Origin of the sequence: Aromatoleum evansii, assembly GCF_012910805.1 — a bacterium.
Classification (GTDB): domain Bacteria; phylum Pseudomonadota; class Gammaproteobacteria; order Burkholderiales; family Rhodocyclaceae; genus Aromatoleum; species Aromatoleum evansii.
Genome location: NZ_WTVK01000021.1, coordinates 1 through 88,752, shown reverse-complemented (window position 1 = coordinate 88,752; position 88,752 = coordinate 1). Strand labels below are relative to the sequence as shown.

General features: G+C 66.7%; 88 protein-coding genes. 39 read left to right on the top strand and 49 right to left on the bottom strand.

Features of this window, described 5'->3' with window-relative positions; all coding sequences use genetic code 11:
• Positions 1 to 257: hypothetical protein (locus tag GO615_RS12860; protein WP_169128583.1), on the bottom strand; the 257-nt coding region annotated here is incomplete at its 3' end.
• A 78-nt stretch (positions 258 to 335) separates the two neighbouring features.
• A complete protein-coding gene (locus GO615_RS12855) occupies positions 336 to 1,145 on the bottom strand; it encodes an inositol monophosphatase family protein (RefSeq protein WP_169128581.1) in 810 nt (269 codons plus the stop codon).
• A 180-nt stretch (positions 1,146 to 1,325) separates the two neighbouring features.
• Here GO615_RS12855 and GO615_RS12850 point away from each other — a divergent pair, with 180 nt between their 5' ends.
• The 5 genes from GO615_RS12850 (at position 1,326) to GO615_RS12830 (ending at position 7,131) form a co-directional block, all read left to right on the top strand.
• A complete protein-coding gene (locus GO615_RS12850) occupies positions 1,326 to 2,048 on the top strand; it encodes a 16S rRNA (uracil(1498)-N(3))-methyltransferase (RefSeq protein WP_169128579.1) in 723 nt (240 codons plus the stop codon).
• A gap of 12 nt (positions 2,049 to 2,060) precedes the next feature.
• Positions 2,061 to 3,548, top strand: coding sequence for a polyphosphate:AMP phosphotransferase (gene pap, locus GO615_RS12845; protein WP_169128577.1), 1,488 nt, complete (start codon positions 2,061 to 2,063; stop codon positions 3,546 to 3,548).
• Positions 3,549 to 3,737: 189 nt separating this feature from the next.
• Positions 3,738 to 5,069 carry an amino-acid N-acetyltransferase gene (gene argA / locus GO615_RS12840; RefSeq protein ID WP_407281022.1) on the top strand — a complete coding sequence of 444 codons (1,332 nt, stop codon included), beginning with the start codon at positions 3,738 to 3,740 and terminating at the stop codon, positions 5,067 to 5,069.
• 58 nt (positions 5,070 to 5,127) lie between these two features.
• A complete protein-coding gene (locus GO615_RS12835; RefSeq protein WP_169128575.1) occupies positions 5,128 to 6,855 on the top strand; it encodes a diguanylate cyclase domain-containing protein in 1,728 nt (575 codons plus the stop codon).
• A 3-nt stretch (positions 6,856 to 6,858) separates the two neighbouring features.
• The gene (locus tag GO615_RS12830; RefSeq protein ID WP_169128567.1) at positions 6,859 to 7,131 is read left to right on the top strand and encodes an oxidative damage protection protein; all 273 of its coding nucleotides are present in this window, start codon (positions 6,859 to 6,861) and stop codon (positions 7,129 to 7,131) included.
• Positions 7,132 to 7,228: 97 nt separating this feature from the next.
• Here the strand turns inward: GO615_RS12830 and phoU are convergent, their stop codons facing one another.
• From phoU to GO615_RS12810, 4 genes are all read right to left on the bottom strand, one after another.
• Positions 7,229 to 7,930 (bottom strand): phosphate signaling complex protein PhoU, encoded by a 702-nt coding sequence (phoU, locus tag GO615_RS12825; RefSeq protein WP_169128597.1) that lies wholly within the window; start codon positions 7,928 to 7,930, stop codon positions 7,229 to 7,231.
• A gap of 75 nt (positions 7,931 to 8,005) precedes the next feature.
• Entirely contained in the window at positions 8,006 to 8,674 is a 669-nt protein-coding gene (gene rpiA, locus GO615_RS12820; protein WP_169128565.1) for a ribose-5-phosphate isomerase RpiA, read from the bottom strand.
• Positions 8,675 to 8,696: 22 nt separating this feature from the next.
• Entirely contained in the window at positions 8,697 to 9,950 is a 1,254-nt protein-coding gene (gene moeA / locus GO615_RS12815; RefSeq protein ID WP_169128563.1) for a molybdopterin molybdotransferase MoeA, read from the bottom strand.
• Between the two features lie 169 nt (positions 9,951 to 10,119).
• A complete protein-coding gene (locus tag GO615_RS12810) occupies positions 10,120 to 10,746 on the bottom strand; it encodes a c-type cytochrome (RefSeq protein WP_169128561.1) in 627 nt (208 codons plus the stop codon).
• A 121-nt stretch (positions 10,747 to 10,867) separates the two neighbouring features.
• Here GO615_RS12810 and yihA point away from each other — a divergent pair, with 121 nt between their 5' ends.
• Positions 10,868 to 11,518, top strand: coding sequence for a ribosome biogenesis GTP-binding protein YihA/YsxC (yihA, locus tag GO615_RS12805; RefSeq protein ID WP_169128595.1), 651 nt, complete (start codon positions 10,868 to 10,870; stop codon positions 11,516 to 11,518).
• Between the two features lie 195 nt (positions 11,519 to 11,713).
• Positions 11,714 to 12,730: a porphobilinogen synthase gene (gene hemB / locus GO615_RS12800; protein ID WP_169128559.1), complete on the top strand. Its 1,017-nt coding sequence runs from the start codon at positions 11,714 to 11,716 to the stop codon at positions 12,728 to 12,730.
• Between the two features lie 27 nt (positions 12,731 to 12,757).
• Here hemB and GO615_RS12795 read toward each other — a convergent pair whose 3' ends face one another.
• From GO615_RS12795 to bioB, 3 genes are read right to left on the bottom strand one after another with little or no spacing between them, the layout of a single operon-like run.
• Positions 12,758 to 13,417, bottom strand: a complete 660-nt coding sequence (locus GO615_RS12795) for a pyrimidine 5'-nucleotidase (RefSeq protein ID WP_169128557.1) — start codon at positions 13,415 to 13,417, stop codon at positions 12,758 to 12,760.
• 7 nt (positions 13,418 to 13,424) lie between these two features.
• Entirely contained in the window at positions 13,425 to 14,318 is an 894-nt protein-coding gene (locus GO615_RS12790; protein ID WP_169128555.1) for a methyltransferase domain-containing protein, read from the bottom strand.
• A 14-nt stretch (positions 14,319 to 14,332) separates the two neighbouring features.
• Positions 14,333 to 15,319, bottom strand: coding sequence for a biotin synthase BioB (bioB, locus tag GO615_RS12785; RefSeq protein ID WP_407281023.1), 987 nt, complete (start codon positions 15,317 to 15,319; stop codon positions 14,333 to 14,335).
• A 93-nt stretch (positions 15,320 to 15,412) separates the two neighbouring features.
• Between bioB and GO615_RS12780 the strand changes: the two genes are divergently transcribed.
• Both GO615_RS12780 and GO615_RS12775 read left to right on the top strand, forming a co-directional pair.
• Positions 15,413 to 16,093 carry a ComF family protein gene (locus GO615_RS12780; protein ID WP_339380025.1) on the top strand — a complete coding sequence of 227 codons (681 nt, stop codon included), beginning with the start codon at positions 15,413 to 15,415 and terminating at the stop codon, positions 16,091 to 16,093.
• A 1-nt stretch (position 16,094) separates the two neighbouring features.
• Positions 16,095 to 16,562 (top strand): tRNA (cytidine(34)-2'-O)-methyltransferase, encoded by a 468-nt coding sequence (locus GO615_RS12775; RefSeq protein ID WP_169128549.1) that lies wholly within the window; start codon positions 16,095 to 16,097, stop codon positions 16,560 to 16,562.
• Between the two features lie 107 nt (positions 16,563 to 16,669).
• Here GO615_RS12775 and GO615_RS12770 read toward each other — a convergent pair whose 3' ends face one another.
• The 6 genes from GO615_RS12770 to GO615_RS12745 all read right to left on the bottom strand — a co-directional run bounded on the left by GO615_RS12770 (position 16,670) and on the right by GO615_RS12745 (position 19,707).
• Positions 16,670 to 17,665 (bottom strand): NAD(P)H-dependent glycerol-3-phosphate dehydrogenase, encoded by a 996-nt coding sequence (locus GO615_RS12770; RefSeq protein ID WP_169128547.1) that lies wholly within the window; start codon positions 17,663 to 17,665, stop codon positions 16,670 to 16,672.
• The gene (locus GO615_RS12765; protein WP_169128545.1) at positions 17,662 to 18,105 is read right to left on the bottom strand and encodes an SH3 domain-containing protein; all 444 of its coding nucleotides are present in this window, start codon (positions 18,103 to 18,105) and stop codon (positions 17,662 to 17,664) included. The genes GO615_RS12770 and GO615_RS12765 overlap by 4 nt, the downstream gene beginning before the upstream one ends.
• 5 nt (positions 18,106 to 18,110) lie before the next feature.
• Entirely contained in the window at positions 18,111 to 18,578 is a 468-nt protein-coding gene (gene secB / locus GO615_RS12760) for a protein-export chaperone SecB (protein ID WP_169128543.1), read from the bottom strand.
• Positions 18,579 to 18,624: 46 nt separating this feature from the next.
• The gene (gene grxC / locus GO615_RS12755; protein WP_211167081.1) at positions 18,625 to 18,888 is read right to left on the bottom strand and encodes a glutaredoxin 3; all 264 of its coding nucleotides are present in this window, start codon (positions 18,886 to 18,888) and stop codon (positions 18,625 to 18,627) included.
• Between the two features lie 2 nt (positions 18,889 to 18,890).
• Positions 18,891 to 19,307, bottom strand: a complete 417-nt coding sequence (locus GO615_RS12750; protein WP_169128541.1) for a rhodanese-like domain-containing protein — start codon at positions 19,305 to 19,307, stop codon at positions 18,891 to 18,893.
• 70 nt (positions 19,308 to 19,377) lie between these two features.
• A complete protein-coding gene (locus GO615_RS12745; protein WP_169128539.1) occupies positions 19,378 to 19,707 on the bottom strand; it encodes a metalloregulator ArsR/SmtB family transcription factor in 330 nt (109 codons plus the stop codon).
• Positions 19,708 to 19,867: 160 nt separating this feature from the next.
• Between GO615_RS12745 and gpmA the strand changes: the two genes are divergently transcribed.
• From gpmA to GO615_RS12720, 5 genes are all read left to right on the top strand, one after another.
• Entirely contained in the window at positions 19,868 to 20,617 is a 750-nt protein-coding gene (gene gpmA / locus GO615_RS12740) for a 2,3-diphosphoglycerate-dependent phosphoglycerate mutase (protein WP_169128537.1), read from the top strand.
• Between the two features lie 8 nt (positions 20,618 to 20,625).
• The gene (locus tag GO615_RS12735; protein WP_211167080.1) at positions 20,626 to 22,050 is read left to right on the top strand and encodes a murein hydrolase activator EnvC family protein; all 1,425 of its coding nucleotides are present in this window, start codon (positions 20,626 to 20,628) and stop codon (positions 22,048 to 22,050) included.
• 44 nt (positions 22,051 to 22,094) lie between these two features.
• A complete protein-coding gene (locus GO615_RS12730) occupies positions 22,095 to 23,492 on the top strand; it encodes a S41 family peptidase (RefSeq protein ID WP_169128535.1) in 1,398 nt (465 codons plus the stop codon).
• 29 nt (positions 23,493 to 23,521) lie between these two features.
• Positions 23,522 to 23,974 (top strand): hypothetical protein, encoded by a 453-nt coding sequence (locus GO615_RS12725; RefSeq protein WP_169128533.1) that lies wholly within the window; start codon positions 23,522 to 23,524, stop codon positions 23,972 to 23,974.
• Positions 23,975 to 24,038: 64 nt separating this feature from the next.
• Positions 24,039 to 24,797 (top strand): HesA/MoeB/ThiF family protein, encoded by a 759-nt coding sequence (locus GO615_RS12720; protein WP_169128531.1) that lies wholly within the window; start codon positions 24,039 to 24,041, stop codon positions 24,795 to 24,797.
• Positions 24,798 to 24,809: 12 nt separating this feature from the next.
• Here GO615_RS12720 and ribD read toward each other — a convergent pair whose 3' ends face one another.
• From ribD to pmbA, 9 genes are all read right to left on the bottom strand, one after another.
• Positions 24,810 to 25,904, bottom strand: a complete 1,095-nt coding sequence (gene ribD / locus GO615_RS12715; protein ID WP_169128529.1) for a bifunctional diaminohydroxyphosphoribosylaminopyrimidine deaminase/5-amino-6-(5-phosphoribosylamino)uracil reductase RibD — start codon at positions 25,902 to 25,904, stop codon at positions 24,810 to 24,812.
• Positions 25,885 to 26,400, bottom strand: a complete 516-nt coding sequence (nrdR, locus tag GO615_RS12710; protein ID WP_169128527.1) for a transcriptional regulator NrdR — start codon at positions 26,398 to 26,400, stop codon at positions 25,885 to 25,887. Before nrdR ends, ribD begins: the two co-directional genes overlap by 20 nt.
• A gap of 98 nt (positions 26,401 to 26,498) precedes the next feature.
• Positions 26,499 to 27,749 carry a serine hydroxymethyltransferase gene (glyA, locus tag GO615_RS12705; protein ID WP_169128525.1) on the bottom strand — a complete coding sequence of 417 codons (1,251 nt, stop codon included), beginning with the start codon at positions 27,747 to 27,749 and terminating at the stop codon, positions 26,499 to 26,501.
• A 113-nt stretch (positions 27,750 to 27,862) separates the two neighbouring features.
• Entirely contained in the window at positions 27,863 to 28,510 is a 648-nt protein-coding gene (locus GO615_RS12700) for a histidine phosphatase family protein (protein ID WP_169128523.1), read from the bottom strand.
• A complete protein-coding gene (locus tag GO615_RS12695; RefSeq protein ID WP_169128521.1) occupies positions 28,501 to 30,189 on the bottom strand; it encodes a TRAP transporter large permease in 1,689 nt (562 codons plus the stop codon). Before GO615_RS12695 ends, GO615_RS12700 begins: the two co-directional genes overlap by 10 nt.
• Positions 30,186 to 30,794 carry a TRAP transporter small permease subunit gene (locus tag GO615_RS12690; RefSeq protein WP_169128519.1) on the bottom strand — a complete coding sequence of 203 codons (609 nt, stop codon included), beginning with the start codon at positions 30,792 to 30,794 and terminating at the stop codon, positions 30,186 to 30,188. The genes GO615_RS12695 and GO615_RS12690 overlap by 4 nt, the downstream gene beginning before the upstream one ends.
• Before the next feature lie 138 nt (positions 30,795 to 30,932).
• Complete coding sequence (locus tag GO615_RS12685) at positions 30,933 to 32,015, bottom strand: TRAP transporter substrate-binding protein DctP (RefSeq protein WP_169128517.1); 1,083 nt, start codon at positions 32,013 to 32,015, stop codon at positions 30,933 to 30,935.
• Between the two features lie 180 nt (positions 32,016 to 32,195).
• Positions 32,196 to 33,278, bottom strand: a complete 1,083-nt coding sequence (locus GO615_RS12680; RefSeq protein ID WP_169128515.1) for a twin-arginine translocation signal domain-containing protein — start codon at positions 33,276 to 33,278, stop codon at positions 32,196 to 32,198.
• Between the two features lie 147 nt (positions 33,279 to 33,425).
• On the bottom strand, positions 33,426 to 34,766 hold the full coding sequence (pmbA, locus tag GO615_RS12675; protein ID WP_169128513.1) for a metalloprotease PmbA: 1,341 nt from the start codon (positions 34,764 to 34,766) through the stop codon (positions 33,426 to 33,428).
• A gap of 61 nt (positions 34,767 to 34,827) precedes the next feature.
• Between pmbA and yjgA the strand changes: the two genes are divergently transcribed.
• Both yjgA and mog read left to right on the top strand, forming a co-directional pair.
• Positions 34,828 to 35,406 (top strand): ribosome biogenesis factor YjgA, encoded by a 579-nt coding sequence (gene yjgA, locus GO615_RS12670; RefSeq protein WP_169128511.1) that lies wholly within the window; start codon positions 34,828 to 34,830, stop codon positions 35,404 to 35,406.
• Positions 35,407 to 35,434: 28 nt separating this feature from the next.
• Entirely contained in the window at positions 35,435 to 36,025 is a 591-nt protein-coding gene (mog, locus tag GO615_RS12665; RefSeq protein ID WP_169128509.1) for a molybdopterin adenylyltransferase, read from the top strand.
• Positions 36,026 to 36,034: 9 nt separating this feature from the next.
• Here the strand turns inward: mog and msrQ are convergent, their stop codons facing one another.
• The 4 genes from msrQ to GO615_RS12645 all read right to left on the bottom strand — a co-directional run bounded on the left by msrQ (position 36,035) and on the right by GO615_RS12645 (position 39,081).
• Positions 36,035 to 36,712, bottom strand: coding sequence for a protein-methionine-sulfoxide reductase heme-binding subunit MsrQ (msrQ, locus tag GO615_RS12660; RefSeq protein ID WP_169128507.1), 678 nt, complete (start codon positions 36,710 to 36,712; stop codon positions 36,035 to 36,037).
• 50 nt (positions 36,713 to 36,762) lie between these two features.
• Positions 36,763 to 37,707 (bottom strand): protein-methionine-sulfoxide reductase catalytic subunit MsrP, encoded by a 945-nt coding sequence (gene msrP, locus GO615_RS12655; RefSeq protein ID WP_169128506.1) that lies wholly within the window; start codon positions 37,705 to 37,707, stop codon positions 36,763 to 36,765.
• 100 nt (positions 37,708 to 37,807) lie between these two features.
• On the bottom strand, positions 37,808 to 38,575 hold the full coding sequence (locus GO615_RS12650) for an anti-sigma factor family protein (RefSeq protein ID WP_169128505.1): 768 nt from the start codon (positions 38,573 to 38,575) through the stop codon (positions 37,808 to 37,810).
• Between the two features lie 2 nt (positions 38,576 to 38,577).
• Positions 38,578 to 39,081 (bottom strand): sigma-70 family RNA polymerase sigma factor, encoded by a 504-nt coding sequence (locus GO615_RS12645; protein ID WP_169128504.1) that lies wholly within the window; start codon positions 39,079 to 39,081, stop codon positions 38,578 to 38,580.
• Positions 39,082 to 39,347: 266 nt separating this feature from the next.
• Between GO615_RS12645 and aroG the strand changes: the two genes are divergently transcribed.
• A complete protein-coding gene (gene aroG, locus GO615_RS12640) occupies positions 39,348 to 40,433 on the top strand; it encodes a 3-deoxy-7-phosphoheptulonate synthase AroG (protein WP_169128503.1) in 1,086 nt (361 codons plus the stop codon).
• 62 nt (positions 40,434 to 40,495) lie between these two features.
• Here aroG and GO615_RS12635 read toward each other — a convergent pair whose 3' ends face one another.
• On the bottom strand, positions 40,496 to 41,047 hold the full coding sequence (locus GO615_RS12635) for a cob(I)yrinic acid a,c-diamide adenosyltransferase (RefSeq protein ID WP_169128502.1): 552 nt from the start codon (positions 41,045 to 41,047) through the stop codon (positions 40,496 to 40,498).
• A gap of 194 nt (positions 41,048 to 41,241) precedes the next feature.
• Here GO615_RS12635 and GO615_RS12630 point away from each other — a divergent pair, with 194 nt between their 5' ends.
• On the top strand, positions 41,242 to 41,400 hold the full coding sequence (locus tag GO615_RS12630) for a hypothetical protein (protein ID WP_169128501.1): 159 nt from the start codon (positions 41,242 to 41,244) through the stop codon (positions 41,398 to 41,400).
• A gap of 90 nt (positions 41,401 to 41,490) precedes the next feature.
• Positions 41,491 to 44,112, top strand: a complete 2,622-nt coding sequence (gene alaS, locus GO615_RS12625; protein ID WP_169128500.1) for an alanine--tRNA ligase — start codon at positions 41,491 to 41,493, stop codon at positions 44,110 to 44,112.
• 406 nt (positions 44,113 to 44,518) lie between these two features.
• Here the strand turns inward: alaS and GO615_RS12620 are convergent, their stop codons facing one another.
• From GO615_RS12620 to GO615_RS12600, 5 genes are all read right to left on the bottom strand, one after another.
• The gene (locus GO615_RS12620) at positions 44,519 to 45,910 is read right to left on the bottom strand and encodes a phosphomannomutase/phosphoglucomutase (protein WP_169128499.1); all 1,392 of its coding nucleotides are present in this window, start codon (positions 45,908 to 45,910) and stop codon (positions 44,519 to 44,521) included.
• A gap of 160 nt (positions 45,911 to 46,070) precedes the next feature.
• Positions 46,071 to 46,502 carry a nuclear transport factor 2 family protein gene (locus GO615_RS12615; protein ID WP_169128497.1) on the bottom strand — a complete coding sequence of 144 codons (432 nt, stop codon included), beginning with the start codon at positions 46,500 to 46,502 and terminating at the stop codon, positions 46,071 to 46,073.
• An 85-nt stretch (positions 46,503 to 46,587) separates the two neighbouring features.
• Entirely contained in the window at positions 46,588 to 46,788 is a 201-nt protein-coding gene (locus GO615_RS12610) for a zinc-finger domain-containing protein (protein ID WP_169128495.1), read from the bottom strand.
• Between the two features lie 13 nt (positions 46,789 to 46,801).
• Positions 46,802 to 47,722, bottom strand: a complete 921-nt coding sequence (locus tag GO615_RS12605) for a branched-chain amino acid transaminase (RefSeq protein ID WP_169128493.1) — start codon at positions 47,720 to 47,722, stop codon at positions 46,802 to 46,804.
• A gap of 114 nt (positions 47,723 to 47,836) precedes the next feature.
• Complete coding sequence (locus GO615_RS12600; protein WP_169128491.1) at positions 47,837 to 49,042, bottom strand: citrate transporter; 1,206 nt, start codon at positions 49,040 to 49,042, stop codon at positions 47,837 to 47,839.
• 195 nt (positions 49,043 to 49,237) lie between these two features.
• Here GO615_RS12600 and GO615_RS12595 point away from each other — a divergent pair, with 195 nt between their 5' ends.
• Genes GO615_RS12595 through mnmA form a run of 3 tightly spaced genes read left to right on the top strand, consistent with a single transcriptional unit; the run spans position 49,238 to position 51,541 of the window.
• A complete protein-coding gene (locus GO615_RS12595; protein ID WP_169128489.1) occupies positions 49,238 to 49,693 on the top strand; it encodes an NUDIX hydrolase in 456 nt (151 codons plus the stop codon).
• Positions 49,694 to 49,704: 11 nt separating this feature from the next.
• Positions 49,705 to 50,427 (top strand): hypothetical protein, encoded by a 723-nt coding sequence (locus GO615_RS12590; RefSeq protein WP_211167079.1) that lies wholly within the window; start codon positions 49,705 to 49,707, stop codon positions 50,425 to 50,427.
• A gap of 16 nt (positions 50,428 to 50,443) precedes the next feature.
• Positions 50,444 to 51,541: a tRNA 2-thiouridine(34) synthase MnmA gene (mnmA, locus tag GO615_RS12585; protein WP_169128587.1), complete on the top strand. Its 1,098-nt coding sequence runs from the start codon at positions 50,444 to 50,446 to the stop codon at positions 51,539 to 51,541.
• A 78-nt stretch (positions 51,542 to 51,619) separates the two neighbouring features.
• On the opposite strand, the gene GO615_RS12580 is transcribed toward mnmA, so the two are convergent.
• The 5 genes from GO615_RS12580 to glnE all read right to left on the bottom strand — a co-directional run bounded on the left by GO615_RS12580 (position 51,620) and on the right by glnE (position 57,779).
• Positions 51,620 to 51,796: a hypothetical protein gene (locus tag GO615_RS12580; RefSeq protein ID WP_169128487.1), complete on the bottom strand. Its 177-nt coding sequence runs from the start codon at positions 51,794 to 51,796 to the stop codon at positions 51,620 to 51,622.
• A gap of 59 nt (positions 51,797 to 51,855) precedes the next feature.
• Complete coding sequence (locus GO615_RS12575) at positions 51,856 to 52,788, bottom strand: hypothetical protein (RefSeq protein WP_169128485.1); 933 nt, start codon at positions 52,786 to 52,788, stop codon at positions 51,856 to 51,858.
• Positions 52,789 to 52,931: 143 nt separating this feature from the next.
• The gene (locus GO615_RS12570) at positions 52,932 to 53,384 is read right to left on the bottom strand and encodes a SixA phosphatase family protein (protein ID WP_169128483.1); all 453 of its coding nucleotides are present in this window, start codon (positions 53,382 to 53,384) and stop codon (positions 52,932 to 52,934) included.
• Between the two features lie 61 nt (positions 53,385 to 53,445).
• Positions 53,446 to 54,972: a CYTH and CHAD domain-containing protein gene (locus GO615_RS12565; RefSeq protein ID WP_169128481.1), complete on the bottom strand. Its 1,527-nt coding sequence runs from the start codon at positions 54,970 to 54,972 to the stop codon at positions 53,446 to 53,448.
• A gap of 122 nt (positions 54,973 to 55,094) precedes the next feature.
• Positions 55,095 to 57,779, bottom strand: a complete 2,685-nt coding sequence (gene glnE / locus GO615_RS12560) for a bifunctional [glutamate--ammonia ligase]-adenylyl-L-tyrosine phosphorylase/[glutamate--ammonia-ligase] adenylyltransferase (RefSeq protein WP_169128479.1) — start codon at positions 57,777 to 57,779, stop codon at positions 55,095 to 55,097.
• A 142-nt stretch (positions 57,780 to 57,921) separates the two neighbouring features.
• Here glnE and GO615_RS12555 point away from each other — a divergent pair, with 142 nt between their 5' ends.
• From GO615_RS12555 to tldD, 3 genes are all read left to right on the top strand, one after another.
• Positions 57,922 to 61,821 carry a YhdP family protein gene (locus GO615_RS12555; protein WP_169128477.1) on the top strand — a complete coding sequence of 1,300 codons (3,900 nt, stop codon included), beginning with the start codon at positions 57,922 to 57,924 and terminating at the stop codon, positions 61,819 to 61,821.
• On the top strand, positions 61,818 to 62,654 hold the full coding sequence (locus GO615_RS12550; protein ID WP_169128475.1) for a nitrilase-related carbon-nitrogen hydrolase: 837 nt from the start codon (positions 61,818 to 61,820) through the stop codon (positions 62,652 to 62,654). The genes GO615_RS12555 and GO615_RS12550 overlap by 4 nt, the downstream gene beginning before the upstream one ends.
• Before the next feature lie 76 nt (positions 62,655 to 62,730).
• Complete coding sequence (tldD, locus tag GO615_RS12545; protein WP_169128473.1) at positions 62,731 to 64,176, top strand: metalloprotease TldD; 1,446 nt, start codon at positions 62,731 to 62,733, stop codon at positions 64,174 to 64,176.
• A 39-nt stretch (positions 64,177 to 64,215) separates the two neighbouring features.
• Here the strand turns inward: tldD and GO615_RS12540 are convergent, their stop codons facing one another.
• The 4 genes from GO615_RS12540 to GO615_RS12525 all read right to left on the bottom strand — a co-directional run bounded on the left by GO615_RS12540 (position 64,216) and on the right by GO615_RS12525 (position 68,269).
• A complete protein-coding gene (locus GO615_RS12540; RefSeq protein ID WP_169128471.1) occupies positions 64,216 to 64,557 on the bottom strand; it encodes a BON domain-containing protein in 342 nt (113 codons plus the stop codon).
• 232 nt (positions 64,558 to 64,789) lie between these two features.
• Positions 64,790 to 66,226, bottom strand: coding sequence for a sigma 54-interacting transcriptional regulator (locus tag GO615_RS12535; protein WP_169128469.1), 1,437 nt, complete (start codon positions 66,224 to 66,226; stop codon positions 64,790 to 64,792).
• Complete coding sequence (locus tag GO615_RS12530; RefSeq protein WP_169128467.1) at positions 66,223 to 66,876, bottom strand: permease; 654 nt, start codon at positions 66,874 to 66,876, stop codon at positions 66,223 to 66,225. Before GO615_RS12530 ends, GO615_RS12535 begins: the two co-directional genes overlap by 4 nt.
• Positions 66,866 to 68,269 carry a sensor histidine kinase gene (locus GO615_RS12525; protein WP_169128465.1) on the bottom strand — a complete coding sequence of 468 codons (1,404 nt, stop codon included), beginning with the start codon at positions 68,267 to 68,269 and terminating at the stop codon, positions 66,866 to 66,868. The genes GO615_RS12530 and GO615_RS12525 overlap by 11 nt, the downstream gene beginning before the upstream one ends.
• Before the next feature lie 331 nt (positions 68,270 to 68,600).
• Here GO615_RS12525 and GO615_RS12520 point away from each other — a divergent pair, with 331 nt between their 5' ends.
• Positions 68,601 to 69,245, top strand: coding sequence for a bactofilin family protein (locus GO615_RS12520; protein ID WP_169128463.1), 645 nt, complete (start codon positions 68,601 to 68,603; stop codon positions 69,243 to 69,245).
• A 63-nt stretch (positions 69,246 to 69,308) separates the two neighbouring features.
• Here the strand turns inward: GO615_RS12520 and GO615_RS12515 are convergent, their stop codons facing one another.
• From GO615_RS12515 to GO615_RS12505, 3 genes are read right to left on the bottom strand one after another with little or no spacing between them, the layout of a single operon-like run.
• Complete coding sequence (locus tag GO615_RS12515; protein WP_169128461.1) at positions 69,309 to 69,674, bottom strand: PilZ domain-containing protein; 366 nt, start codon at positions 69,672 to 69,674, stop codon at positions 69,309 to 69,311.
• A gap of 33 nt (positions 69,675 to 69,707) precedes the next feature.
• Positions 69,708 to 70,352: a lytic transglycosylase domain-containing protein gene (locus tag GO615_RS12510; RefSeq protein WP_169128459.1), complete on the bottom strand. Its 645-nt coding sequence runs from the start codon at positions 70,350 to 70,352 to the stop codon at positions 69,708 to 69,710.
• 20 nt (positions 70,353 to 70,372) lie between these two features.
• Positions 70,373 to 72,121 carry a proline--tRNA ligase gene (locus GO615_RS12505; protein WP_169128457.1) on the bottom strand — a complete coding sequence of 583 codons (1,749 nt, stop codon included), beginning with the start codon at positions 72,119 to 72,121 and terminating at the stop codon, positions 70,373 to 70,375.
• Between the two features lie 218 nt (positions 72,122 to 72,339).
• Here GO615_RS12505 and GO615_RS12500 point away from each other — a divergent pair, with 218 nt between their 5' ends.
• From GO615_RS12500 to coq7, 7 genes are all read left to right on the top strand, one after another.
• Positions 72,340 to 72,870: an RNA pyrophosphohydrolase gene (locus GO615_RS12500; RefSeq protein ID WP_076601672.1), complete on the top strand. Its 531-nt coding sequence runs from the start codon at positions 72,340 to 72,342 to the stop codon at positions 72,868 to 72,870.
• 247 nt (positions 72,871 to 73,117) lie between these two features.
• Positions 73,118 to 73,711 carry a CBS domain-containing protein gene (locus tag GO615_RS12495; protein ID WP_169128455.1) on the top strand — a complete coding sequence of 198 codons (594 nt, stop codon included), beginning with the start codon at positions 73,118 to 73,120 and terminating at the stop codon, positions 73,709 to 73,711.
• A gap of 143 nt (positions 73,712 to 73,854) precedes the next feature.
• Positions 73,855 to 74,274, top strand: coding sequence for a rubrerythrin family protein (locus GO615_RS12490; RefSeq protein ID WP_169128449.1), 420 nt, complete (start codon positions 73,855 to 73,857; stop codon positions 74,272 to 74,274).
• A gap of 88 nt (positions 74,275 to 74,362) precedes the next feature.
• Entirely contained in the window at positions 74,363 to 75,703 is a 1,341-nt protein-coding gene (locus GO615_RS12485; protein WP_169128448.1) for a heterodisulfide reductase-related iron-sulfur binding cluster, read from the top strand.
• Positions 75,704 to 75,715: 12 nt separating this feature from the next.
• Positions 75,716 to 76,303 carry a DUF3501 family protein gene (locus GO615_RS12480; protein ID WP_169128447.1) on the top strand — a complete coding sequence of 196 codons (588 nt, stop codon included), beginning with the start codon at positions 75,716 to 75,718 and terminating at the stop codon, positions 76,301 to 76,303.
• Positions 76,300 to 76,824, top strand: coding sequence for a CNP1-like family protein (locus GO615_RS12475; protein ID WP_169128446.1), 525 nt, complete (start codon positions 76,300 to 76,302; stop codon positions 76,822 to 76,824). Before GO615_RS12480 ends, GO615_RS12475 begins: the two co-directional genes overlap by 4 nt.
• Positions 76,825 to 76,847: 23 nt before the next feature.
• Entirely contained in the window at positions 76,848 to 77,465 is a 618-nt protein-coding gene (gene coq7, locus GO615_RS12470; protein ID WP_169128445.1) for a 2-polyprenyl-3-methyl-6-methoxy-1,4-benzoquinone monooxygenase, read from the top strand.
• A gap of 60 nt (positions 77,466 to 77,525) precedes the next feature.
• Here the strand turns inward: coq7 and GO615_RS12465 are convergent, their stop codons facing one another.
• Both GO615_RS12465 and GO615_RS12460 read right to left on the bottom strand, forming a co-directional pair.
• A complete protein-coding gene (locus GO615_RS12465) occupies positions 77,526 to 77,945 on the bottom strand; it encodes an OsmC family protein (protein ID WP_169128444.1) in 420 nt (139 codons plus the stop codon).
• A 506-nt stretch (positions 77,946 to 78,451) separates the two neighbouring features.
• Positions 78,452 to 79,900 carry a tryptophanase gene (locus GO615_RS12460; RefSeq protein WP_169128442.1) on the bottom strand — a complete coding sequence of 483 codons (1,449 nt, stop codon included), beginning with the start codon at positions 79,898 to 79,900 and terminating at the stop codon, positions 78,452 to 78,454.
• A gap of 247 nt (positions 79,901 to 80,147) precedes the next feature.
• Between GO615_RS12460 and rplM the strand changes: the two genes are divergently transcribed.
• From rplM to erpA, 4 genes are all read left to right on the top strand, one after another.
• Complete coding sequence (gene rplM / locus GO615_RS12455; RefSeq protein WP_076601387.1) at positions 80,148 to 80,576, top strand: 50S ribosomal protein L13; 429 nt, start codon at positions 80,148 to 80,150, stop codon at positions 80,574 to 80,576.
• A gap of 13 nt (positions 80,577 to 80,589) precedes the next feature.
• Complete coding sequence (rpsI, locus tag GO615_RS12450; RefSeq protein ID WP_169128440.1) at positions 80,590 to 80,982, top strand: 30S ribosomal protein S9; 393 nt, start codon at positions 80,590 to 80,592, stop codon at positions 80,980 to 80,982.
• Positions 80,983 to 81,114: 132 nt separating this feature from the next.
• Positions 81,115 to 82,143: an N-acetyl-gamma-glutamyl-phosphate reductase gene (gene argC / locus GO615_RS12445; protein ID WP_169128438.1), complete on the top strand. Its 1,029-nt coding sequence runs from the start codon at positions 81,115 to 81,117 to the stop codon at positions 82,141 to 82,143.
• A gap of 91 nt (positions 82,144 to 82,234) precedes the next feature.
• Positions 82,235 to 82,585: an iron-sulfur cluster insertion protein ErpA gene (gene erpA / locus GO615_RS12440; RefSeq protein WP_018988795.1), complete on the top strand. Its 351-nt coding sequence runs from the start codon at positions 82,235 to 82,237 to the stop codon at positions 82,583 to 82,585.
• A 68-nt stretch (positions 82,586 to 82,653) separates the two neighbouring features.
• Here erpA and GO615_RS12435 read toward each other — a convergent pair whose 3' ends face one another.
• A complete protein-coding gene (locus tag GO615_RS12435) occupies positions 82,654 to 83,976 on the bottom strand; it encodes a M23 family metallopeptidase (RefSeq protein ID WP_169128436.1) in 1,323 nt (440 codons plus the stop codon).
• A gap of 70 nt (positions 83,977 to 84,046) precedes the next feature.
• Between GO615_RS12435 and tyrS the strand changes: the two genes are divergently transcribed.
• Complete coding sequence (gene tyrS, locus GO615_RS12430; RefSeq protein ID WP_169128434.1) at positions 84,047 to 85,246, top strand: tyrosine--tRNA ligase; 1,200 nt, start codon at positions 84,047 to 84,049, stop codon at positions 85,244 to 85,246.
• 189 nt (positions 85,247 to 85,435) lie between these two features.
• The gene (locus GO615_RS12425; RefSeq protein ID WP_246262259.1) at positions 85,436 to 88,423 is read left to right on the top strand and encodes an EAL domain-containing protein; all 2,988 of its coding nucleotides are present in this window, start codon (positions 85,436 to 85,438) and stop codon (positions 88,421 to 88,423) included.
• Positions 88,424 to 88,752 lie beyond the last annotated feature (329 nt).

Genomic DNA, 88,752 nt, shown 5'->3' with positions numbered 1-88,752 from the left:
GGGCGGGGGCTACGGCCGCGGCCGGTATGGACGCGGTGTGCGGCGACGACCAGCACGTGCACTTCCTCGAAGGAGAGCTCGGGGTAATGGTCGCGCAGCACGCGGTAGGCGAGGTGGTCGAGGGTCGAGTTGCCCCAGCGGTTTTCCCGGGCAAAGAAGGGCATGATCAGTTCGCATGCCTCGATGAAGATCTCGCGGACGCGGTGATGAGAGCGGCGTTCCTGCAAGCCGGTGGGTGTGGGGACGGATGAAGTCATGAATCGTTTCCGGGGACGCTGCGGCGGGGGGGCATGGCAGGGTTCGTGTGCGTTCGACTCGGGCCGGCTGCCGCGCGGTCAGGAGTGGGCGCTGACCCAGTTGCGCCACTCGGTGAACAGGGAGGGGCTGGCAGCGGCGATCACGCCGCGCTTGATCGACGGGCCGGCGATCACCGTCCCGCCATCCAGTCCGCTCGCCTTGCCGCCCGCCTCCTCGAGGATCAGCTTGCCCGCCGCATAGTCCCACAGCATCTGCCCGCCGTGCACATACACGTCCAGCCGTCCCGCGGCGACGAAGCACCATTCGAGCGCGCTGGAGCCGAAATTGCGCTGCGAAAAATAGGGCGGGCGCACGGCGAGTTCATCGCCGAGGTGGTGGCTGATGCGCTTGAAGTCGATGCCGGCCACCGCATCCGACAGATGTGCCGCAGCCACGCGCAGCGGTAGTTCGACGCCGTTGAGGAAGGCGCCGGCGCCTTTGGCCGCGTAGAAGGATTCGTCGGTCACCGGGTTGTAGACGACGCCGTAGCGTGGCTCGTGATTGACCAGATAGGCGATCGAGACGGCAAAGAAGGGGATGCCGTTGGCGAAATTCGTGGTGCCGTCGATGGGGTCGATGCACCACAGGCCGCTTCGTCCGTCGCTCCACAGGTGTGCCTGCTCCGCGGCGCTCATCTCCTCGCCGAGCACGGCCCCGGGCGCAAGCTTGGGCAGTTCCTCGGAAAAGCGGCGTTGCGATTCGAGATCGGCCTCGGTGAACAGCGTGCCGTCCGCCTTGCGGTTGCGCGCGGTCTTGAGGTAGCGCGGCAGGATCACCTCGCGCGCGACGTCGCGCACCAGCGATTCGAGCGCCCGCGCCTGCGCGAGCCTTTGGCTGGCCGTGGGCATCAGCGTCGCCCCGCTGCGAGGTGCCCGGCTGCGGCTGCGAGGGTGCCGGCGCGGGCAAACCCGTGCGCCGTGCGGGCGGGCGCGGGGGAGGTGCACAAAGGGCGGTCGGGGACGCTGAAAATCATGGCCGGATCGGGCGCAGGGTCTCGCGGGAAGGTAGTGTCCTTATAATACACCACGATGATTTCGCGCTTCTTTTGCCCCCTCCCGCTGCCGGCCGCCGGCGAGATCCAGCTGCCCGAGGCGCTGGCCCATCATGCCGCGCGCGTGCTGCGCCTGCGCGACGGCGATCCAGTCATCCTGTTCGACGGCAGCGGCGGCGAGGTCACCGCCGTGCTGCGGCTGCGCGGCAAGCAGTGTTTCGCCGAACTGCTGGAGCGGCGCGACATCGAGCGCGAGTCGCCGCTGCGGCTGGTGCTGGTGCAGGCACTCGCGAGCGGCGACAAGATGGACTGGATCGTGCAGAAAGCGGTCGAGCTGGGTGTCGCCGCCATCGTGCCGGTGCAGGCGGAACGCTCCGTGCTGCGGCTGGCCGGAGAGCGTGCGGCGAAGCGCGTCGAGCACTGGCAGCAGGTCGCCGTGTCGGCGTGCGAGCAGTGCGGACGCAACCGCGTGCCGGCGGTCGCGCCGATCACGGGATTGCACGACTACCTGGCACGTCCTTGCGAGGGGGCGCGGCTGATCCTCGATCCGGCGGCCACGCAGCGCCTGCTCGACGCCGGGCGTCCGGCGGGGGAGGTGCACCTGCTGATCGGCCCCGAAGGGGGCTGGTCCGAGGAGGAGCTGGCGGCCTGTCGCCGCGCGGGCTGCGCCGGCATGGGACTGGGGCCGCGCGTGCTGCGCACCGAGACCGCGGGCTTGGCCGCGATCGCCGCGCTGCAGGCCGTATGGGGCGACTTTTGAGGAGGCTGCACGATGTTCGAATCGGCTGAACTGGGCCACAAGGTCGACAAGGAAGAGTACGACGCAGCCGAACCGGAGCTGCGCGCGCAGTTGCTCGACGCGCAATTCGATCTCCTCGAGGCGAAGTCCTTCGCCGTCGTGGTGCTGATCAACGGCATCGACGGCGCCGGCAAGGGCGAGACGGTGAATCTGCTCAACGAGTGGATGGACCCGCGCCACATCCAGACCCTGGCCTTCGATTCGCCGACCACCGACGAGGCAGAGCGCCCCTTCATGTGGCGCTTCTGGCGGGCGCTGCCGCCGCGCGGGCGCATCGGCATCCTGTTCGGCAACTGGTACACGGATCCGATGCGCGAGCGCGTCGAGAAGATGTCGAAGAAGGCCGACCTCGACCAGCGCCTCGACGAGATCAACCGCTTCGAGGCGATGCTGGTGCGCGAGGGGGTGCTGCTCCTGAAGCTGTGGTTTCACCTGTCCAAGGACGGACAGCGCAAGCGCCTCAAGGCGCTGGAAAAGGATCCGCGCACGCGTTGGCGGGTCACCGAGCAGGACTGGCATGCCTACGAGCACTACGACCGCTATCGTGAGGTCGCCGAGCACACGCTGCGCCATACCAGCACGGGCGATGCGCCGTGGATGATCGTCGACGGTTCCGATCCGTGCTACCGCGAGCTCTTCGCGGCACGCACCCTGCTCGATGCCATGCGCAAGCGCCTCGATGCCGATGCGCACCACTGGGTGGCGCGCCAGACGGCGCCTCCCTTGCCGCCCGCGCCCGATGCGCGCAACCTGCTCGGCAGCCTGGTGTTGCGGCAGGCGCTGGACAAGAAGGAATACCAGGAGCTCCTCGAGCGCTATCAGGGGCGGCTCGCGCTGCTCACGCGCGACGAGTCCTTCCGCAACCGCGCGCTCGTGCTCGTGTTCGAGGGGGCGGATGCCGCGGGGAAGGGCGGCACGATCCGTCGCGTCACCGCGGCGCTCGACGCACGCCAGTACCAGGTAGTGCCGGTTGCGGCCCCGACCGAGGAGGAGCGCGCCCAGCCCTACCTGTGGCGCTTCTGGCGCCACCTGCCGCGCCAGGGCCGCGTCGCGATCTTCGATCGCTCGTGGTACGGCCGGGTGCTCGTCGAGCGGGTGGAGGGCTTCTGCTCGGAGGCGGACTGGATGCGCGCGTATTCGGAGATCAACGACTTCGAGGACCAGCTGGCGGACGCCGGGGCGGTGGTGGTCAAGTTCTGGCTGCAGATCGGCAAGGACGAGCAGCTGGAACGATTTCGCCAGCGCGAAGCCGAAGCGCACAAGCGCTTCAAGATCACCGCCGAGGACTGGCGCAACCGCGAACGATGGGACGACTACGCCCGTGCCGTGTGCGACATGGTCGATCGCACCAGCACCGAGACCTCGCCGTGGACCCTGGTCGAGGCGGACAACAAGCTGTTTGCCCGCATCAAGGTGCTGCGTACCTTGTGCGAGCGGCTCGAGTCCGCTTTGGGACACTGACGGACGCGGCGGTGCCGATGTCCTGATCGCGTGCGGAAGTAACGCCCCGATGCGCGACGCGACGTGTAATGTATTCCGCTAGAATGGGTCGGGCACGCGTGCGCGGCGTCGCTCCGGCGAGCTTTCCGACTTCCTGATGGTGATGATTTGAGTGGCAACCCCAACCCCAACTCCAGTGCCGGCGCCAGTGTGGCTGCATCCGATATTGCGGCGTCGACGGAGCAGTTCGTGGCCTGGGTGCGCGGGGCCGCACCCTACATCCATGCATTCCGCGGGCGCACCTTCGTCATCGCCTTCGGCGGGGAGGTCGCCGCCGGCGCTCGCGCACAGAGCCTCGCCTACGACTGCAACCTGCTCGCCGCGCTGGGCATCCGCCTCGTCCTCGTGCACGGCGCCCGGCCGCAGATCGAAGCCGAACTCGCGCGGCGCGGACTGGAGCCGCGCTATCACAACGGCCTGCGCGTGACCGACGCCGAGGCGCTCGAATGCGTCAAGGCCGCGATGGCGGTGACGCGCCTCGAAGTGGAAGCCCTGCTATCGCAGGGTTTGCCCAACACGCCGATGGCCGGCAGCTACATGCGCGTGACGGGCGGCAACTTCATCACGGCGCGTCCGGTCGGCGTCGTCGATGGCGTCGACTATCAATACACCGGTGCCGTGCGCAAGATCATCGCCGAGGAGATCAACGCCGACCTCGACCAGCAGAACGTCGTGCTGATCTCGCCGATGGGCGTGTCGCCGGCGGGGGAGATCTTCAATCTCAGCATGGAGGAGGTCGCCGAGGCGGTGGCCGTTGCGGTGAAGGCCGAGAAGCTGATCTACCTGTGCGACGCGCCGGGCCTGCTGGATGCCGACCAGCGCTTGATCGACTCGGTGACCGCCGACGAGGCCGAGCGCATGTTCAATGCGGGGGAGGGACTCACCGAGGACCTGGACCTGTACCTGCCGTGCGCGATCCGGGCGGTGCGGCGTGGCGTCGCCCGCGTGCACCTCATCGATCACGACAAGGACGGCGGCCTGCTGCTGGAGTTCTTCACCCACGCCGGCGTGGGCACGGTCGTGTCGCGCGATCCCCTGTTCCGCCTGCGCGACGCGAGCTTCGAGGATGTCGCCGCGCTGGTTGCGCTGATCTCGCCGATGGAGGCGGACGGCACGCTGGTGCGGCGCGGACGCGAACTGCTGGAGCAGGAGATCGACCGCTTCTCGGTCGTCGAGCATGACGGGGTGCTCGTCGGTTGCGCAGCGCTGTATCCGTTTTCGGACGAACGTGCGGCGGAGCTCGCCTGCCTTGCCGTCACGCCTGAATATCGCCGCGCGGGGCTCGGTGACCAGTTGCTGCGTCGCATCGAGCAGCGCGCACGCAATCAGCGCCTCGAGCGTCTCTTCGTGCTCACGACACGCACCGCACACTGGTTCCGCGAGCGCGGCTTCAGCGAGATCGGCCCCGAGGCCCTGCCGCAGAAGAAGCGCGAGCTGTACAACTACCAGCGTCGCTCGAAAGTGTTCGTGAAGAAGCTATGACCGATGCGCGCGCATGGTCCGGCCGATGGTGCGCGTGCAGCCCGCGTGCGGAGGCCCCGTGAGCGGCAGGCAAGCCCCTTCGCGGGCTGCGCCGGTGCTGGCTGGCGTGGCGGGCGCCCTCCTCGCGGGCCTTGGCGCGCTGGGCGGCGCGCACTTCGGCGTGGCTGGCGACGTGGGCGTGCTTGCCCTGGTGCTGCTTGCGGCGGGGGGGCTGGGGGCCGGTGTCGCGCTCCTGTACGTCAACGCGGTGCTGCGTCGGCAGACCGGCAACGACGCCGCGATCGCGTCGCGTCTCGATGCATTGGACATCGTCGTGCACCTTTCCCCCGAGGCCGGCGGTCGCGAATCCGCAGCGGATCACGCAAAGCGGCTGGATGTGCTCGCCGTCGGCGTGTCCCGCCTGCGCGAGATTGCGGAAGGCGTGCATGGCGTGGAAGCCCTGTTCGACATGCGCGGGCGACTCACCTGGATCAGCCCGTCTATCCAGCGCTTGACGGGCTGGAGTCCCTCGGCCTGCCTTGAGGCGCCCGATGCGCTCGCGCTGCTGGTGCACGAGTCCGATCGCCGCTACTGCCAGCGCATGGCGCAGCGCGTGGCGGAGGGGAGTCCCGGCGAGGATTTCGAGATGCGCCTGTTGCGCGAGGACGGCCACATCTGTTGGGTCGCCTGCCATTGGCGGCCGCTTGGCAGGGACGGCACACAGCCTGCGGGCCTGAGGATGTCGGCCGCGGACATCCAGGCGCGCAAGGAAGCCGAGTACAAGCTGCTGGAAACCGTCACCGAGCTGCGACGTGCGCAGGCGCTGCGCGAGCGCTACCTCGCGCGTTCGAACGACGAGCGCCAGCGCCTGTCGGCCCTGCTCAACGTCATCCGGCTGGGCATCCTGTTCATGGACCGCGACCACCGTGTGCTCTATTACAACCGCGCGATGCTCGACATCTGGGGTTTTCCGCCCGACGAGAACCTCATCGGCATGCGTGACGTGGTGCTGCAAAGCCGCGTCGCCGAGCTGATCGAGCAGCCGGAAGCCTACTTCGAGCACATCGACGCGGTGTTGCGCACCTACGTCGTCAGTGAGCCTCACGAAGTGCATTTCAAGGACGGTCGCATCGTCACCGACATCGCCGCGCTCGTCGAGGCCGCGCAGGGGCGCCGCGGCATCGGGCGCCTGTGGATCTACGAGGACGTCACCGAGCAGCGTCGCACGGCGCAGCGGCTGGTCGAACTGGCCGAGCACGATCCGCTGACCGGCCTCTACAATCGACGGCGCTTCCACGAGGAGCTCGACCGGCAGCTCGCCGACGCCTCGCGGCGCGGGGGAGAGGTAGGCCTGCTCGCGATCGACCTTGACGGTTTCAAGCCGATCAACGACGAGTTCGGACACCAGGCCGGGGACGAGGTGCTGGTCACGCTCGCGGATAAGGTCGGCGACGTCATCCGCCGCAACGAGATGTTCTGCCGCCTCGGCGGCGACGAATTCGGGGTCGTCGTGCCCGATGCCGGCGAGAACGAGCTGTGCGAACTTGCGCGCCGCATCATAGAGGTGATCGAGGGGCTGCGCTTCGACTTTGGCGGGCGTGCCGTCGGCATCACCGCGAGCCTCGGGATCGCGATTTACCCACGTCACGCATCGTCCTCCGAACAGCTCATCGCGGCAGCCGACCAGGCGATGTACCGCTCGAAGAGCAGCGGCCGCGATCAATGGACCATGGCAGCGAGCTGCCCCGAATCCGCTAGAATGAGCCCCACCGAATCCCATGAACCCGATTGCAGAAGAGAGGACTGAACGATGGCCCGTATGGTCAATTGCATCAAGCTTGGTCGCGAGGCCGAGGGGCTGGACCTGCCCCCGGTTCCCGGTGCGCTGGGCAAGCGCATCTTCGACAACGTCTCGAAGGAAGCCTGGCAGCAGTGGGTCAAGTACCAGACCATGCTGATCAACGAGAATCGCCTCAACCTGATGGATGCGCGTGCGCGCAAGTACCTGTCGGAGCAGATGGAAAAGCACTTCTTCGGCGGCGGCGCCGACCAGGTCGGCGGCTACGTCCCGCCGGCGCAGTGAGCCTGCGCGCCGGAGATCGGCGCGCGCCAATGAAAAAGGGATGGCCGCGGCCATCCCTTTTTGCATTGCCCGCCGCCACAGGGCAGCGTGATTGCCGTCACTCGGCGCCGGATGCGCGCTCCAGCGCCTCGACCCCCTCGTGGCGCACGTCGCGGCCCTTGACCATGTACACCACGTATTCGGAGAGGTTCTTCGCGTGGTCGCCGATGCGCTCGATCGACTTGGCGATGAACAGCACGTCCAGCGAGCGCGTGATCACGCGCGGATCTTCCATCATGTAGGTGATGAGCTGGCGCATGATGCCCTTGAAGATCGCATCGACCTCCTTGTCGCGCCGCACGATGTCGGGCGATGCCGTCGGGTCCATGCGCGCGAAGGCGTCGAGCGCCCCCTGCAGCATCTCGACGACCATCGTCGACACGTGGCGCAGCTCCACCTTGGGAACGAAGGCAGCGTCCGAGTCGATGATCTGGCGACCGGCCTTGGCGATCTTCTTGGCCTCGTCGCCGATGCGCTCGAGGTCGGTGATCATCTGGATCATGGTCATGACCATGCGCAGGTCGCCCGCCGTTGGAGCGTGGCGCGCGATGACGTGGATACAGGCATCGTCGAGCGCGACTTCCTCTTCGTTGACCTTGCGGTCATCGGCGATGACCTGCTCGAGCAGTTCCTGGTTGCCCGTCCCGAGCCCTTCGATCGCACGCGTCAGCTGCTGCGCCACCAGTCCGCCCATTTCCAGCAGGCGCTTGCGTATGGCCTCCAGTTCGTTGTCGAACTGCGTGTAGGTGTGCTTGTTCATCATCATGTTCCGGTCCCGAGAGTCCGCGAGGCTAGCAGCTTAATGTGACGGAAATATTGCACCGATGTCTGCGGTTCAGGAAGTTGCCGCGACGCGCCGCTCGACCCCGGCGGGCGTGGCCAGCAGCAGCAGGTCAGCCCCGCGCAGCGCGAACAGGCCGTTGGTCACGACGCCGGTGATCTGGTTGATCTCCGTTTCCAGGCTCCGCGGGTCTGGAATGCGCAACCCATGCACGTCCAGGATCAGGTTGCCGTTGTCCGTCACGAAGCCTTCGCGCAATACGGGGCGTCCGCCGATGCGTGCGAGGCGGCGCTCGACGTAGGCACGGGCCATCGGGATCACCTCCACCGGCAGAGGGAAGGCGCCCAGGCAGCTCACGAGCTTGGACTGGTCGCAGATGCAGACGAAGCGGTCGGCGACCGCGGCGACGATCTTCTCGCGCGTGAGCGCGCCGCCGCCGCCCTTGATCATGGCAAAGCCGCCGTCGATCTCGTCGGCCCCATCCACATAGAGTTGCAGTTCGGTCACGTCGTTGAGGCCGATCAGCGGGATGCCGTACGCCTCGAGCCGGCGTGCGCTCGCTTCCGAGCTGGAGACGGCTCCGGCGATACGGTCGCGCATGTCGGCCAGCCCGTCGATGAAATGGTTGACCGTCGAGCCGGTGCCGACCCCGACGATCATGCCGTCCTCGACATAATCCAGCGCCGCGCGCGCCGCGGCCTTCTTCAGTTCGTCCTGATTCATTGCGTCATCCTGTTGGTATGTCTCACACGAGACCGTCGAAGATCTGCACCTGCACCGTTTCGCCCGCCTCGACGTCGCCGCGCTCTTCGGGCAGCACGATGAAGCAGTTCGCTTCCGACATCGAACGCAGCACGCCGGAACCCTGGGCCCCGGCGAGCCGCACCGTCTGGCGCCCCTCCACGAGGGCAAGGCGCCCGCGCATGAATTCGCGCCGTCCGGGCTGCTTGCGGATACGCTCTGCGCATGTCACGTCGAACAAGGAGGGCTCGGGCAGCGGCGACACGCCGGCCAGGGCTTGCAGGGCGTCCTGGACGAACTGGTAGAAGGTCACCAGCACCGCGACCGGATTGCCCGGCAGGCCGAACAGCCACGCATCGCCGACGCGGCCGAAGGCCATCGGTCGTCCGGGTTTGATGTCGATCTTCCAGAAGGCGACCTCGCCCAGCCGATTCACGAGCTCGCGGATGAAGTCCGCCTCGCCTACCGATACGCCGCCGCTCGTCAGGATCACATCGGCGTTGGCCGATGCGTCGCGGAAGGCCGTTTCCAGCGCCTGCGGGTCGTCGCGCACGACGCCCATGTCGATGAGATCGCAGCCCAGGCGCGAAAGCGCGCCGAAGAGGGTGTAGCGGTTGCTGTCATACACCTCTCCCGGGGCCAGCGGCTTGCCGATCGACGCCAACTCGTCGCCGGTGGAGAAGAAGGCCACGCGCAGGCGGCGGCGCACCACGACCTCGGCGATGCCGAGCGATGCGGCGAGGCCCAGTTCGGCCGGTCCGCAGCGCTTGCCGGCGGGCAGGGCGACGCCGCCGAGCGCCAGGTCCTCGCCCGCGCGCCGCAGGTTCTGCCCGGCGCGCTGGCCGGCAGGAACATGCACCTTGCCCTCGGCGGCGCGCGTCACTTCCTGCACGACGATGGTGTCGGCGCCTTCCGGGATCGGCGCCCCGGTCATGATGCGCACGGCCTGTCCGGCACCGACGATGCCCGAAAAGGGCTTGCCGGCGAACGCGGTGCCGACCACCGTCAGGACGCTCTCGCCCTGCGCCGCGAGATCGGCATGGCGTACCGCGTAGCCGTCCATTGCGGAATTGTCGTGGGCCGGCACGTTGCACGGCGCGATGACATCCTCGGCGAGCACGCGCCCGAGGGCGCTACGGACGCTGACGCGTTCCCATCCGCCGATTGGTGCGAGCCGTCCGAGAATGGCCTGTCTTGCCTCGGCGGCAGTGTAGTTGGGCGAGCGGGCGGAGTTCGGGCTTCCGGGGTTCTGTACCATGTTTATCGTTCCTGGATGCTGCGTTCGCTCGGTCTGGCGAAAAGCGCATTATCGTCCGATCTTGTGCGCCATGCGAAGGCGGGTGTGGGACGATGCGGTACCGGAAAAGGAAAAGGGGTGGCCAAGCCACCCCTTTCACCCCGTTCGGGATTCCGGCGGAGCCGGACGATCAGCGCAGGCCGGCGGCGTAGTCGGCGACCGCCTTCATCTCCGGATCGGTCATCTTCAGTGCGATGGTCTGCATCATCTGCGCCGGGTCGTTCTTGCGCACGCCGTCACGGAAGGCCTTCAACTGGGCTTCCGTGTAGTCGGCGAACTGACCCGCGAGGCGCGGGTACTGCGCCGGCAGGCCGGCGCCGGCGGGGCCGTGGCAGCCGGCACAGGCGGGGACGCCCTTGGCGGGGATGCCGGCACGCCAGATGTTCTGGCCGAGTTTGGCGAGGTCCGGGTTCTTGGCCGAATCGGGCTGCAGCGTCTGCGACGAGAAGTGGATGGCGAGTGCCTTCATGTCCGCTTCCTCGAGCGCGGCGACCATGCCGCCCATGATCGGGTTCTCGCGTTCGGCTGCTTTGCCGTTCCAGCCCTTGAAGTTTTTGAGCTGCTTGAACAGGTAATCGGCATGCTGGCCGGCCAGTTTCGGGTTGACCGGAATCGGGCTGTTGCCGTCGGCGCCGTGGCACCCGACGCAGAGGGTTTCTGCAGTCTGTTTCGCCTTGGCGAGGTCGGGAGCCTGGTCTTGGGCATGAAGGCCGCCCGTAACCAGCAGCAGCGAGAGCAGCAGGGAACGCTTGATCATGGTGTCCTCAGAAAGCCGTGAGTGGTTATCGCAAACGCGGTATTCTATAACAGCTGGCCGGATTTGCGCGATGCAATGTGGGCTGACCGGCATAACCATAAGCGTTTTTTTCTCCTTTCCGATGTCGCTCTTCCGCAACGCAAAATTCGAGATTTCCATTGCAAAACCGGGCGATCTGCCGCTTCCCGACGGGGCCGAGATCGCCTTTGCCGGCCGTTCGAACGCCGGCAAGTCGAGTGCCATCAATACGCTTGCCGATCATACGCGTCTCGCATATGTTTCGAAGACGCCCGGGCGTACGCAGCTGATCAACTTCTTCCGTCTCGATTGCGGGGCGGTGCTGGTCGACCTGCCGGGCTACGGCTACGCGAAGGTGCCGGAGGCGATCCGCCGGCAGTGGGTGAATCTCCTCGAGAGCTACCTGCGCCGGCGCGAGAACCTCGTCGGGCTGGTGCTCATCATGGATTCCCGCCATCCGCTGACTCCGCTCGATCGCCAGATGATCGACTGGTTCCTGCCCAGCGGGCGGCCGATTCACGTGCTGCTGACGAAGGCGGACAAGCTCACGCGCAACGAGGCCGCTGCAACGCTGGCCGCGGTGCGTCGCGAAGTGGCGCCGATGGGGGCGCAGGTCACGGTACAGCTGTTTTCGAGCCTGAAGAAGGTCGGGGCCGAAGAGGTGGAGCATACCGTCGCGGGCTGGCTGAATCTTCCGACGGACGAGTTGCGTCCGATTCCCGCTGCAGCGCGGCTGGGCGGTGCCGGAAAATAAAAGACCCCGGGCTAAAGGGGATAAAGCCCGGGGTCAAACGCCTTAACGGGATTAAGGCACCCGCTCAGGGAGGTGAAGCGGGGGACGGCTCGTCACCATCCGGAATTTCAGAGTAAATGGACTTTGAATAAGTTCCCACCCGAATTCGTTACCTTATGTTTCCCGTCGATTAACTGAACTGGAGCTGGATCGAACATGCGTCCTACCGGAACCTTTCCTGCGACCCGCATGCGGCGGATGCGCCGCGACGAATTCTCCCGTCGCCTGATGCGCGAGTCGCGTCTGTCGGCCGACGATCTCATCTATCCGGTCTTCGTCCTCGAAGGCAACAACGTCACGCAGACCGTGCCGTCCATGCCGGGCGTGACGCGCGTGTCGCTGGACAAGCTGCTGCACGTTGCCGAGGAGGCGGTGTCGCTGGGCGTCCCCGCGCTTGCCCTCTTCCCCGTGATCGATGCAGCCGGCAAGACCGAAGGTGCGGAGGAGGCGTGGAATCCGGACGGCCTCGTGCCGCGCGTCGTGCAGGCGCTGAAGGCGCGCTTCCCGGAACTCGGCGTGATCACCGACGTTGCGCTCGATCCCTACACCAGCCACGGCCAGGACGGCCTGATCGACCCGGACGACCCGCGCGGCTACGTGCTCAACGACGAGACGCTCGAGGCACTCGCGAAACAGGCGCTGTGCCACGCGCAGGCGGGCGCCGACGTGGTCGCGCCGTCCGACATGATGGACGGCCGCATTGCGCGCATCCGTGCCGAACTGGACGGAGACAATCGCATCTACACGCGCATCCTCGCCTACTCGGCGAAGTACGCCTCCAGCTTCTACGGTCCCTTCCGCGACGCGGTGGGCTCGGCCGGCAACCTCGGCAAGGGCAACAAGTACACCTACCAGATGGATCCGGCGAACACCGATGAGGCCATCCGCGAGGTCGCGCTCGACATCGCCGAGGGCGCCGACATGTTCATGGTCAAGCCCGGCATGCCCTACCTCGACATCGTGCGCCGCGTGAAGACTGAGCTGCAGGTGCCCACCTACGCCTATCAGGTGAGCGGCGAGTACGCGATGCTGAAGGCGGCGATCGCCAATGGCTGGCTGGCGGAAGAGGCGTGCGTGATGGAGGCGCTGCTGTCCTTCAAGCGTGCCGGTGCCGACGGCATCCTGACCTACTTCGCGCTCGATGCGGCGCGCTGGTTGAAGGCCGCCGGCTGAGGTTCGCTACGTCCGGCCCCGGTATTGCTACCGGGGTAGCAGGCGGCCGGCCGCGCGGCGCAGGTCCAGGATGGATGCGATCCTGACGTCGACGTAGGCCGGCTTTTTCACGCCGCGGCCGACCAGCACCGTCTTCATGCCGAGCCGGCGGGCGGTGCGCAGGTTCTCGGCCGAATCCTCGACCATGATGCAGCATTGCGGCGGCAGCCGCAGGTCGTGCAGCAGGTGGCGGAAGGCGCGCATCTCGGGCTTCGGGTGGAAGCGCATCTGCTCGATGCCATATACCGCCGCAAAGTGGCGGCGGATGCCCATCGCTTCGAGGACGGCGCCGGCATAGCGCTGCGGTCCGTTGGAGAACACGATCTTGCGCCCCGGAAGGCGGCGCAGCAGTGCGCCGAGGGCGCGGTCGAACACCATCATCGCGTGCAGGCGTTCGAAGCGGTGCGTCTCCGCAAGGAAGTGGTGCGGATCGACGCCGTGGTGGCGCATGAGGCCGGTCAGCGTCGCGCCATAGCGGCGCCAGTAGCGCACCCGCAGGGTATTGGCGTCCTCCTCGCTCAGCGCGAGGTGGCGCGCGAGATAGGCCGTCATGCTGACGTTGATGTGCGGGAAGATGTGCGCGCTGGCGTTGTGCAGTGTGTTGTCCAGGTCGAAGAGCCACACCGGCCCCGCGCAGGGCTTGCTCACGTCGGCCTCAGGCCTTACCCGGGCGCGGCTGGAAGCGGACGATGGCGCGGCCGTCCTCGGTCGTCTTCGGCTGGGCCTTCCATGCATGGCCCTGCACGACCTCGAAGGTGGCGGGCAGGCGGCCATCCCGGCGCAGCGTCTCGAGGGTGTTCCGGGCCGCCTCCCAGCCGCCCTTTCCCGACAGGCCGCGCGGGCGTGCGACGCTCGCGTTGGCACAGCCCGACAGGCGCAGGTCGCGCAGCAGTTCGTCGACATCCGCGTAGGTCAGCGTCAGCACTTCCATGTCCATGACGGGGTCGGAAAAACCCGCCTGCACCAGGGCGTCGCCCAGGTCGTGCATGTCGATGAAGCGGTGCACCCGCTCGCCGTGCGTGGCGGGCAGGGCGGCGCGCAGTTCGCGCAGCGTGTCGGGGCCCAGCGTCGAGAACATCAGCATGCCATCGACTTCCAGCACGCGATGCATCTCGCGCAGCGCGGGCAGCGGATCGGCGAGCCAGTTGAGCATCAGGTTCGACCACACCAGCGACATGCTGGCGCGGCCGAAAGGCAGGGCTCCCGCGTCGGCACAGGCGAGCGAAGGACCCTGGGGCCGTCCCAGCGCGCGCAGGCGGTCGAGCAGCCCGCGCGAGCCGCGTGCACGGGCGAGCATCGGCAGCGCGAAGTCGGCGCCGACGCGTTGTGCGGCAGGGAAGCGCCGCCCCAGCGTGTCGAAGTCGGCGCCCGTGCCGCAGCCAAGGTCGAGGATGCGCCGGGGTTCGATGCGGATGTAGTCGAGCCGCTCGTCCATGCGCCGCGCGACCTCGCGCGCGAGTACGGCGACCTCGTCGCAGCTCGCGGCCGCGCGGCCGAAGCGCCGGATCAGGAGTGTGCGGTCGAGCGCGAAGCCTGCGTCGTCGGCCATCCCTTGCGGGCCGCTCAGATCGCGCGCAGACCGAGGCGGGCGAACAGCTTCTCGTCGCGGTCGGCTTCGGGGTTGTCCGTGGTGAGCAGGCGCTCGCCGTAGAAGATCGAGTTCGCGCCGGCCATGAAGCACAGGGCCTGCATCTCGTCGCTCATCTGCTCGCGACCCGCGGACAGGCGCACGAAGCTGGACGGCATCATGATCCGGGCAGCGGCGATGGTGCGCACGAATTCGAACGGATCGAGCTTCTCGGCATCGGCAAGCGGGGTGCCGGGGATCGCGACGAGGTTGTTGATCGGCACCGACTCCGGCGGACGATCCATGTTCGCCAACTGCACGAGCAGGCCGGCACGGCCGCTGCGCCCCTCGCCCATGCCGATGATGCCGCCCGAGCACACGTTGATGCCGGCGTTGCGCACCTGGTCAAGGGTGTCGAGGCGATCGGCGAGGGTGTGCGTGGTGATCACCTTGTCGTAGTACTCGGGGGCGGTGTCGACGTTATGGTTGTAGTAGTCGAGACCGGCTTCCTTGAGCTGCTGAGCCTGGTCGCCCTTGAGCATGCCGAGCGTGACGCAGGTTTCCATGCCCAGCGCCTTCACCTCGCGCACCATCGCGAGGACGGTCTCCATCTCGCGCTCCTTGGGGCCCTTCCATGCGGCGCCCATGCAGAAGCGGCTGGAACCCTTGGCCTTCGCGGCCTTGGCCTTCTCCACGACCTCGGCGACCGCCATCAGCTGCTGGCGGTCGAGGCCGGTCTTGTAGCGGGCCGACTGCGAGCAGTAGCTGCAATCCTCGGAACAGCCACCGGTCTTGATGGACAGCAGCGTCGAGCGCTGCACGGCATTGGCGTCGAAGTTCTCGCGGTGCACCTGCTGGGCGCGGAAGACGAGATCCATGAACGGAGTCTCGAACAATGCTTCGGCCTCGGCGACGCTCCATTTCCTGCGGGGGGCGGCATTGGCGGCGGGCTGGGTATCGATGTTGCGGCACGCGGAAGTCATTGTCATGAAAGCAGTTCCGGGATGTAATGCAAAGTTTCCCATATTCGTTCATTCGGCGAAAACTTGTCAAACGTACTTTACCGTATGGAGGCGATGGCGCGGCACCTGGCGGACCGGTTCATGCCGAACGAATGCTTCGTGTGCGGCCAGGAGGCCGGATCCGTGCTGGTTTGCGAGGCCTGTCGGGCGAGCTTGCCGAGATTGGCGGCGGTCTGTCCGGTGTGCGCGATCCCGTCCGGCGAGGATCTGATCTGCGGCAGTTGCCAGCGCACGCGGCCCGCTTTCGATGCGACGGCGGCGGCCTTGCCCTATGTGTTCCCGGTCGACCGTCTCGTCCAGGCTCTGAAATACGGGCGGCGGCTGGCGTTGACGCGCTTCCTCTCCGGCCTGCTCGAGCCGTTTGCGCCGCCGCAGGGGGCGGCCGTGGTGGTGCCGATGCCGCTTCATCCCGCGCGTCTGCGCGAGCGGGGTTTCAATCAGGCCGCGGAGATCGCGCGACCGCTCGCCCGCGCCTGGGGGGTGCCGTTGCTAATCGATGCGGTCGAGCGAGTCCGTGACACCGCGCCGCAGGCAACGCTGCCATGGCTCGAGCGGCGACGCAACATGCGTGGTGCCTTCCGCTGCAACGGCTCGTTCGCGGGGAGAGTCGTGGTGGTCGTCGATGACGTGATGACCACCGGCGCGACGCTCGACGAGCTCGCCCGCACGTTAAAATCGCACGGCGCCGCCTGCGTGGTGAACCGGGTCGTCGCGCGAACCCCATCTCCGGTCTGACATGCTCCACATCGTTCTCTATCAACCCGAAATTCCGCCCAACACGGGCAACTCCATCCGGCTCGCGGCCAACACGGGCGCCCATCTGCACTTGGTGCGACCGCTCGGCTTCGACCTCTCGGACCGGCAACTCGCACGCGCGGGGCTGGATTACCACGATCTTGCGAGCGTCAGCGTGCACGACGACTTCGATGCGTGCTGCCGCGTCCTCGCGGGCCGGCGCATGTTCGCGCTGAGCACGAAGGGCGAGCAGCGTTACGACACGGTCGAGTACCGCGAAGGGGACGTACTCCTGTTCGGGCGGGAAACCAGCGGGCTGCCAGCGGACGTGATGGCGAAACTGCCGCAGGGGAGCACCTTGCGCATTCCGATGTGCCCGTCGAACCGCAGCGTGAACCTGTCGAACGCGGTGGCCGTGGTGGTGTTCGAGGCCTGGCGGCAGCTGGGATTCGCGGGCGCGGCGGAATAGCGCGGGGCCGGGTTGCGTCCGCGGGCAGCAAGTCGCTATCGAGTCCCGGCAATCGTTCACCCCGAGCGTATCGAAGGGCTCGGCCCGAACCGTATTCGTTGCGGCGGCTATTCCTGGCGCGGTTCGCGCGACAGCAGCTGTTCGACGACTTCCCGCGGCCCCAGGCGGTTGCCGTGGAGCAATTCGTCGACGGCAGCGCACAGGGGCATCTCCACGCCGTGGCGGGCGGCGAGGCTCACCACTTCGCGGGCGGTGGGCACGCCTTCGGCGACGTGACCCAGTTCGTGCAGGATTTCTGCGAGGGTCTTGCCCTGCGCGAGCGCGAGTCCGACGCGGCGGTTGCGCGACAGGTCGCCCGTGCAGGTCAGGATGAGGTCGCCCATGCCGGCCAGGCCCATCAGCGTGTCGGCACGGCCACCCAGCGCCGTGGCCAGGCGCGCGATTTCCGCGAGTCCGCGCGTGATCAGGGCTGCGCGCGCGTTGAGGCCGAAGCCCATGCCGTCCGAAACGCCGGCGGCGATCGCGAGCACGTTCTTGATCGCGCCGCCGATTTCAGCCCCGACGACGTCGCTGTTGGCGTAGATGCGCAGCCGCGGCTGGTGGAGCTTCTGCACCCATTCGCGGGCAAAGGCGATGTCGGCTGCCGCCAGGGTGATCGCCGTCGGCATGCCGCGGGCGACTTCGGCGGCGAAGCTGGGGCCGGTCAGGACGCCGCAGGCGGCGCCTTCGCCCAGTTCCGCCGCCACGATCTCGTGCGGCAGACGTCCGCTGCCGGCCTCCAGTCCCTTGCACGCCCAGATCAGCGGCGTGTGCGCCTGGACGTCATGCAGGCGGCGCGCGGTCTGGCGCAATCCCGCGAGCGGGGTGACGACCAGATGAAGATCTGCGCCGCGGGCCGCGGCGTCGAAGTCGGCGCTCAGTTCGAGCGCCCGCGGCAGCGGCACGTCGGGAAGGTAGCGGGTGTTGACGCGCTCGGCGGCGAGCGTGGCGATGTGGTCGGCGTCGCGCCCCCACAGGGTCACGCGGTGCTGTGCCGAGAAGGCCAGCGCCAGCGCGGTGCCCCACGCGCCGGAGCCGAACACGGCGATGCGTGTCGGGCTCAAAGCCCCCAGACCTCGGTCACCCGGACAAAGCCGCTCGCGCCGTCCTTATGGCGCACGGGGAGCCAACCTTCGTTCGCGTTGCCCGTGACCTCGAGCACCACGTCCTTGGTGCTCTCGAATGCGGCCGGGGCGTCGGCTGCGGGGCGCTGGCGCACGACTGCGCGGGCGCTCGTGACCATCACCGTGCGCTTTTCGGACAGTGCGCGGCGCTCGATCCAGTTGATCGAGCCGCCGGCATCGCGCACCTTGGCCCACTTGTCGAGGCCCACGACCACTTCGAGCGGTGTTCCGGCCGCGACGATGAACAGCCGCTTGCCCTTGTCCGACGGTGAGTCGTACAGGATCGCAGGTTCAGCGACCGAGCGGTATTCGATCGCGTGCGCCGCCGCCGGGATGGCAAGGGCGGCGCTGAGCGCGATGCAGCGGAGCAGGGTGCGCATGGCGTTTACTGGATCGGCAATTCGCCCGGTTCGCGGGCTTCGGATTGCTGCTGCTGGGCCTGGTACAGCGCCTCGAAATTGACCGGGGCGAGCACCACGGGCTGGAAGCCGGCACGCGTGACCGCGTCCGAGATCGCCTCGCGTGCATACGGGAAGAGGATGTTCGGGCAGCCGATCATCGTCACCGGCTCGAGGTCGCCCTCGGGGATGTTGCGGATCTGGAAGATGCCGGCCTGGGCAGCCTCGACGAGGAACACCGTGCGTTCATCGGCGAGCTTGGCCGAGACGGTGACCGTCAGCGTGACTTCGTAGACGCCCTCATCGACGCCGCTCGCCTCGGTGCGCAACTGCACGTTGATCTGGGGATTCTCGCGCTCGAGGAAGATGCGCGGGGCGTTGGGCACTTCCAGCGACAGATCCTTCACATACAGCTTTTCGATGGAGAAGACGGGGGCTTGGGCGTTTTCGGACATATGGGTGCCTGAGGGATGGTTTGAAAAGGTAAAGCGGGAAGGGGACTCAGGCCTGCAGCAGCAGCGCGTCGAGCTTGCCCTGGTGTTCGAGTTCGTAGAGATCGTCGCAGCCGCCGACGTGCGTGTCGCCGATGAAGATCTGCGGCACGGTGCGGCGACCGGTGAGCTCGATCATTTCGTCACGGCGGGCAGGATCCTGGTCGACCCGGACCTTCTCGATGTCCTGCACCCCCTTGCGCCGCAGCAGCTGCTCGGCGCGCACGCAGTAGGGGCACACGGCCGTGGCGTACATGCGGATCTTCGCGTGCATCGTCATTTCCTCTTGCGGCTGAGCGGCTGGCCCGCCTTCTCCCATTCGGCGACGCCGCCGCGCAGATTGAACAGCTTCTCGAAGCCGGCCTTCTTCAGGGTGGCGAGGGCGGCCGCGGAGCGGTTGCCCGCGGCGCAGCACAGGATGATGGGGCGGTCCTTGAACTTTTCCAGTTCGCCGCTGCGGCGTTCGAGTTCGGCGAGAGGAATATGGCGCGCGTTGGGGATGTGGCCGCCGGCGAATTCGCCCTGGTCGCGCACGTCGACGAGCTGGGCGTCCTCGCGGTTGATCAGAAGGGTCGCCTCGACGGGCGAAAGCTGCGACTTGTCGCCCTGGCTGCGCGCGAGGTCGAACAGCAGCCATGCGCCGCTTGCGGCCGCGAGCGCGGCCCAGTACCAGTTTTGCTGCAGGAATTCCACGTAGATTTACTCCGTTTGCTTTTCTTGTGCTTTTGCGGCTCGTGTGTGGCGCGGCGCCGCCTGCCGGCTGTCAGTTGCGGCCGGGTGGGTCGTTGCAGAACACTTCGCGCATCAGGGCGATGAGCTGTAGCGTGCGTTGGTCGCAGATGCGGTAATAGACGCGGTTGGCATCCTTGCGCGTCTGCAGCACCGCCTTGTCGCGCAGGATCGCCAGATGCTGCGAGATGTTGCTCTGCGAGGTACCGACCGCCTCGACGATGTCCTGGACGCACACCTCGTTTCCGCCCAGCACGCAAAGGATCTTCAGGCGCAGCGGATGCGCGATGGCCTTGAGCGCGCGCGCAGCAGTCTCGATGTGCTCGTGCTTGTCGATGAGGTCGATGATGGTCTTGGTGTCCACGATGGCGGGAAGTGCAGATCAGGCGAGTAGTATAAAATACCGCGGCCCGTAAAAGCGCGCCATCGGTGCCTCCGTGCGCAGTCCGCCCGTTTCGGGCATCCGCACGGCAACTGCCGGGGGCGTCGGCCCTTTTCGCTCCCAACACATCCTCTGAGCGCTCATGTACAGAATCGTTCTGCTTCGTCACGGCGAATCGACCTGGAACACGGAAAACCGTTTCACCGGCTGGGCCGACATCGACCTCACCGGGAAGGGCGTCGACGAGGCTCGCGCTGCGGGCCGATTGCTCAGGAGCGAGGGCTGTGCCTTCGACCTCGCCTTCACCTCGGTGCTCAAGCGCGCCAACAAGACGCTCAACCTGGTGCTCGAGGAGCTCGATGCCTTGTGGTTGCCGGTCGAGCACTCGTGGCGCCTGAACGAACGCAGTTACGGCGCCTTGCAGGGCCAGAGCAAGGCCGAAACCGCCGCGCGCTTCGGCGAGGAGCAGGTGCACGCATGGCGCCGCTCGTACGATGCCACCCCGCCCGCACTGGCCGAGGGCGACGAGCGCCTGACGATGAACGATCCGCGCTACGCATCCTTGCCGCGCGCGCAGTTTCCCCGCGCCGAATCGCTCAAGGATACCTTGGTCCGCCTGGTGCCGTACTGGGAGACCGTCATCGTGCCGCAGATACTGGCCGGCCGTCGCGTCCTGATCGTGGCGCACGGCAACAGCCTGCGCGCCCTCGTGAAGCACCTGGACAGGCTCGCCGACGAGGACGTCGCCGGCCTCGAGATCCCGATGGCGCAGCCGCTGGTGTATGAGCTGGATGCGAATCTGCGCCCGATCAAGAGCTACGCCCTGATGGACGAGGATCCCATGCGCCCCGGACAGGCCGGCGCGGCCGTCCCGGGCAGGATCGGAAGCTGAGACTGCAATTGCCGATCAAGGGACATCTGTTGCCGCGTGGCCTGCGTCTCGCGCTGGCCACGGGCGTGCTGTTGGCGGGTGCCGTCGTGCACGCCACCGATGCGCCGGAAGTGGCGCAGAAGCGCTCCGACCTCGAAGAGGTGCGCCAGCGCATCCGCGAGCTGCAGAAGGAGATCGCCGATACCGAGGAATCCCGCTCGAGCGCATCGGAGGAACTCGCCGAGGCCGAGCGGGCCGTGTCGCGGGTGCAGCGCGAGCTGCAGCAGCTGGCGTCGAACCGTGCCGCGGCGGAGCGGAATCTCGCGGTCCTCGAGGCCGAGCGGCTGGCGGTCGAGGAGCGCATCGTCTCGCGCCAGTCCGAACTCGCGGACTGGTTGCGGCGGCATTACGTGCATGGTGCGGCGGGCGGCGTCGCTCCCTTCCTGTCGACGCGCGACCCGAACCAGCTCGCGCGCGATGCCTACTATCTCGAGCATCTCGGCAAGGCGCGTCTCGAACTGATCGAGACCCTGCGCAACGACCTCAGGGAAAAGAGCCGCCTGGGCGAGGCAATCGTCGCGCGCCGTGACCGGCTGGTTGCGCTCGAGGCCGACCAGCAGGCGCGGCGCAAGGAACTCGAGGCCGTGCAGGCGCGCCGGAAGGAAGCCGTGACCGGCCTTGCCGAGCAGCTGCGCACCCAGCGCAAGGAGGAGCGGACGCTGCGCCAGGATCAAGAGCGCCTCGGGCGCCTGGTCGCAGTGCTGGCGCGGCGCGCGGCCGAGCGCGAAGCGGCGCGCGCAGCCGCAGCGGCAAAGGCAGCCCGCGAGCAGGCGGCGCGTGAGCTCGCCGCGCGTGAAAGGGCCGCCCGGGAGCAGGCCGCGAGGAACGACTCCGCCCGCGACGGCGCCGCGCAGCCTGACGGCCCCGCGCTTGCCGCCAGCGGGGCCGCCCCGGATGCCTCCCCGGAACACCGGCAGTCGCGGCCGGCGCCGGCCCGCTCCGAGCCAGTCGTCGGCGAAATCCGACAGTCGGCCGGACCGACGCCCACCGGCGTGAGCTTTGCGCAGTTGCGCGGCAAGATGAGATTTCCCGTGCGGGGAGAACTCGTGGGGCGCTTCGGTGCTCCAAGGGCGGAAGGCGGAACGACGTGGCGCGGGGTGTTCATCCGTGCGGCGGGGGGCTCGCAGGTGCGCGCCGTGGCGGCCGGGGAGGTGGTCTTTTCGGATTGGCTGCGCGGGTACGGCAACCTCATCATCGTCGACCACGGCGGCGACTACCTGACCATTTATGGCAACAACGATGCGCTGCTCAAGGAACTCGGCGACAACATCGCCGGAGGTGACGCGATTGCCAGCGTGGGCGCCAGCGGAGGCGGCAGCGAATCGGGTTTATACTTTGAAATCCGCCATCGGGGTCAGCCGCTCGATCCTCTGAAGTGGGTGCAGTTCAACTAGATTTTCCGGCGTGGGCCGGGCGACGTTTCCTCGATGGAGTGCTCATGCGCAACAAGCTTCAAAAAGCGGGATTGGTGATGACCGGCGTGGTCGCCGGCGTGCTGATCAGCCTCAATTTTTCCGCCAGCGCCGACAAGGCCACGCAGGCACCCCTGCCGGTGGAAGAGCTGCGCGCGTTTGCCGACGTGTTCAACGCGATCAAGCAGGGCTACGTCGAACCCGTCGAGGACAAGAAGCTCATCAATCACGCGATCAGCGGCATGCTGAGCGGGCTCGATCCCCACTCCGCCTATCTCGACGCAGAGGCCTACAAGGAGCTGCAGGTCGGCACGCACGGCGAGTTCGGCGGCCTGGGCATCGAGGTCGGCATGGAGGACGGCTTCGTCAAGGTCATCTCGCCGATCGAGGACACGCCGGCCTACCGTGCCGGGGTGAAGGCGGGCGACCTCATCGTCAAGCTCGACGACACGCCGGTCAAGGGCATGAATCTCAATGACGCGGTCAAGCGCATGCGCGGCAAGCCGAAGACCGACATCACGCTGACGATCGCACGCAAGGGCGAGCAGAAGCCCGTCGTGCTGAAGATCACCCGCGAGGTGATCAAGGTGCAGAGCGTCAAGTCCAAGGTGGTCGAACCGGGCTATGGCTACCTGCGCGTTGCGCAGTTCCAGGAGAACACCGCGCAGGCGGTGGTGGAGCACCTCGGCAAGCTGTCCAAGGGCAATGAGCTGAAGGGCCTGGTCCTCGACCTGCGCAACGACCCGGGTGGCCTGCTGCACGGCGCCGTCGGCGTCGCCGCCGCCTTCCTGCCGAGCAATACGCTGGTGGTGTCCACCGACGGCCGCACCGAGGACGCGAAGCGCGAATACCGTGCAAGCCCCGAGGACTACCTGCGCGGCACGCGCGAGGATTTCCTCAAGGCGCTGCCGCAGGGCGCGCGCACGCTGCCGATGGTGGTGCTCGTGAATGCCGGTTCCGCGTCGGCGTCGGAGATCGTCGCGGGCGCGCTGCAGGACCACAAGCGTGCCGTGGTGATGGGTACCCAGACCTTCGGCAAGGGGTCCGTGCAGACCATCCTGCCGCTCAACGCCAGCACCGCGATCAAGCTGACGACCGCGCGCTACTACACGCCGAACGGCCGTTCGATCCAGGCCAAGGGCATCGAGCCGGATATCGTCGTGGAGGAAAGCGCCAACGGTTCCTCGCGTCGCCTGCGTGAGGCCGACCTCGACGGACACCTCGGCAACGACAAGGACCCGGATGCCGAACGCAAGCTCAAGGAAGCGCAGCGGCCGACTGGCGAGGGCGGCAAGGCGCCGGGTGGAGACGACGAGGCGGCGTCGCCGCACCGTTTCGAATTCGCCGGCAAGGACGACTATCAGCTCGGGCAGGCGGTGAATCTTCTCAAAGGCCTGCAGATCGTCCAGAATAAAAAGCAATGACCCGATAAGGGCTATTGAAGGGGGCAGGGATGCGCAGAGAAACCGCCTACAAACTGGCCGGCCGTCATCATGAGCATCCCGTGGCGGCGGCAGGGCTGTTCAAGGAGCGGGAGATCCGCTTCTCCGAGTACCCGCCGCGCCAGGCGGAGCAGGCGCTGCGCTCGCTGCGCCTGTTGAAGGGGCTGCATGCCGCCCCCCACGGTGAGCGTCCGCATTCCATCGTCGTTGCCTATTCGGTCCTCGAGCTCTCGCTCGAGGTGCTTGAGGATGCGCTGCGCGATGCGGGCTTCCACCTCGACAACTCGCTCTACGTGAAACTGACGCGCGCCGTCGTGTACTTCTGCGAGGAAACGCAGCGGCACAACGTCGAGTCGCCCGAGCGACTGCTGAAGAAGTCGAACGAGGTCTACGTGAAGGTGTATGAACACCACCTCCACGGCGATCACGACGATACGCCGCCGGAATTCCGCGAATACAAGTGAGCCCGTTCGCTCAGGGCGTTGATGTGCCGGCGCTGAGGCCGGCACCGTGTGGACCTTTTTGCCGATGAATGACGATCAGCTTCTCCGCTACAGCCGCCACATCCTGCTGCCCGAAATCGGTGTCGAAGGCCAGGAGGCGATTCTTGCCGCACGCGTGCTCGTCGTCGGGGCGGGCGGCCTCGGCTCGCCGGCGGCGATGTATCTGGCTGCGGCAGGGGTCGGTACGCTGGTCCTGTGCGACGGCGACACGGTGGATCTCACCAATCTGCAGCGCCAGATCCTGCACAGCGCCGAGGGCGTGGGGCGTCTGAAGGTCGAATCGGGGCGCGATACGCTGCTGCGCCTGAATCCGTTTGCCCGCGTGGAAACGGTGGCCGAGCGGCTGGAGGGGGATGCCCTCGAGGCGCAGGTGGCCGCCGCCGACGTGGTGCTCGACTGCTCGGACAACTTCGCCACGCGCCACGCGATCAACCGCGCGTGCGTGCGTCATCGCAAGCCTCTGGTGTCGGGAGCAGCGATCCGCTTCGACGGCCAGGTCTCGGTCTTCGATCTGCGCCAGGCGGAGAGCCCGTGCTACCACTGCCTGTTCCCCGAGGGGCAGGAAGTGGAGGAGATCCGCTGCGCGGTGATGGGGGTGTTCGCACCGCTCACCGGCATCATCGGAGCGACCCAGGCGGCCGAGGCGCTGAAGCTGCTGGTCGGCTGCGGCACTACGCTGGATGGCCGGCTGCTGCTGCTCGACGGCCTCGGCATGGAATGGCGCAGCGTGACGCTGGGACGGGATCCCGGCTGTGCAGTGTGCGCCGGCCGCGGCGAAGCCTGAACGCGACTCCGGTCAGTCCGCGCGTGGGCGGGCGATGATCCGCAGGTCGTTGCCGATGCGGCGCACGTCGCGCATGTCGAGCCGCACTGCCTTGTCGAGGGTGGCGAGTTCGGGGAGGTTGAACAGCCCCTGCGCGGCGTCGCCGACGAGCATGGGCGCCATGTAAAGCAGGATCTCGTCGACGCAGCCTTCGCGCAGCAGGGAACCGTTGAGCTTGAAGCCGGCTTCGGCGTGGACTTCGTTGCAGCCGCGCCGCCCGAGCTCCAGCATCAGGGCCGGCAGATCCACCTTCCCGGCGGCGTCCGGCAGCACGACGACCTCCACGCCGCGCTCGGCGAGCGCGGCGATCTTGCGCTCGTCCGCAAAGGCAGCCGCGACGAGGCTCTGCCCGCCCTGCAGGATCTTGGCCGAGAGCGGCACCTCCAGCCGCGCGTCGACGAGCACGCGCTGCGGTTGGCGTTCGCAGGGCACCGCGCGCACGTTGAGCTGCGGGTCGTCCCCGCGCACCGTACCGATGCCCGTGAGCACCGCGCACGCGCGCGCCCGCCAGCGATGGCCGTCGCGCCGGGCTGCCTCGCCGGTGATCCATTGGCTGACGCCGTTGTTGAGCGCAGTCTTGCCGTCCAGGGTGCTCGCGGCCTTGAGGCGCAGCCAGGGGCGTCCGCGCGTCATGCGCGAAATGAAGCCGATGTTCAGTTCGCGTGCCTCGTCCGCCATCAGGCCGCTGCTCGCCGCGATGCCGGCTGCGTGCAGCATTGCGATGCCGCGGCCGGCGACGAGGGGGTTGGGATCCTCCATCGCCGCGACGACCCGCGCGATGCCGGCGCTGATCAGCGCCTCGGCGCATGGGGGCGTGCGGCCGTGGTGGGCGCAGGGCTCGAGGGTCACATAGGCGGTCGCGCCGCGTGCCGCGCCGCCGGCGACCTTGAGGGCCTCGATCTCGGCATGCGCCTCGCCGGCGCGCCGGTGCCAGCCCTCGCCGACGATCTCGCCGTCGCGCATCAGCACGCAGCCGACCCGCGGGTTCGGCGTGGTGGTCTCCAGGCCGCGCGCAGCGAGTTGCAGCGCACGGGCCATCGCGCGGTGGTCAGTTGCCGAAAAGGTCATTCTCGGCACCGGCGGGGTCGGAGTTTTCCTTGCGCGCGCGCTTCGGGCGCGTCTGCACCTCGCGGATCACTTCGGAGAATTCGTCGACGTCAGCGAAATTGCGATACACCGACGCGAAGCGGATGTAGGCGACCTTGTCGAGCTTCTTGAGCTCCTTCATCACGAGCTCGCCGATCTTCTCGCTCGGGACTTCCGTTTCGCCCATCGACAGGAGCTTTGCCTCGATGCGGTCGACGGAGGCTTCGAGGGCTTCCAGGGTGACGGGGCGCTTGCGCAGCGCGAGCTTCAGGCTGCTCGTGAGCTTGTCGTGGTCGAATTCCGTGCGCATGCCGTTGCGCTTGATGATGTGCGGCATCTTGAGGTCGATGCGCTCGTAGGTCGTGAAGCGCTTGTCGCAGTGGGCGCAGCGGCGCCGGCGACGGACGACCTCGCCGTCTTCGTTCTCGCGCGTGTCGGTAACCTGAGTGTTGGGGTCGCCGCAGAACGGACACTTCATGGTGTGTGTCGGCCTTTCTCAACTCGCACAAAAAAACGGGGTGTGCCGTGCAAGGACGGCACACCCCGGTTGTTCACGCAGGACTGGTCGTCCGCGGATTACTTTCCATACACCGGGTGCTTCGCGCACAGCTCGGCGACCTTGCCGCGCACGCGGGTGAGGACGGCTTCGTCCTCGGGGGCGTCGAGGACGTCGGCGATCAGGTGCGCGATCTGCTCCGCTTCGATCTCGGTGAAGCCGCGCGTGGTCATCGCCGGCGAGCCGATGCGGATGCCGGAGGTGACGAAGGGCTTCTCGGGATCCTTGGGGATCGCGTTCTTGTTGACGGTGATGTGGGCGGCGCCCAGCGCGGCCTCGGCGGCCTTGCCGGTGATGTTCTTGGCGCGCAGGTCGACGAGGAACACGTGGCTCTCGGTGCGGCCGGAGACGATGCGCAGGCCGCGCTCCTCGCCGAGCACGCGCGCCATCACGCGGGCGTTGGCGATGACCTGTTCCTGGTAGTTGCGGAACTGCGGGCTCAGCGCTTCCTTGAAGGCAACGGCCTTGCCGGCGATGACGTGCATGAGCGGGCCGCCCTGCAGGCCGGGGAAGATCGCGGAGTTGATGGCCTTCTCGTGCTCGGCCTTCATCAGGATGATGCCGCCGCGCGGGCCGCGCAGCGTCTTGTGCGTGGTCGACGTGACGACGTCAGCGTGCGGCACCGGGTTCGGGTAGTAGCCTGCGGCGATCAGGCCGGCGTAGTGGGCCATGTCGACCCAGAAGATCGCGCCGATTTCCTTCGCGACCTTGGCGAAGCGTTCGAAGTCGATGCGCAGCGAGTAGGCGGAGGCGCCGGCGACGATGATGCGCGGCTTGTGCTCGCGGGCGAGGCGCTCCATCTGGTCGTAGTCGATCTCTTCCTTCTCGTTCAGGCCGTAGGCGACGACGTTGAACCACTTGCCCGACATGTTCAGCGGCATGCCGTGGGTGAGGTGGCCGCCTTCGGCGAGGCTCATGCCCATGATGGTGTCGCCGGGCTTGGCGAAGGCCATCAGCACGGCCTGGTTGGCCTGTGAGCCGGAGTTCGCCTGGACGTTCGCGGCGTCGGCGCCGAAGAGCTTCTTGAGGCGGTCGATCGCGACCTGCTCGACGACGTCGACGTGCTCGCAGCCGCCGTAGTAGCGCTTGCCCGGGTAGCCTTCGGCGTACTTGTTGGTCAGCTGGGAACCCTGCGCTTCCATCACTGCGTTGGAAACGTAGTTTTCCGAGGCGATGAGTTCGATGTGGTCTTCCTGACGGCGGTTTTCGGACTGGATTGCGGCCCACAGTTCCGGATCGACCTTGGCGAGGGTGTCTTGCGCAGAGAACATGAAACGGTCTCGAAGGGGTGATTAAAGGCGGATATTAGCACGCACGGGGAGTGCGCATGAAACGCATCCCGGCGCAGCGTGCGGTGGCGCAGCGTGAGGCGCGAAGCCCGGCGTCAGGCGTTCGGCAGCTCGTCGCGCGTGCTTTCGAGGTGGCGCTTGTCGGCCCAGCTCACCAGATGCCAGCGCGTGCCGTCGTATTCGATCCAGTTGAGCGCGGCGTTCGGGATGGCGAAGTCGCGCGGGGCTTCGAGCGCCTTGCCGGCGGCGAGCCGATGGACGATGTCGAGTACGCCGCCGTGCGTGACGACGAGGATCTGCTCGCCGCGATGACTTGCTGCGAGGTCGGCGAGCAGGGCCTCGACGCGGCCCGCGAACGCGGCCAGGCTTTCGCCGCCGCCGGGGAAGGTGAAATGCGGGTCGCGCTGCTTGAAGCGGAGATAGTCGTCGGGGAAGCGGGCCGCAGCCTCGGCGTAGGTGAGTCCCTGGAAGGCGCCGTAGTTGCGCTCGCGCAGGTGGTCGTGGAATTCGACTGCGGCTGCGCGATCGCGGGTGATGGCGGCGGCCGTCTGGCGCGCGCGCTGCAGGTCGCTGCTGTAGACAGCGGCGAAATGCACAGTGGCGAGGCCGGCTGCGGTGGCCGCAGCCTGGGCCTCGCCGGTGCGGTTGAGGGGCACGTCGAGATGCCCCTGTAGCCGCGATTCGGCATTCCAGGCGGTTTCGCCGTGCCGGACCAGGCACAGGCGAGTGGGCTTCACTTCCATGCGCCTCCGCCGCTCTCGCCCCATCCGCCCTCGCCGCCGGTCGGTTGCTGGATCTGGATGGTGTCAAGGTCGACGTTCGTCTTCTCGTCCAGCCCGCCCGTCACGAGCTCGGGGAAGGCGATGATCAGGCCGACCATGACGATCTGGATGATCACGAAGGCCACCGAGCCGCGGTAGATGTCGCCGGTCTTCATGCCCTCGATGCGCTTGTTGGTGATGCGGTCGAGGTAGGCATTGGTCGGCGCGACGCTGCGCAGATAGAACAGCGCGAAGCCGAACGGCGGGGTCAGGAAGGAGGTCTGCAGGTTCATCGCGATGATGACGCCGAACCAGATCAGGTCGATGCCCATCTTGTCGGCGACCGGCCCGAGCAGCGGCAGCAGGATGAAGGCGATCTCGAAGAAGTCGATGAAGCAGCCGAGGAAGAAGATCACCGTGTTGACGAACAGGAGGAAGCCGATCTGGCCGCCAGGCAGCTTGTCGAACAGGTGCTCGACCCAGATCTGGCCGTCCACCGCGGTGAACACGAAGCTGAAGATCGTTGAGCCGACCAGGATGAAGAGCACGAAGATCGACAGCCGCGAGGTCGATTCGAGCGCCTGAACAAGGGTCTTGAAGTCGAGGCGTTTGCGCGACGCAGCCATGATCATCGCGCCGACCGCGCCCATCGCGCCGCCTTCCGTGGGCGTGGCGACGCCGAGGAAGATCGTGCCGAGGACGAGGAAGATCAGGATCAGCGGCGGGATCAGCACGAAGGTGACGCGCTCGGCGATGCGCGAAAGCATACCGAGCTTGAGCCCCTTGTTGATGAGTGCGAGCACGAGGGCGAAGATCGTGCCGAAGGTCAGTGCGACGACGATCACTTCGTCGAGTGCCGGCGCGATGACGTCGGGGCCTTTCATCCAGGTCAGCACGGTGCCGTAATTCTGGCCGAGGATGACCGATGCGGCGGTGACGACAAGCGCGAGGACGCCGAGCGAGCGGAGGCCGGAGCTGCCGTCGGGTTCGCGGTAGGCGAGCGCCTCGGGCGGCAGGGCGGGAACCATCTTGGGCTTGAAGATCGCCAGGCCGATGATGAACAGCGCGTACAGGCCGACCAGTGCCAGTGCGGGGATCATCGCGCCCTTGTACATGTCGCCGACGCTGCGGCCGAGTTGGTCGGCCATGACGATGAGGACGAGGGAGGGCGGGATGGCCTGGGCCAGCGTGCCGGATGCGGTGATGACGCCGGCTGCGATCGGGCGGCTGTAGCCGTAGCGCAGCATGATGGGCAGCGAGATCAGGCCCATCGAGATCACCGAGGCGGCAACGACGCCGGTGGTGGCCGCGAGCAGCGCGCCGACAAAGATGACCGCGAGGGCGAGACCGCCGCGCACCGGACCGAAGACCTGGCCGACGGTTTCAAGCAGGTCTTCGGCCATGCCGCTTCGTTCGAGCACCAGGCCCATCAGCGTGAAGAAGGGGATCGCCAGCAGCGTGTCGTTCTGCATGATGCCGAACACGCGCAGCGGCAGGGCCTGGAACAGCGTGGACGGGATGATGCCCAGTTCGAGACCGACGAAACCGAAGAACAGGCCACAGGCCGACAGCGAGAAGGCGACCGGGAAGCCGGACAGGAGGAAGAAGATGATCACCCCGAACATGATCGGGGCGATGTTGGCGGTGACGAATTCAATCATTTTTGGGACTCGCCGGCTGCGTTGTTCGGGGTGGTGTCGCCGACGGCGGCGTGGATGTGTTCCTCGGCGTCGTTATGCGTGTCGCGGGCGAGGCAGTCGGGGCCATTGCCGGTGAGGAAGGCCAGGCGCTTGATGAGTTCGGAAATCGCCTGCAGGGCGAGGAGGCCGAAACCGGCAGGAACCAGCGCATAGACCGGCCAGCGGATGAGGCCGCCCGCGTTGGAGGACATTTCGCCGGACACCCAGGCGCCGTGCACGACCGGCCACGAGAAGGTGATCATGAAGTAGCACAGCGGCAGCAGGAAGACGATGATGCCGACGACGTCGATGAGGTTGCGCATACGCGGACTGAGCTTGTTCGCGATGACGTCGATGCGCACGTGGGCGTTCTGCAGGAAGGCATAGCCGGCGCCGAGCATGAACACGGCTGCGAACAGATACCACTGGATCTCGAGGAAGGCGTTCGAGCCGACATTGAAGGCTTTGCGAGCCACCGCGTTCAACGCGCTGATCACCGCGGTGGCGAAGATGAACCAGATGACGGTCCGGCCGACCAGGCGCCCGACGGCGTCGATCGATTGTGAGAGCTTGAGTAGAGTGCCCATGGGGTGTGTGCCTGAAACGTGGGGAAACACAAGTGCGGGGGCCAGGAGGCCCCGCCCGTCACCATGCCGCGGCAGCGTCGCAGCGGGCGGCGGCGGAATTGGAAACGGCCCGCCGAAGCGGGCCGTCCGGGGTGCTGCTTAAAGCTTTTGTGCTGCCATGTACTGGTCGAAGCTGCCTTCGGCGATGCCCTGCCACTGGTAGGCATCAGCGAGGAAGCGCGAGTAGTCGGCGTAAACCTTCTTCCACGCCGGGTTCTTGCTGTTCAGTTCGGCATAGACTTCGCGCGATGCCTTGAAGGCCGCGTCCATGACGTCCTTGGGCAGGCGCTGCAGCTTGGCGCCTTCCGCGATGAGTTGCTTGAGCGAGGTCGGGTTGCGGGCGTCGTAGCGGGCGAGCACCTCGATGTGGGCGTCGGAGGCGGCCTGGCGCACGATGGACTGGTACTCCTTCGACAGGCCGTTGAACGCCTTGGCATTCACGAGCAGCGAGAACTGCGTGCTGCCTTCCCACCATGCCGGGTAGTAGTAGTTCTTGGCGACCTTGTGCAGGCCGAGGCGCAGGTCGTCGTAGGGGCCGATCCATTCGGCGGCATCCACGGTGCCCTTTTCCAGCGCCTGGTAGATCTCGCCCGCCGGGATGTTCTGCGGCACGGCGCCGAGCTTCGAGATGACGCGGCCGGCGAAGCCGCCGATGCGGATCTTGAGGCCGTTGAGGTCGGCGACCGACTTGATTTCCTTGCGGTACCAGCCGCCCATCTGCGCGCCGGAGTTGCCCATCATGAAGTTCACGATGTTGAACTGGGCATAGAATTCGCGCAGCAGCTTCATGCCGTTGCCTTCGTGCATCCACCCGGCCATCTGGCGTGCGTTCATGCCGAAGGGGATGGCGCAGTCGAGCGCGAAGGTCTCGTCCTTGCCGAAGAAGTAGTAGGGCGCGGTGTGCGCGCACTCGATGGTGTCCTGCTGCAGCGCGTCGACGACGCCGAAGGCGGGGACGAGTTCGCCTGCAGCATGCACGCTGACGGTGAATTTGCCGCCCGTCGCTTCGGTGACGTTCTTGGCGAAGGTTTCCGCGCCGCCGAAGAGGGTCTCGAGCGATTTGGGGAAGCTCGACGCAAGGCGCCAGCGGATGGCCTGTTGTGCGCCGACGATCGCCGGAGCCGTGCCGGCAGCAATGATTCCGGCCAGACCGGCGTTCTTCAGGAATTTGCGACGTTCCACAAGAAGTCTCCTCTCAGAGGTGTTGCTGGTTGTAATGGCGCGGAGAGTACCCCGTTCGGACTAGGTCGAAAAAGCCGCGGAAAACCCTAATAAACGGCAATGCGGCTGACGGGACGGCGTTGCGGCGCGCGAAAACGGGGGGCGGGGACTGTTGCAGTCCGCCCCCCATGCTCCGGCGGATCAGAGCTTCTGTGCCGCCATGTACTGGTCGTAGCTGCTCTCGGCGATCGCCGTCCACTGGTACTGCTCCTTCATGAAGCGGGAGTAGTCGTCGTAGATCTTCTTCCAGTTCGGGTTCTTGTCGTTAAGTTCAGCATAGACCTCGCGCGATGCCTTGAAAGCGGCATCCATCACGTCCTTGGGCAGGCGGCGGAGCTTGGCGCCTTCGGAGATCAGTTGCTTGAGCGCGGGCGGATTGCGCGCGTCGTAGCGCGCCTGGGTGATGACGTGCGACTCGGCGGCGGCGGCGCGCACGGCGGCCTGATATTCCTTCGACAGCCCGTTGAAGGCCTTGGCGCTGACGTACAGCGTGGTCTGCGCGCTGCCTTCCCACCATGCCGGGTAGTAGTAGTAGGGCGCGACGCGGTACAGGCCGAGCTTGAGGTCGTCGTGCGGGCCGACGAATTCGGTCGCGTCGAGCGCGCCCTTTTCCAGTGCCGAATAGATTTCGCCGGCGGGGATGTTCTGCGAAACCACGCCGAGCTTGGCGAGCACGCGGCCGCCGAAGCCGCCGACACGGAACTTCAGGCCGTTGAAGTCGGCGACCGACTTGATCTCCTTGCGGAACCAGCCGCCCATCTGCGCGCCGGTGTTGCCCATCGGGAAGCTGATGATGTTGTACGGCGCGTAGAACTCGCGCAGCAGCTTCATGCCGTTGCCTTCGAACATCCAGGCGTTGAGCTGGCGCTCGTTCATGCCGAAGGGGATGGCGCAGTCGAAGGCGAAGGCTTCATCCTTGCCGAAGAAATAGTAGGGGGCGGTGTTGGCGCATTCGATCGTGCCCTGCTGGATCGCGTCGACCACGCCGAAGGCCGGAACCAGTTCGCCGGCTGCATGCACGGTGACCTGGAACTTCCCGCCCGTGAGCTCGGAGACGGTCTTGGCGAACACCTCGGCGGCGCCGATCAGGGTGTCGGTCGACTTCGGGAAGCTTGAGGCGAGGCGCCAACGGATATTTTCCTGCGCATGGACGATGGCCGGCGCGGTGCCGCTGGCGAGCACGCCGGCAAGGCCGGCCCCTTTGAGAAACTTGCGACGTTCCACGATCTCTCCTTGTTATGCGTGCTGGAAGCGAGACAATGACGATGAGATGATTCGATGCGACGCCGTCGCACCGGATCGTGCCCGAGATCATAGCCCAGCGCGGCGGGAATGCCACAGCGCTGCGCTGAGGGCGAAGCGCCGGGGCGCTCAGCGACCGGCGATCTTCATGCGTTCGATGAGGATCGAGCCGCAGATTTTCGCGCCGCGCGGCAGGGCGTCGTTGCCGACGGCGACGATGCTGCGGAACATGTCGCGCAGGTTGCCGGCGATGGTGATTTCTTCCACGGCATGCTTGATCTTGCCCTTCTCGACCCAGAAGCCGGCGGCGCCGCGCGAGTAGTCGCCGGTGACGTAGTTGACGCCCTGGCCGAGAAGTTCGGTGACGACGAGGCCGCGGTCCATGTGCTTGACCAGCGCGGCGAAGTCCATGTCGCCCGACTTGACGATGAGGTTGTGCGAGCCGCCGGCGTTGCCGGTGGTGTTCAGGCCGAGCTTGCGCGCCGAGTAGGTCGACAGGAAGTAGCCCTGCAGCACGCCGTCGGTGACGACTTCGCGGTCGTGCGTCGCGACGCCGTCGCTGTCGAAGGGGCTGGAGCCGAAGGCCTTGGGCAGGTGCGGGCGCTCGGAGATGTTCACGACGGGCGAGAATACCGGGTGGCCGAGGCTGTCGAGCAGGAACGAGGACTTGCGGTACAGCGAGCCGCCGCTCACCGCATACACGAAGTTGCCGATCAGCGACACGGCGAGCGTCGCGTCGAACAGCACGGGCACTTCGCAGGTCTTGATCTTCTTCGCGCCGAGGCGCGCGAGCGCGCGTTCGGCGGCGCGCCGGCCCACTTCTTCGGCGGACGTCAGTTCGGCGGCGTCGCGGCGCGTGTCGTACCAGTATTCGCGCTGCATGCCGTCGCCCTCGCCGGCGATGACCGAGCAGGACAGGCTGTGGCGCGAGCTGGCGTAGCCGCCCATGAAGCCGTTGCTGTTGGCGGAGATGAAGTGCGATTCCTGCGTCGAGACGCTGGCGCCTTCGGAGTTCGTGATCTTCGGGCTCACGGCGAAGGCGGCATCCTCGCAGCGGCGTGCGGCGGTGATCGCGTCCTCGACGCTCGGGCGCCAGGGGTGGTGCAGGTCGAGATCGGGGCAGTCCTTCGCCATCAGCGCAGCATCTGCGAGTCCTGCGCAGGGGTCGGGCGCAGTGAAGCGTGCGATCGAGATCGCCGCGTCGACGGTGGCCTTGAGGGCCGCCTTCGAGAAGTCCGAGGTGCTGGCGTGGCCGCGCTGCTGGCCGAGATACACCGTGACGCCGATGCCCTTGTCGCGGTTGTACTCGATCGTATCGACTTCGCCCTTGCGCACCGTCGCGGACTGGCCGAAGCCTTCCGAGACGTCCGTTTCGCAGGCCGACGCGCCGCGTTTCTTCGCGAACTTGAGGACGTCGCTGGCGATTTCCTGCAGGCGGTCGGAGGGGAAGGAGAAGCCTTGATCGGACATGGGCGGGAGACCGTTGAGCAAAGGCTATAATCTTACCCCGTTCCAACCGACTGTACTTTTCATGAGCCACGCCCACGACGACGAAATGCTGCCGGACGACGATTCGGGGTTTCCGGAGCGGCCGAGCAAGAGCCAGCGCAAACGCGACATGCATGCGCTGCAGGATCTGGGCGAGCAGCTGGTGGCCTTGTCGCTGGACCAGCTGAAGAAGGTGCCGATGCCCGATTCGCTCGCCGATGCGGTGCGCGAGGCCAAGCGCATTACCAGCCACGAAGGGCGCCGGCGCCAGATGCAATATGTCGGCAAGCTGATGCGCAACGTCGATCCGGCGCCGATCCAGGCGCAGCTGGATGTCTTCAACGGTATCTCGAAGGCAGAGATTGCACGCCAGCACCGCCTCGAGCGCCTGCGCGCCGATCTGATCGAGGACGAGAAGACGCTGCAGGCGATCGGCGAGCAGTGGCCGGAGGCCGACTTCCAGCAGCTGCGCACGCTGCGCCGCAATGCGATCAAGGAGCGCGAGCTGAACAAGCCGCCGCGCGCGTTCCGCGAGATCTTCCGTATCCTGCGCGATCTCGACGCCGGGGCGGGCGATGGTGGCGAAGCGGATGCTGCGGCTGAAGACGCTGCCGAAGAATGAGTGATCGGGAAGCAATGAAGGAGACGCAATGAGCGACGAAATCACCATCGGCCTGGTCTCGATCAGCGACCGGGCTTCCGATGGGACCTATGAGGACCAGGGCATCCCGGCGTTGAAGGACTGGCTCGCCAGGGCGCTGACTTCGCCGTGGCGCGCGGAGACGCGGCTGATCCCGGACGAGCGGCCGATGATCGAGCGCACGCTGGTCGATCTCGTCGATACCGTAGGCTGCTCGCTGATCCTGACGACCGGTGGCACCGGGCCGGCGGTACGCGACGTGACGCCGGAGGCGACGCTCGCGGTGGGCGAGAAGGAGATGCCCGGCTTCGGCGAGGAAATGCGGCGCATCAGCCTGAACTTCGTGCCGACGGCGATCCTGTCGCGTCAGGTCGCGGTGATCCGCGGCAAGTCGCTGATCGTGAACCTGCCGGGGCAGCCGAAGTCGATCCGCGAAACGCTGGAAGGCCTGCGTGCGGCCGACGGTTCGGTCGCGCACGTCGGTATTTTCGCGGCGATTCCCTACTGCATCGACCTGATCGGCGGACCTTATGTCGAGACCGACGAGGCGGTGATCAAGGCCTTCCGGCCGAAGAATGCGATTCGCCCGAAGCAGGGCTGATTCGCAGTCCTAGCGCGACTTCGCGACGAGCGGGATGACCTTTGCGCCCGGCATCGGGTGCGGCATGCTTGCGGCAATCTGGCGGCGACGTTCCTGCTCGCGCCACCAGCCGCGCAGACCCAGCAGGGCGGCGAGGATCAGGCCGTAGATCATCGGTTCGAGGACGTCCGCCTTCACCAGCCACCAGTAATGCACGATCGCGAGGATGCCGATCGCGTACACCGAGCGGTGCAGCGATTGCCAGCGGCGGCCGCCGAGGCGCCGGATCGCATAGTTGTTCGACGTGAGGGCGAGCGGGATCAGTAGCGCGAAGGCCGAGAACCCCACGGTGATGAAGGGGCGCTTCATGATGTCGTGGGCGATCGATTGCAGGTCGAAGAACTGGTCGAGCCAGAAATACGTCGTGAAGTGCAGGCTGGCGTAGAAGAATGCGAACAGGCCCAGCATGCGGCGCAGTCGCAGTAGCCAGTTGAGCCCGGTCAGCTTGCGCAGCGGCGTGACGGCGAGCGTGATGAGCAGGAAGCGCAGCGTCCAGTCGCCGCTGCCGCGCGTGATCGCTTCGATGGGGTTGGCGCCTAGGGCGTCGTCGAACCAGCGCTGGACGTAGAGCGCGACCGGCACGAGGCACAGCGCGAACAGGGCGACCTTGATTGCGGTGAGCTGGGTGGCGGACGGAGTCTTCGTCATGGAGGCGGGCGGGGGCGGAATTCAGGTCGGCGCGCGGGCCGGAACGCGGGTCAGAAGGATTTGCGCAAGTCCATGCCCTGGTACAGGCTGGCGACCTGCTCGGCATAGCCGTTGAACATCAGCGTCGGGCGCTTGCGGAACTCGCCGAGGCGCCGCTCGGTGGCCTGGCTCCAGCGTGGATGGTCGACGTTCGGATTCACGTTCGAATAGAAGCCGTATTCGCTCGGCGCGGCCTTGTTCCACGCGGTGCGGGGTTCCTTCTCGACGAGGCGGATCGCGACGATGGATTTGGCACTCTTGAAGCCGTACTTCCACGGCACGACGACGCGCACCGGGGCGCCATTCTGGTTCGGCAGCACTTCGCCGTACAGCCCGAGCGTGAGCAGCGTCAGCGGGTGCATGGCCTCGTCCATGCGCAGGCCTTCGGTGTAGGGCCAGTCGAGCACCGGACGGCGGAGCATGATCTTGGGGTCGTAGTGGGTGACGAACTCGACGTATTTGGCGCTGCCTTGCGGATCGACCTGTTTCAGCAGTGCCGACAGCGGGAAGCCGACCCAGGGGATCACCATCGACCACGCCTCGACGCAGCGCAGGCGGTAGATGCGTTCCTCGAGGGGGGCGAGCTTGAGTAGTTCGTCGATGTCGAAGCTGCGTGGTTTGCCGACAAGCCCCTCGACGCGCACCGTCCATGGGCGCACCGCCAGCTTGCCGGCGTTCGCTGCGGGATCTTCCTTGTCGGTGCCGAATTCGTAGTAGTTGTTGTAGGTCGTGACCGACTTGTACGGCGTCTGGGTCTCGTCGCTGCTGAGCGGCGAGCGTGCCAGCGGGCCGAGCTTCGCGGCCGTGGCGCGTGCGTCGGCGGGCAGTCCGGTCCACATCGCGGCCCCGGCGGCGAGCGTCGCACCGGCGCCGAGGAGGAAGCGCCGCCGCTCCTCGAACAGGGCACGCGGCGTGATTTCGGATGGCAGGATGTCGCTGGGCCTGAGGATTCGCATCGCCTGATGTCGTGGGGTCAAAGCTTGCTCGTTCGGCATCCGCATGATGCCGAAGTTCCGTCTGATCGGGGAATTTGACCCGCTCGACGCGGCGCTCCGGTCAGGGAGAGATCTGGTGATAGACGCTGTTCGCGAGCGGCAGCAGCGTCTCGCGGCCGAACTGGCCGGACAGGGCATAGGCGAAGCGGCCATCCACCCAGTAGAACACGCCCACTTCGCCCTGCTGCGCGTAGCGGAACGCCGTCGTGCCGTCGCCGTCGTCGCGCACGCTGAGGTAGAGCGTGAGGCGGCGGCCGCCGTCGTTCTCGTACATGAACTGGGCGCTGGGACCGTCGGTTGCCGGCAGCAGCCGTCCGCCGAGCAGCGCGAACCCCTGTTCACGCAGGTCAGGAAGTTTCACCGGGGCGCCGAGGCGTTTCGTGAGCCAGGCGACGAGATGCTGTTCCTGGTCCGCCCCGACTTCGACCGGGTGACGTACTTCGGGGGAGTACACGGCATGGGCGACCGCGGCACGATGCGGCAGGGACGCGAGGGCGTCGCCAGCCGGGACGGAGGATTGGCCCAGATGGTAGCCGACACCCGTGCCCGCAAGCGCGCCGATGGTCATCCACGCCGCAACGGCGGCGAAGCGGAGGGTCCGCGCGGGACGGCGCCGTTCGAGCGTGGCACGCAGGCGTGCCGGGATCGGCTCGGCGAGGAGAGGTTGATAGGCGCGATGCAGTATTTCGCTGTCCGAGCGCCAGCCCTCGACGCGCGCCGCGCGTGCCGGATCCTCGGCCAGCCAGGCGTCGACCTCGGCGCGGCGGGCGGCGTCCAGTCGCCGGTCGACCCAGGCATGCAGATCGTCTTCGCAGATCGGGCGGGGCATGGCTATTTCACAACCTTCAGATAATCGGGTACGGCGGATTGCCCGGCGAGCACCTGACGCAGGCGCTCGCGCGCGCGCGACAGGCGCGACATGACGGTGCCGATGGGCGTGCCGAGGATGCGGGCGGTGTCCTCGTAGCTCATGTCTTCCAGGGTGACGAGCAGCAGCACCTCGCGCTGCTCGGGCGACAGCTGCTGCAGGGCGCGTTCCAGTTCGCGCAGCTCGATGCCGTCCAGTTGCTGGGGGCGTACCGCGACCTCGGGCAGGTCTTCGGGGGGGCGGAAGTCCAAGGCGCCCGAGGCGCGGTACTGGTTCACGAACACGTTGTGCATCATCGTCAGCAGCCAGGCTCGCAGGTTGCCCGGGCGCCATAGGCGCCCCTTCAGCAGCGCGCGCTCCAGCGTGTCCTGCACGAGGTCGTCGGCCCGTGCGGCGTCGCCCGTGAGGCCGCGCGCGTAGCGGCGCAGGCGCGGGATTTCGGCGAGGAGGGCGTCGTCGGAGAACATGCGGGCGGCGAATCGTGTCAGGTCGGATCCGTGCGTCCGACAGGGGCTTGGCGGGGGACGTTCGCGCAGTGCCGGCTGTTCATACTTGCTCCCTTCGGGGTTCGTTACGCCATGAACAATCGGCGTGTGCAGTTTATTCCGGCCGAGGTACTGCAAAACGCAAAACCGGCGCCGATGAGCATCGCTGGGTGCCGCGTCTCAGCGGCGGACGCCCATCTTGGGCTAGAATCGAACGCTTGCCAAAGCCATCCTGCAGAGTTTTCGCCATGTCCGCTTCAGTCAAGATCCACATCGACGACGTCCGCATCAAGGAAATCAAGGAGCTGGTGCCGCCCGCGCACGTGCTGCGCGAGTATCCGGCGACCCCGAAGTCGGCGGAAGTGGCGTTCGAGGCACGGCAGGCGATCCATCGCATTCTGTTCGGTGCCGACGACCGCCTGCTGGTTGTGATCGGGCCCTGTTCGATCCACGACATCGATGCGGCGCTCGAATACGGGCGCAAGCTGAAGGCGGAGGCTGCGCGCTTCAAGGACGAGCTGCTCGTCGTCATGCGCGTGTATTTCGAGAAGCCGCGCACGACCGTCGGCTGGAAGGGGCTGATCAACGATCCTTTCCTCGACAACAGTTTCCGCATCAACGAGGGCGTGCGTCTCGCGCGCAAGCTGCTGTGGGAAATCAACGAGATGGGCCTGCCTGCCGGCACCGAGTTCCTCGACATGATCACGCCGCAGTACATCGGCGACCTGATTTCATGGGGGGCGATCGGCGCGCGCACGACCGAGAGCCAGGTGCATCGCGAGCTCGCGTCCGGGCTGTCGTGCCCGGTCGGCTTCAAGAACGGCACCGACGGCAACGTCAGGATCGCCGTCGATGCGATCAAGGCCGCGCAGTCGCCGCACCATTTCCTGTCGGTGACCAAGGCCGGCCATTCGGCGATCGTGTCGACGATGGGCAACGAGGATTGCCACGTGATCCTGCGCGGCGGCAAGGCCCCCAACTACGATGCGGCGAGCGTCGACGCGGCATGCAAGGAGCTGGCCGCCTCGGGCGTTCCGGGCAAGGTCATGATCGACGCCTCGCACGCCAACAGCCGCAAGCAGCACCGGTTGCAGATCGACGTCGCACGCGACGTCGGGGTGCAGATGGCGGCGGGCGAGGACCGCATCATCGGCGTGATGGTCGAGTCGCACTTGAAGGAAGGGCGTCAGGATCTGGTGCCCGGCAAGGAGCTGGAGTACGGCAAGAGCATCACCGATGCGTGCATCGGCTGGGAGGACAGCGTCACCGTGCTCGAAATCCTTGCCGAGGCGGTGCGCCAGCGGCGGGTCAGCAAGGGCGCCGATCTGGAGTAAGGCAATTGCCCGCGCCGGGGTGTTGCGGCGCGGGAACCGTTACCGCTGCGGTTCGTGCCCGGTCAGGCGTTCTTGCGCTTCTGCCACAGTACGTCGCCCCGGCCGCCGGCGCGGTTGAGCACGCGGCCGAGCACGAATAGCAGGTCCGACAGGCGGTTCAGGTACTGGCGCGGACCGTCGTTGACCGCCTCCTCGAGCGCCAGTGCGACGAGCGAGCGTTCGGCGCGCCGGCACACCGTGCGTGCGTGATGCGCGAGCGCGGCGGGGCGGGTGCCGCCGGGCAGGATGAAGTCCTTGAGCGGTTCCAGCGGTTCGTTGAAGCGGTCCAGTTCCTGTTCGAGTTTCTCGACCTGCTTCGAGGTGATCATGCTCATGCCCGGGATGCACACTTCGCCGCCGAGGTCGAAGAGATCGTGTTGCGCGTCGGTCAGCAGGGTGCGCACGTCCTCGGGCAGTTCCTCGCACAGCAGCACGCCGATCGCGGCATTGAGTTCATCGACTTCCCCGAGGGCATGGATGCGCAGGCTGTTCTTCGACACGCGCTTGCCGTCGCCCAGTCCGGTGGTGCCGGCGTCGCCGGTGCGGGTGTAAATCTTCGAAAGTCGATGTCCCATGGGGTTGATCCGTTCTTTTGGCTGGAAAGGCGGAAATTATAGGCGATGGCCGCGCGCCGCACGGGGCTGGCTGTCGCCGCAGCCGTTTCATCGGCTTACCAAGGGTTTCATCGTCTTACCGGGCGGCGGCGAGTGTCGCCCTAGCATCGACCCGTGTTCAAGGTGGCCTGCTTGCGGGCCCACGGGAGCGTGCAATGAACCTCAGCAAGACGGAATTCTTCAGTCAGTTCGTCGCGGTCGTGTCGGGCTTGTTCCTTCTGGTCATGACTTACGCATTCATCCAGATTCCCTTGTTGCTCTCGCCGCAGGCGGGCTACACGGGAATGCAGTTGATGGCGTCACTGGCGGGCTGACGCGCGGGCGCAAGCGGGCGGGCATCGGTTAGAATCTTCGTTTCCGAACGATACGGTGCCGCCGCGGTGCCGCCCAACCGAATTCCAGCCATGAAAAGCGCCGAAATCCGCGAGAAATTCCTCAAGTTCTTCGAGTCGAAAGGCCACCAGATCGTCGCCTCCAGTTCGCTGGTGCCGCACGAGGATCCCACCCTGTTGTTCACCAACGCGGGGATGAACCAGTTCAAGGACGTGTTCCTCGGCTTCGACAAGCGTCCGTACACGCGCGCGACGACCTCGCAGAAATGCGTGCGCGCCGGCGGCAAGCACAACGACCTCGAGAACGTCGGCTACACGGCGCGGCATCACACCTTCTTCGAGATGCTGGGCAACTTCAGCTTCGGTGACTATTTCAAGCGCGACGCGATTGCCTACGCATGGGAGCTGCTCACCGGGGAATTCAAGCTGCCGAAGGACAAGCTGTGGGTCACCGTGTATGCGGAGGACGACGAGGCCTACGACATCTGGACCAAGGAAGTGGGCGTGCCGGCCGAGCGCGTGATCCGCATCGGCGACAACAAGGGCGCACGCTACGCCTCGGACAATTTCTGGATGATGGGCGATACCGGCCCCTGCGGCCCGTGCACCGAGATCTTCTACGACCACGGCCCCGAGATCTGGGGCGGCCCCCCGGGATCGCCCGAGGAGGACGGTGACCGCTACATCGAGATCTGGAACAACGTGTTCATGCAGTTCAACCGCGACGAGGCCGGCGTGATGCATCCGCTGCCCAAGCCCAGCGTGGACACCGGCATGGGGCTCGAGCGCATCTCGGCGGTGCTGCAGCATGTGCATAGCAACTACGAGATCGATCTCTTCCAGACGCTGATCGCCGCAGCCGCGCGCGAGACGAAGGTCACGGATCTTTCCAGCCCCAGCCTGAAGGTGCTGGCAGATCATATCCGTGCCTGCTCCTTCCTGATCGCCGATGGCGTGATTCCCGGCAACGAGGGGCGCGGCTACGTGCTGCGCCGGATCATTCGCCGTGCGATCCGCCATGGCTACAAGCTGGGCGCGCGGGCGGCCTTCTTCCATCGCCTCGTGGCCGACCTGGTCGGCGAGATGGGCGAGGCCTATCCGGACCTGAAGGCTGCACAGGCGCGCGTGTCCGAGGTGCTGAAGCAGGAAGAGGATCGTTTCTTCGCGACGATCGAGAACGGCATGGCGATCCTGGAAGCCGAGCTGGGATCGATGGCTGCCGCGGGCGTGACGGTGTTCAACGGCGAGACGGCGTTCAAGCTGCACGACACCTACGGCTTCCCGCTGGATCTGACCGCGGACGTGTGCCGCGAGCGCGACGTGACCGTCGATGCGGCGGCCTTTGACGCGGCGATGGCGCGCCAGAAGGAGCAGGCTCGCGCGGCCGGCAAGTTCAAGATGGCGGCGAACCTCGAGTACGACGGTCCGGCGACGACTTTCCACGGCTACGAGCGGCTGGAGGAGCGCGGCAACGTGCTGGCGCTGTACAAGGACGGTGCGCCGGTCAATGAGCTGGTCGAAGGCGAGATGGGGGTCGTGGTGCTGGACAACACGCCTTTCTATGCCGAGTCGGGCGGCCAGGTCGGCGACCGCGGCGAACTGCGCGGCGCGGCGGGCATCTTCGCGGTCGAGGACACGCAGAAGATCCAGGCCACGGTGTTCGGTCATCACGGTGTGCTGAAGACGGGCCGGCTGTCGGTCGGCCAGGGCGTGACGGCGAAGGTGGATGCGGCGGCGCGTGCGCGCACGCAGCGCAACCACTCGGTCACCCACCTGATGCACAAGGCGCTGCGCGAAGTACTGGGCACGCATGTGCTGCAGAAGGGCTCGCAGGTCGATCCGGACAAGACGCGCTTCGATTTCGCGCACACCGCGCCGATGACGCCGGAGGAGATCCGCGAGGTCGAGGAGATCGTCAATGCCGAGATCCTCGCCAATGCGGCGACCGATGCCAGGCTGATGCCGATCGAGGAGGCGCAGAAGACGGGCGCGATGATGCTCTTCGGCGAGAAGTACGGCGACGAGGTGCGGGTGATGTCGATCGGCTCGACGCGCGAACTGTGCGGCGGCACGCACGTCGCGCGCACGGGCGACATCGGCCTGTTCAAGATCGTGTCGGAAGGCGGCGTGGCGGCGGGCGTGCGCCGAATTGAGGCGGTGACGGGCGAGCTGGCGCTGCAGTACGTGCAGGAGCAGGAGCGGCGCGTGCAGGGCGTTGCGGCCCTGCTGAAGGCGCAACCGGACGAGGTGGCCGAGCGTGTTGCGGCGGTGCTGGACAACGTACGCGCGCTGGAGAAGGAGCTGGCGCGCCTGAAGTCGAAGCTGGCGGCGAGCCAGGGTGACGATCTGGTGGCGCAGGCGACCGATGTGAAGGGCATCAAGGTGCTGGCGGCGATGCTGGACGGCGCGGACGTGCCGACGCTGCGCGAGACGATGGACAAGCTGAAGGACAAGCTGAAGTCGGCGGCGATCGTGCTGGCGTCGACGGCCGACGGCAAGGTGAGCCTGATTGCGGGCGTGACGGCGGACCAGACCGCGAAGGTGAAGGCGGGCGAGCTGGTGAACTTCGTCGCGCAACAGGTGGGCGGCAAGGGCGGTGGTCGGCCGGACATGGCGCAGGCGGGTGGCACGGAGCCGTCGAAGCTGCCGGCGGCGCTGGCGGGTGTCGCGGACTGGGTGGCGGGGAAGCTGTAAGCGCCCGGTTTTCTCGCGGTTTTGAAATCGAGAGCCCCGTCGGCCTTTGACCGGCGGGGCTCTTGTGCTTCCAGGGGGCGGTTTGTTGGAGGGCGGGACTCCGTGGTCGGCGTCGTCGCCTTCCCCCTCCGGGCAGACGTTCGCGGCCTTCGGCTTCCCGCCGGCCAGGCCGCCGCGGGGGCGTCGGCGCAAACTCGGGCGCTGCGCGCCCTCAGACATGCGCCGCCGTTTTCCCCCGCAACGTCCCGGCCGGCGGCGCTCTCGACAGCCCTGCGGGGGAAGGCGACGACGCCTGGCGGGGTGCCGGTGATTCGGGTGTCGTGTGTTGGCGCTGTGGAAAGGAAAAGGCCCCGATCCTTGCGGATCGGGGCCTGGTGTTTGTTGTTATTGTTGTTATCGGATGTTCTTAGAACGGCAGCTTGAGCCCGGGCCAGACCTGGTCGATCGAGGCGCGGAAGGCGTCCTGGATGCGTGCGATCGCGGCGTCGTTGTCAGCTTCGAATCGTAGCACGACGACAGGGGTCGTGTTCGACGGACGTGCGAGCCCGAAGCCGTCGGCGTATTCGACACGCACGCCGTCGAGGGTTATGACCTCGCTGGCGCCGTCGAAGCGGGCCGTCTCCTTGAGGCGGCGCACGAGTTCGAAGGGCTCGCCCTCGGCCATCTTGATGTTGAGCTCGGGCGTGCTGACCGCGTCCGGCAGCCCCTTCAGCACGGCGCTGGGATCGGCGTGCCGCGACAGGATCTCGAGCAGGCGGGCGCCGGCGTAGAGGCCGTCGTCGAAGCCGAACCAGCGTTCCTTGAAGAACACGTGGCCGCTCATCTCGCCGGCGAGCGGGGCGCCGGTCTCCTTGAGCTTGGCCTTCACGAGGGCGTGGCCCGTCTGCCACATCGTCGGCTTGCCGCCATTCTGGCGCACCCAGCCGGCGAGGTTGCGGGTGCATTTGACGTCGTAGATGATCTCGCCGCCCGGCACGCGCGACAGCACGTCGGCCGCGAACAGCATGAGCTGGCGGTCGGGGAAGATGATCTCGCCGTCCTTGGTGACGACGCCGAGGCGGTCGCCGTCGCCGTCGAAGGCGAGGCCCAGTTCGGCGTCGGTTTCCTTCAGGGCGCGGATCACGTCCTGCAGGTTTTCCGGTTTGGACGGATCGGGGTGGTGGTTCGGGAAGGTGCCGTCGACTTCGCAGAAGAGTTCGACGATCTGGCAGCCGAGGCGGCGGAAGAGTTCGGGGGCTACCGCGCCGGCGACGCCGTTGCCGCAGTCGACGACGATTTTCATCGGGCGGGCGAGCTTGACGTCGGAAACGATGCGCTCGAGGTAGGCGCCGACGACGTTTTCCTGGCGCAGCTGGCCGGCGCCGTGGGCGAGGTCGTTGTCGGCGATGCGGCGGCGCAGGTCCTGGATGAGGGGGCCGTACAGGGTCTGGCCGCCAAGCACCATCTTCAGGCCGTTGTAGTCGGGCGGGTTGTGGCTGCCGGTGACGCTGACGCAGGAGTCGGTGCCGAGCTGGTAGGCGGCGAAGTAGGTGAGCGGGGTCGGCACGCAGCCGATGTCGACGACGTCGACGCCCGCGGCGCGGATGCCGTCGGAGAGTGCGCCGGCCAGTTCGGGGCCGGAGAGGCGGCCGTCGCGGCCGACGGCGATCGCGCGCTGGCCGCGAGCCACGGCTTCCGAGCCGAGGGCGTGGCCGATGGCGCGCACGGCGTCGGCCGTTAGAGTGCGATCGACGATGCCGCGGATGTCGTAGGCCTTGAAGATTTCAGCTGCCGGGACGGTGTAGGAGGTCGAGGTCATGTTCGCCCTGTTCGTGTGCAGAGATTGGGTTCGAGGCGCGGCCGGGCGCTCGCGTGCGTCGGGGCCGCCGAGGTGCGCAGGATAACGCAGATGGGTGAGTCAGGTGTTTCGGGGCGGCGGAAAAAACATAAGCGCATGTTGCAGCGCCGCATCGATTGCGTCAGTGCACGATGCGCGGGCCGTCATGCGTGACGGCGTGCTGCGTTTCGAGGGCCGGCGAGGCGTGGTGCATGATCATCTTCCATCCGCGCGGGCCGCTGGCGTAGACGTTGGTTGCGATCATCGGCGGGGCGATGCGCTCGTCGCCCGGCAGGGCAACGTGTTCGATGACGTTGTGCGTCGCGAGCAGGGAGTTGCCTGCGACGATACGCTGCGAGACGCTGACCGCGAGACGCGTGCCGCCGGCGAAGAGCTGGCGCCATGACTCGTGCACGGCGCGCAGGCCGACGATGCGGGCGCCGTCCGGGTGGATGCATACGACTTCATCGTCTTCGGACCACACCTGCATCATCGCGTCCAGGTCCGAGCGCGCAAGTGCGTCGTAGAAGGCGGCTTCGGCCTCCAGTGCGGTGGTGTAGACGGGTTTGTTCACGTTCTGCCGGCTCTGACGGTGGGCGGGTTCGGAAAAGCGATGGGGGCATCGCTGCCCCCATTTCCGCTTGATGCGTGCCGCAGGATCAGTGATGACCCTTCGGGCGCTCGCCGGTGAACACGTACTTCGTGCTGCAGTACGGGCAGACCGCTTCGCCTTCGGCGAGCACGTCGAGGAAGACGCGCGGGTGACGGGCCCACAGCGGCGCGTCGGGGCGCGGGCAGTGCAGGGGCAGGTCGTGCGCCGTTACGGCGATGGTTTGGGTCTTGTTCTGGTTGTCGGCCATGGCGGAGGAATCCTCAGATGAAAGAGAGCCAGCGCTCGTATTCGGGGGCGCGACCGTTGACGATGTCGAAGAAGCGCGCCTGGATCTTCTCGGTGATCGGGCCGCGCTTGCCGGCGCCGATCGCGCGGTTGTCGAGTTCGCGGATCGGGGTGACTTCGGCCGCGGTGCCGGTGAAGAAGGCTTCGTCGGCGATGTAGATGTCGTCGCGCGTCATGCGGCGCGATTCGAAGCGCAGGCCCAGTTCGCGCACGATGTTGATCACCGAGTCGCGCGTGATGCCGGTCAGCGCGGAGGCGATTTCCGGTTCATAGACGACGCCGTCCTTGATGACGAAGAGGTTCTCGCCCGCGCCTTCCGCGACGAAGCCCTGGGTGTCGAGCAGCAGCGCCTCGTCGTAGCCGTCCTGCGTGACTTCGAGGTTGGCGAGAATGGAGTTGGCGTAGGTGCTGGCGAGCTTGGCGCGCGCCATGGTGACGTTGACGTGCTGGCGCGCGAAGGACGAGGTCTTCACGCGGATGCCCTTCTCGAGGCCTTCCTCGCCGAGGTAGGCGCCCCACGGCCAGGCGGCGATGGCGACGTGCACGCGCGCGCCGCGCGTCGAGATGCCCATCTTCTCCGAGCCGTAGAAGGCGATCGGGCGCAGGTAGCAAGATTCGAGCTTGTTGGCGCGCACGACCTCCAGCTGGGCTTCCATGAGTTCTTCCTTGGAGAAAGGAATGTCCATCATGTAGATCTTGCCGGAGTTGATCAGGCGCTGGGTGTGCTCGGGGAGGCGGAAAATCGCGGTGCCCTTGGCGGTCTTGTACGCGCGCACGCCCTCGAATACGGACAGGCCGTAGTGCAGGGAGTGGGTCAGGACGTGCGTCGTCGCCTCGCGCCACGGCACGAGTTTTCCGTCCTGCCAGATGAAACCGTCGCGGTCAGCCATGGACATGGTGGGATTCTCCAGCGGAATTGTATTCAGGGGGGATCCGCCCCGGAGGGCGGAACGAATTCGCGATTTTAGCGCAATCCCGGCGGGAATGCCGGGATGCGCGGGTGCGGCGGCTTACTGCGGATGCCAGCCGATGAAGACCATCATCGCGACGAAACCGGCGACATAGGCGATGGGCACGTGCCAGCCCTTGCGCAGCCACAGGACCGCCGAGCGGGCCTCGGGATACATGTTGGAGAGAGCGACGCCGGCCGAGGATCCGAACCACAACATGGAGCCGCCGAAGCCTACCGCATAGGCGAGGAAGCCCCAGTCGTAGCCGCCCTGGCGGATCGCCAGCGCGGTGAGGGGGATGTTGTCGAACACCGAGGAGACGAAGCCCAGCGCGAGCGCGCTCATCCACGAGGCGGGCGGAAGCTCGTTCACCGGCATCATCGACGCGCAGCCGACGAGCGACAGCAGGAAGATCGAGCCCTTGGCCGTCTCCGGCAGGACTTCCCAGTCGTGGCGGCGCAGCTTGGTGGTGATGAAGATCGCGACCCACACGGCGACGCCGATGAAGGGGAAGCTGCTCGCGATGTTGGGGGCGGCGATGTTCACCGTGACGTTGGTGCCGATCGCGAGACCCAGCATCAGTCCGACGATGGCGATGCGGCCCCAGTCGATGCGGGTGTGCTCGTGCGAGTGTTTGTTGATGGGCGACCAGGCGTGCTGCTGCTTGGCGGCGATGGTGCCGAAGATGCACAGCGCGACCGCGGCGCCGAGGGCGGCTTCGATGACGGCGAGCGGCGAGACGCCGGCGATCCACATCATCGTCGTGGTGGTGTCGCCGACGACGGAGCCCGCGCCACCCGCGTTGGAGGCGGCAACGATGGCCGCGAGGTAGCCGATATGCACCTTGGCGCGGAAGAGCTGATGCGCCATCGCACCGCCGATCAGGGCCGCGGCGATGTTGTCGAGGATCGCCGAGATGAAGAAGATCATCACCAGCAGGGCGAAGGGACCCTTCCAGTCATGCGGCAGGAACTTCGGCAGGATCACCGGCACGTGGCTCTTCTCGAAGTGGCGCGCGAGGATCGCGAAGCCCATCAGCAGGCAGAAGAGGTTGGCGAAGGTGACCCATTCGTGGCCGAGGTGTCCGAGCCATCCGGCAACGCCGGCGCCGGCGGCGAAGCCGGTGAACACGATCTTGTACAGGCTGATGACGGCGAAGCCGGTCAGCGCGACATACAGGGTGTAGTGGTGGAACAGCGCCACGCCGAGCAGCGTGAACGCGAACAGGATGAAATCGACGGGGATGCCAGCGAGAGTGGGTGTCATGATCGTTGTGAGTTGGTCTTGTTCGGACGAGCTGTCTCCTTCGCACGATCTTCTTCTTGGTCTGACGTGGAGGACCACGAATGATAATCCCTCGCAGCCTATTATGTGCGTTCCGCGGGATGCTTCCGCTTGCACTTTCGAACATCGTGGTCGGCAGGGCGCGTTAATATCGCGGTTTTGCCTGCGATGGCTGCAATGGAAAGAGTGTGGAAGCCGAATGTCACGGTGGCATCGGTGATCGAGCGCGAGGGACGTTTCCTGGTGGTCGAGGAGGAAACCGCGGACGGGCTGCGCTTCAATCAGCCCGCCGGCCACCTCGAGGCGGGGGAGTCGCTGGTGGCGGCCGCGGCGCGTGAGACGTTGGAGGAAACGGCGCACCGCTTCGTCCCCGAGTATATGGTCGGGATCTATCAGTGGCCGGTGCCGCAGGGGGGAATCACCTACCTGCGCTTTGCGTTTGGCGGCTCGGTCGCCGGGGAGGAGGCAGGGCGCGCGCTGGATGCCGGCATCGTGCGGGCGCTGTGGCTGACGCGCGACGAACTGCTCGAATGCCGCGAGCGGCATCGCAGCCCGCTGGTGCTGCAGTGCGTGGATGACTGGATCGCGGGACGCCGCTATGCGCTCGAGCTGATCCGGCATTATCCGGGCTGAGCGCCGCCGCGATGCGTGCCGCGCTGCTCACCTGCCTGTCCGCCTGCCTCCTCGCTTGGCTGCCGTCGGCACGCGGGGCGGCGGCGCTGGAGGTGTGCTTCAACTACGGTTGTGCGACCCGCGTCGAGGTGGTGCTGGCGGAGGAAGGGCTCGCCGCCGTGGCGGCCGTGCTGGCGCAGGCCGTGGATGCGGACTCGGAGCGCGCCGCCATTGCCCGTGCGGTCGGCATGATGCAGCGCCTGTCCGCCAGGCAGACGCCGATCGCGGTGGACCGTGGCGGCAATTACCGCGACGGGGATGTCGACGGGCGCATGGATTGCATCGATCACTCGACCACGACGACGCATTTTCTCGAGTTGATGGCCGCGCGCGGCTGGCTGCGCTTTCATCGCGTGCTGCCGGTCGAGCGGCGGGCGCCCTGGCTGGTGCTGCAGCATTTTTCCGCCGCGATCGAGGAACTGGATGATCCGGTGCCGCCGGCTGCCGCCCCGACCGCGGCTGCGGGGGTTCCCGACTATGTCGCGCCGATGCTGGCGTTGTGCGACTGCGGCGAAGTGCTGGCCGACATCGCGCCGGCGGCCGTCGCCGCTTCGGGGCTGGAGCCGGCGCTTGCGCCGGGGCACAATCCGGGCGCGCGCTTTGCGGTCGACAGCTGGTTCGTGGATCATGGCGAGCCGGCGGTGGTGCTGCCGCTGGCGGAATGGCTGAATGGAGAAGGACCGAATGTCCAGTAAGAAGGATGCGAACGGGATGAAGGTGGTCGTCGGCATGTCCGGCGGCGTGGATTCCTCGGTCACCGCGCTGCTGCTCAAGCAGCAGGGCTATCAGGTGACCGGCCTGTTCATGAAGAACTGGGAAGACGATGACGACGACGAGTACTGCTCGACGCGTCAGGATCTCGTCGATGTGGCCTCGGTGTGCGATGTGATCGGCATCGACCTCGAAGTCGTGAACTTCTCGGCCGAGTACAAGGACCGCGTGTTCGCCGACTTCCTGCGCGAATACGAGGCGGGGCGCACGCCTAATCCGGACATTCTGTGCAACTCGGAGATCAAGTTCCGCTGCTTCCTCGACCACGCGATGCAGCTTGGGGCGGACAAGATCGCGACGGGGCACTACGCGGGCGTGCGCGAGTGGGTCAATGACGGGCGCACCGAATACCAGCTCCTGAAGGCCGAGGACGGCACCAAGGACCAGAGCTATTTCCTCTATCGCCTGACGCAGGCACAGCTCGCGAAGACGCTGTTCCCGCTGGGCGGCCTGTACAAGCGCGAGGTGCGGCGGATCGCGGCCGATGCGGGCCTGCATGTCGCCGAGAAGAAGGACTCGACGGGCATCTGCTTCATCGGCGAGCGGCCGTTCCGCGAGTTCCTGATGCGCTACCTGCCGACGAAGCCGGGCGAGATCCGCAACCTGGACGACGGGCGCGTGCTCGGCGAGCACCAGGGGCTGATGTACCACACCATCGGCCAGCGGAAGGGGCTGCACATCGGCGGCATCAAGGGCAAGCAGGACGAGGCGGGCGAGCACGACGCGTGGTACGTCGCCGCGAAGGACGTGAAGGCGAACGTGCTCCACGTCGTGCAGGGACACGACCATCCGGCCTTGCTGAAGCACAGCCTGACGGCGACGGAGCTCAACTGGATATCGGGGCGCGACCCGCACACCCACTGGGTGTATACGGCCAAGCCGCGCTATCGCACGCCGGACATGCCGTGCGAGATCGACGCTCTGGGCGACGGTCGCGCGCAGATCGTGTTCGCCCAGCCGCAGTGGGCGCTCACGCCCGGGCAGAGCGTCGTCGTGTATGAATCGAAGGTGTGCCTGGGTGGTGGCGTGATCGTCTGAGCCGACGCCCGGCGGCAGTTCGCGGACGCCCGGACGGTGCCGATCGCCGTCCGGGCGTCGCCGTTTACGCGTTGCTTCTTACGCTTTGCCTTGGTCGTCGAGGCCTTTCCTGAGCAACTTTGCGACGAGGGGATTGACGCCGGCGCCGGCATTGGCCCCGCCCGACGCCTTGGCGAAGCGGTCAGGGGTGTCGGTGTTCTTCATGCGGCTGCGGATCTTGAGGCCGTTGAGTTTTTCGAGGTCGGTCTTTTTCATGAGGTGTGGATTCCCACCGCAGTGCGGCGCGTTGTGGAGGGCGGTCGTGGCAGACGCGCTCAGGGGGCGACCAGCGAGGGGTGCAGGCGCAGGCACAGGCCACGGCGCCAGTGTTCGCAGCGTTCCACGTATTCGCTCGTGCTCTTGGGCATGGGCACGCGCGCACGGGTGATGTAGCTGACGAGGTCGCGGCCCTGCACGATGAGGGCCACGCCGTCGATGGCAAGCTGCAGGTCCTCGGGGGCGGTCGCGCTGGCCAGGCGCGGCGTGACCGTGGCAAGTCTTTCCGCCGCCACGGCGAAGTCGGACCACACATCGAAGATCGCCGGGTCGGTGCGCAGCGTCTCGCACTTGACCTTGGCGGCTTCGGTGAAGCGCAGCGTGGGATCCTCGATGCCTTCGAAGAAGCGCGAGCCGGCGAAGGTCTCCACCATCACCCCGCCGATGCGGTCGATGTCGCGCAACGTCTGCGAGATCTTGATGTAGCGGCTGTCGTAGAAGGCTTCGATGGGGATCGAGAATGCGCGGAAGGGTTCGCCCCACAGTTCGTCGATGCCTTCCTCGCCGCTGCGGTGGCGCACGAGCTTGCCGAGGTTGAGCGCCTCCTGCAGGCAGAACCCGCATTCGCGCATCAGGGCGTTGTCGGTCTGGATCTCGATGCCGAGTTCCTGCATCTCCATCAGCTTGGTGAAGATGTCGGTGGCGCGGTTGAACAGCGCCCCGGCGAGCATCGCTCCCTTCACGCGCTTGCGTTCCGGATCCTGCTCGGTGTTGTAGGACGCGCGCGCTTCGGCGAGGCGTTTGCCGGGAATGTTGATGCCGTGTTCGACGTGGTTGAAGAGGCGCCGCGTGAGCCCCTCGATCAGCTGCCGCTTCATGCGCAGCGAGTCGGCCGGCGGATCGTAGGCCTTGATCCAGTAGCCGTCGTAGAACACGCGTTCGACACCGTCGATGACGCGCTTGGTGCCGTTGGCGGTAACGGTAGTATTCATCAGTGGATGCCCGGACGAGTTGAGCGGAAGGTGCTGGCGGGCTGCGCCTCTGTCGCAGGGCGAATCTTACGGCAAGCGTGCTGGCGCGAAACCGCGCCGCGTACAAATATTTACGCGGCGCTGCGGCCGCGCCCCGGCCGCCGTCAGGCGAGATCGGGCGGGACGACGGCGCGCAGCACGGTCTGGGTTTCGCCGTCGCGCACGCGGTTGCTGAACCACCATAATGCGCCTTTTTTGACCGTCCAGTCCGCTTCTTCGCCTGCGAGCAGCAGGGCGGCCATGCGGCCGAGTGCGGGCTGATGGCCGACGACCAGGCAGGGGCCGGCCGAGTCGGGCCAGCCGGTAGCGGCGAGCAGGTCGGCGACGCTGCCGTCGGGGCCCAGCGAGGGGACGATCTCGAAGCGGTCGGTGAAGGCGGTGGCGGTCTGGCGCGTGCGCACGGTCGGGCTGACGAGCACGCGCAGGCGCTTGGGGCGGTGCTCCTCCAGCCAGGCTGCCATCCGCTGCGCCTGGCGCAGGCCGCGCTCGGTGAGTTCACGCGTGTGGTCGGGGCTGCCGTCGACCGCTTCAGCATGGCGCCACAGCAGCAGGTCCATCGTGTCCTCCGTGTCCAAAGCTGCGCAGCCTATGCGGTGTGTGTTGCCATGCGATGACGGCTCAGTCGCGCGAGGCGGCCCAGGGCGCGTCTTCTTGCAGCAGGCGTTCGACGTCGCGCAGCGCGCGGCGGCCGAGACGGGCGTAGCCGGGGCCATGCCAGCCGCACACGAAGGCGACCGCTGCGCCCAGCTGTGCGTCGTCGCCGGCGAAGTGGGCGAGGCGGGTGCGGGCGACATCGACGTCGTGTACGAAGCCGAGCGCGTTCTGGGCGCGCACGATGGTCGCGAGATAGCGGCGGGTGGGCTTGGCCGGCAACAGCGGGGCGAAGAACTCGAGTGCGTAGCGCAGGCGCTTGAGGGCGATGCGCAGCGCGTGCAGATGCGTGCGGCTGCGGTCGGCCGCCGCGGCATGGCGGCGCCGGACCTTCTTGCGCAGGCGCTCCAGCTCGCGGACGGCGAAGTCGGCGAGGGCGCGCTCGTCCCGGGCGCGTTCGTCCGGCAAGGCGTGCAGCGCCGCGGTCAGCCCGATCATGAGGCGGCCCTGGGCGGCCGGATCGAGCGCAAGCAGGGCTTCGCCGCGCGCACGCTCGCGTTCGCTGCGGATGCGCTCGGCCAGCGCGATGACGGAATCGGCTTCTCGTCCGCTGTGTTCGGCCTCGTCGGTGGCTACCGGGGCGAGGATCTCTTCGTACAGGACGTCCAGGTCGCGCGCCTCGGCGAAGGCGCGGGCGTTTTCGCCGAGGCGCGCGCGCCAGTGTTCGACGAATTCGGGCGGCAGGATCGGCGCGAAGAGGCTCAACAGGGTGCGCAGGCGCCGCAGGGCGACGCGCAGCTGGTGGATGAATTCGGGCGCCCCGTCCTCGGTGGCGCCGACGGCGTTGGCCTGCCACTGGCGCAGGCAGGCGGAGGCGAGGGCGCGGAAGGCCGCGAGCGGCGAATGGTCGGGGGCTATGGCGGACGGTTCCGCGCGTGCGGGTTCCGGCCGCGTGCCGAGATGCAGGGCGTAGCCGCGTTCGGCCTTGCTGATGTCGCTGGGCATCAGCGGGTTGTCGGCGGCGAGGCGGCAGGCGAGCAAGAGCAGGTCGAGCGGCTCGCCGGCGACGAGTTCGAGCTCGAGTTCGCAGATCGGCGCGCGCCGGTCGCCGGCGATGACTTCGCCGGTGTCGATCATCATCAGGATGCGCACCTTGTCGTCGGGCGCATACAGGCGCGTTTCGCGCCGAAAGCGGGTCGAGAAGGCGGGGACGAGCGCCGCTGCGTGGCGCGTGAGGAGCTTGCGCACCTTGGGGGCATCGACCGCGCTGAAGTCGAAGCTCCCGCAGTAGGGTTGCTCCCACTCGGGCCGGCTCGTGAGGCCGGCCGTGGATTCGGCCGCGCACTTCACGGTCTGCAGGTCGACGTGCCCCTGCTTGCGGGTGCGCAGGGCAATCCGGCGGGCCTGGAGCCGCAGGTCCGGGGTGTCGAAGTAGGTGTTGTCGAGCGTCTTCGCGCTTCCCTGGCGCGCGGCGCCGGCCACCAGCGGGTGGCGCTTCAGCGCCGGCAGGGCCCGGGGGGGCAGCGCGAGTTTGAGTTCGATTTCCTGGCTCATGAGGCTCGTTCACCCGTGGGAAGGAGGCTGATTCTAGTCCGGCGCCAAGCCCGCGTCATGCGCGGACGCGCGAACTGAAATATTTCAGTCGGCAGGTCCGCGCCGCGCTGCCCGGACGGGCGTCAGTCCTCGCCGAACACCAGTTGCCACAGCCGGCACACCGATTCGCGCGCGAATGCGACTTCCAGCGGCTGGACGCGGGAGGGCTGGTCGTTGAGGCGTTGGCGGTGCTGCAGGTGGCGGAACATGCGGTAGCTGTCGCCGCAGCGGCCGGCGAGGCCGGCGGGGATGAGGCCGAGCTCGCCGGCGATGCGCAGCAGCGCGATGTTGCCGAGGTTGCCGGTGAGCTCCGGGTACTGGTGCGCATGGCCGAGCACGAGGTACTGGACGAGGAACTCGACGTCGATGAGGCCGCCGAAATCGTGCTTCAGGTCGAAGAGCTCGCTCTTGCCCGAGTGCGCGTCGCGCATCTTGTGGCGCATCTCCAGCACGTCCGCGCGCAGCTTGTCGAGGTCGCGCGGCTGGCGCAGGACTTCGCAGCGGATGCGCTCGAAGGCTTCGCCGAGTGCGGCGTCGCCCGCGGCGAAGCGCGCGCGCGTGAGTGCCTGGTGCTCCCATACCCAGGCGGATTCGAGCTGGTACTTGCGGAAGGAGTCGAGCGAGCACACCAGCATGCCTGATTCGCCGTTGGGGCGCAGGCGCAGGTCGGTCTCGAACATGATGCCCGCGGCCGTCTGGCTGGAGAGCCAGGTGTTCAGGCGCTGGCCGAGGCGGGTGTACACCTCGGGCGCTTCGGGCGCGTCGTCGTCGTGCAGGTACACGAGGTCGAGGTCGCTCGCATAGCCGAGTTCCTTGCCGCCGAGCTTGCCGTAGGCGATCACGGCGAACTTGGGCTCGTCGCGGTGGCGGATCTTGATCTTGCGCCAGATCGTCGGGATGCTCAGGTCCACCATCAGGTCGGCGAGCGCCGAGAGGTGGTCGGCGAGTTTTTCCACCGTGAGCATGCCGGCGATGTCCTGCATCAGCAGGCGGAACACGAGGGCGTGGTGTTGCTCGCGCATCAGGTCCATCTGCCGCTCCATGTCGGGTTCGACCGCGTCCACGGCCTCGGCGATCTGCCGGCGCAGCTCGGGCCAGTCGGGGGCGGTCTGCAGCAGGCGCGCGTCGAGCAGCTCGTCGAGCAGGATGGGGTGGCGGATGAGGAACTGTGCGGCCCAGCGCGACGCATTCATCAGGTCGGCGACGCGGCGCAGCGCCTGGGGGTATTGCTGCAGCAGCGCGAGATAGGCGCCGCGGCGGCTGATCGATTCGAGAAGGTCTAGGCAGCGACCGAGCGTCTCGTCGGCGCCCGAGGTGCTGGCTGCGGCTTCGACGACGCGCGGGATCAGCGCGTCGAGGCGGCTGCGGATGTGGTTGGGCAGCTGCTGGTAGCGGTTGCCGGTGCGGATCGCCGCCAGGCGGCGTGCGGCGGCGGGCGGGTCGCGGTAGCCCAGCTTGGCGAGCGTGGCTTCGGCCTGGCCGGCGTCGCCCGCCGAGGCCCACATGCTGTCGAGGGTGTGGCCTTCCTCGGCCGGGTCGCCGAAGACGCGCTCGAAGTGCCGGCTGACCATTGTGCGGTAGCGGTCGAGCACCTCGAGCAGGGCGGCGAAGTCGGGGAAGCCCATCGCCTGCGCGATGCGTGCGCGGTCTTCGTCGTTGCCGGGCAGGTCGTGCGTCTGTGCGTCGTCGAGGTACTGCAGGCGATGTTCGAGGCGGCGCAGGAATTCGTAGGCTTCGCCGAGTTCGGCGACCGCCTCGGGGGCGAGGAAGCCGCGCTCGCCGAGGCGCGCGAGCACCTTGAGCGTCGGGCGGATCTGCAGCTGGGTCTCGCGCCCGCCGCGGATGATCTGGAAGACCTGGGCGATGAACTCGATTTCGCGGATGCCGCCGGGGCCGAGCTTGATGTTGTTGGCGCGGTCGCGGCGCGCGACTTCGCGGCGGATCTGCGCGTGGAGGTCGCGCATCGCGTTGATGGCGCCGAAGTCGAGGTATTTGCGGAAGATGAAGGGGCGGGCGATCTTCTCCAACTCCTCGAAGCGCTCGCCGGCGAGCACGCGCGCCTTGATCCACGCATAGCGCTCCCATTCGCGGCCCTGCGTGATGAAGTAGTTCTCCAGCATGTCGAAGGAGCACACCAGCGGCCCGGAATCGCCATTCGGGCGCAGGCGCATGTCGACGCGGAAGACCTGGCCGTGCTCGGTGATCTCGGCCAGCGCCTGGATCAGCTGCTTGCCGAGGCGCTCGAAGAATTCGAAGTTGCTGATGACCTTCGCGCCGCCGGTTTCGCCGTCCTCGGGATAGATGAAGATCAGGTCGATGTCAGAAGAGACGTTGAGTTCGCGTCCGCCGAGCTTGCCCATGCCGACGACGAGCAGCTCCTGCTCCCAGCCGGACTGCGACACCGGCGCGCCGTAGCGCTGGACCAGGGCCTCGCGCAGCACGTCGTGGGCGGCGCGGATGGTGACTTCGGCGAGCACGGTCATGGTCTCCGTGACTTCGGCGAGATCGGCCATGCCGTTGAGGTCGCGCACGATGAGGTGGCACATGACCCAGGTGCGGAGATTGCGCAGCGTGCCGCGCAGTCGGGCTTCGTCGAGGCCGGATGCCGCCATGAAGGCCTGCATCGCCTCCGCGTCGAGCGGCCGGTCGAGCGAGACAGCGAGCCGTTCGGCAAGCCAGCTGCGGCTGTCGAGCATGCGCGGCAGGTAGCGCGACAGCGTGGCGGCGTAAGAAATTGCTACGGAGGGCTGCTTGGATGTCTCGGACATGGGAGGCGAGCTCAGGATCGTTGATAGAATGCGCGGTTCCCCGGACGCTTGAGCTGGTGCCGACGCTCAGGATGCACACTGGATTGTATCGAAGCCGGTCCGCATTCAGTCGTCTTGCGGCGACGCTTCCGCCTTATTGCCGATGAACGCTCCTCACGCCCATCTCCCTGACGTCCGCAACATCGTCGCAACCGCGCGCCGTGGCCGCCTGTGGCGCGTGCTGTCGGTCGTCGTGCTGGTGGCCTGGTTCGTCGCGGGGGCGGGGTTCCTGTTGGTGCGCGAGGTGCTGGTGCCGCGCGTGGGCGAGTTCCGCGCGGAGGTGGCGGGTGCGATCTCGGCCGCGGCCGGCCTGCCGGTGTCGATCGAGAATCTGTCCGCCGACCTGTCGGGCCTGCGCCCGCGCCTGCACCTGGCCGGCTTCGAGCTGAAGGATGCCTCGGGGCGTCCGGCACTGCGCCTGGAAAGCGTGGACGCGACCCTGTCGTGGTCCTCGCTGCTGCGCGCCGAACCGCATTTCCATCGCATCGAGCTGAAGGGGCCGGTGCTCGCGATGCGCCGCGAGGTCGATGGCGCGATCTACGTCGCGGGCGTGCGCATCGACCCGGAAGCGAGCGCGGACGGGACGCTGGCGGACTGGCTGTTCGCACAGCGCGAGATCGTCGTGCGCGATGCGAGCGTCGGCTGGACCGACGCGCTGCGCGGTGCGCCGGAGCTGAATCTCGCGGGGGTGCAGTTCCGCCTGCTGCGCAGCGGGCCGCGCTACCAATTCGCGCTGCAGGCACACGCGCCGGCCGAGCTTGCGCCGATGGTCGAGGTGCGTGGCGATCTGGAGAGCCGCACGCCGGCCGATCCGTCGTCGTGGGCGGGACAACTGTACCTTGCCGCGGACGAGGCGAGCCTGGGCGGGTGGCGGACCTGGATCGATTATCCCGTCGCGCTCGCAGGCGAAGGCGGAGTGCATGCCTGGGTGGGAGTGGACAAGGGCGGTATCGAATCGCTGGCGGTCGATCTCGCGCTCGACGACGTGAATACGCGCCTCGGCGACGACCTGCCGGTGCTCGAACTCGCGGGCGTGCGCGGGCGCCTCGCGGGGCGGCGCACGCCGGATGGCATGGAGTTTTCCGCCCACGGACTGGAATTGTCGACGGTCGATGGCCTCGTGGTTGCGCCGACGGATATGGACCTGACGCTGCGCGGCACCGATGACGGCACACCCGACGGCGGAAAATTCACCAGCGGCCGCCTCGATTTTCGCGTGCTCAGCGAGCTCGCGGCGCACCTGCCCTTCGACCCCGCGGTGCGCGAGCGTCTTGGTGCGTTCGCCCCGCAGGGTACCCTTGATGATCTGCGTCTCGAGTGGCGCGGCCCGCCCGAGCAGCTCGAGACATGGAAGCTCCATGCGCGTTTCGACGGAATCGGGCTCAATCCGCAGGGGGTGCTTCCGGGGCTCGCGGGCATGTCCGGCGAGATCGAGGGTGACGAGCGCGGCGGACGCTTCCGCATCGCCGGCCAGAACGCCGCGCTGGAGTTGCCGGCGGTGTTCCCCGAGGCCCACATCGCTTTCTCGACCTTGCGCGCTGACGGGCGCTGGACGCAGTCCGCCGGACGCCTCGAAATCGCGCTCGACAGCGCGAGCTTCGAGAATCCCGATGCGACCGGCACGGCTTCCGGGCGCTACTGGCCCGCGGCCGAGGGAGCGGGCGAGATCGACCTCAGCGCCCGCCTGACGCGCGCCGAGAGCGGAGCGGTGTGGCGCTACCTGCCGCACGTCGTGAACGACGAGACGCGGACCTGGCTGCGGCACGGCATCGTCGGCGGGCGCGTGCCGGATGCGCGGCTGCGCCTGAGGGGCAATCTCGACGATTTCCCCTTCCGCGACCGCAAGTCGGGCGAGTTCCTCGTGACCACGCGCGTGTTCGGTGCGCGGCTGGACTATGCGGAAGGGTGGCCGTCGATCACCGACATCGACGGCGAAGTGCGCTTCGAGGGGCCGGGCATGCGCATCACCGCCGATCGCGCGCGCATCTTCGGAGTGGCGCTCGCGAAGGTCGTCGCCGATGTGCCCGATCTCGACGCCCCCGGCGGCGAGATCATGAGCATACATGGCCGCGCATCGGGGCCGACGGCGGATTTCCTGCGCTTCGTCTCCGAGAGCCCGGTATCGCGGCGCATCGACGGCTTCACCGATGCGATGCGCGCCGAAGGCACGGGCGCGCTCGACCTGAAGCTGGTGCTGCCGCTGCGCAATATCGATGCGAGCACGGTGAAGGGCGAATACCGCTTCGCGGCCAATCGCCTTGCCGTGGTCGAGGGTCTGCCGCCGCTCACGGAGGCCGCAGGCGTCGTGCGCTTCACCGAGAACGACCTCGCGATCCCCGAGGCGCGCGCGCGCCTGTACGGTGAACCGATGCAGCTCATGGCGAGCACGGCGAAGGACGGGGGCGTGGTGTTCGATGCCCGCGGCGGGCTCAAGGTGCAGGCCGTGCGCGAGGCGCACGATTGGCCCGGTCTCGATCACCTTTCGGGCGGCTCGGCGTGGCAGGCCAACATCGATGTGCGCTCGCAGGGCACGCGCGTGGTGGTCGACTCCACGCTGGCGGGCGTCGCGTCGAGCCTCCCCGAACCGCTGAACAAGAGCGCCACTGCCGCGTGGCCGCTGCGCGTGACGCTGGACTTCCCCGCCAACGGCAAGTCCGAGAGCCTGGGCATCGCGCTCGAAGGGCGTGGCGAACTGCTGCTGGAGCGCCGTCGCGAAGGCGATGCCTGGGGAGCAGCGCGCGGCGGCGTCGGCGTGCATGCCGGCGTTCCCGCCGGGGAATCCGGTTTCGCAATCGCCGCCAAGCTCGACGAGCTCGACGTCGATGCCTGGCGCAAGGTGTTCGATGCCGCCGCGGCGGGGGAGCACAAGGATGAACCCGACGGGGGCGCAGTCGCCGTCTCGGCGGTGGACCTGCGGGCGAAGCGCCTGATCGGCTTCGGCCATGAGCTGGGCGATGCGCACCTCAGCGTGCGTTCCGACGCGGGCGGCTGGAAGGGGCGCATCGAGAGCCGCGAGGCCGAGGGTGAGTTCGACTGGCGGGAAGGCGGCGATGGTACCCTGCGTGCGCGGCTTAAGCGGCTCGTGCTCGGCGCCAGCCACGACGCCGCGCCGGAAACCGCGGATGCGGCAGAGGGGGGCGCCGACACGGACGAGCCGCCGCGCCGCTTGCCCGCGCTCGATGTCGTCGTCGAGCGCTTCTCGCTGCGCGGCATCGAGTTCGGCCGCCTCGAATTGCAGGCGCGCAACCGCAGCGGGATGTGGCATCTCGAATCGGTCTCGCTCGCCAATCCGGATGGCAGTCTGGGCGGTTCCGGCCTGTGGCGTCCCGGCACGCGGCCGCAGACGGATCTCGATTTCCGCCTGGAGGCGCGCGATATCGGCCAGCTCGCGAGCCGGCTGGGCTACGGCGAAGTTGTCCGCGGCGGCAAGGCCGTGCTGGCGGGCAAGCTCGCGTGGCGCGGTGCGCCGACGCGCATCCACTATCCCTCGCTGACCGGCACGATGATGGTCGAGGCCGAGGACGGTCAGTTCCGCAAGCTCAACCCCGGCATGGGACGCCTGCTCGGTGTGCTCAGCCTGCAGTCGTTGCCGCGGCGTCTCACGCTGGACTTCCGCGACGTGTTCAGCGAAGGATTCGCCTTCGACAGCATTTCCGGTAGCATCAAGGCGGCTTCGGGGCAGTTGCGTACCGACGATCTGCAGATCCGCGGTCCCTCGGCGCGCGTGCGGATGAGCGGGTCGGTCGACCTCGAGGACGAGACGCAGGACCTGCGCGTGAGGGTGCAGCCGACGCTGGCCGAATCGGTCGCGTTGGGTACCGCGGCCGGGCTCATCAATCCGGTCGCGGGCGTCGTTGCCTACGTCGCGCAGAAGGCCTTGAGCGATCCGATCGAGAAGATGTTCGCGTTCAGTTATTCGATCACCGGCAACTGGGCCGACCCGAAAGTCGAGAAACTCTCCGCCGCGAGCTCCGGCACGGCGGACCCATCGAAGCAGGAGTGAGCCGCTTGAACCGTTCCGCCCCCGTACGCATCGCCGCGGTCCAGACCGTCTCCGGCCCCGACGTCGGCGACAACCTGCGCGTCGCCGGCGAGCTGATCGCCGACGCCGCGGCCGTGGGCGCGAAGTTGGTCGCCCTGCCCGAATATTTCCCGCTGATCACCGCCGACGAGACTGTCAAGGTGGCGATCCGCGAAGCCGACGGGCATGGTCCGATCCAGGACTTCATGCGCGAGACCGCCGCGCGCCACGGCGTGTGGCTCGTCGGCGGCACGATCCCGCTGGTCGCGGACTCCGATGCCAAGGTGCGCAATTCGACACTGGTGTTCGATGACCGCGGCGAGCGCGTCGCACGCTACGACAAGATCCACCTGTTCGGCTTCCAGAAGGGCGCCGAACGCTACGACGAGGCGGCGACAATCGAGGCCGGCCGCGAAGTCGTGACCTTCGAGGCCCCCTGCGGCCGCACTGGGCTATCGGTGTGCTACGACCTGCGCTTCCCCGAGCTCTTCCGCGCGATGGGGCCGATCGATCTCATCATCCTGCCGGCCGCCTTCACCTACACCACGGGCCGCGACCATTGGGAAGTGCTGCTGCGCGCCCGCGCGATCGAGAACCAGTGCTACGTGATGGCTCCGGCCCAGGGCGGGCGCCATCCGAGCGGCCGTGTGACCTGGGGCCACACGCTGATCGCCGACCCGTGGGGCGAAATCCTCGCGTGCCGCGACGAAGGGCCGGGCGTGGTGTGGGCGGATCTCGACCCCGCGCGCATTGCGGCCGTGCGCGAGAGCCTGCCGGCGCTGCGCCACCGCTGCCTCGGCACGGCGAACGCCTGACGACGGCACCGCCCTTTTTGACCTTATTCGCGTTGCCCGTGTCGAACCGGACGGACAACCCCAACCTGGACGAACAATGAGCCGAGCACAGAACCCCCTCAAGGTCGCCGACCGTTACCTCCTCAACCCCTACGATCTGGGCGAGGTGGAGCTCGAGAAGGTGTTCCGCAAGCTGATGCGCCATCGCCTCGACTATGCCGACCTGTACTTCCAGTACCACCGCTCGGAGGGCTGGAGCCTCGAGGAAGGCATCGTCAAGTCGGGCAGTTTCAACATCGAGCAGGGCGTTGGCGTGCGTGCGATCAGTGGCGAGAAGACCGCCTTCGCCTACTCCGACGACATCTCGCTGCCCGCCCTCACCGCGGCGGCCGAGGCGACGCGCGCGATCGCCGACGCAGGCGGCCGGCGCAGCGTCGCGATCGCCCCGCATGCCGGCAAATCGCGCCTGTACCGCGGCGAGGATCCGCTCGCCTCGCTCGACGACACCGCCAAGGTGAAGCTCCTCGAGCGCCTCGAAGGCTTCGCGCGCGGCGAGGATCCGCGTGTCACCCAGGTCATGGCGCATATCGCCGGCTCGTGGGAAGTGGTGCTCGTCGCGCGCAGCGACGGCCACATGGCGGCCGACGTGCGTCCGCTCGTGCGCGTGTCGGTCACCGTGATCATGGAAGACAAGGGCCACCGCGAGCAGGGCAGTGCCGGCGGCGGCGGGCGCTTCGACTACGGCTACTTCGACGACGGCCGCCTGCAGGAGTACGCGCGCGCGGCGGTGCATCAGGCGAGCGTGAACCTCGCTGCCGGCCCCGCGCCGGCGGGCACCATGAGCGTCGTGCTCGGTCCCGGCTGGCCCGGCATCCTGCTGCACGAGGCGATCGGCCACGGCCTCGAGGGCGACTTCAACCGCAAGGGCAGTTCCGCGTTTTCCGGGCGCATGGGCCAGCAGGTCGCGGCGAAGGGCGTCACCGTCGTCGACGACGGCACGCTGCCTGACCGTCGCGGTTCGCTGACCATCGACGACGAGGGCAACCCCACGGAGCGCACGGTGCTGATCGAGGACGGCATCCTCACCGGCTACATGCAGGACACCATGAACGCGCGGCTCATGGGCGTGAAGCCCACCGGCAACGGCCGGCGCGAATCCTTCGCCCACCTGCCGCTGCCGCGCATGACCAACACCTACATGCTGAATGGCGACAAGGCGCCCGAGGAGATCATCAAGTCGGTGAAGAAGGGCCTGTACGCGGTGAACTTCGGCGGCGGGCAGGTCGACATCACCTCGGGCAAGTTCGTGTTCTCGACCGCCGAGGCCTACCTCATCGAGAACGGCAAGGTCACGCGTCCGGTGAAGGGCGCCACGCTGATCGGCAACGGTCCCGATGCGCTCACGCGCGTGTCGATGATCGGCAACGACATGGCGCTCGATCCGGGCGTGGGCACCTGCGGCAAGGACGGCCAGAGCGTCCCGGTCGGCGTCGGCCAGCCCACGCTGCGCCTCGACGGGCTGACCGTCGGCGGCACTGCCTGAGCAGGCGGGGGGATGCCGGCTCAGGCGGCGCGCCGACGTTCAGCGTTCCGCCAGCTCCAGCGCGTTCTCCACCAGACGCACGCCGCGCACGTTCAGCACCGTACGCTGGGCGCGCGCGCGCTGTTCCTCGTTGACGACGACGCCGGCGAGCGTCACGCGCCCCGCATGCGCCGAGACCGCGATGTGCGCGCTGTTCAGCTCGGGGTCCGCCCCGATCGCCGTCTTGATCTCGCGCTGGAGATTGTGGTCGTGTTCGTCGCGCACCACGGCCGCGGTTGCCTGAGCCACCGCCACGAGGCTGTCGGCCCGTGCCGGCGTACCGATACCGAATGCGATGGCGCTGGTGGTGAGTAGGGAAACGATGTTCTTGCGGGTGATCACGTCGGGGCTCCTTCTGCAAAGAGTCATGTAGCTCTGTGCGCGCGCTAGGGGACGCGCTTCGCTCTTCGTGCAGCAGGTGGCGTGCCAGCTCCCGTCAAGGCCGCTGCGGATGCGGGCCGTGCGGGTGTCCCCGCGCATTTCCGCATCCTCGCGGCGGCCGGAATCCCGGCTGGCGCCAACAAACTGTCGTTGTACCCCGACGTCGATCCGCGGTGTCGCGTAAGTGCCTGATTCAGTGGAGTTCGTGTTGTCGCTCTCGGGCGACATCGGCACTTTCGCCGCGGAACAGGCTGGGCGTCAGGGAGTGCCGCTGCAGCAGGCGGTAGAACTCGGTGCGGTTGCGGTCCGCGAGGCGGGCCGCATCGGACACGTTGCCGTCGGTGAGTTTCAGCAGCTGGATCAGGTAGTTGCGTTCGAATCGCATCTTCGCCTCGGCGTAGCTCAGCGCCTCGATGCTCGGCCCGCGCAGCGCACGCTCGACCAGCGCAAGCGGGATCAAAGGCGTCGTTGCGAGTGCGCTGGCCTGTTCCACCACATTCTGGAGCTGGCGGATGTTGCCCGGCCATGCGGCCGTGGTCAGCGCCTCGAGCGCCTCCGGCGCGAAGCCGCGCAGACGCTTCCGATACTTGCGCGCGAGACCCTGCAGGAAATGGTTCGCCAGCAGCGGGATGTCCTCGCGCCGCTCGTCCAGCGTCGGCAGGTTGAGGCTGACCACGTTAAGGCGATAGAACAGGTCTTCGCGGAAGGTTCCGGCGACCAGCGCAGCCTCGAGATCGCGGTGCGTCGCCGAAAGGATGCGCACGTCGATCTCCTGAGCACGGCTGGCGCCGACCGGGCGCACGGCGCGCTCCTGCAGCACCCGCAACAGCTTCACCTGCAGCGCGAGCGGCATGTCGCCGATCTCGTCGAGAAACACCGTGCCTCCGTTCGCAGCCTGAAACAGGCCTGTATGCGCACTGGCCGCACCGGTGAAGGCGCCCTTCACGTGGCCGAAGAGTTCCGATTCGAGCAGCTGCTCCGGAATCGCGCCGCAGTTGATCGCGATGAAGGGACGGGCGGCGCGCGGGCTGGCGTCGTGGATCGCGCGCGCCAGCAGCTCCTTGCCGGTGCCGCTGTCGCCGCGTATCAGCACGCTGGCGTCCGAGGCGGCGACGAGCTGGGCCTCGTCCAGCACCGTCGCCATGCGGCTGCTGTGGCTGATGATCCCGTCGCGCCATCCTGCGGTCGCCTTGCCCTCCTCGCAGGAGGTGTGGGGCGTGCCGCCGATCTGCAGCGCCTGCGCGATCTTGCCGAGCAGCGCCTTGCTGTCGAACGGCTTGGTCAGATAGCCGAACACCCCGCGCGAGGTCGCCTCCACCGCATCCGGGATGGTGCCGTGGGCGGTCAGCAGGATCACCGGCAGCGCCGGCCAGGTCTGGCGGATCTCCTCGAACAGCACCAGCCCGTCGCGGTCGGGCAGGCGCACGTCGCTCAACACCAGGCCGAAGCGTTCCACTGCCAGGCAGGCCAGCGCGGCCTCGGCACTTCCAGCCGTGCTGACGCGATACCCGCTCGCGCGCAGGCGCATCGACAGCAGCCGCAGCAGGTCGGCGTCGTCGTCGACGACCAGCAGATGGGCGCCTTCCGGCGCTGTCCGGGCTTCACCTGCCGTGGAAGGGTTCATCCTCATTTCTCGCTTCTCCTTTCCCGCGATGACGGCAGCGGCGGCGTCGGCGCGGACGGGCGCGCCGGTAGCGTGCGTTCGATTTCGGTCAATGCGTCGAGCTTCTCCTGCAGCTGTTCGCTCTGTTTCTGGGCGTCCTTGAGCTGCTGCCCCGTTCGTTCGAGCTGCTGCGTAAGGCGTTCGGCGGTGTTGTCGAGGCGCACGCGTTCCTGCAATTGCTCCGCCAGCAGGCGGGCGAGGGGCTGCAGCGCCACCGCGTCCGATTTCTCCGATCCGTTGATCGCCTCCAGCAAGGACTGCGCACGTTGAAGATTGTTGTTTCCCTGCGGATGGCTCAGCAGCATCGCCTGCTTCATCTGCGTGAGCGGGGCATTGCCCGCGCCGGCCAGGGCCGAGCGTTCGCGTGCGAGGTCCGCAGCATTCATGCCGCGGATCGATTCATGGTAGGCGAGGGCGCTGCGCACCGGCGCACTGCCGTTGCCGAGCAGCGGCGGCATCTGCGGCAAGGCGGGCAACTCCGCCGTTGCGCTGCGCACGTTCGCGCAGCCGGCCAGGGCCGCTGCAAACGCCAGCGCAACACAGGCAAGGGCTCTGCGTTTGCAGCGCCACGCGGCGGGGCCGCAGCGCGGCTGCTCGTGGGCGGAATCAGCTCTCATTCGGAAGTTCGATCCTGAAATAGGCACCTCGGGCGGACGGTTGCAGTCCCACGCGTCCGCCGTGGGCGACGACGAACTCGCGCACGATCGACAAGCCGAGGCCGCTGCCATGCCGCGGTTCCTCGGGCTGGCGCGAGCCCTGGAAGAAAGGGTCGAAGATGCGCTCGACCTCCTCGGCAGCGGCGCCCGGTCCCTGGTCGAGGCAGTCGATGCGCACCCAGCCCGGGGGCGTGCTCAGCGTCAGGCGGATCTCGCCGTCGCGCGGACTGAAGGACACCGCGTTTGCCAGCAGATTCGCCAGCACGATGCGCAATTTGTCGGGGTCGGCGCTGAACGGCGGCGGATCTCCATGCAGCACGACCCGGAGATTGCGCGTCTGGATCGGCAGCTGCTGCTCCGCGATCACGGACTCTGCCAGTGCGCGCAACTGCACCGGACGGCGGCGCAGGTTGCGTGCATGGAACACCGCGGCGTTATAACCGAGCAGATCCTCGATCCGTTCCTGCAGCGCGTGCGTGTTGTGCTGCAGGATCGCCACCACCTCGCGCTGTTCGCCGCTCAGCTCCCCGACCACGCCGTCCTCCAGCAATGCAATCCCTTCGCGCAGGGAAGCCAGCGGCGTCTTCAGCTCATGCGACACATGCCGCAGCACGCGATTGCGGTTTGCCTCGAGATCCGCGAGCCGCAGGCGCAACCAGTCCAGGCGGCGTCCGACGCGGCGCAGGTCGGCGGGGCCGGGAATCGCTACCTGCTCGTCGAAGCGGCTCTCGCCCAGTGCCTCGATCGCGGCCTCGAGGCGGTTGATCGGGCGCAGCAGCCACCAGCCCGTGAGCGCCGCGAAGGTGCAGGCCGCGATGATGGCGGCGAGCACGTGCCAGGCCAGCCTGCCGCGGTTCGCATCGAGTTGCTCGAGCAGGGCCTGGCTCTGGTGGCCGAGCTGCGCCTGCACCTCTCCGGCGAGCTGCTCGTTGAGCGGCGGCACACGGCCCAGCGCGGCGACGGCCGATTCCGCGGGAGCGTCTTCGGCGAGGCTCGCGCCGGCCGCGTCGGCGGCAGCCTGCCATTCCTCGACCAGCGCACTCACGCTCGGCGCACGCAGCGCGGCGATCGTCTGCAGCGCCGCCAGCGATTCCCGGCGCGCCAGCTCGAAGCGGTCGCGCAGCAACGGATCCCTCAGGACGAGGAACTGGCGCGCACTGCGCTCCATGTCCACGCTGCGTTCGCCCAACTGCTGCACCGCGCTGGAGTACTTCAGCGCATCGCCCACGCTCTCGCGGTGTCGTGACGCGAACTCCTCCAGCGTGATCAGCCCCCCCAGCGCGGTGGCGCCCAGGATCGCCGCAACGAGCAGGAAGCTGGCAAGCAGCGAGTGACTGAAGGACAGGCGCGACATGGCTGGAGGATCTTCGTAAACCAGCGCGACAGTTTAGGTTGCGCCCGCGCGCCCGCGTCGTAAGCAAGTGCAAGGCAGTGTTTCCGGACGATTTCAGTGTCGCCTCCAGGCGACATCAAAAAAAACAACAAAAACAGATGGATGACGATTAATGCCGCAAGTTGTGTCGCCGCCAGGCGACAGAATCTGTGCTTGTTCGGCGCGAGATTCCGTTTCCCGGGAATAACTTCATTAAATTCATGACCTTGGATTCATGGCACGGCAGCTGCTTAGGCGAACCACGGGGGCGATGATCGTCGACCCGGAAACGTTATGGATTCAAGGAGAGACCATGTTCAACAAACCCGCCCTGTTCCCCAAGGCTCCAGACACCCCGGCTTCGCGTAACAACGGCACCATGCGGTCGCCCTCGGGCAGTCTGACCTCGGGGGCGGCGTCCTCCGGTGCAAGCCTGTCGCGTAGTTCGACCGAACTGCCGGCCTCGTCCAGCGACTCCTCTCCGGTCGCTGAGGACAAGGCGCCGGTTTCGGCCAGCCCCGCCGCCGCAGCGATCGACGACAACGCCCAGGACACCGGCAGCCGCCTCATCGTCGGGCCGGACGTCAAGCTGAAGGGCGCCGAGATCCTCGACTGCGACACCCTGGTGGTCGAAGGTCGGGTCGAGGCGACGATGGACAGCCGCGTGATTCGTATCGCCGAAAACGGCTCGTTCGCGGGCACCGTCGGCATCGACGTCGCTGAGGTGCGCGGCCGCTTCGAAGGCGAGCTGACCGCCCGCAGCCAGCTGATCATCCACTCGACCGGCCGGGTCAGCGGCAAGATCCGCTACGGCAAGATCCTGATCGAGGAAGGCGGCGAGATCTCCGGCGACGTCCAGTCGCTGGCCAACGCGAAGGAGGCCAAGGATGGCGGGCGCGAAACCGTGCGCGCGGTCGGGCGCGACGAGCCCGGCGTGAAGGTCGCCGTCGGCGCCTGACGGGCTCCCCGCGCTCAGGCAAGCGGCAGCCGCCCTCCGACGAGGCCGGCTGCCTGCGATCCTTCAGCTGTCGTCGTCTTCGTCCTCGAAGCCGACCGTGAAGCGCGACAGCATCGTTTTCAGGGCTGTCTCGTTTTCCGGGCGGTCGAGCTCGAACAGGCGGAAGCCCGTGCTGCAGAACTCGGGATTGGTGTCGAAGCCCGACCACATCGCCTTGGCCGGCAACACCACGCTGCGCGCCTTGCCGTGATCGTCGGGCAGGTCGATGCGCAGGCGGTACAGCTGGCCCGTCAGCAGCTGGCTCGGGCCGTACACGAGCAGGCCGCCCTTGCTGATGTCGCCGATGCGACCGATGAATTTCCCCGTCTCGGCGTCGTACACGCGAAACGAAATCGAGATCGATCGGCGGCGAAACAGTCGGTGTTCCATGTCGTCGGTTCCCGCGTCTGAAGATTGGACGGCTCAGTTTGCCTGGCCGCGAGCCTCCGTCACCGCGAGCGTCAGCGGCTGATAGCTCCAGTGACGTTCCCATGCCGCGCGCACCGTGTTCGGGTACTCGGGCCGGCCGAGGCTGCCGTTGTAGCGCCCGAGCGCGCGGTACAGGTCACCCTTCTCGATGTCGAGGTAGTGGCGCAGGATCGTGCAGCCGTAGCGCAGGTTCGTGCGCAGGTGAAACAGATTGTCGTCGGCTCCGCCGATCAGCTTCACCCAGAACGGCATCACCTGCATGTAGCCGCGCGCCCCGGCGCTCGACACCGCGTACTTGCGAAAGCCGCTCTCGACCTGGATCAGGCCGAGCACGAGCTGCGGATCGAGCCCCGCGCGGGTCGCCTCGTAATGCACCGAGGTCAGCAGATCCTCCCGATAGATGCGATCCGGGATGCGCTTCGCCAGGCGCTGCGACATCTCGCCCAGCCAGCGGGCACGCTCGCCCGCGTCCGCGATCAGCAGCTCCGGCGCTCCCGCGTCGCTTACCGCCGCGTGCAGCGCCGCCCGCACGCTCGCGGCCATCGGTTCGTACAGCTGGTTGCCGGCCGATGCGAGGCCGCTGACGGCGAGTGTGGCCGTCAGGGCAGTGCGCAGCAGCAGTCGGAGCGTGCTCGTCATGCGTCCGTTATAGCCGAAAGTCATTCGCCCCGCAGCTTTGCGGCAACGAACCCCGCCAGGTCACCGATAGCCACCTTGGTCGCCTCGGCATCGCGCCGGCCCTGGTACTCGGCCAGGCCCTCCTTCAGACCACGTTCGCCGATCACCACGCGATGCGGCACGCCGATCAGCTCCCAGTCGGCGAACATCACGCCCGGACGCTCGTCGCGATCGTCGAGGATCGCATCCACGCCCGCGGCCAGCAGCCCTTCGTAGAGCTTCAACGCCTCGCTGCGTACTGCCTCCGATTTGCCCCAGCCCACCGGGCACACCACGATGCGGAAGGGGGCGAGCGCGTCCGGCCAGATGATGCCGCGCGCGTCGTTGTTCTGCTCGATCGCTGCGCCCAGGATGCGCGTCACGCCGATGCCGTAGCAGCCCATCTCGAAGTGCTTGGGCTTGCCGTCCTCGTCGAGGAAGGTCGCGTTCATCGCCTTCGAGTACTTCGTGCCGAGGTAGAACACGTGGCCCACCTCGATGCCGCGCTGGATCGCGAGCCGCCCCTTGCCGTCCGGGCTCGGGTCGCCCTCGATCACGTTGCGCAGGTCGGCGACGAGGTCCGGTTCGGGCAGGTCGCGCCCCCAGTTGGCCCCGGTGTAGTGATAATCCTCGTCGTTGGCGCCGCAGATGAAGTCCGACATGTTCGCGACCGTACGGTCCGCCACCACCTTCACCGGCTTCTTCATGCCGATCGGTCCGAGGTAGCCGGGCTTGCAGCCGAAGTGCTCGTGGATCTCGGCCTCGGTCGCGAAGCGGAAGCCCGCCTTCAGGCCCTCGACCTTGCTGGCCTTGACCTCGTTCAGTGCGTGGTCGCCCCGCACCAGCAGCAGCCACACCGTCACGCCGGCCGGCTTGCCCTTCTCATCGACGTCGTCGGTCGCGAGCACCAGCGACTTCACCGTCGTCGCCAGCGGCAGGCCGAGCAGTTTCGCCACGTCGGCGCAGGTGGCTGCGCCCGGGGTCGGGGTCTTCTCCAGTCCGTGCATCGGCGCGGCGCGCGACCCCAGCAGCGGCAGCGCCTCCGCCAACTCGATGTTCGCCGCGTAATCCGAATCCGGGCAGTACACGATGGCGTCCTCGCCGGTGTCGGCGATCACCTGGAACTCGTGCGAGCGGTCGCCGCCGATCGCGCCGGTGTCGGCCGCCACCGCGCGGTAGGTCAGGCCCAGGCGGTCGAAGATGCGGCAGTAGGCAGCGTACATCGCGTCGTAGCTGCGCCCCGCGGCGTCCACGTTGCGGTCGAAGGAGTAGGCGTCCTTCATCGTGAATTCGCGCCCGCGCATCACGCCGAAGCGCGGACGGCGCTCGTCGCGGAACTTGGTCTGGATCTGGTAGAAGTTCTTCGGCAGCTGGCGGTAGCTCTTCAGCTCCTGGCGTGCGATGTCGGTCACCACCTCCTCGGAGGTCGGCTGCAGCGCGAAGTCGCGCTCGTGGCGATCCTTGAAGCGCAGCATCTCCTCGCCCATCTTCTCCCAGCGGCCGGTCTCGGCCCACAGCTCGGACGGCTGCACCATCGGCATCGTCAGCTCCAGGGCGCCGGCGCGGTTCATCTCCTCGCGCACGATCTCCTCGACCTTGCGGATGACGCGCAGGCCGATCGGCAGGTAGCTGTAGATGCCTGCGGCAACCTTGCGGATGAAGCCCGCCCGCAGCATCAGCTTCTGGCTGACGACCTCGGCGTCGGCGGGGGCTTCCTTGAGGGTGGAGATGAAATACTGGCTGGCACGCATTCTGGGGTCCGCGGTAGTCGGTTGGGCAAACCACGGATTTTAGCCGGTCGCGTGCGCCTCGGGTATGTGCCGTGCAGCCGACCCGCGGCTCGCGCAAAATTCGTCGCGCGTGCGGCAAAAAGCCCTGCCGATACGGGAACATGCCACCGGTCGTGCCTTTCCAAGGCAGGGTAAGTGTGAAAAAATTGCTGCAACTCTCATGAATTGAAGGTTTGATCATGCTCGACCGTGAAGGCTATCGCCCGAACGTCGGCATCGTTCTGGTCAACGCGCGCAACGAGGTGTTCTGGGGCAAACGGATTCGCGAACATTCCTGGCAGTTCCCGCAGGGCGGCATCAAGCACGGGGAGTCCCCCGAGCAGGCGATGTTCCGGGAACTCTTCGAAGAAGTGGGTCTGCGCCCCGAGCACGTCAAGATTCTTGGCCGCACGCGCGGCTGGTTGAGGTATGACGTTCCGAAACACTGGATAAAGAGGGAATGGCGCAACACCTACCGCGGGCAGAAACAGATCTGGTTTCTCCTGCGGCTGGTCGGCCGTGATTCCGACGTCTGCCTGCGAGCCAGCAATCATCCGGAGTTCGATGCCTGGCGCTGGAGCGAGTATTGGGTGCCGCTGGAAGCTGTCATAGAGTTCAAGCGGCAGGTTTACCAGCAGGCACTGCTGGAGTTGGCGAAAAACCTGTTCCGGGTCCGTCCCGGAGAGCTTCCCGAAGCCTACCGGGCCGCCGCGGAAGCGCGCGAGCCCTGAATGTGGCATCGACGATGCCGCGCCACTGCCGGATCTTCCGGGGGCGGCGCGGCGTTCTTTTTTCGGCCCCTCCCACGTGCTGCTGAACCGTTGAACGAATGGCAGGTCGAACTGCTTGTGCCGGTTTCCGACCGGCCGCGGCGCACATCGACGGCGCCGTCTGCGGGGCGCGCGCGATTTCGGTCGAGCGATGTCTGCACGGCGCGCAAGCGCCCCTCCACGCCATCGTCTGCAATGGGAGGTGCTCATGAACCGGGAATTCGAACCGCTGCCACAAGCCCGCCTGGCGGGCTTGCTCTGCGAAGTCGCCAGAACGGATGAAAGTCGCAAGGTCTCCGCGTCTTCGCCCGCAGTCGAGGTCATGACCGATTTCACCCGGGTGCCGGCCGCGACCATTTCAGGCGAAACGCCGCTCGACGAGGCCAACCGCGCCATGCTGCTGCGCGGCGTCCGGCTCCTCCTCGTGACCGACGCGCGCCACCACGTGCGCGGCGTCCTCTCCGTCGCCGACCTCCTCGGCGAGCGCCCCGTCCATACTGCACGCGAACGCGGCGTGCCGCTCGGGGAGCTGACCGTGGACAGCGTGATGACCCCGCTCGAGAAGATTGAGGCCGTCGAACTCGGCGAGGTCATGCGTGCCGACGTGGGCCACATCGTCGCGACCTTGCGGCGTTCCGGGCGACAGCATGCCTTGGTGCTGGAGCGCGAGGAGGGCGGTCGCGGTCTTATCCGCGGCATCTTCTCCGCCTCGCAGATCGCCCGGCAACTCGGCGAACCCCAGCCGATGATCACCGAGATCGCGCGCACCTTCGCCGAGATCGAAGCCGCCATCGCGGCCTGAGCGGTCGAGCCATCCCGATAGCCCGACGCCATCGAAAACATAGCTCCATTCAATTTTCGCATGGCGCCGGCGGGTTCTAGGCTTCAAGCATCCCCGGCACCAGGCCGGGGCGGATCTTCGATTCACCGAGCGAGGAGACGACCATGGAACTGAAGGGATCCAGGACCGAAGCGAACCTGAAGGCCGCATTTGCGGGCGAATCGCAGGCCAACCGCCGTTATCTGTACTTCGCGGCAAAGGCCGACGTTGAAGGCCAGAATGACGTTGCCGCGGTGTTCCGCTCGACTGCGGAAGGCGAAACCGGGCACGCGCACGGCCACCTCGAATATCTCGAAGCCTGCGGCGACCCCGCCACCGGTCTGCCGATCGGTGCCACACGCGCCAATCTCGGCGCCGCCATCGCAGGTGAGACGCACGAGTACACCGACATGTACCCGGGCATGTCGAAAGTCGCCCGCGACGAGGGCTTCGACGAGATCGCCGATTGGTTCGAGACGCTCGCCAAGGCCGAGCGCTCGCACGCCAACCGCTTCCAGAAGGCGCTCGACGCCCTGCAGGACTGAGTCCTCGGCCGTATCCGGCCGCGGGCGAATGCCCTGACTCCTTCTTCCACGCCGCGCGGCCTGCGGGTCGCGCGCCAAGGGAGGTCGCATGTCCAAGCGGGAAGGCAGTCTCGAAGCCCCCACGCGCCATCCGATTGCGTGGCAGCGGGCCGATTACTACGACGAAGCCCGGCTGGCCCACGAGCTCGAGAGGGTGTTCGACATCTGTCACGGCTGCCGGCGCTGCGTGAACCTGTGCAACGCGTTCCCGACCCTCTTCGACCTCATCGACGAGGGCAGTACCGGCGAACTCGACGGCGTGGACAAGAAGGACTACGTCAAGGTCGTCGACCAGTGTTATCTGTGCGACCTGTGCTTCATGACGAAGTGCCCCTACGTCCCGCCGCATCCGTGGAACGTCGATTTCCCGCACCTGATGCTGCGCGCCAAGGCGGTCAAGTTCCGCAAGGGCGAAGTGCGCCTGCGCGACAAGGTGCTCACCAGCACCGACGCGCTCGGCAAGCTCGCCGCCATCCCGGTCGTCGCCCAGACCGTCAACGCCGCCAACCGCAACGGTGCCGCGCGCCGCGTGCTGCAATCCGTGCTCGGCGTCGACAAGCGGCGCGAGCTGCCGCCCTACGCCCCGACCCGATTCCGTCGCGCGGCCGAGCCGCGGGCCGAGTGGGCGGTGCGCGACGGCGAGCGCACCCCCGGCAAGGTCGCGATCTTCTCGACCTGCTACATCAACTACAACGAGCCCGGCATCGGCCACGACCTCGTCGCCGTGCTCGCGCACAACGAGATCCCGGCCGTGCTCGCCCGCCAGGAAGCCTGCTGTGGCATGCCCAAGCTCGAACTCGGGGATCTCGAAGGCGTGCGACGCCTGAAGGACGTGAACATCCCGCAACTGGCGGCGCTCGCGCGCGACGGCTACGCGATCCTCGCTGCGGTGCCTTCGTGTGCGCTGATGTTCAAGCAGGAGCTCCCGCTGCTCTTCCCGGGCGACGCCGATATCATCGCCGTCGCGGACGCGATGTTCGATCCCTTCGAGTACTTCATGCTCCGCCACCGCGACGGCCTGCTGAAAACCGACTTCAAGCAGCCGCTCGGCAAGGTGTCCTATCACATCCCCTGCCACAGCCGCGTGCAGAACATCGGACAGAAGACGCGCGAGACCCTGCAACTCGTCCCGGGCACCGAGGTCACCACCGTCGAGCGCTGCGCCGGTCACGACGGCACCTGGGGGGTCAAGGAAGAGTACTTCGAGCAGTCCATGAAGATCGGTCGCCCGGTGTTCCGCCAGATGGCGCAAGGAGCGCCGGATTACATCAGCTCCGATTGCCCCATCGCCGCCCGCCACATCCGGCAGGGCATCCGCGACGGCGGCAAGGAACTCGAGGCCGAGAAGGCCCACCCCCTGACCCTGCTGCGCAGGGCCTACGGACTGTGAGGAATCGACCCGATGAACGCCATTTCCCGCGATAGCCTCCTCAGCCTCGAAGCCTACGCGCGCGCGCGGGCGGACTTCCGCAGCCGCGTCATCGCGCACAAGAAGGCGCGCACGCTGCATCTCGGCGAGCACATCACGCTGATCTTCGAGGACGAACTCACGATCCGCTATCAGATCCAGGAGATGCTGCGCATCGAACGCACCTTCGAGGAAGCCGGAATCCGGGACGAACTCGATGCCTACAACCCGCTCGTTCCCGACGGCAGCAACTGGAAGGCGACGATGATGATCGAATTCTCCGCCGAGGATCGGCGGCGACAGTGGCTAGCGCGCCTTATCGGGGTCGAACGCCATGTCTGGGTGCGCGTCGGAGATTGCGAACCTATCTTCGCGATTGCGGACGAGGACCTGGAACGCGACAATGGCGAAAAGACGTCCGCGGTGCACTTCCTCCGCTTCGAACTGCCGCCCGCGCAGATCCGCGCCCTGCATGCAGGCGCCGCGCTCGCGGTTGGCGTCGATCATCCCGCCCTCACGGCGGTCGTGGAACCCGTACCCGACGCGATCCGGCAATCCTTGTGTGGAGACCTGCGAGCTTGACGCTGCTGCATCCCATTGTCCGCGGGGGCCTCCTGGCCCTCGTCTGTTTTTCGGCCCCGGCAGTCGCCGGGCTACTCACCGACCCCGATCCCGAGTGGAAGGAGGGCGAGCACACGCTGCCCGCGCCGCCGCGCGACGCCGCCCTGCGCGAGTTCTTCGTCAGCAGCGCATCGCCCAACCACTTCTACATCGATGAAGACAGCCTCGTCGTCGCGGAAGACGGCGTCGTTCGCTACACGCTGGTGATCCGTACCGCGGGCGGTGCGACGAACGTCACCCACGAAGGCATCCGCTGCGCCGGCGGTACCTGGCGCCTGTATGCCACCGGCCGCGCCAACGGCCAATGGACCGCGGCGCGCGACGAGGAATGGAAGCCGATCATCGACAACGCCTACAACCGCCCGCGTGCGGCGCTGTCCGAAGACCACATCTGCGACGGCCCGGTGCCGCCGCGCAACCGCGACGAAGTCCTGAAGCGGCTGCGCGGCGAAGCCAGCACCTTCATGAAATCGGGAAAATAAGCCTGCGGACCGAGGAAAAAACAATGGATCAGCTCATCGTCGAATTCGACAAGGCCCTGCGCACCCTGTTCGCCCCCGCGCGCTCGGTGCGCCCCGTCCCCGGTGGCGACATGCCCGATACCGCGCTCAGCGACGCCCAACGCGATCACGTCGCCGGCCTCATGCGCGTCAATCACTGCGGCGAGATCTGCGCCCAGGCCCTCTATCAGGGGCAGGCCATCATGTCCCGCGATGCCAGCGTGCGGCGCGAACTGGAGCAGGCCTCGAACGAAGAGACCGAGCATCTCGCCTGGACCGAACAGCGCATCGCCGAACTCGGCGGGCGCAAGAGCCTGCTGAACCCCCTCTGGTACGGCGGGTCGCTTGCCTTGGGAATGCTGGCGGGGCGCCTCGGCGACCGCTGGAACCTCGGGTTCCTCGCCGAAACCGAGCGCCAGGTGGAGGCTCACCTGCGCGGGCATCTCGACCAGCTGCCGGCCGAGGATCAGAAAACGCGCGAAATCATCGAGCAGATGAAAGTGGACGAGGCCCGCCACGCCGACACCGCGGTCGGTCTGGGGGCGCAAGAGCTGCCCGCGCCGGTGAAGGTCGCGATGAAGTTCATGGCGCGAGTGATGACGACCGCCGCGTACCGCGTCTGATCGGTGCGCTGGGGCAGGGGGCGGTCGCCCCCGCTCGGGTGCGTCTCGGCCCGAGCCTGCTTATTCCACGTCCACGATCGTCACTTCGTGGACCATCTCGGCCGTCTTCGCCAGCATGATCGACGCGGAGCAGTATTTCTCCGCCGACAGATGCACCGCCCGCTCGACCACCTCGCGCTTCAGCCCCTTTCCCGTCACGGTGAAGTGGAAGATGATGCGCGTAAATACCTTGGGATCGGTTTCCGCCCGTTCCGCCACCAGCTTCACCTCGCAATTGCGCACGTCGTGACGACCGCGCTGCAGGATCAGCACCACGTCGAACGCCGTGCACCCGCCAGCGCCCGCCAGCATCATCTCCATCGGACGCGGCGCGAGGTTGCGCCCGCCCGCCTCGGGGGCTCCGTCCATTGCGACGACGTGACCCGTGCCGGTTTCGGCAAGAAAGGTCATCCCGTCGACCCATTTGATCGTGCATTCCATCTTTGACTCCGTTGTCGGCTGGATTGGGGTCGCCATCGGTCGACCGGATGGCGATTCTACCGGAACGCCGGACGCGCCCGCCGGCTTCGTCAGGTGAGAATGCTGCAGTGCGGAAGAATGGGGCGGATAACTCTCAGGCGAGTCCTGACGGCATACGGGAGATACGCGGGAGTGGTTCGCTAAATTGATATGCGTCAATAAGTTGTGATTTTATAAGTGATGCTTATCTTTCGATTAAAACATTTATAGTGCGATGCACAAAAAAACCTTGCCACGAGAAGTTCGGCTGCGGATAATCGAAACCAGTCGGATCAATCAAGTTTCGTGATCCAAGCCGGTGTCTCCTCCACCCTCCTCCTTTGGTGTGGATTTAACGCAGTCCTATTAGGACTGCGTTTTTTTTGGTGTGCCCGAAGCGGGCTTCATGCCTGTCGATGCGTGAAGCTCCGGCGTGCTCGTCTGCGGCCGCGCCTTCCTGGCGGAAGTGGCGGCCGGGCAGGTCGAGGTCAGAGGCTGTCGCCCAGATCCGCGCGGAACTTCGTCACGAGCTTCTCCTGCCAGTCCGATACGGGCTTCAGGCGACCATAGAAGAAGCGCAGGATTTCCGGCTCCTCCGTGAACGCGAGGCCGCCGATGAGCCGACGGTTGGCGTACAGCCACTCCAGGCGGTCGATTGCATATTTGACCTGCGACAGCGTGAAGACCCGGCGCGGCAATGCCAGGCGAACGAGTTCCATGTTGGCGAAGATCTCGCGGCCGTCGGGTTCTCGCTGCTCCGACAGCGTCCCGCGCTCCATCCCGCGAATGCCGCCGGCGATATACAGCGCGGAAGCGAGCGCGCCGGCCGGGTACTCTGCCTGCGGGATGTGGTCCACGAACTTCATTGCATTGATGTGGCACCCCAATCCGCCTGCCGGCGTGATCACCGGGATATCGCGCTTCTGCAACTCGTCGACCATATAGGCGATGAATTGCGGCCCCTGGTTGATCACCTCCTCGTCCATCGTCTCCTCGAGTCCGACGGTGAGTGCCTCCATCTCGCGCACCGACATGCCGCCGTAGGTGAGGAAGCCTTCGTACAGCGGCACCAGCCCGCGCATCCGGCGATAAAGTTCCTCGCTGCGGATGCAGATGCCGCCGCCGCGGGCGCATCCGAGCTTGCGTGCCGAGAAATAAATGATGTCGCACTGGTCCGCGATCCGGCGCGTGATCTCGCGGATGCCGAGCGCCTTGCAGTCGGCTTCGCGCTGCTTGATGAAATGCAGGTTGTCCGCAAGCAGGCTCGCATCCAGCACCAGCAGCAAACCGTGCTCGTTGCAGATCTTCCGGATGTCGACAAGGTTCTGCAGCGAGAACGGCTGTCCGCCGATCAGGTTGGTGCCCGCTTCCATGCGCACGAAGGCGATCTTGTCCGCGCCGTGCAGGCCGATCACATCGCGCAGCTTGCCCGTGTCCATGTTGCCCTTGAACGGATGCACGCTGACGACTTCGAGCCCGGAGTCGGCGACCAGTTCTTCCACCGTGCCGCCGTTGAGCGTGATGTGCGCCTTGGTGGTGGTGAAGTGATAGTTCATCGGTACCACGGATCCCTTCGACACCAGCACCTGCGACAGGATGTTCTCGCATGCGCGGCCCTGGTGGGCAGGGAGGAAGTAGGGCATGCCGAAGATTTCCTGCAGCTTGCTCTCCAGTCGGGTATATGTGGCGCTTCCCGCATAGCTGTCATCGGCCACGAGCATCGCTGCCTGCTGCTGGTCGCTCATCGCATTCACGCCGCTGTCGGTGAGCATGTCCATGAAGACATCCGAGTTGCGCAGCAGGAAGGTGTTGTTCCCGGCCTCCGTGATCGCCGCCAATCGGCGCTCGATGGGCGGCAGCGCCAGTTTCTGGACGATCCGGACCTTGTGCATTTCCAGCGGGACGCGCTCTCCGCCAAAGAACTTCACTTCCGCCATACCCTTGTTCCTCCACTGTCTTCGGTCAAAAGTGCACTATTATTCATGCGAGATCCGCTGCGGCTTTGACCTGACACAAAAGTCGGCGACTTTGTCCGTGTCGATGGCGGATCCGGTCTTCCTGTATCATCACCCTCCTGGCGACCATCACACATCCTGATTTGACTTTCAGGTGTGCTTCCTATTACCATCACGAGCTTTCCGTTTATTGGCCTCTGCCCCAGGCCGGACAAGATCGAGGATTCGAATGAAAACGTTTTCTGCCAAGCCGCACGAAGTCAAGCGCGACTGGTTTGTTGTCGACGCTGCGGACAAGGTGCTTGGCCGGGTCGCCGCCGAGGTGGCTCGCCGTCTGCGTGGCAAGCACAAACCCATTTACACGCCGCACGTCGACACCGGTGACTTCATCGTCGTGGTCAACGTCGAGAAGCTGCGTGTCACCGGTAACAAGGCGCAAGACAAGAAGTACTATCGCCACACCGGTTTCCCGGGCGGAATCTACGAAACCAACTTCACCAAGCTGCAGCAGCGCTTCCCGGAACGTGTGCTCGAAAAGGCGGTGAAGGGCATGCTGCCGAAGGGGCCGCTGGGTTACGCCATGCTGAAGAAGCTGAAGTGCTACGCGGGTGCCGAGCATCCGCACGCCGCTCAGCAGCCCAAAGTTCTCGAGATCTGACAGGAGCCGATCAATGGCTGTGACTTACAACTACGGCACTGGCCGCCGCAAGACCGCGGTTGCCCGTGTTTTCATCAAGCCGGGCTCCGGCAACATCGTCGTCAACGGCAAGCCGCTGGACGAGTTCTTCTCGCGTGAAACCGGCCGCATGATCGTGCGCCAGCCCCTCACGCTGACCGAGAACGAAAACCGCTTCGACATCATGGTGAACGTCACCGGTGGTGGCGAGTCGGGTCAGGCGGGTGCCGTTCGTCACGGCATCACCCGTGCGCTGATCGAATACGATGCCGAGCTGAAGTCGGTGCTGCGCAAGGCTGGTTTCGTGACCCGCGACGCGCGCGAAGTCGAGCGGAAGAAGGTCGGTTTCCGCAAGGCGCGTCGCCGCAAGCAGTTCTCCAAGCGCTGATACCTTTCCCGGTATCCGCTGGACAAGAAGCCGCCCGCTGGGCGGCTTTTTGCTTTTGTGCCTGCAAAACGCACGGGCCAGGAATGAGATAATCAAAAACTGCATCGGGGATTGCCCCGCCAAGGAGAAAGCATGATCAAGGTAGGTGTCGTCGGCGGTACGGGTTATACGGGTGTCGAACTGCTCAGGTTGCTTGCGCGTCACCCCGGCGTTCAATTGCAGGCCATCACCTCGCGTGGCGACGCCGGCATGGCAGTGGCCGAGATGTTCCCGAGCCTCCGCGGACGCGTGGACCTGCGCTTCGTCACCCCCGCCGACGCCGAACTCGATCGTTGCGACGTGGTGTTCTTCGCCACGCCCAACGGCATTGCCATGCAGCAGGCGCGGGAACTCGTCGACAAGGGCGTTCGCGTCATCGATCTCGCGGCCGACTTCCGTATCCGCGACGTTGCCGAATGGCAGAAGTGGTACGGCATGACCCACGCCGCGCCCGAACTCGTGGCCGAAGCCGTGTACGGTCTACCCGAACGCAACCGCGAGCAGATCCGTTCCGCGCGCGTGCTCGCCAACCCGGGTTGCTATCCGACCGCAGTGCAGCTCGGATTCCTGCCGCTGATCGAGGCCGGAGTGGCGGATCTTTCGCACCTGGTCGCGGATGCCAAGTCGGGGGTCTCGGGCGCCGGACGCAAGGCCGAGGTGCACACGTTGTTTGCCGAGTCTGCAGATACCTTCAAGGCCTACGGTGTGCCGGGGCATCGTCATCTTCCCGAGATCCGTCAGGGTCTGGCCGGCATGGCGGGCAAGGCTGTCGGCCTGACCTTCGTGCCGCATCTCACGCCGATGATCCGCGGCATTCACGCCACCCTGTATGTCCGGCTGACGCAGGACGTGGACGTGCAAGGCCTGTTCGAAGCCCGCTATCGCGGCGAGCCGTTCGTCGATGTGATGCCGGCCGGCAGCCATCCGGAAACCCGCTCGGTGCGCGCAAGCAACATGTGCCGCATCGCGGTCCATCGCCCCCAGGGCGGTGACATCGTCGTCGTCCTGTCGGTCATCGACAACCTCGTCAAGGGGGCCGCCGGTCAGGCAGTGCAGAACATGAACATCATGTTCGGTCTGGACGAAACCCTGGGGCTCGATATCGTCCCCGTCAGCCCCTGACGGAACCAATCGGGGCGATAGCCACTCTCATTTTGACGAAACGCGTCGGGTGACGCATTATTTGAAAGTGCACACCCCTTCAGGAGATAACATGAGTACTGCAGTCGAAACGCCCGAACTGCTCGTCTTTACCGACAGCGCGGCGGGCAAGGTCAAGGAACTGATCGAGGAAGAGGGCAACCCCGAACTCAAACTGCGCGTCTTCGTCAGCGGTGGTGGCTGCTCCGGCTTCCAGTACGGCTTCACTTTCGATGAGGAAGTGAACGAGGACGACACGGCGTTCGAGAAGAACGGCGTCACGCTCCTGATCGACTCGATGAGCTACCAGTATCTCGTCGGCGCCGAGATCGACTATACGGAAGGGCTCGAAGGATCGCAGTTCGTGATCCGCAATCCGAACGCCACGAGCACCTGCGGCTGCGGCTCGTCCTTCTCGGCCTGACGCGGACGTTACGAAGAAAAAACGGGAGGCCTCGGCCTCCCGTTTTTTTTGGACTCCGTCCTCCCGGCTCAGTCCGCGCGCGCCACCGCTGTGCGATCGAGTAGCGCCAAGCGCTCGAGCAACGGCGCGGTCTCGCGACGGAAGCTTGCCAGTGCGTTGCCTCCGAGTGGCTGGGTCGTCGGCAGCGCGATCTTCATCGGATCGCGCGCCACTCCGTTTACGCGGATCTCGAAATGCAGGTGCGCGCCTGTCGACCATCCGGTGGAACCGACGTAGCCGATCACGTCCCCTTGGCGAACGCGCTGCCCCTTGCGCAGCCCCTTCGCGAAACCGTTGAGGTGTGCGTAGGCGCTTTCATAGCCGTCGCGGTGCTGTATCACCACTATGTTCCCGTAGCCGCCCTGGCCACCCGCGAACTCGACGATGCCGTTCGAGGCGGCCTTCACCGGCGTTCCCGTCGGTGCGGAGAAGTCCGTGCCCTTGTGCGCCTTCCAGCGCTTGTGGATCGGATGCATGCGCCCGCCGAAGTTGGACGAAATGCGCGAAAATTCGAGCGGATAGCGCAGGAATGCTTGGCTCAGCCCGCGCCCCTCGGGGGTGAAGTACGTATCGGCGCCGTCTTCGTCACGATGGAGCACGACCGTGTGGCGTTTGCCGTCGTTCACGAATTCGGCTGCGAGAATGCGGCCAGCCCCTGCCGGCATGCCCTGGTCGTGCAGGGATTCGTACACCACGCTGAAGCGGTCGCCACGACGCAAGTCACTGCTGAAGTCGATTTCGGTGCCGAAAATTTCCGCCAGTTTCGTCGCCACGCTGTCCGGGATGCCCGCTGCGTCGGTTGCACCGAACAGGGTCTGGCGGATCGTCCCCGAGCGCATCTCGACGTTCGTGGCGAGCGTCGCGGGGGTGCCCGTGCGCGACTCTAGGCCGGCAGCCGTCCGCTCCACGGTGTAGCGCTCGTCGCCGCCGGCGATCGGCAGGCTCAGCAAGGCGATCCTGCCGTCCGTGTAGACGGTCGCGAGAACCGACCGGCCCGCCCGCAGCTGTCTCTGGGCTTGCAGCCCCGCCGGCTGATTCAGGTAGTCGATGACTTGCTGATCGTTCGCGCCGATACGGCGAAAGATTGCCTGTATCGTGTCGCCGGGACGCACGCGTTCGTCGAACACGAATGGCAGGTCCGACGCGTCGGAGGGCTGAGGTGCGATCGGCCCGAGCCGTTCCACGACCGACTCGGTAGCGATGGATGTTGCGGGGGTTCCGGGAGGGACAGCCGTGGCGGCGACAACGCCCAGCAGCGAGGTGCCGACCAGTGCGCCGACGGCCCACCGCTTGCGCCCGGTGGGGAGGAGGCCGTTCAGATCGGCTAGAATCCTGACTTTTCGTGCCTGCATGGGATTTTCGGACAAAAAACTTCCGCGAGTTTAGCAAAGTTTCTTGTCGCCCCGTTGAATGGAGAGTTGCATGACTGATGTACAGGGAGCCCTCGAACTGATCAAGCGGGGTGCCGACGAGTTGCTGATAGAGGCCGAGCTGGTCGAAAAGCTCAAGTCCGGCCGCCCGCTCAGGGTGAAGGCGGGTTTCGATCCCACCGCGCCCGACCTGCACCTCGGCCATACGGTCCTCATCAACAAGCTGCGACACTTCCAGGATCTGGGGCATCAGGTGATGTTCCTGATCGGCGACTTCACCGGCATGATCGGCGATCCGTCGGGCAAGAACGCGACTCGTCCGCCGCTGTCGCGCGAGCAGATCATGGAAAACGCGCGCACCTATCAGGAGCAGGTGTTCAAGATCCTGGACCCGGAAAAGACCGAGATCTGCTTCAACTCCGCATGGATGGAATCCCTCGGCTCGGCCGGGATGATTCGGCTCGCTTCCCGCAGCACCGTTGCGCGCATGCTCGAGCGCGACGACTTCGCCAAGCGCTACGCTGCCACCCAGCCTATCTCCATTCACGAATTCCTGTACCCCCTGTGTCAGGGCTATGACTCGGTTGCGATGCGATCGGACATCGAACTCGGCGGCACCGACCAGAAGTTCAATCTGCTGATGGGGCGAGAGCTGCAGAAGCATGAGGGGCAGGTACCGCAGTGCGTCCTGATGATGCCGCTCCTCGAGGGGTTGGACGGTGTGAACAAAATGTCCAAGTCGCTGGGCAACTACATCGGTATCGCCGAAGGTCCGCGCGACATCTTCGGCAAGTTGATGTCGATCTCGGACGACCTCATGTGGCGGTATTACGAGCTCCTGTCCTTCCGCTCCACGAGCGAGATTGCCGCATTGCGCCGAGACGCCGAGACGGGGCGCAATCCGCGCGACATCAAGGTCATGCTCGCGATGGAGCTGGTCACCCGTTTTCACGACGCAGGGGCGGCCGAGGAGGCTCGTGCCGAATTCGAGGCACGCTTCCAGCGCGGAGTCCTTCCCGAGGACATGCCCGAGGTGAATGTCATGGCAGGCACCGAGGGCATGCCCGTCTTCCAGGTGATCAGGCAGGCCGGCCTGACCGGAACGACATCCGAGGCGATGCGCATGATCGAGCAGGGGGCGGTGCGTCTCGATGGGGAGCGTGTCGAGGACAAGGGCCTCGTGCTGCGCGCCGGGACGAGCGTGGTGCTGCAGGTGGGCAAGCGCAAGTTCGCGACCGTGCATCTGGGTTGACCGGCGGCTACCCTTCTCCAACGTGCCACGTCGGCTTGGTCGCGCCTTCGCAAACGTCATGTGTAAAATGATGTAAACGTGTTCTGATCCGGGCGGTGGTACCCGACCCTGTCCGGCTCGTTGCTCGCGCACCATCGGCTTGCGGTGCGCGCTTTATTGCGCCCCCTCTTGAAGGCAGGTTTCGCGACCATGAAGGTCCGGTCATTGTTCGGCATCGGCGCCAGCCTGCGCCCCGGCGTCCTGGGTGCGATCGTTTTTGTGCTTGCCCTTGGGGGGGCGGGGCTCTTTGTGGCCGAGTCCGAGCGCGAGAGCCTGCGCATCCGGCGTGCGGAGGTCGCCGATCAGAGCGGCGACAAGGCGCACGAGATCGAAAGTGCGGTTCGCCACGGTCTCACCGCAACCTACGCCCTGGCCGCGCTTGTGCGTCAGGGCAAGGGCGTGGTTCCTGACTTCGATGCCGTGGGAACGGAGATGCTGCGCTATTACCCCGGCGCAGACTCCCTGCAGCTCGCTCCCGGCGGGGTCATCAGGCAGATCGTCCCGCTTGCCGAGAACGCGCGTGCGATTGGACATGATCTGCTCGCGGATCCCGCCCGCAACAAGGAAGCGTTCCGTGCCCGCGACACCGGCGAGCTCACCCTTGCCGGGCCTTTCGAACTGATGCAGGGCGGTATCGGTGCGGTTGGCCGCCTGCCGGTGTTCCTCGACGACGAGAACGGCCGGCCGCGATTCTGGGGATTTACGACGGTCCTGATTCGCTTTCCCCAGGTTATTGCCAAGGCGCAGTTGCCCCAACTCGTCAAGCGCGGGCTCCACTACCAGCTCTGGCGCGTGCATCCCGATACCGGACTCAAACAGGTCATAGCAGCATCTTCGGACGAACCGCTCATCGATCCGGTGGACCGTGCCGTCATGATGCCCAATGGCGCGTGGACGCTCAGTGTCGCGCCAGTCGATGGCTGGACGCACAAGCCGGCGCTGGCGTTGAAGTTGTTCCTCGGATTCGTGTTCAGCGCACTGCTGGGATGGCTTGCGAAGCAGATGGGGGAGCTGAGGCGTCACCGGCACTTGCTGCAGACCCTGGTCGATGAGCGCACCTCCGCGCTTGCGGCACGCGAGTCGAAGCTGGGAGCCCTGATCAGTTCGCTGCCCGATCAATTGTTCGTGCTCGACGAGCCGGGGCGGATCGTCGAGGTCCATTCTCCCGATCCGGCGCTTCTCCCGCTGGCGCCAAGCGAGTTGCCGGGCCGGACTTATGGTGACGTCTTCCCGAAACCGGTTGCGCGCGCCGTTGCTGAAGCACTCGCGGCCATACGAAAGGATGGGCAGCGACACGAATTCGAGTACGCATTGGAACTTCCCGGCGGGCCCCGGCAGTTCAGTGCGTCGATGAGCCAGCTGTCGCGCAGCGACGGAGCGCCGGCCGGATTCATCGCACTCGTGCGGGACGTGTCGGACCGCAAGCTTGCCGAGGAGAAGATGCGCGAGGCGATGGTGGTCTTCGAGGCCTCCAGCCAGGGAATCATGACTGCAGATGCAGCAGGTGTGATTGCCTCGGTCAATCCCGCCTTCTGTTCCATTACGGGTTACTCGGCGGATGAGGTGGTCGGGCATACGCCGGCGATGTTCAAGTCCGGGCGCCATGATGCGGGCTTCTACAAGAATATGTGGACGACGCTGGAGACGACCGGGCGCTGGGAGGGCGAGGTCTGGAATCGGCGAAAGGCGGGCGACGTCTACCCGCAGTGGCTGACGATCTCCGCGGTGCGCGACGAGACCGGCAGGCTGATCAAGTACGTGTCGGTCTTCAGCGACATGACGCGGCGCAAGCAACGCGAAGAGGTCATCTGGCGACAGGCGAACTTCGATGCCCTGACCGGCCTCGCCAATCGCAACCTGCTGAACGACCGACTCGAGCGCGCGCTCGCGCACAGCCGCCGCACGGGCAAGAAAGCAGGTCTGGTGTTCCTCGATCTCGACGGCTTCAAGTGGATCAACGACACTCTGGGTCACGACCTCGGCGATGAGATGCTCGTCGAGGTCGCCGCAAGGCTAAAGGACTGCGTCCGCCAGCAGGATACCGTCGCGCGCCTTGGTGGGGATGAATTCACCCTTGTTGTCGACGACATCGACGGTGTCGAGGACTTGCAGACCGTTGGCGACAAGGTCTTGCGGGTCATTCGCGAGCCCTTCCAGCTTGCCGGCGCGAACCGTTACGTCTCGGGCAGCCTGGGTATTACCGTGTTTCCCGACGATGGCGACAACGTGCAGACGCTGCTGCGCAATGCCGATATTGCGATGTACCAGTCCAAGCAGCTGGGGAAAAACCGCTGCCAGTTCTATTCGCAGGACATGCAGGAGGCCGCTCGCCGGCGAGTCCAGCTGGAGGCAGAGCTGCGTGTGGCGATCGAGCGCCGGGAGTTCGTGCTCTACTATCAGCCCATCATCGATGTCGGCAGTGGCCGCGTGAGCGGCGCCGAGGCCCTCGTGCGCTGGCAGCATCCATTGCGTGGCCTCGTCAGCCCCGACGAATTCATCGCCATCGCCGAAGATACCGGGATGATCCTCCCGATAGGCGCGTGGGTGCTCGACGAAGCCTTGCGTCAGGCGAACGAATGGCTCGCACAGGGGCTGCCGATGCTTCGGCTCGCCGTCAATGTCTCTGGTGTCCAGTTTCGCGAGCAGGGCTTGTTCGAACTCATCGCGCAGGCCGCGCGCAAGCCCGGATTCGAGCGCATTCAGCTTGTTCTCGAGATCACCGAGTCCGTGCTCATGCAAAGCAGCGATGCCACTGAAGTCCTAATGCGCGAGATCCGCCAGCTCGGCGTCAATTATTCCCTCGATGACTTCGGTACCGGCTACTCGTCGCTTTCGTACCTGAAGCGCTTTCCTGTCGATCACGTGAAGATCGATCGCAGCTTTGTCAGTGACTGCCTCGAGGACGTCAACGACGCCCTCCTGGTCGAGGCAATCATCAACATGGCACACAGCCTCGGACTCAAGGTCACCGCGGAAGGTGTTGAAACCGAAGCGCAGCGCGACTTCCTTGGCGCGCGGCAGTGCGACTTCCTTCAGGGCTACCTGATCAGCGCGCCTTTGCCTGCGGACGATTTCCGCAGCTTCGTTCTTCGGCACGGGGCGGGTACCGGGCCGTCCGCTCAAGCGCCAAAGCCATGACGGAATCGCGCATTGTGTACCGCCGCCGGGAAAATGTTTTAAAGACGGGTTGACGCCGCATCCAGGCTCTATATAATTCGCGCCTCTTCAGCGCTGCAGCGGTTTCGAGGCAGCGGTGGGGAGAAGGAAAGAGGTGGTGGTGGTGCGGTGGCGGTGTATAAAATAAATCGCTGCGGTGCTTGACGAAGTGAAGCAAGTTTGTCAGAATCTCTTTCTCGCTGCTTCGGCGGCGGTTCTTTAAAAAATTGGACAACCGATAAGTGTGAGTGCTTGGTTGGCGCGACCGAGACTGCTTCGGCAGTTTTAATGTTGCAAAGATTGAGTGCTCA

Excerpts from the sequence above, each read along its gene's own strand:
- glyA (WP_169128525.1), bottom strand. The coding sequence starts at position 27,749 with ATGTTCTCTGCGCAAGACACCCTCGCCAAGGTCGATCCGGAACTGTGG.
- yjgA (WP_169128511.1), top strand. The coding sequence starts at position 34,828 with ATGAGCCACGCCCACGACGACGAAATGCTGCCGGACGACGATTCGGGG.
- GO615_RS12635 (WP_169128502.1), bottom strand. The coding sequence starts at position 41,047 with ATGGGACATCGACTTTCGAAGATTTACACCCGCACCGGCGACGCCGGC.
- ribD (WP_169128529.1), bottom strand. The coding sequence starts at position 25,904 with ATGACCTTTTCGGCAACTGACCACCGCGCGATGGCCCGTGCGCTGCAA.
- hemB (WP_169128559.1), top strand. The coding sequence starts at position 11,714 with ATGCGTCCTACCGGAACCTTTCCTGCGACCCGCATGCGGCGGATGCGC.
- nrdR (WP_169128527.1), bottom strand. The coding sequence starts at position 26,400 with ATGAAGTGTCCGTTCTGCGGCGACCCCAACACTCAGGTTACCGACACG.
- GO615_RS12850 (WP_169128579.1), top strand. The coding sequence starts at position 1,326 with ATGATTTCGCGCTTCTTTTGCCCCCTCCCGCTGCCGGCCGCCGGCGAG.
- rpsI (WP_169128440.1), top strand. The coding sequence starts at position 80,590 with ATGGCTGTGACTTACAACTACGGCACTGGCCGCCGCAAGACCGCGGTT.
- alaS (WP_169128500.1), top strand. The coding sequence starts at position 41,491 with ATGAAAAGCGCCGAAATCCGCGAGAAATTCCTCAAGTTCTTCGAGTCG.
- GO615_RS12645 (WP_169128504.1), bottom strand. The coding sequence starts at position 39,081 with ATGTTCTCCGACGACGCCCTCCTCGCCGAAATCCCGCGCCTGCGCCGC.
- GO615_RS12425 (WP_246262259.1), top strand. The coding sequence starts at position 85,436 with ATGAAGGTCCGGTCATTGTTCGGCATCGGCGCCAGCCTGCGCCCCGGC.
- pmbA (WP_169128513.1), bottom strand. The coding sequence starts at position 34,766 with ATGTCCGATCAAGGCTTCTCCTTCCCCTCCGACCGCCTGCAGGAAATC.
- pap (WP_169128577.1), top strand. The coding sequence starts at position 2,061 with ATGTTCGAATCGGCTGAACTGGGCCACAAGGTCGACAAGGAAGAGTAC.
- GO615_RS12460 (WP_169128442.1), bottom strand. The coding sequence starts at position 79,900 with ATGGCGGAAGTGAAGTTCTTTGGCGGAGAGCGCGTCCCGCTGGAAATG.
- GO615_RS12480 (WP_169128447.1), top strand. The coding sequence starts at position 75,716 with ATGAACGCCATTTCCCGCGATAGCCTCCTCAGCCTCGAAGCCTACGCG.
- GO615_RS12690 (WP_169128519.1), bottom strand. The coding sequence starts at position 30,794 with ATGGGCACTCTACTCAAGCTCTCACAATCGATCGACGCCGTCGGGCGC.
- gpmA (WP_169128537.1), top strand. The coding sequence starts at position 19,868 with ATGTACAGAATCGTTCTGCTTCGTCACGGCGAATCGACCTGGAACACG.
- GO615_RS12565 (WP_169128481.1), bottom strand. The coding sequence starts at position 54,972 with ATGAGCCAGGAAATCGAACTCAAACTCGCGCTGCCCCCCCGGGCCCTG.
- GO615_RS12535 (WP_169128469.1), bottom strand. The coding sequence starts at position 66,226 with ATGAGGATGAACCCTTCCACGGCAGGTGAAGCCCGGACAGCGCCGGAA.
- GO615_RS12510 (WP_169128459.1), bottom strand. The coding sequence starts at position 70,352 with ATGACGAGCACGCTCCGACTGCTGCTGCGCACTGCCCTGACGGCCACA.
- GO615_RS12650 (WP_169128505.1), bottom strand. The coding sequence starts at position 38,575 with ATGCCCCGCCCGATCTGCGAAGACGATCTGCATGCCTGGGTCGACCGG.
- aroG (WP_169128503.1), top strand. The coding sequence starts at position 39,348 with ATGTCCGCTTCAGTCAAGATCCACATCGACGACGTCCGCATCAAGGAA.
- secB (WP_169128543.1), bottom strand. The coding sequence starts at position 18,578 with ATGTCCGAAAACGCCCAAGCCCCCGTCTTCTCCATCGAAAAGCTGTAT.
- GO615_RS12720 (WP_169128531.1), top strand. The coding sequence starts at position 24,039 with ATGAATGACGATCAGCTTCTCCGCTACAGCCGCCACATCCTGCTGCCC.
- mnmA (WP_169128587.1), top strand. The coding sequence starts at position 50,444 with ATGAAGGTGGTCGTCGGCATGTCCGGCGGCGTGGATTCCTCGGTCACC.
- GO615_RS12555 (WP_169128477.1), top strand. The coding sequence starts at position 57,922 with ATGAACGCTCCTCACGCCCATCTCCCTGACGTCCGCAACATCGTCGCA.
- GO615_RS12580 (WP_169128487.1), bottom strand. The coding sequence starts at position 51,796 with ATGAAAAAGACCGACCTCGAAAAACTCAACGGCCTCAAGATCCGCAGC.
- GO615_RS12465 (WP_169128444.1), bottom strand. The coding sequence starts at position 77,945 with ATGGAATGCACGATCAAATGGGTCGACGGGATGACCTTTCTTGCCGAA.
- GO615_RS12765 (WP_169128545.1), bottom strand. The coding sequence starts at position 18,105 with ATGCGCACCCTGCTCCGCTGCATCGCGCTCAGCGCCGCCCTTGCCATC.
- GO615_RS12435 (WP_169128436.1), bottom strand. The coding sequence starts at position 83,976 with ATGCAGGCACGAAAAGTCAGGATTCTAGCCGATCTGAACGGCCTCCTC.
- rplM (WP_076601387.1), top strand. The coding sequence starts at position 80,148 with ATGAAAACGTTTTCTGCCAAGCCGCACGAAGTCAAGCGCGACTGGTTT.
- GO615_RS12505 (WP_169128457.1), bottom strand. The coding sequence starts at position 72,121 with ATGCGTGCCAGCCAGTATTTCATCTCCACCCTCAAGGAAGCCCCCGCC.
- GO615_RS12695 (WP_169128521.1), bottom strand. The coding sequence starts at position 30,189 with ATGATTGAATTCGTCACCGCCAACATCGCCCCGATCATGTTCGGGGTG.
- GO615_RS12490 (WP_169128449.1), top strand. The coding sequence starts at position 73,855 with ATGGAACTGAAGGGATCCAGGACCGAAGCGAACCTGAAGGCCGCATTT.
- phoU (WP_169128597.1), bottom strand. The coding sequence starts at position 7,930 with ATGAACAAGCACACCTACACGCAGTTCGACAACGAACTGGAGGCCATA.
- GO615_RS12830 (WP_169128567.1), top strand. The coding sequence starts at position 6,859 with ATGGCCCGTATGGTCAATTGCATCAAGCTTGGTCGCGAGGCCGAGGGG.
- coq7 (WP_169128445.1), top strand. The coding sequence starts at position 76,848 with ATGGATCAGCTCATCGTCGAATTCGACAAGGCCCTGCGCACCCTGTTC.
- tyrS (WP_169128434.1), top strand. The coding sequence starts at position 84,047 with ATGACTGATGTACAGGGAGCCCTCGAACTGATCAAGCGGGGTGCCGAC.
- GO615_RS12725 (WP_169128533.1), top strand. The coding sequence starts at position 23,522 with ATGCGCAGAGAAACCGCCTACAAACTGGCCGGCCGTCATCATGAGCAT.
- grxC (WP_211167081.1), bottom strand. The coding sequence starts at position 18,888 with ATGCACGCGAAGATCCGCATGTACGCCACGGCCGTGTGCCCCTACTGC.
- GO615_RS12530 (WP_169128467.1), bottom strand. The coding sequence starts at position 66,876 with ATGAGAGCTGATTCCGCCCACGAGCAGCCGCGCTGCGGCCCCGCCGCG.
- GO615_RS12495 (WP_169128455.1), top strand. The coding sequence starts at position 73,118 with ATGAACCGGGAATTCGAACCGCTGCCACAAGCCCGCCTGGCGGGCTTG.
- GO615_RS12485 (WP_169128448.1), top strand. The coding sequence starts at position 74,363 with ATGTCCAAGCGGGAAGGCAGTCTCGAAGCCCCCACGCGCCATCCGATT.
- msrP (WP_169128506.1), bottom strand. The coding sequence starts at position 37,707 with ATGCGAATCCTCAGGCCCAGCGACATCCTGCCATCCGAAATCACGCCG.
- GO615_RS12520 (WP_169128463.1), top strand. The coding sequence starts at position 68,601 with ATGTTCAACAAACCCGCCCTGTTCCCCAAGGCTCCAGACACCCCGGCT.
- glnE (WP_169128479.1), bottom strand. The coding sequence starts at position 57,779 with ATGTCCGAGACATCCAAGCAGCCCTCCGTAGCAATTTCTTACGCCGCC.
- GO615_RS12775 (WP_169128549.1), top strand. The coding sequence starts at position 16,095 with ATGCTCCACATCGTTCTCTATCAACCCGAAATTCCGCCCAACACGGGC.
- moeA (WP_169128563.1), bottom strand. The coding sequence starts at position 9,950 with ATGGTACAGAACCCCGGAAGCCCGAACTCCGCCCGCTCGCCCAACTAC.
- tldD (WP_169128473.1), top strand. The coding sequence starts at position 62,731 with ATGAGCCGAGCACAGAACCCCCTCAAGGTCGCCGACCGTTACCTCCTC.
- GO615_RS12610 (WP_169128495.1), bottom strand. The coding sequence starts at position 46,788 with ATGGCCGACAACCAGAACAAGACCCAAACCATCGCCGTAACGGCGCAC.
- GO615_RS12700 (WP_169128523.1), bottom strand. The coding sequence starts at position 28,510 with ATGGAAGTGAAGCCCACTCGCCTGTGCCTGGTCCGGCACGGCGAAACC.
- msrQ (WP_169128507.1), bottom strand. The coding sequence starts at position 36,712 with ATGACGAAGACTCCGTCCGCCACCCAGCTCACCGCAATCAAGGTCGCC.
- bioB (WP_407281023.1), bottom strand. The coding sequence starts at position 15,319 with ATGACTTCCGCGTGCCGCAACATCGATACCCAGCCCGCCGCCAATGCC.
- yihA (WP_169128595.1), top strand. The coding sequence starts at position 10,868 with ATGTCGCTCTTCCGCAACGCAAAATTCGAGATTTCCATTGCAAAACCG.
- GO615_RS12570 (WP_169128483.1), bottom strand. The coding sequence starts at position 53,384 with ATGGACCTGCTGCTGTGGCGCCATGCTGAAGCGGTCGACGGCAGCCCC.
- GO615_RS12525 (WP_169128465.1), bottom strand. The coding sequence starts at position 68,269 with ATGTCGCGCCTGTCCTTCAGTCACTCGCTGCTTGCCAGCTTCCTGCTC.
- GO615_RS12590 (WP_211167079.1), top strand. The coding sequence starts at position 49,705 with ATGCGTGCCGCGCTGCTCACCTGCCTGTCCGCCTGCCTCCTCGCTTGG.
- GO615_RS12575 (WP_169128485.1), bottom strand. The coding sequence starts at position 52,788 with ATGAATACTACCGTTACCGCCAACGGCACCAAGCGCGTCATCGACGGT.
- mog (WP_169128509.1), top strand. The coding sequence starts at position 35,435 with ATGAGCGACGAAATCACCATCGGCCTGGTCTCGATCAGCGACCGGGCT.
- GO615_RS12780 (WP_339380025.1), top strand. The coding sequence starts at position 15,413 with ATGGCGCGGCACCTGGCGGACCGGTTCATGCCGAACGAATGCTTCGTG.
- GO615_RS12630 (WP_169128501.1), top strand. The coding sequence starts at position 41,242 with ATGAACCTCAGCAAGACGGAATTCTTCAGTCAGTTCGTCGCGGTCGTG.
- GO615_RS12790 (WP_169128555.1), bottom strand. The coding sequence starts at position 14,318 with ATGGCCGACGACGCAGGCTTCGCGCTCGACCGCACACTCCTGATCCGG.
- GO615_RS12730 (WP_169128535.1), top strand. The coding sequence starts at position 22,095 with ATGCGCAACAAGCTTCAAAAAGCGGGATTGGTGATGACCGGCGTGGTC.
- argC (WP_169128438.1), top strand. The coding sequence starts at position 81,115 with ATGATCAAGGTAGGTGTCGTCGGCGGTACGGGTTATACGGGTGTCGAA.
- GO615_RS12500 (WP_076601672.1), top strand. The coding sequence starts at position 72,340 with ATGCTCGACCGTGAAGGCTATCGCCCGAACGTCGGCATCGTTCTGGTC.
- GO615_RS12620 (WP_169128499.1), bottom strand. The coding sequence starts at position 45,910 with ATGACCTCGACCTCCTACACCGTCCCGGCAGCTGAAATCTTCAAGGCC.
- GO615_RS12605 (WP_169128493.1), bottom strand. The coding sequence starts at position 47,722 with ATGTCCATGGCTGACCGCGACGGTTTCATCTGGCAGGACGGAAAACTC.
- GO615_RS12855 (WP_169128581.1), bottom strand. The coding sequence starts at position 1,145 with ATGCCCACGGCCAGCCAAAGGCTCGCGCAGGCGCGGGCGCTCGAATCG.
- rpiA (WP_169128565.1), bottom strand. The coding sequence starts at position 8,674 with ATGAATCAGGACGAACTGAAGAAGGCCGCGGCGCGCGCGGCGCTGGAT.
- GO615_RS12810 (WP_169128561.1), bottom strand. The coding sequence starts at position 10,746 with ATGATCAAGCGTTCCCTGCTGCTCTCGCTGCTGCTGGTTACGGGCGGC.
- GO615_RS12595 (WP_169128489.1), top strand. The coding sequence starts at position 49,238 with ATGGAAAGAGTGTGGAAGCCGAATGTCACGGTGGCATCGGTGATCGAG.
- erpA (WP_018988795.1), top strand. The coding sequence starts at position 82,235 with ATGAGTACTGCAGTCGAAACGCCCGAACTGCTCGTCTTTACCGACAGC.
- GO615_RS12600 (WP_169128491.1), bottom strand. The coding sequence starts at position 49,042 with ATGACACCCACTCTCGCTGGCATCCCCGTCGATTTCATCCTGTTCGCG.
- GO615_RS12515 (WP_169128461.1), bottom strand. The coding sequence starts at position 69,674 with ATGGAACACCGACTGTTTCGCCGCCGATCGATCTCGATTTCGTTTCGC.